This window comes from Flavobacterium sp. 316 (genome assembly GCF_000967805.1).
GTDB lineage: Bacteria > Bacteroidota > Bacteroidia > Flavobacteriales > Flavobacteriaceae > Flavobacterium > Flavobacterium sediminilitoris.
Genome location: NZ_JYGZ01000007.1, coordinates 78,731 through 194,073, shown reverse-complemented (window position 1 = coordinate 194,073; position 115,343 = coordinate 78,731). Strand labels below are relative to the sequence as shown.

Here is a 115,343-nt window from a genome sequence, read left to right as displayed (position 1 = left end):
GCGACATGTTTTTAGAAATGATAAAAACAATGACTATTTCAAGAAAAGAAATGGAAAAACGCTATAAATTCATTAACCTTGATGTATATATGGATTTAGAAAAAAAGAAAAAAAGCATTGCATTACTCTGCGCACACTATGCAAGTTACGAATGGGTTATTTCAATGAATTACCATATTACATTTAAAGGATATGGAATCTATAAAAGAATATCTAATAAATATTTTGACAAATTAGTGCATGATATCCGTTCAAAATTCAAGGCTACTTTAATTACTACTAAAGATACTATATCAACCATTGAACAAAATCAAAAAGATGGAATATTAGGAATTTACGGATTTGCAAGTGATCAATCTCCAAAGTCATCAATAAAATCACATTGGTCAACTTTTATGGGAATTGAAACACCTATTCATGTTGGAGCTGAAATTATCTCAAAACGACTAGATATGAATGTTGTTTTCTTAAAAACAAAGAAAGTAAAGCGAGGTTATTACGAAGCTACTTTAGAAGTCATGAGTGAAGATGCGAAATCAATTCCTAATTTTGAAATTTCCGATGCTTTCATAAGAAAAGTGGAAGAACAAATTTATGAAGCTCCTGAATATTATTTATGGACTCACAAACGATGGAAGCATAAAAAAGAAATATAGAATAACAACTTAAAATGTAATCATGAAACTTGTTTTCGCATCTAATAATAAAAATAAAATATCGGAAATTCAGCAAATGCTTCCTAAAGAAATAACTTTATTAAGTCTTGAAGACATTGGTTGTTTTGTAGATATTCCTGAAACAGCAAACACAATTGAAGGAAATGCAATTCTTAAAGCAAACTATATTACAGAAAAATACGGTTACAATTGTTTTGCAGATGATACTGGCCTAGAAGTTGACGCACTGAATGGAGAGCCTGGAGTTTATTCCGCAAGATATGCTGGAGAGCAAAAAAATTCGGAAGACAACATGAACAAACTTCTATCTGAACTACAAGATAAAAACAATAGAAGTGCAAATTTCAAAACAGTTATTGCACTCAATATTAACAACACTCAACACTTGTTTACTGGTATTGCAAAAGGTACAATAATTGAACATAAAAAAGGAAATCAAGGCTTTGGATATGACCCTATCTTTCTTCCAGAAAATTATGAAAAGACTTTTGCAGAAATGAATTTAGACGAGAAAGCCACCTTAAGCCATAGAGGGAAAGCAACAAAAGAATTAATTACCTTTTTAAACAACAATTACACTTTATGATGTAATGTTGGTAAATACCATTTATTCCTTACTGCTAAAAGGCGTAAAATAATCATAAAAAGAGATGTAATCAAATATAACGCATCATCATTTATATTACATTCTTGCAAAATAAAAAACAGAACACCACCTAACAAACACACTGTAGCATAAATTTCTCTTCTAAAGATAACAGGTATTTCATTACACAAAATATCTCTAATAACACCTCCAAAAGTTGCAGTTATAGTACCTAGCGCTATACAAATAATAGGGTGCAACCCTTTTTCAATCCCTTTTTCTAGTCCTATTAAAGTAAAAATTCCTAATCCAATTGTATCAAACAAAAACATTGAAATTCGCAACCTATCTAATTTCTTCCTAAAAACAACTGCAATAATAAATCCAATAACTATTAAATAAACATATTGTAAATTCTGCATCCAACCCACAGGAGTTCTCCCAATTAAAATATCTCGTAATGTTCCTCCTCCTAATGCTGTTACAAAAGCAATAATAAAAACTCCAAATAAATCTAATTTTTTATTTAAAGCAGTTAATACTCCTGACACAGCAAACACAAAAGTTCCTATAAAATCTAATAATTGAAACATCCTTATTTAATATTTTGTGCAAAAATAAAGTTTAGAGAATAAAAAAATAATGTTTTTTCAATTCTTTTTTAATATCAAAAATCTGAAATTGAACATTTTAAAACAAATTAGCATATCTCATTAATAAACAGTACCTTTGCACCCAATTTTAAATACATACATGAATAAATTTGAACAATTAGGTCTAAACGAATCGCTTCTGCTCGCGATCAAAGACCTTGGATTTGAAAGTCCATCGGAAGTACAGGAAAAAGCGATTCCCCTATTATTGGAAAAAGACACAGACATTGTAGCGTTAGCTCAAACCGGAACTGGTAAGACTGCAGCGTTTGGGTTTCCACTTATCCAAAAAATTGATGCTGAGAATAGAGATACTCAAGCCTTAATTTTATCGCCTACAAGAGAGTTATGTCTTCAAATTACAAATGAAATTAAGCTTTACTCAAAATACATTAAAGGTTTAAATACCGTTGCCATTTATGGAGGTGCTAGTATTACTGAACAAGCTAATCAAATTAGAAGAGGTGCACAAATTATTGTAGCTACTCCTGGTAGAATGCAAGATATGATTAACCGTAATATGGTTAACATTAAGAACATTAACTATTGCGTGCTAGATGAAGCAGATGAAATGTTAAACATGGGTTTCTATGAAGACATTACTGCTATTTTATCAGACACACCAAAAGACAAAAGTACATGGTTATTCTCGGCTACAATGCCACAAGAAGTTGCACGTATTGCAAAAGACTTCATGAGAAAACCTTTAGAAATTACTGTAGGACATAAAAACTCAGGTAACGAAAACGTTTCTCACGAATTTTATTTAGTAAGTGCTCGTGATCGTTATGCTGCATTAAAGCGTTTAGCTGATGCAAATCCTGATATCTTTTCAGTTGTTTTTTGTAGAACAAAGCGTGACACACAAGCAGTTGCTGAAAAATTAATTGAAGATGGTTATAGTGCTGCTGCATTACATGGAGATTTATCTCAATCACAACGTGATGGTGTAATGAAATCTTTCCGCGGAAGACAAATCCAAATGCTTGTTGCTACAGATGTTGCTGCTCGTGGAATTGATGTAGATGATATTACTCACGTAATTAACTATCAGCTTCCTGACGAGGTAGAAACATACACACACCGTTCTGGACGTACAGGACGTGCTGGAAAATCAGGAACTTCATTAGTAATTATTACAAAAAGTGAATTACGCAAAATATCAGCTATTGAGCGTATTATTAAAATGAAATTTGAAGAAAAACCAATTCCTTCTGGAATGGAAATTTGTCAAATTCAATTATTCCACTTAGCAAACAGAATCAAAGATGTAGAAGTAGATCATGAAATTGATGCTTACTTACCTGCAATTGAAGAAGTTTTAAAAGATTTACCAAAAGAAGAATTAATCAAAAAAATGGTATCGGTAGAATTTAATCGTTTTATCAACTATTATAAAAAATCAAGAGATTTGTCTTCTGACCCAGGAACAAGAAGAGAAGCAGGTGTTATTCCAACAGATGGTGCCGTTCGTTTCTTTATCAATATTGGTTCTAGAGATAATTTTGACTGGATGTCATTGAAAGATTTCTTAAAAGACACATTAGACCTAGGTAGAGATGATGTTTTCAAAGTAGACGTAAAAGAAGGATTCTCTTTCTTTAATACAGATGCTTCACTTGCTCCTAAAGTAATGGAAATCTTAAATGCTTTCAACTTAGAAGGAAGAAAAATCAATGTTGAGATTTCTAAAAATGATGGTGGAAGCAGCAGTAGAAGAAGAGATCACAATGGTCGTGGTGGTGAAAGACGTAGCGGTGGAAGCGGAAGAAGCGGAAGTGGAGATCGTAGAAATAGTGGCGGTGGAGACAGAAGATCTTCTGGTGGTGATAGAAAATTCGAAAGTAGAAACAACGACAGAAGAGGTGATAGAAGCAGCGACAGAAGCTCTAGAAATTCATCTGAAGGTGGTTCTAAATTCTTCGAGAAAGCAAAACGTTCAAGAAGAAGCGAATAAGAAAATATAAATTTCTTATATAAATAAAAAACGACTCTATAACAGAGCCGTTTTTTTTGTTTAAACATTTTATTATTTTAATAAGATAAACAGAAATTCTGAATTTAAAATAGAAGAATCTGCAATTCCATTTGTTAGTATAAACATTTCGCATCTAATAGAACAAAGGAATAACCAACAATATCTTTTAACAAACAAACCTCGTTTAAGAAGCTTAAACGAGGTTTGTTTTTGGATAAAATCTAAATTTTATAAATACGCTTTTTTAATACTATTAAAAAAACATTTACTTCTTCACATAATACTTCCTATACTGAGAATAAGAGACTGTGCTCAATAAAACTACAAAAGCAAGAGAAACGTAAACAAAAACAGGTGTTACAACTTTCTCCCCGCTTGCATAAGAATGCATTCCAGTTAAATAAAAATTAACACCAAAATATGTCATTAATATAGAATAAAATGCAAAAATACTCATCACATTATAAATCCATTTACTTCGCATTCCTGGGACTAATCTAGCATGAATTACAAAAGCATAAACAAAGATACTGATTAATGCCCATGTTTCTTTTGGATCCCAACCCCAATAGCGCCCCCAACTTTCATTTGCCCATTGTCCTCCTAAAAAGTTACCAATAGTTAGCATTACTAAACCAACAGTTATTGCCATTTCATTTATATAACTCAACTCATCAATAGTCAATTTCATTTTTGCCTTATTTTTTTCTGTAGTAAATAAGATTAAGAACAAAGCCACTATTCCTAAAATCATTCCTAAAGTAAATGGTCCATAACTAGCTACAATTACAGCAACATGTATCATTAACCAATATGAATTTAATACAGGTTGTAAATTAGCTATCGCTGGATCCATCCAACTCCAATGTGCAATCATCAAAATCATTGATGCTACAAATGCTGTTGAAGCTAATGTTAATTGTGATTTTCTACCAAATGCAATACCAAAGAACATTGTTGCCCACGCTACATATATCATACTCTCATAAGCATCACTCCACGGTGCATGACCTGAAATATACCAACGTGCTATTAATCCTAATGTGTGAATTACGAAAAAGAAAATAATTAACCCATGAAAGAAATTAACAGTATAATTTATCCATTTTTTACTTGAAAATAACTGAACAATCGTAAAAGCCAACATTAAAACTCCAGCTAACATATACAAATAATACAAACGTTTGAAAACATCGTACTTATTATACATAATTTCAGAATTAATCTTTTCATCAGATAGCATTACTTTAGCGCCATATTTTTGCTGATAATTTTTCAGCCCAGTTAACAATGAGCTTGCTAATTTATAATCCTTACTTTCAGATGCTTTTGATACTGCATTTAGATAAAAAGGCATTACCGTTTTAATTGTATCCAAAGCTGTTCCTGTTGGTTCACTAATTTCTAAATAAGAAACCCATTTATTATTTTTATCATTAGGAATTGGGTACACTCTCATTATTTGACCACTTAAAGCATCATACAACAAGTTTACTTTTTTATCTGTTTCAATAAAATCTTTCTGAAAACTATTTGGAACAGCAGCTCCATAGGCATCTTCTAAAAAAGGAGCCAATTTATAAGCGCCCTCTTTATCAAAGAAATTAACTAGTGAAGCGTATTCTGCGGATGAATCTATTCCTGCAATTTTACGAATACTATCATTTCCTCTTTTTAAATAAATAATCGGTAAATTATACCAATATTGAGGAAACTGTGTCATAGAAATAAAAGCCTGATCCGCATTTAATCCTTCATACGAATCGCTTTTTGATACTTTACGTAGCAACTCAGAAGAAAAAGTATTAACAGGTTTCATTCTTCCGCTTAAATCCTGAATTACCATTTTACCAAACTCAGCAGCATGTTCTTTATCTACTTTATGCTTCTGAATAAATTCTAATACTTTTTTAGCATCTGTTTCTTGATGATTATGCTCTTTATCTTGAGAAAAACCTACAAATGAAAATAAAAGAACAAGAACAGTCATTAACGATTTTTTCTTCACTCCTATTTTATCAATTTTCTTTTTCAAATCACCAAAACGAGTATTCTTATCAAACAAAATTACCATCATAGCAAAGTACAATAAGAAATAGCCTAAATAAGTTATCCATGTTCCCCATTGATCGTGATTTACAGACAAATGTGTCCCTTTTTCATCTGGATCAAAACCTGCTTGAAAAAATCGATATCCTCTATAATCTAAAATATTATTCATAAAGACACTATCTTTGAATGTATTATTCTGCTCTGTATCTTGTATTTCAATTTTACTTTTAAATGCTGAATAACTTTTTTCTGTTCCAGGATATTTATCGGCAATAAAATCATCTAGTTGTATTTTGAAGGGAACTTCATACACTTTACTTCCAAAAAATAATGTGAATTCTAATTCTCCTATCTTTATGGTTTGTGGAATTCCTTGCTTTCCTTTTGCTCCTACTAACAATAATTTTTCTTCTTTTCCTTGACTTTTTATTGTCACAGAAAGAGCATCATCTGTTTGTTTATCTTTAAAATCATGGTTTGACTTATATGTTATTTCACCTTTAATAGGTGGTTCAGGAAAAACAAATTGAGTTCCTGCAAGATTATAAAGAGATCGTAATTGTAAAGGTTGAACAGTATCTTTTACTACTCTCCCTTGTTGCTGATCTGCCATTCTCATATAACTTCCTTCAAAAGGAGTCTGAATAAACAAGGCTCCTTCTAAGTTTGAAATATTAATAGCACCTTGTGTAAATTTATTAAAAGCAAATAATACATTATGAATACTTTGAACTTCACCATCTTTTAAGAAATGTTCATGTCGATTTCCATCTCCAGATTCAACCATTTTTATATATTGCTCTCCATTTTCATTTTCTTCAATAGTTTGAGCAACATTCATCAAATAATTATCATATTCAATTTCATAAGGTATTTTATTAAATTCTCCCTTTACTGAAAAATCATTCGAAAAGAAAAGACTTAAAAACCAATTACTTTCTATTTCTGGAGCAAAATATCTACCTTCTTCAAAAGAACGACGCTTCATTTCTCCATTATACTCTCCGTCTACAAAACCAGATAAATACGTTTTATCAGAATACATTCTGTTTTCCGATTCTCCTTCTCTTATAATCATCATTCCTTCATAACTAATATATCGAGTTATAAAAGCTCCTATAATTATAAAAATAAAAGATAAATGCAATAAAAGTGTTGCCCACTTTTCTTTTTTATACAATTGATAACGTTTGATATTTCCAATGAAATTAATCACAAAGAATACCATTATCACTTCAAACCACCATGCGTTGTAAACAATTATACGAGCTGTATCGGTGTTATAAGCATCTTCAATAAAAGTTCCTGCTGCCATTGCTATTATCATAACAATGAATAAAACAGCCATTAATCGTGTTGAGAATAAGAACGAGAATATTTTTTTATCCATTTTTTAGATGTAGTAAGTTAAAACGATTGCAAAAGTACTTAAAAACAAAAACTTTTTTATTAAGTTTAACAAGTCTTTATTAAGTTTTAAGTATTCATACTTTAATAAAGCATTTTTACTTCTTTTATGTCATATTCATTTATTGTATCATCTTCCAAAAGTAATTGTAGTTTTCCATTGTTGGTAACTCCTTTCACAATTGCCATAAATTTTTGATTTGTATTATTTACAAATACAGTAGGAATATCTTTTCTAAACAGAAGATTATTATATTTATCCCAAAAATATGACTTATCTCCTATTCGAGTCATATTATATTTTAGTCTTTCAATAATTTGTTTTAAAATTAAATCTTTATCAAATTCTTCCTTTTTTAATATTGCTAATGAAGATGCTTGTGGTAAATTATCAAAACTCATTTGATTTATATTTAACCCAATTCCGACTACAGTTTGAATCATTCCATCTGACTTTATAGCATTTTCAATTAAAATTCCGCCAATTTTTTTATTCTCTGACAAAATGTCGTTTGGCCATTTAATGGCTAAATCAACTAATTTTAACTCCGTCAAAACCTCTATAATTGTTATTGGAACTATAATATTAATTAAATAAATAGAAGATACATCTACCTGAAAATCTTTAACAAACACACTAAACGTTAGGTTTTTACCGTTTTCAGAAACCCACACTGAACCTCTTTGACCTTTTCCATTTAGCTGGTTTTCTGCGACTACTACTGTAAAATTTTCAACCATTTCCTTAGCTGACATCTGTCTTAAAAAATCATTTGTAGAAGCTATGGCATTGAGTTTGATGATGTTCATTTAGTAAAAATGTAAAGTTTTAATTTTAATCTTATGTTAAGGTTCAAAAATAAAGACAAAAAATGATAACTTTGCATAAACTTAAAAATTTTAAATGGCAAAAAGTAATAATAACGACGATTTATTAGCAAATATCATTAAAGGAATTGAAGATGTAAAAGGTGCTGATATAGATATCCTAGATTTAAGAGAAATTGAAAATACAGTATGCGATTATTTCATTGTATGTAATGGAAACTCAAACACTCAAGTCGTTGCAATCGCAAATTCTATACAAAAAGTAGTATCAAAAGAGCTTAAAGAAAAACCATGGCACGTAGAAGGCATGGAAAATGCAGAATGGGTTTTAATGGATTTTGTGAACATAGTAGTTCATGTTTTCCAAACGCACATTCGTGAGTATTACAACATTGAAAGCCTTTGGGGTGATGCTAAAATAACTTCAATAGAAAGTAAATACTAAAAAAATTATGTCTGAGAATAAAAACCCAAAATTCAAGGTTAGTCCGTGGTTAGTGTACGGATTAATTATTGGAATATTGTTACTAATAAATGTTTTTGGCAACGGAATTGATTTTAGCAATCCTAAACCAGCAACATTATCTAAATTTTACGACTTTTTAGATTCAAATCAAGTCGAGAAAGTAATTTTTAGCAATACGAAAGCGCAAATTTATCTTAAAAAAGAAGCATTAGGCAACAAAGAACATGCAAATGCTAAAGATAATATGTTGGGTAAACTTAACGAAAAAGGACCTCACTATTTTGTTGAAATAGGTAATTTAGAATTATTTCAAAAAAACTTAGCAGAAGCTCATAAAAAAGGACTATTAGATGATTATTCTAAAGAACCTGATGGAATTTGGGGCGAAGTATTTTCTATATTACTTCCATTTATTCTTATAGCAGGTTTATGGATTTTTATGATGAGACGAATGTCTGGTGGATCTGGTGGTGGAGGTGGTCAAATATTTAGCATTGGAAAATCTAAAGCCAAATTATTTGATGAAAAAAATGATGTAAAAGTCACTTTTGAAAATGTTGCTGGACTTGAAGGTGCAAAAGAAGAGATTGAAGAAATTGTTGAATTTCTAAAAAATCCAGAAAAATATACTTCTATAGGAGGAAAAATACCAAAAGGAGCCTTACTTGTAGGACCTCCAGGAACTGGGAAAACATTATTAGCTAAAGCCGTTGCAGGTGAAGCAAAAGTACCGTTCTTCTCATTATCTGGTTCAGATTTCGTTGAAATGTTTGTAGGTGTAGGTGCTTCAAGAGTAAGAGACTTATTTAAACAAGCTAAAGAAAAATCACCAGCAATCATTTTTATTGATGAAATTGATGCTGTTGGTAGAGCTCGTGGAAAAAGCAACATGTCAGGTGGTAACGATGAACGTGAAAACACTTTAAATCAATTATTAACTGAAATGGATGGTTTTGGTACAAATACAAATGTTATTGTATTAGCCGCTACAAACCGAGCAGATGTACTAGATAAAGCTTTAATGAGAGCTGGACGTTTTGACAGACAAATTTATGTAGATCTTCCAGACATTAGAGAACGTAAAGAAATATTTGAGGTTCATTTAAAACCAATAAAAAAATCTGAAGAATTAGACACTGAATTTTTAGCAAAACAAACACCTGGGTTTTCTGGTGCTGACATAGCAAATGTTTGTAATGAAGCGGCATTAATTGCAGCTAGAAAAGACAAAAAAGCAGTGGATAAACAAGATTTCTTAGATGCTGTTGATAGAATTGTGGGTGGACTTGAAAAGAAAAATAAAATTGTTACTCCGGAAGAGAAAAGAGCTATTGCCATTCATGAAGCCGGACACGCAACTGTTAGTTGGATGCTTGAACACGCAGCACCATTAGTAAAAGTAACCATAGTACCTAGAGGACAAAGTTTAGGAGCTGCATGGTATTTACCAGAAGAACGCTTAATTGTTCGACCTGAACAAATGCTTGACGAAATGTGTGCTACAATGGGAGGAAGAGCGGCTGAAAAAGTTATTTTTAACAAAATTTCTACAGGTGCATTAAGCGACTTAGAAAAAGTAACCAAACAAGCTAGAGCAATGGTAACTGTTTATGGCTTAAATGAAAAATTAGGAAACATCACATATTATGATTCGTCAGGACAAAGTGAGTATAATTTTTCAAAACCATATTCAGAAGATACTGCAAGGGTAATTGATACTGAAATTTCTAAATTAATAGAAGATCAATATACAAGAGCTATTCAATTATTAGAAGACAATAAAGACAAACTAATTCAGTTAGCAGATATCTTAATTGAAAAAGAAGTAATATTCAAAGACGACTTAGAGGCTATTTTTGGGAATAGACCACATGAAAAAGTAATTGAAATTACAACTGAAGAATCTCCAGAATAAAACTTTTATAACCAAATATCAAAAAAACTTAGCTCTTTACTAAAAAGGACTAAGTTTTTTTTTATCTTTGGTGTTTCGCTAATAACAATCACCTACAAAATTTAAATGAGTCTTTTCAGAAAAATTTTTGGAAACACAGGAAATACTCCTGAGAATAAGGATGAAGAAGTCAGTCCTTATGCTCCAGAAGTAAAACTACCTATTGATGAAATGTTTACCCATAATTTCAAAAAGAATGGAGGAAAATTTATTTATTGTGAAAACCTAAATGAGGTTTCTGAAAATTTCATCAATATATTAGAAGAGAATGATTGGTTTGAAAGCGAAGTCATTTGTCATGAATCAAAACTTTTTCATTTATTAGATGAGAATAAGTTAGATTATAAAAATGCTCCTAAAAACCCTGTTTTTTATTTTTCAACTTGTGAAAATTTAATTGCTGACGAAGGTTCAATTTTGTTTTCATCCAATCAATTTAGGCATTTTAAACCAAATGATTTACCTACAAATATGATTGTACTAGCGACTACAAGTCAGTTAGTAACAAGCAAAGGAGATGGGTTAAGAATTATAAAAAACAAATACGACAAAGAATATCCATCTAATATTACGACCATAAAATACTTCGAAAAAGCAAAAGAAGAAGACTTTTTACATTATGGAAGTTGTCATAAAAACTTATATTTGCTTTTATTTGAAGATCTTTAAGATGAATGAAACTTTAAAAAGAGCAATTTCGGGTGCTGTTTATATTTTTTTACTATTAGGTTGTATCTTATATTCGCAAATAAGTTTCAATATTTTATTTGGTATCTTTCTAGCAATTGCTGTTTACGAATTTTGCAAAATGCAAAAATTAAATTTCTTAATCAACGTTGTAATTGCAATAGCACTTTATATTGTAATAGATAAAACAAAATATATTCAAAAAATAGATCAACCTATTACTATTTTTACAATATTCATTTCATTTCGTTTATTGTATTTTCTATTCAATAAAAAAATAAATACTATTTCAACTCTTTGGAAATATGCCTATTTAATTGGCTATATTATTCTCCCTTTTATTTTAATAGCGAAAGTTCCTATAGGTGTTGGAAATAAATATAACCCAAAGATTTTAATTACAATTTTTATCTTAATCTGGACCAATGACACATTTGCCTACTTAGTAGGGAAAAATATCGGAAAAAATAAATTATTCCCTACCATATCTCCCAAAAAAACAATTGAAGGATTTATAGGTGGTTTAATTTTTTCAGCAATTTGTGGTTATTTATTAGCAAAATATTATTTACATGCTACTTTATATATTTGGTTAATTATTTCTATTATTGTAAGCGTTTTCAGTACATTAGGAGACTTAATAGAATCTAAATTCAAAAGAGTTGCAGAAATTAAAGACAGCGGAAATATAATGCCTGGTCATGGTGGCATACTAGATAGACTAGATAGTATTATATTTGTAGTTCCATTTATATATTTATTTTATTTAATTTTAAATTATGTTTCATAAAGAAGGTGCCAAGATCATTTTAATTACACTTACATTAGTAGTAGGTATAATCTTTTTAAGCGATGCTTTTATTTCAATTAACTGGTTGAGAAATGCGATAATTATATTATCATTAGTTTTTCTTATCCTAATACTTCAGTTCTTTAGAAATCCTAAAAGAGAAACTGACAACAGTGACAATCATATTCTTGCACCTGTTGATGGAAAAGTAGTTGTAATTGAAGAAGTTTTTGAACCTGAATATTTCAAAGACAAACGATTAATGGTATCCATTTTTATGTCTCCAATAAATGTCCATGTTACAAGATATGCATTAAATGGAATAGTAAAATATAGTAAATACCACCCTGGTAAATATTTGGTTGCTTGGCATCCAAAAGCAAGTGAAGAAAACGAACGTACAACAGTTGTTATAAACAATCGTGTATACGGAGAAGTAATGTATCGTCAAATTGCCGGAGCATTAGCTCGTAGAATTATAAACTACGCAGAAGAAGGCATGAGAGTAGTACAAGGAAAAGACGCTGGTTTTATTAAATTTGGTTCAAGAGTGGATATTTATTTACCACTTGGAACTGAAGTAAATGTAAAACTTGGAGAAAAAGCAATTGGAGCAAAAACCATCATCTGCAAAAAATAGATGAGTAATAAGAATTTAGACATATTATTTGATGAAGCTTTTGAGAATGCAAATAAAATTCCTCAAGAGTCAGTTCCGCAAGATACACAGCTAGTATTATATGGTTTATATAAACAAGCAACTAGCGGTATAACAAATATCTATTTTCAAAATCCACAAGATTTAATAAATGCATTCAAGCTAAATGCTTGGATGCAAGTAAAACATCTATCAATAAGTGAGGCAAAGCAACAATATATAGATATCATTAATCAACTTATGAAAGAGCGAAATTTATGAAACACTTCTACGTTGTATTACCTATCTTATTTTTACTAAACTCTTGCAAGGAAAACAACAATTTAGTTGAAGTACAACTTCCTGAGCCAGAAATAGAAACTTCTGTTGTTTATAGTAATCCATCAGATACAAAAACAAATAGTGGACCTTTCCAATTATTTAAAATCAATTACCCTTTTGATGCTTTAGAACCTTCAATTGATGGTAAAACTATGGAAATTCATTATACAAAACACTATTTGAGTTATACCAATACATTAAACAAACTAATTGCTAATAATCCTGATTGGCAAGATAAAAATATAGAAGAACTTCTACTGTTTTCAAATGAAAAAAATAATGATTTAAAAAATAATGCTGGTGGTTATTACAATCATTCTTTATTTTTTGAAATCTTGACACCAAAAGGAGCAAAATCACCAAAAGATAACCTTTCAAAAGCTATAAATACTGACTTTACATCTTTTAATTTATTCAAAAACAAATTTATTAGTGAAGCAAACAAACATTTTGGATCAGGATGGATTTGGTTAATTGTAAAAAAAGATGGTAAACTCGAAATTACGACTTCAAACAATCAAGATAATCCGTTAATGAGTGATTTCAAGATAAAAGGTAAACCAATACTTGGTATTGATTTATGGGAACATGCTTATTATTTAAAATATCAAAATAATAGAAGAACATATATAGAGTCTGTTTTTGAAATTATTAACTGGACAGTTGTTTCAAAAAAATATAATGATATAATACCAACCAATCCGCAATAGCGGATTTTTTTATGCAAAAATTACTAACCGACATATCAAATTGCACTCATTGCGCTACATTTTTACCACTAGGTCCTAATCCAGTAGTAAGAGCAAGTAAAACAGCTAAAATCCTAATTATTGGACAAGCTCCTGGCACAAAAGTACACCAAACAGGAATTCCTTGGAATGACCCTAGTGGAAATCAATTACGCAAATGGCTTAACATTTCTAATGATGTATTTTACGATACTTCAAAAATTGCCATTGTTCCTATGGGGTTTTGTTATCCTGGAAAAGGAAAAACGGGAGATTTACCTCCTAGAAAAGAATGTGCTCCACTTTGGCATGAAAAATTACTAATTCAAATGCCTGATTTAGAATTAATATTACTTATAGGTCAATATTCGCAAAAGTATTATTTGAATAACAAGAACAAAGCCACTTTAACAGAAACAGTAAGTTCATTTGAAGAATATTTACCAAAATATTTTCCGCTACCTCATCCTTCTCCTAGAAATAGATTTTGGCTACAAAAAAATCAATGGTTTGAAGAAAGTGTTATTCCAATATTAAGAAAAAAAGTAACCTCTATTCTATCAAAATAAAAAGTCCAATCGTTAGATTGGACTTTTCTATAAAAAATATTTATATTTTATTTTTCAAAGGCTTTCAATGTTTCTGTAATAATACGAACACAATCAAGCAACTGCTCTTTATTCATTACTAATGGTGGTGCAAATCGGATAATATTACCATGTGTTGGTTTTGCTAACAATCCATTATCGCGCAATGCCATACAAATATTCCAAGCTGTTTCACTCTCTTCCTCATCATTAATTACAATTGCATTCAATAAACCTTTTCCTCTTACTAAAGAACAAATTTTACTATCTGCAATATATTTATTTAATTCTGAACGGAATAATTCTCCTAACACTTCTGCATTTTCAGCTAAATTCTCATTTTTAACCACTTCTAATGCTGCAATAGCAACTGCTGCTGCAATAGGATTTCCTCCAAATGTTGATCCATGTTGTCCTGGTTTAATAACATTCATGATATCATCATTTGCTAAAACTGCCGATACTGGATAAACACCTCCTGATAATGCTTTACCAAGAATTAAAACATCAGGTTGTACATTTTCATGATTTACTGCTAATAACTTTCCTGTTCTAGCAACACCTGTTTGTACTTCATCAGCTATAAACAAAACATTATTAGCTTCACAAAGTGCTTTTGCTTTTGTTAAATATCCATCTGTTGGTACATAAACTCCTGCTTCACCTTGAATAGGCTCTACTAAGAAACCTGCAATGTTTTTAGACGATGTAATTGCTTTCTCTAAAGCTTCAATATCATCATAAGGGATTTTTATAAATCCGGCAGTATAAGGTCCGAAATTTTTACGTGCGTTTTCATCATTAGAAAATGAAATAATAGTTGTTGTCCTACCATGGAAATTGTTTTCACAAACAATTATTTGCGCTTCATTCTCATCAATTCCTTTCTTTTCATAAGCCCATTTTCTACAAATCTTCAAAGCCGTTTCAACAGCTTCTGCACCTGTATTCATTGGTAATACTTTATCAAATCCAAAGAAATCTGTTATGTATTTTTCATAAACACCAAGTTTGTCATTATAAAATGCTCTCGATGTTAATGTTAATGTTTGTGCTTGTTCCATCATTGCTCCAACAATTTTTGGATGACAATGTCCTTGGTTTACTGCTGAGTAAGCCGAAAGAAAATCATAATATTTTTTCCCTTCAACATCCCAAACATAGACACCGTCTCCTTTGCTTAAAACTACTGGTAATGGATGATAATTGTGTGCACCATACTTATTTTCTAGTGCGATAGCTTCTGCCGAGCTCATTTTTTCTAAAACTGACATGATAAATTTATTAGATTATTAAATCTTCAATTCCTTCTTGAAAACAGGAGAGAAATCATCCTTAAATACAAATGTAAAAATTTTAGTTCAGAGTGCCATGATATAAAAACTTTAATATTATATCAAATATTATGAAGCATCATACATTTCTAATAATTTAGTAACAGTATTCCAATTTCGAATAGTTGCTGTTACGCTCAGTTTTTTTTCAATATATTTTTGATCAAACTTTGTTTTCCCTGCTCCTACTGCATACTTTATAAAAATACGACTGCTATCTATTTGTGCTTCATCTGGTTTCACCTGACTCATTTTCAAATCATTCATAGCTCCATCTGCTAATTCTTTCGAAATAAATGCAACATATAGTTTTTTGGTATCACATTCTTTATCTTTAAGAAACTGATTATTACTAAAACAAGCTTCTAAATCTGATTTACCAATAACAATTACAGGAACTTCATGACCAAAGACTTTAAAAATTTCTTGCTTAATCTGAAACCCTACTGAACCACCATTTTTTTCTTCAGTATCTATAAAAACATTTCCTGTTTGAATATAAGTACGCACATTTTGAAAACCTATATTTTCTAATGCCTTTTTTAACGCATCCATTTTTATCATATTGTGTCCTGAAACATTGATGCCTCTTAAAAGTGCTAAATGAGTTATCATGAAATTATTTTTTTGTTATGTCTCAAAAATACAACTTTTAAATTATTCGATACTTTTCTTTTGAAAACTCAATATTTCTTTTAACCATAGTACTATTAATAGTGGAGCAATTCCATGACACAAACGGACAACGGTTTCAAAACCATATTGATGCAATGTATCTAAAGGAAAATCTATTGAGAAATTAGCTACTATTCTGGCAAAAGCAGTTAAAAATCCCCAAAGAACAGCATAAACAGCAACTTCTTTAGCTATTCTATTTATAAACAAAAGTGGTAAGATTAAAAAATCAATAATCCCTACAATCCATAAAAACAAACGGGCATTATCTTCAGATATATTCAAAATAGAAATTGTCATATCTATAAAATTACCTGGAACAGGATAAAAACCAAAAGCATATAATCCATGACATAAGAACGTTATTCCTACTAACCATTTTAATATTAAAATGCCTCGCGATAATGAAAACGATTTTGAATAAGCATATAACAATAAAAATGGTAATCCTAATTGTAAACTATGTTCAAAATATTGTCCTATATGAAAAAAAGATTCCTTTGTAAATAAAAATACAACTATAAATTGCCAAAAAGCAATCCCTTTTATTAACCCTTTGATAAACTTATTTGAATTTTCTTGTAAAAAGAACACACAAATAGCAGCCATAAGATATAAAAAACCAATCCCTTTTATTATAAACTGAATTTTAGTATCTACTGAAGTATCATTTACAAATTCACTCCATTCAATGTTAAAAAGTCCAAGAACAGGACTCATTAAATTCTCATACCACAATATAGCTCTATAAGGTACATCCCAAAAAATATGCTGATAAGCTCTTGCTAAAAAAACAGTAAAAACAGATAGTTTTAATAAAAAGATAGTTTTAGAATTCATTTTTTATATTTTTTTAACGACAATAATACAATTTTTAGATGTTCAAAAGATTAAACAAACATATCTAATTTATTAAATAATATCCATTATTATTATAAAATCATTAATTTTATAAATGGGACTAACTAATTGATAGTTAAACTAATATTTTTACAAACAAAAACAAAACAAAACAAACTAAATGAAACAATTTTACATTCTACTTTTTGTATTATCCTCATTTTTTGGATTTAGTAATACAGATAAGTATCGCATCATCTTACTAGATGATCCCAGTACGACGATTACAGTAGCTTGGAATCAAATTTCAGGAACAAATCCTACTGTTTATTATGGAACAACTGATTTTGGAACAAACTGGAACTCTTATCCAAGTAGCAAAATCGTTGATAGAGCTATTACTTATAGAGGCATGAATAATAATTTTGCAAGGATTAGCGGATTAACAGCAAATACAGCTTATTATTTTGTAATCAAAGATAGTCAAGGTACTAGTCAACGCTTTTGGTTTAAAACAGCTCCAAATGATTTAAGCAGACTATCATTTATAGCTGGTGGAGATTCTAGAAATAATAGAACGCCTAGACAGAAAGCAAATAAATTAGTTGCAAAATTAAAACCACATGCTGTTTTTTTTGGTGGTGATATGACTGACAGCGATAATAATAGTCAATGGCAAGAATGGTTTGATGATTGGCAATTAACAATTGCTTCAGATGGCAGAATGTTTCCTATTATACCTGTAAGAGGAAATCACGAAGGAGCTTCAACAATTTATAACTTATTTGATACTCCAAATTCAGATTCTTATTATGCTGTTACATTTGGAGCTAATCTTGTGAGAATGTATTCTTTAAATTCCGAAATTTCAGTTACAGGAAATCAGAATAATTGGTTAAATAATGACTTACAAGCTAATTCAAATGTTATTTGGAAAGGAGCACAATATCACAAACCAATGCGTCCTCATAATGCTGCCAAATCTGAAGGAACTAGTATTTATAATGCTTGGGCAGAAACATTTTATAACAATGAAGTAAGAATGGTTGTGGATTGCGATTCGCACACTGTAAAATCGACATGGCCAGTAAAACCATCAACAGAACCAGGAAGTGATGAAGGGTTTATAAGAGATGACAATAATGGTACTGTTTATTTAGGAGAAGGCTGTTGGGGCGCTCCATTAAGAGCTAATGATGATAACAAAAACTGGACAAGAAATTCAGGTTCGTTTAATCAATTCAAATTAATTTTTATAGACCAAAACAAAATTGAAGCTAGAACTATAAAAATTGACAATGCTGATAATGTAGGCTCTGTGTCTAATACAAATCCTTTTATTTTACCTTCTAATTTAGACGTTTGGAACCCTAGTAATGGAGCCGTGGTTGAAATTTTCAAAGACACTTATCAATCTGCACCACAAATAGAATTAGCAAATATTACAAACGGACAATGTTATGATAGTGGTAACAATATTAATATTCCAATTAACATAATTGAAAATGGAGGTGGTATAGATAATGTGAAATTGTATATTAATGGTAATTTCGTCACTACAGATGCAATAGCGCCTTACAGTTTTGATCATAACTTTACTCCAGGTATACAAACCATAAATGTAGTTGCTACTGATGCTAATGGACGAACAGCTTCTACCGAACGTTATATTTTTGTTGAAACGTTCACAAACGATGAAACTTTTTCAATATTAACAGGTGATGACGATGTAGAAGAAGCGCAAGACGGACGATTATATACGGATAGTTCCGATTTAGAAATGGTATATGATAGCTACAACGGATTATTATATCAAACTATAGGATTGCGCTTTGGAAATATTAAAATTCCACAAGGAGCAGTAATCAATAGTGCTTATATTCAGTTTACTGTAGATGAAGCCAATAGTGCAAATTGTGAATTAGAAATCGCAATAGAAGACACTTATAATGCTGCCGAATATGTCGAAGCTCTTTCTTACGGAGTAAGTTCCAGAAGTTACTATACCAACACCATAAGTTGGTCACCCACTTCATGGCCTGCAACTAATCAAAGTAGCGCAGCACAAAGAACACCTTCATTGGTTAACTTGATACAAAATAGCATTGATAAATCAACTTGGCAAAACGGAAACGCTATTGCTTTTAGCATAAAAGGTACAGGTATTAGCTTAACTAGCACATCTGCAAAAAGAGTTGCTGATTCCTTTGAAGGAGGAACTTCAAAAGCACCTAAACTGGTTATAAATTATAGTTATTCTTGCAATGCTTTATCTAAAACCCAATTTAAAAATCAAGAAAAATTAGGTGTAAAAACTTCTGAAAACACCATAACAGTTGATTATTTAGAAAACATAAAAAGTGTAGCACTATATGATATTACTGGAAAACTTATTGCCATAAAGGAAAATCAAAATAATACTACAATAATTATTGAAAACATAGATAGAACCAATCAACTGTTATTTGTAAAAGCAATTACACATAATGGTACTATAGTGTCTAAAAAAGTAATCTTCTAAATCTTTATTATCTCTTTTTACCTTAAAACCTAATAAGTTAATACTACTTATTGGGTTTTATTTTTTATTAGATTACGTTTTTAAAATACAACTTTGATTATAGTCAATTTCAAAAGCTTTTAGTTTTTTATCGAAATGAGCATTGTAGGTTTCTTCTGCTTTGTTAAACTTTAAAACTTTCCACTAAAACGAAAATTGTTACCTTATTAGGGTCGCATTAGAAACTCAGTATTATTGAACTGCAAATGGGATTCAGGATGACAAGATTGTGGAATTTAATGGCTAATGATTGTGCTACAAATTAGTTTTTGTTTGTATTCCCTCTGTTTGAGTGTTGCTTATAAAATGTAATTAGAATTGTATAAACAGTGTATCGAGAACCACAAAAAACACCTCTTTGCGGGAAACCGTAACACAAATAAAAAAAACCACCTATTTTTACCAAAACTAACCAAATACACCATAAAAAAGTGTTTTGGCAAACAATTTAGCCTTTAGTACGTATAAATACGTACAAAAAAGCATAAAAAATACGTATTTATACGTATTGCAAGAGTAAAAAGAATAGTTTAGGTTTGTAAGGAACAAATAAAACAAACTGGCTTTATCATACCTATCTACCTAAACTAGATGGTTTTGTATGATTTTGTTATACATATGAACTAAGTTGGCAGTAATTTTAGAACACACGAAAATTAAACAAAATAATTATATTTGCATGAATCAAATTAGATATGACATCAAAAGGTAGTAAAGATAAGAGCAGACAATATAAACCATCAACTGTCAGACGTTTAGACACTCTTTCTGGAAATGAATGTGCACATCCTAATTGTTCAAAAAAATTAATTGCTGAAGATGGAATTTCTATTATCAGCAAGATTTGTCATATAGCAGCCGCAAGTAAGAAAGGACCAAGGTTTGACAAGGACATGACCGATGATGAACGAAGAGGGTTTGATAATCTTATTTTACTTTGTGACGAACATCATGTAATGATTGACAACAAAGCAAATGAAGAAACCTACCCTACTACTCTTTTAAAAACTTGGAAAAGTGAGCATGAAAGAAAGATGTTAGAGCTAATTTCAAATAAAAATTTATTATCAAGACATCCTTTATCACTAAATCGAGTAATAAATTTAATTGGGGAAAAAATGGACGATGTTCTTGATTTAACTGAAACAGAAAATGCTCCAAATACTGATGAAAAAATTAAATTCAACAATATTGAAAGATATAAATCTATTATTCGAGAATTTGCTCCTTATCAAGGCAAGCTAAATAAGATATATGAAGAAATTGAAAAAGAAGGTTCAACAAAAAAAGAACTTGTTTTACATAATATAAAAAGAGTTTATCTTAACATAAAATCAGAATACGCTAATTTTGAAGACATCAAAATTAATGCTGACAAAATATTAGATAAAGTGATTGAAAAAGTATTAGACAATATTAATAACGCTCCAAATAAACTCAATGAATTTGACCAAGAAACAATTGACTTCAGTTTAATGATTGTTATAGTTGATGCATTTATGCGTTGTAACATTTTGGAAGAACCACCTAAACTAATATAAAATGATAATTGATAAAAATATTAATCCTGAAAGAGATTTATATTATCTAGGAGGAATTTTAATTGACGTTCTTGCAAACAAGAATTCCGTTGATATAGATTATATTGATTTATACCAATCTTTAAATCAAAAACAAGAAATCTCAATAAATTTATATTCACTAACTTTAGACTGGTTATTTATTTTAGGAGTTGTAACCAAAGGGGAAAACGGTAAAATTAAAAAATGTTTTTAAAAGAACTTAAAATAGAAAATAAGCTTGGAGTAATTCGTGAAATATTTTTTCATAAAGGGCTCAACTTAATCGTAGATGAAACTGTTGAAAATAGTAAACAAACTACTGGAAATAATGTTGGCAAAACTACTGTATTAAGACTAGTTGATTTTTGTCTTGGCTCAAGTGGCAAAAACATTTATCAAGATTCTGAATTTAAAGAGCAAGAAAATAATACAGTTAAAGGTTTTTTAATAGATACTCATGTTTTAATTACATTAGTTATTGTTGATGACCTTGACTTTGTAACTGAATCTATAGTAATTAAGAAAAATTTTTTAAAGTATACTAAAAAAATTCAAGAAATTAATGGTAAAAATATTGTAAACGACAAAGAGTTTGATTTAAAACTTAAAGAATTAATATTTAACACTAATGTTGAAAAACCAACATTTAAACAAATTGTCTCTAAAAATATTAGAGATGAAAAAAATAAGCTAACAAACATTGTTAAAGTTTTAAATCCATATACAAAAATTGAAGAATATGAAGCTTTATTCCTGTTTTGGCTTGGAATTAATACAGACACTCACAATCAAAAGGAGTTACTAGGCAAAGAAAAAACACGTGAGGAAAGTTTCCAAAAAAGGTTAAAAAAAGAAGGTGAACTGTCATTAATTGAACAACAACTTGAACTTGTAAATTCTAAAATAGACGAATTACAAAAATTAAAAGCTAACTTCAATTTTAATGAAAAGTTTGAGTCTCAAATAATAGAATTAAACGAGATAAAACTTAATTTATCAAAACTTTCTACTGAATTAAGTAGATTGAATATGAGAAGAGAGTTAATTCTTGAGAGTAAAACAGATTTAGAAACTGAAAAAACAAACATTGACATTAACCAAATTGAATCTTTGTACAACAAGGCTTCGAAACTAATTAATAATTTACAAGTTACTTTTCAAGAAACCGTAAAATTTCATAATGATTTAATTGATGAAAAAATAAAGTATATTGATAAAGAATTACCTAGTTTGACTGAGAAACTACAGTCAATTTCAAGAGAAATAACTTCATTGAGAAGACGAGAAAAGATATTGTCTGTTTTTATAAGTGCCTCTGAATATAGTGATGATTATGATACTATTTTAATTAATTTAAATTCATTATTTGAAACAAAAGGTAATTTAGAAGAAAGAAAAAGGTATTGGATTTCTTCTAACGAAAAGCTTGAGAGAATAAGTGAAGAACTAGAAACAATAAATTCAGAAATTAATTCTAAAGATAATTTAATTCAAAAAAGAATTACACTATTTAATAAGTATTTCACAAAAATATCAAGCGAATTATATGGCGAAGAATATTTATTAAGTACTCAGAAAAATGAAAAAGGCTATGATTTAATTGTTACAAACCTTGAAGGCAATCCTAGTACTGGTAAAAAGAAAGGACAAATTGCTGCATTTGATTTTGCTTACATATTATTTGCACAAGAAATAGAATTAAAAACAATTCATTTCATAATGCATGACCAACTTGAAAACATGCATGATAATCAATTAAGTACAATTTTGATTAATTTAGCAAATTCTATTGACTGTCAATTTGTGTTACCAATTGTAAAAGATAAAATTCCAGCAGATATAGATGTTGATAAATATATTGTACTTAGACTTTCTGAAAACGATAAACTATTTAAAATATAAACAGCTTACAACAACCGTAACTGTTGCACAATCCTTCTAAAAAACTAAATTTTCATCATAGAATCCAGAGTTGAGGGAATTTGTGTGCTAAAACAATACTTCTCAATACGTTTTACACTCAAAGTAACGTGTATCGACAACCACAAACTTGTCATGCTGTAAGCATCCCATTAGTAACTCCATAATATTATACATTAATTTAGGCGTTTTTTATAAAAAGAATATTAAGGTTCTTTTATAACTTCTCGATACGCTACGCACTCGAAGGGACGTAGTTTGTGTTTACTCTGTATTGAAAAGAAATTTTAGTTTTTGCACCACGTCAGTTCGAGTTTTTTTATGAAAAGCGAATAGCAATTTCATAAAAAATGTATCGAGAACAAGGCAACGAAACAATACTTCTCAATACTATTTTCTTTCTTAACAATAAGCCGAAATCAATTCGATTCAAACCTAATTTATTTTGCTTCAAGCAAAACTTAATTACTATTAAACCAAACTCGATTCGTAATAAACCGAATTCAATTAGCATTAAGCAAAATTTAATTACTATTAAGCAAAACTTAACTCATATTAAACTAAACTCGATTAGTAATAAACATAATTTAATTAGCAGTAAACCAAACTTAATTACTATTAAACCGAACTCAATTACTATTAAGCCAAACTTAATTAGTAGTAAACAAATTTGACTTTTAATAAAAAAGAGTATAAAAAAGATATTTTTTTCTTAAACCGTATCTATAAATCTAATCAATACTTTATTTTTGCGCTATGGGAAGAAAGAGAACAGAAAAAATCGTATTCGAAAACGTAAAAGTCCTTGATGCAGGAGCAAAAGGCGTATCGGTAGCAAAAGCACCTGATGGTAAGGTGATTTTTATTCCAAATGTAGTACCTGGCGATGTGGTAGATGTGCAAACAATGAAGAAAAGAAAAGCCTATTATGAAGGAAAAGCAACTACTATTCATGAATTTTCAACAGATCGTGTAGATGTAGTTTGCGATCATTTTGGTGCTTGTGGTGGTTGTAAATGGCAAAACATGCACTACGACAAACAATTATTTTATAAAAATCAGGAAGTTTATAACAATCTAAAAAGGATTGGTAAAATAGAAATGCCCGAATTCGAACCTATTTTAGGCTCAGAAAAACAGTTTTTCTATCGTAATAAAATGGAATTTGGTTTCTCTAATTCGCGCTGGATGACTGATGAAGAAATCAAAAGCGGAAAAGAATTTGAACATAAGAATGCATTAGGTTTTCATATTCCTAGAATGTGGGATAAAATTTTAGATATTGAAAAATGTCATTTGCAACAAGATCCATCTAATGCTATTCGTAATGAAATAAAAGAATTTGCGGTTGCTAATGGCTTAGAGTTTTTTAATCCTCGTGCGCATGAAGGTTTATTACGCACCTTAATGATTCGTACTGCTTCTACTGGCGAAATCATGGTTTTGATTCAATTCTTTAAAGAAGACAAAGAACAAAGAGAATTACTATTGAATTTTCTTGCAGAGCGTTTTCCTGAAATCACTTCCCTACTCTATGTGATTAATGGTAAGCCAAATGATACTATTTATGATCAGGATATAAAACTTTTTAAAGGAAGAGAGTATATTTTAGAAGAAATGGAAGGGTTACATTTTAGTATTAATGCAAAATCATTCTATCAAACTAATTCTGATCAGGCGTATGAATTATATAAAATTACACGTGAGTTTGCAGGATTAACAGGTGAGGAATTGGTTTATGATTTATATACTGGAACAGGAACTATTGCTCAATTCGTTTCAAAGCAAGCAAAAAAAGTAATTGGTGTAGAGGCTGTTCCTGAGGCTATTGCTGATGCTAAAGAAAATGCTAAACGAAACAGTATAACTAATTGTGAGTTCTTCGTGGGAGATATGAAAAATGTTTTCAATGATGATTTTATAAAAACTCACGGTCATCCGGATGTTATTATTACAGATCCTCCAAGAGATGGTATGCACAAAGATGTAGTGGCTCAAATTTTAAAAATTGCTCCTAAAAAAGTGGTCTATGTAAGTTGTAATTCGGCAACACAAGCAAGGGATTTAGCTTTGATGGATGAAATGTACAAAGTAGTACGCGTAAGACCTGTAGATATGTTTCCACAAACACATCATGTGGAAAATGTTGTACTTTTGGAAAAGCGATAAAGAATTATAACAACAATCCAAGTTTAAATAGCCTCTAGGTTGAAAAGAATATAAGTATGAAAAAATATAGCATGATAATGTTGATGGTACTTTTAGCCATTTCTTTTTGGAACTGTGAAAAAGATGATTTGTGTGCAGAAGGAACTCCTACTACACCTAGAGTTGTTATCCAATTCTATGATAATGGAAATGGCACTATGCTTAAAAATGTAACCAATTTAAAAATAGTAGAATTAAGTACTAATAATGCTTTGGTTGCTAATGAAACTTCTACAAATGAAGTATTAAAATATTTGTTCAATACAAACAAAGTGTCTATTCCATTGAGAACAGATGCTGTAGAAACAAAATTTAATTTCATTCATGACAGTGCTGGTACTGGTGAAGCTATTGATGAATTGACTTTTACTTATACCAAAAACGACACTTATATTTCTAGAGCTTGTGGTTATAAAACTACATTTGAAATAACAAATCCTACAACTATTAATAGTACTACAAACTGGATACAAAATATAACGGTAGAAAACGTAAAAATTGAAAACGAAAATGAAACACATATTAAAATATACTTTTAGTTTTGTACTATTCTTGTTTTCTTGGCAAGGATTTTCTCAGGATACTTTACAAGTTAAAAAAGCAACTTTTCCAGATCGTTATGGTTTACGAGTAGGTATTGATTTACACCGATTAACAAAGTCTTTCTATGACAAAGATTATCAAGGCTTAGAAATTGCAGGAGATTATCGTTTAACTAAGAAGTTTTACGTAGCTGGAGAACTAGGTAATGAAGAAAAAACAGTTGATGATGATCGTTTAAATTTTACGGCTAAAGGAAGTTATTTTAAAGCTGGTTTCGACTATAATTCTTATGAAAACTGGCTCGATATGGAAAACATGATTCACGTAGGTTTACGTTATGGTTTTAGTACATTTAGTCAAAATTTAAATTCTTATAAAATATATGATCCTACAAATTTTTATGGTGAAAATATCGTTTTTCCAAATCAAAAATTTGATGGATTAAATGCCAGTTGGATTGAAGTTGTAGGTGGTGTAAAAACAAAACTATTCAATAATTTCTTTTTAGGTTTTTCATTGCGTTTGAATTATTTAATTTCTCAAAAAAAGCCAGAAACTTTTGACAATCTTTATATTCCTGGTTTTAATAGAACCTATGATGGGAAATTTGGAGCAGGTTTTAATTATACACTGAGTTACTTTATCCCTATTTATAAGAAGAATAAAAATTAAGATACTAAAAAAGAGCTTTGAAATTTCAAAGCTCTTTTTTCTTGATAAAAATAAAGGAAATCATGAAAAGGAAGTTGTCTAAAATCAATCTAATAACTATTATATGAAACGTATAATATATGTATAGACAACTTCACAAATTCATTTATAAAACAACCACATCTACATTCCCTATTATTGCCATATCGTTTCCTGTTTCATTATTTTCTCCATCAACATTAAATGAAAAAACGAACTGCAACTTTCCTGTTTTCTCATTAAAATTATAGTTTGAAATTTTAAAATTTGTAACTCCATCATTTACACTATCTGTATTAAAAGAATCATTCAGAAAAAAATATTTTAAATCCTCATTCACAATGGCAAATTCATTAATATTCACTCTGTCCATCACTAATTTTTGAGTTGGCAAATTTGCATCTATCACTTTTAATCTAAAAGAAATATTCGATTCTTGCCTTGTATCACCAGGAAGATATAAAAACCGAAGTGCATAAAAGCTTAAAGTATTTCCTTCTTTAACTAATATGTTTTGATTTTTATAATCTGATTTTTCAATTGGAACAAATTTAAATAATGAAGAATTGGTAAAATCAATATTATCTGCTCTTTTTCCTACTATTGTAAGTAATATAGAACCATATTTTGTATAATCAATAGTCGTGTTTTTTTTAGTCTGAGCAACATTTTCAGTGGTAAAGCTCAATAATAAAAATATTGAAAAACCAACTATGATAAGCATTGAAAAACAAAATAGTATTATTTTAATTCTTTTTGAAGTCATCATCTTATTTTTTACAAATTTCCGATTATCACTAAAAAGAAAAATCACTATTTCTAGTGATTTTTAAATTTTATATTTATTCTTCTTTCTTTCGTTTTATTTTACTTCTTTAATTCCTTTTACGAAAATCCATTTCATGAAGATTTTTTCTCCATCATTTGTTTTTAAATATTGGAATTTTGGACCTAATACTAATGAAATAACAAAGGCTGTAATAGAAAGAACAAACCCTTCTAAATTAGTAATGGATTTTAGAATATATAAAGCAGGAATATAAATAGCTGTAAAACTCAAAAAGTTATAGAAAAATGCTTTTGTTTTTTTACTCATGATATATGCTTTTAAATTTTAATTATCAATTTGAAACTTAGTTCTTTTACTACCTGCGTACATTTCATATTTCACAAAACGAGCTTCTAGTTTTCCGTTAAATAATTTAATTTTTCTACTTGGTTTCAACCCTACAAATTTTAATGCTTCAAGATTTGCTGTAATAAACCAAGCATGTGTGTTTGGATACTTTTGTTTCATAGTATCTCCTATTTCTCTATAAAAACGTTCCATTTCAATATCCAAACGTTCTCCATAAGGTGGATTAAAAACCATATGTAATGGTCCTTCTGTCATTTTCTCAGTTTCAAAGAAATTGGCTTGACGAATGGAAATATATTCATCTAAATTAGCATTGCGAATATTATCTTTGGCTTTTGCTACTGCGCTAGGTGCTTTATCATAACCTGTTATAGTGTAATGAAATTCACGTGTTTTTTTGAATAATGATTCTAATACTTTATCAAATAATTCACTGTCCCAATCTTGCCATTTTTCAAAAGCAAATTCTTTTCGATTTATGTTTGCTGGAATATTACACGCAATCATAGCCGCTTCTGCTAAGATAGTTCCACTTCCACACATTGGATCAATAAAATGACTGGTTCCATCCCATCCTGAAAGTAACAACATTCCTGCTGCTAATACTTCATTTATAGGTGCAATGTTTGTAGCTGTTTTATAACCTCTTCTATGCAATGATTCTCCTGAACTGTCTAAAGAAATAGTAACTAAATCTCTATCAATATGTACATGAATACGTAAATCTGGAAAGTCTTTATCAATGTTTGGTCGTTTTCCTGTATTATCTCTAAATTGATCTACAATTGCATCTTTTGTTTTTAAAGCTACGAATTGACTATGATTAAAATGTTCTGAATGCAATGTTGTTTCTACAACAAATGTTTTATACTCTGTTAAATAATCAGACCAATCTATTTTCTGAATACCATCATATAAACTTTTATCGTTATAGGCTTTAAATGTTTTTATTGGTTTTAAAATTTTTAATGCAGTACGCAAAGCTAAATTTGCTTTATACATAAATCCTTTGTCTCCTACAAAACTAACTACACGTGTTCCTTGTTCTACTTTTTGAGCTCCTAATTGAGTTAATTCTTTTGCTAATATTTCTTCAAAACCAAATAAGGTTTTGGCTACCATTTTAAAATTTTCCATCTTAATATTATCATATAAATTACAATTTTTCAATTGTAAATTTTCTAAAAATTCTAAAATTAAAAATCTATAGTTTCAAAAATTAGAATTAAAGTGCAAAAATACACTAAATTTGCAAGATTAATTAGTGAGAAAAAGAATAATGACAGAAAATATAAAATCTACACCTAAGAAATGGTATGCCTCTTGGTTTGATACACCGTATTATCACATTTTATATAAAGACAGAGATTATAATGAAGCTCAACACTTCATGGATAACTTAACCGGTTATTTAAATTTGCCTGAAAATGCTAAGATATTAGATTTAGCTTGTGGAAAAGGAAGACATTCTATTTACCTAAATTCTTTAGGATATACTGTAACAGGTGCCGATTTATCTGAAAATAGTATTATTGAAGCTTCAAAATCTTCTAATGATACACTTCAATTTAAAGTACATGATATGCGAGAAGTGTGTACTGAAAAATACGATGCTATTTTTAATTTATTTACGAGTTTTGGATACTTTGATGATGATGCTGATAATTTAAAAACATTAAAAGCAATTCATAGTAGCTTAAACGAAACAGGTTTTGCCTGTATCGATTTTATGAATGTGGATTATGTAATTGAAAATTTAGTTCCTGAAGAGATAAAAACAGTAGAAGATATTGATTTTCATATTAAACGATATGTAAAAGACAATCATATTTTTAAAGAAATTAGTTTTACAGCAGATGGTGAAGATTACCATTTTACAGAAAAGGTACAAGCTATTCGATTAGCTGACTTTGAAAAAATGATGGAAGAAGCTGGAATTTATTTATTAGATATTTTTGGAAATTATAAATTACAGAAATTCTTTAAAAATCAATCTGAGCGATTAATTATGATATTCAAATAATGGATTATAGTATTTACTTTTTACCGCTTTTTGCTGTTCTTATAGGATATTTTATAGCCTTATTTTTACGTCCAAAGAGCAAAAAGAATTTGAAATTGTTATTGGCATTTAGTGGTGCATTTCTGCTTTCATTAACTGTAATGCATTTATTACCTGAAGTATATGAAGCCGATTTATATCATTCAGATGGTCACCATCATCATCATAGTAGTCCTATTGGAATATTTATTATGATTGGTATTGTATTTCAAATTGTTTTAGAATATTTTTCAAAAGGTGCCGAACATGGCCACGTTCACGGTCATGATAAAATGCAAGCTATTCCATGGTTGTTATTCTTTAGCCTTTGTTTACATGCGCTTTTAGAAGGAATGCCAATAAGCAATCATAATCATTTGGCCTATGGAATTGCCATTCATCATTTTCCAATTGCAATTATCTTAACTACTTTTTTTGTTAATGCACAATTAAGTAAAAAAGCTATTTTCTTTTTCATGATGATTTTTGCTTTAATGACACCTCTAGGAACCTTTATCTCGGAGAATTTACATTTCTTAAGTAAATATTACACGCAAATTTCAGGAATTGTAATTGGTATTTTATTTCATATTTCTTCCACTATTATCTTTGAAAGTAGTGAAGGTCATAAGTTTAACTTAGCAAAATTAAGCGTCATTGTATTAGGAATTATTTTGGCTTATTTCATGTAAACTTTAGATTTTTTATTCAATCCTTTTTTAACTTGTTTCCTATACATTTAAAAACAAAAATCTTCGTAACTTAGCTACTTTGTACTAAAACCGAACAATGAGTTTTACTAAAACCACAGAACAAGCATCAAAATATCAACATTTAGAACAAATGTCGGTTACTGATTTATTAATCAATATTAATAATGAAGATAAAACAGTTCCTCTTGCTGTTGAAAAAGCATTACCACAAATTGAATCTTTAGTCACTGAAATTACTACCAAAATGAAACAAGGTGGTCGCTTATTTTATATAGGCGCTGGAACTTCAGGAAGACTGGGAATAGTTGATGCTTCAGAATGTCCTCCTACATTTGGAGTTCCTTTTGATTTGGTAATCGGAATTATTGCTGGTGGCGATTTAGCTATAAGAAAAGCAGTTGAAAATGCAGAAGACAATACAGAACAAGCTTGGCTAGATTTACAAGCATTTACAATTACTAAAAATGATGTTGTTATAGGAATTGCAGCTTCTGGAACAACTCCTTATGTTGTAAGTGGTTTAGAAAAATGCAATGAAAATGGTATTAGTACAGGTTGTATTACTTGTAATGCAGGAAGTCCATTAGCCTTAACAGCAAAATTTCCTATTGAAGTGGTTGTAGGACCTGAGTTTGTAACAGGTAGTAGTAGAATGAAAGCAGGAACAGCTCAAAAACTAGTACTCAATATGATTTCTACGGCAACTATGATACAACTAGGAAAAGTAAAAGGCAACAAAATGGTTGACATGCAACTGAGTAACAACAAATTAGTTGACAGAGGAGTTAGAATGATAATGGACGAAATATCTGTTGATTATACATTAGCAGAACAATTACTAAAACAACATGGCAGTGTTAGAAATGCTGTTGACAATTATAAACAAACAAATTAATACTATGCAAAAAACATTTTTAATTTTTGGTCTGCTTCTTTCTGGTTTCATGTTTTCTCAACAAATTGAAATAATAGACAAGAAGTTTTATATTGAAGGAGACATATTTACAAGCACGATATTAAAAATATATTAGCCGCAAATCCTGAAGCTTTAAATATGTATAAAAAATCGAAAAGAAAAGAAGCTGTTGGAGGTTTTTTATTAGGAGCTGGAATTGGACTAATTGTTGGGGATGTTGTAAAAGGCCTAGTTTCTGATGTTGATTATCCTTCTGGTTTTACTTATGTTGGTGCTGGATTGATTGCTGTATCAATCCCTGTTTTATCTGGACGAAAGAAAATGTTGAATACTAGTATTGAAATTTATAATGAAGGTGTGAAAGGGAGTACGCCAACTCTTGGATATAATTTTGATATGAATATTATCACTAATCAAAATGGAATTGGTTTGAACATAACCTTTTAAATTTGAAGAAAAGAAGAAAATATTACAATAGCAAAGTTTTTCTTTTTGCTTCAATACTTACTATTTTTTTAGTGAGTAGCTATTCTTTATTTTCCAACAAAACGTTTCAGTATTGTTCCAATGAAAATTATCTTTTAGGCATTCATGATTCATTACCTGTAATTGAAATTAATTACAACAATTACAGAAATGACATATTAGAAGAAATTGCAATAAAATTAAAAAAAGAAACTTGTTGCGAACTTAATGAATTTTTATTGAAATTGAGTACTAATGAAACAGTAAATGTAACACTTTTTAATTATTGTAAGAGCTGTGATGTAATATGCGGTAATAAATCATTTACTCGAATTTTACTGAATAGAGATAACCAATTATTAGTAAATGAAAGACCAATTGAAAATGATTCTCTTACTAACTATCTTCATAATTTGTTAAAAAAACCAGATACAGACTATAATTATGTTGAGAATTGTATGCTATACTGGGATTTAACTACTGACAAAGATTATATAGAAAAAACGTTTATAGCTATTAAAAAATCCTACCAACTATACTATGAAGAAATGGCTCTTCAAAAATTTGGAAAACAGATTTGTGAACTAGCCCAAAAAGAACTCGAAGAAATAAAAAGAAAAGAATTGAGTATTTATCTAGGTGTAGGAAATCGAATTTTCGAGCCATTGCCTCCACCACCACCTCCAAACAAACAAAACTATGGGAACAAATAGAAAATTATTAGCCAAAGGCATTAAATATTTATCAGGCTGCTTACCTTTGTTATTTATTGGCCCAGTTGTAATAAATAGTTCGTTTAAAAATGAAGAAAGCCCTTTATTTCCTTATGTTTTAGGTTTGGGAATTATGATAAGTGGCATAGCTATTTTTTTAGGTTTTAAAGGCATAAATACTATAATGAAAAGCTTATTTGATGGAAATAAATAACATATACTTAGCAAGTGTAAAAAAGCAAATGCTTTATTACAAAACTATCGCAGAAAAAGCAATTGATCAATTAGAAACAGAACAACTTTTTATTTCGGTAAACGAAGATACAAACTCAATTGCTACAATTATAAAGCACATGTCAGGCAATATGCTGTCGCGTTGGACTGATTTCTTAACTACAGATGGTGAAAAAGAATGGAGAATGAGAGATGCTGAATTTATGAATTTTAATAGTTCAAAAGACGAGTTAATGCAACTATGGAACATTGGTTGGGATTGTTTTTTTAATACCCTAAATAAATTAGAACCACATCAATTAACACAAATTATTTATATTAGAAACGAAGGTCAAACAGCTTTAGATGCTATTAATAGACAATTAGCTCATTATCCTTACCATATTGGTCAGATTGTATTTTATGCTAAAATGCTAAAGCAAAGTGATTGGGACAGTTTATCTATTCCAAAAAATAAGTCGAATGAATATAATGCTGATAAGTTTGCTAAAGATAAGAGTGTGAAACATTTTACTGATGATGAACTAAATAAGCTTCAAAATAAATAATAGCAATTATAAAACTACATTACCTATGTCCTTTTCAACTACTAGAATAGTATTTATTTTATTTACATTTACATTAGTTTCTTGTTATAATCAAGATCGAGATTGTAAAGATTTTAAAACAGGTTCATTTGAATTTACGCAAGAGATTGATGGAAAAAGTGAAACTTCTCACTTTGAACGAAACGATTCAATACAAATTGAAACTTTCAGAGGAAAAACAGATACTCTTTCTGTAAGATGGATAAATGATTGTGAATATATTGTAAAAAATATTCATCCAAAAAATAGAGCTGAGAAAAAAGCAATTCATATTAAAATACTAACTACCAGCGATGAAGGTTATGTTTTTGAATATGCATTTGTAGGTGAAGCAAAAAAACAACGAGGAACTGTAACAAAAGTGAAGTAGTTTACGTTTAACTAAAGTGTTTTAAAAAAAAACAAACCAAAACCAATTTAATTACTATGGAAATTTTAATGAATCCAGATGCTTGGATAGCACTATTAACTTTAACTTTTTTGGAAATTGTTCTTGGAATTGATAACATCATTTTCATATCAATTGTAACAGGTAAATTACCAGAAGAAAAACGTAAAAAAGCAACTCGAATAGGTCTTTTCCTTGCTATGTTTATGCGAATTGCTTTGCTTTTTGGTATTACTTTATTAATTGCTATGAAAGCTCCTTGGTTTAGTTTTGATTTTGGTTGGTTCTCTGCTGAAATTACGGGTCAAGCTTTAATTTTACTTTTGGGTGGATTGTTCTTAATTTATAAAAGTACTAAAGAAATACATGAAAAAGTAGATCATAAAGGAGAAGAAGAAAAACAGATGAAAACCAATGCTACTGCAACTTTTAGTAGTGTAATTGGACAAATTTTGTTGATTGATTTAATTTTCTCTGTAGATAGTATTTTAACAGCCGTAGGTATGACTAATGGTGTAGAAGGAGCTTTAATAATTATGATTACAGCAGTTGTAATTTCAGTTGGAGTTATGATGTTATTTGCTGTTCCTGTTGGAAACTTTGTAAATAAAAACCCTTCTATTCAAATTTTAGGATTAGCTTTCTTAATCTTAATTGGTTTTATGTTAATTACAGAAAGTATGCACTTGTCAAATGCTGAATTAGCAGGACAACATGTAGGTGCTGTACCAAAAGGTTATTTATATTTTGCTATTGCTTTTTCACTAGCTGTAGAGTTTTTAAATATGAAAATGAGAAAGAAAAAATAAATCTTCGTTTAAAATTATAGATAACTTAAAAAAAAGATAACCGTTCATTTTCTGAACGGTTATCTTTTTTTTAATACTTATCTGTTAAGGTTTTTAGAAAAACAATCAAATCTTCTTTTTCTTGATTTGTAAGATTCAACTTGTCAGGAGGAAGTGTTTGGTATTCTAATTCTATTCCTAAACCAGTTGCTCCACCTTTATCATAGAAATCTATAATTTCTTCTAATGTTGTATAAACTCCATTGTGCATATAAGGAGCTGTTTTTTCAATATTTCGAACTGTGGGTGTTTTAAAGAAAAACTTACGTTGTTCTGTTTTATAAACGCCATATCGTCCTAAATCATCATCAATTTCTGCATTGATTGTGTCTTTTGATTTTGGAACGCCTATTAATTCTATTTCTGATTCTTTAAAAAGTGTTGGAACTAATCCGTTAAATAATGGTGCAAAATGACACGTTGCACATTTTGCTTTTCCTGTAAAAATATTAAATCCATTAATCTCCTTTTTAGTTAAAGAGTTTTCTTTTCCTTGCATATTCAAATCAAATTTTGAATTGAATGGGCTTAATGACATAATATAAGAAGCAATAGCATTTCTAATAATATGGTTGTCAATTTCTTTTGCATATATTTTTTTAAATGCTTCCTTGTAATTATCGTTTTCAATAACTCTTTTTTCTAAGTCATTAAGTGATAAATGAAACTCATTTGGATTATTTACAACGTCTATAATTTGTCCTTCTAAACTTCCTGTTCTTTTATCATGAAAAAAGCCTTTTTGTAAAGCAGCATAAAACAATGTAGGTGAATTTCTAGTTGTTCCTGGTGATTTTGCTAATCCATCTGTAAAATATAATTCTTGTTTATGACAAGTTGCACAACTAATATCTTTTTTATTAGATAATGAAGTGTCTTCAAAAAGGAGTTTTCCTAATGCTACTTTATCGGCTTCTACAGGATTTCCTTTTTGATCTGTAAAATAATTAATATTAAAGGTTTCATTAGAAAACAAATTACTTGTTTCATAATTTATGGCTTGCTTAAATGGAAATGTTACTTTCCAATCGGTAACGGTTTCTTTCCAAATTTCCAGAGCTTTTTGTGTGCGATTTTTAATAAATGAATAACGATCGAAATCTTGAAATGTTCTTTTTTCTAAATCTATTATACTTTGATTTATCTCTTTTTGCCATTCTTGATATAATTCTTTCTTTTCAAATTCGGTTTCAAAAAGTGTTATCATTTTTTGTATAGATTTATAAACCGTTTGGCTTTCGGTTAAGGAATTTTCTAAAACTGGTGAATCAAAACCTGTTATTCCTGTTAATGCAATTCGGTTTATAGCATCACGCAAAATCCAAAGAACATGATGCTTTTTTAAAAATTGTAGGGTTTGATTCTTATATAAAAACTTTAATCTTATTGCTGTTGTTTCAACTTGTTTTGTTAATTCAACCTCATCTACCTTTTCATCAAATAATAATTCTTCAATAACCTGAAAGCCTGTTGGTTCTTTAATTTTTATATCTGTAAAATCTTCTTCTTCAACTTTTAAAATATTCGGTTGGTTCAAATATCCATAATTTTCAGAATCTACAAATGCTAAAATTGGTTCACATATTTTAAAATGCATTCTTGCTTTTAAATACATTTTTTTCTTTTCGTCAATTGAAGCAGCATTATTTAGTTTATCTAAAGCATTTGATGTGTTTAATAGTTCTGCTTTGAAGTCTTTTTCTAATTTTTTGTAAACTGTAGTTTCTTCATAAGTTGTTTCGTTTTTACAACTTATTAAAAAAGCCAAAAGGCTATATAAAAATATAGCCTTTAAGTTATTTATTTTCAATATTTTAATCATATTATCGCTCTAAACCTTTTATAAGATATAATACACTTGCTTCACTACTATCTGTGCTTGGGTTTGCATTTACATCTGTAAAACTTGCGTTTTCCCAACCATGATTTTGCGTACAAATTAAGAAACTTCCTTCAACTCCAATAATATCAGATACATCGATCATTCCTGTTAGTTCCCATAAACTACTTGCTGAACCATAACCTGCATTTTGAGCTGCATTTTGATCGCATTCTAAAACTACTTTTAATGCTCCTGTATTTAAATTATATTGGTATAAATATGAAAAGTGCGTTTTATCTGCTGTATCTGGATATCCGTTAGGATCTTCTTGAATGTAGGCATAATCTTTTGTTACAACTATATTGTCTGGACTATGAAATTGTCTTGCAACTCCTGATAATTTATCGCCATCTAAAACACATGTAATAGTAGCTATTTTAGGATCATTTGCATCTAGAATTACTTTATAAATTCTACCATAGAACGATCCTTTTCCTGTTAATGCAGTTGATTTTCTTCCTGTTACAGCAAAGTAAATTTCTCTATTAGCGGAAGCCGATCCTTTTCTGTAATCAATATCTTCTACTCTTGAGAATCCCATAATGCCATTATCTCTAGACTCTTGTTCTAGCTCATTTAATGTTCTTTCATTATATTCAACAAATTCTACTGGATATGTAACACCTTCTTGCATGTCCATTTCAAAGTTGATTCCTGCTTCAGTAACTTTTAATCCATATAAATTTCCACTAGCTAAATCTCCTCTATTTCCTACATACATTGCTAATTGTCCGGATGGAGTTGTGTTATCACTTGTATCGTCTCCTATGAAAGCTACTGTTTTATTTGGATATGCATCTTTACCTATCACTACTGCATTTTCAGTAGACCATTGTCCTAAAGCTGGTAATAATGTAGCTAATTCTGCGTTTTCAGCACTTTTAAATGGATCGGTAGCAAAAACTCCTTTCGAAGCTCCACCCCATTCTCCTCCTGAAAGGAATAATGGACCAAATCCATGCTCTTCTGGTGTTACTAATGAACCTGAACATTGCGCTGTACGTGCTGTAGCTGCTGCATTTAAAATATATTCTCCCTTTACTGGTTTGAATGTTTTATCAAATGAAATTCTTGCGATAGAATAATCTGCTTCAATATTATTGATTAAAGAAAAAGTACCATCACTGTTTTTCATTAATCCCATTCCGTCTGCCATTGAACCATATACAAAATTAGGAGATTGTGTAAGTTGGTCTTCTGAGCTTAATATTGAATAAATTTCAATATTTTCAAAACCTGATTTTTTAGCTAAAAAAACTGGAGTTTCGGAATGATTGGCTAAAACGACTTTTTCTTCAGTTTCGACATTTGAATCATCATCTTGGTTACAAGAAATGACCATCACTGACATAGTACATAATAATAAAGTCTTAAAATTTGTTTTCATAATAGTAATTGGTTGTTTTTAATGTCCCAAAACTACTTTATGAGTGTAAACAAATAGTAAATTGCTTGTTACGCTTACTACATTCTTATTTTATCAAAAGGTTACTATCTTAATTTTCTATTAATTAAATATCAATTTTCTTTTTTACTTATTAATAGTTTAAATTAACTCCAAATCCAATACCCATATCGCTATCATAATGAGTTGTTATTCCGATATTTTTACTTGCAATATATTTGAATCCGGTCATATATTCTTTATCTGTATTGATCATAAATGCCATTCGTAATCGCTTTGAAATGGGAATATCTTCACGCATTAGTTGTAATCTAACATTACCATCATGATAAACTTCGGCTTGAAAATTAACCAATAAAGGCAACGTATATACAAAACCTAAACTAGCTTGGATTCGTTTATCTTTTGTACTTTTTTGTCCAAAAAGATTTTCTTCAATTTCTCCAGAATCTAATTTTCGATAACGTGCGTCAAAACCAATAAATGGCATAAACCATTGGTTTCTTCCAATATAACGACCAATATGTGTTTCCGATTCATAACCGTGATGGTCATTATAACCTAATCTCCATTCGGAATTTATACTCCAACGCGTGTTTTGCAACATTATTTGTCCGTCATTTCCGTTGGTTGCAAAATCATTTTCTGCCATGAAATGAAACTGATTGCTTTCGGTTTGCAATTTTTTATAAGCTTTTTCTTTATTCGGTAAATAAGGATTAGGTTGCGAATCTTCATAGCTAAAAACACGATTCATTCCTGCCATCATGTGATATAGAATATGACAATGAAAAAACCAATCGCCATCTGCATTGGCTTCAAATTCTATAACATCTGTTTCCATTGGCATAATGTCCAATACATTTTTTAAAGGGGCATAATCTCCTTGTCCATTTAAAACTCTAAAATCATGACCATGTAAATGCATTGGATGGCGCATCATGGAATTATTATACAAAGTAATACGAAGTATTTCTCCTTTTTTTATCAAAATTTTATCGGTTTCCGCCATTACTTTGTTATCCATACTCCAAACATAACGGTTCATATTTCCGGTTAATTCAAAGCGAAGTTCACGAACTGGAGCCTCTTTTGGTAATGTTGTTTTTGTAGACGATTTTAACATACCGTAGTTTAAGGTAACAATATCTGATGCTGTTGAATTCATATTGTGTTTTGAATGATCCATTCCTTCCCTATTCATTCCTTCATGCTTCTCTTTCTTTGTTTTTTGACTGTTTCCTGTAATTTCAGGATACATCACGGTATTCATGTCCATTTTTTGAAAACTCATATCCATTCCCATGTCGTCCATAGTTCCATCCATATTCATCATATCATTCATCATTTTCATCCCTTCAAAATATTTTAATTTTGGCATTGGACTCACTAATTGTTTAATTCCTTTACCTATGTAAATAGAGGTAGATTTTGTTCTATCTTCTGGAGTTGCTAAAAATTCATACGAAGTATTTTCCGCAGGAATTGTTACAATAACATCATACGTTTCAGAAACACCAATAATTAATCGGTCAACTTCTACTGGTTCTACATCATTTCCATCATTGGCTACAACAGTTATTTTTCCACCTGCATATTTTAACCAAAAATAGGATGAAGCACCACCATTAGCTATTCGTAAACGAACTCTATCTCCTGCTTTGAATTGAGATAATTGACTTTCATGCTGTCCGTTTATTAAAAACTTATCATAATACACATCACTAACATCCATGGCAAGCATACGTTTCCATTCGTTTGTCAATTTTGTCTTAAAATGCCCTTCTCGAATAGCTTCAGCATAACTTTGGGTTGTTCCTTTTTTTATTGCAAACCAATCGGAAGCGTTATGCAACATGCGATGTACATTGTTCGGATTATAATCTGTCCATTCACTTAATATTATTGGAACTTGTGGAAGATCATCAATTCCAGTTCTAAAAGTTAGGTCATCTTGCTTTTTCTTTAAAATTAAAGAACCATACATTCCTATTTGTTCTTGCATACCACTGTGACTATGATACCAGTGTGTTCCTGATTGAATAATTGGAAAACGATATACATGTTTGGTTCCTGGTTCAATAGGCATTTGTGTTAAAAACGGCACACCATCTTCTTTATTAGGCAAATACAATCCGTGCCAATGTAAGGATGTTGATTCTTTCAATTCATTATACACATGAATTTCTGCAATATCACCTTCTGTAAATGTTAGTGTTGGCATTGGAATTTGTCCGTTTACCGCAATTGCCCTTTTTTCTTTTCCTGAAAAATTAACAATTGTATCTTTAACGTATAAATCATATCGTACCACATTTTGTGCATACATTGTAATTGTTACTACAAATAATATAACTGTGGCTATTCTTTTTTTCATTTTTTAAATTTTTATTGTTCGCAATCGTAATGCATTTGCAATTACTGATACTGAACTTAAACTCATTGCTAATGCTGCTATCATAGGAGAAAGTAATAATCCAAAAACTGGGAATAAAATTCCTGCTGCTATTGGAACTCCTACTGAATTATAAATAAAGGCAAAGAATAGATTTTGTTTGATATTTTTCATTACAGCATGACTTAAGTTTTTTGCTTTCACAATGCCTTGTAAGTCTCCTTTTACGAGTGTAATTTTAGCGCTTTCTATAGCAACATCTGTTCCTGTTCCCATTGCTATTCCTATATCTGATTGTGCCAATGCAGGAGCATCGTTTATTCCATCTCCAGCCATGGCTACTACTTTACCTTTTGCTTGTAATGCTTTTATGTATTCCAACTTGTCTTGTGGTAAGCAACTCGCTTTAAACTCGGTTAAACCTAAGTAATCGGCAACTGATTTCGCTGTATTTTCATTGTCACCCGTTAGCATTACAACCTCAACACCTTGGCGTTTCAGTTCTTGAACAGCTTCAAGACTAGTTTGCTTAATTGCATCAGTAATGGTAATATAGCCTACCACTTTTTTATCAATTGCAATATATGAAACTGTTTTTCCTTTCTTTTGTTCTAAAATTACTTCTTTTTCAATTTCAGAGAGAACTTGAATTCCTTCTTGTTCTAGTATTTTTTTATTTCCTAAGCTTATTTTTTCTTGATTTATAAATCCTATTACACCTTTACCTGTGATGGATTCGAAATTTTCTACTTTAGAAAAAGCTACATTTTTAGATTTTGCAAAACGAACTACTGCTTCAGCTAATGGATGTTCGCTATTTTGATTTAAGGAAGCAATTTTACCTAAAATTTCATTTTCTAATCTTTCTTTAACTACAATTTTTTCAACAGATGGTTTTCCTTCAGTTAGCGTTCCCGTTTTATCGGTAATTAAAACATCTATTTTGTCCATTTTTTCAATGGCTTCTGCATTTTTAATTAACACTCCTGATTTCGCTCCTTTTCCTACTCCAACCATAACCGACATAGGTGTTGCTAATCCTAAAGCACATGGACAAGCGATGATTAATACTGCAATGGCATTTACAAAAGCGTAGACTAGCTTTGGTTCTGGTCCGAATTGCCACCAAACTATAAACGTAATTACTGAAATTAATACTACAACAGGAACAAAATATTTTGCTACCTTATCTACTAAATTTTGAATTGGAGCTCTTGAACGACTAGCATCGCTAACCATTTGAACTATTTGTGACAATAACGTCTCGGATCCTATTTTTTCAGCAATCATTAAAAACGATTTTGTTCCGTTAATTGTTCCTGAAGTTACTGTGTCGTCTATTCTTTTATCAACAGGAATGGGTTCGCCCGTAATCATGGATTCATCAATAGTACTATTTCCTTCAATAATTTTTCCATCAACTGGGATTTTCTCTCCTGGTTTTACACGAATAATATCTCCTTTTTTAATACTGTGAATGGCAATAACTTTTTCTTCTCCATTATTTACTAAAGTAGCTTCTGTTGGCGCTAATTTTAATAATTCTTTAATTGCTCCACTTGTTCTACTATGTGCTTTTGCTTCAAGCAACTGTCCTAATAAAACTAATGTTAATACAACTGCTGTAGCTTCAAAATACAAATGAACAGTTCCTTCTGATGTTTTAAATTCTGATGGAAAAACAGATGGAAAAAGCATTCCAATAATACTAAAAACAAAAGCGACTCCTGTTCCAATACCTATTAAGGTAAACATGTTTAAGTTCCAATTGATGATGGATTTCCATGCTCTTTCAAAAAACATCCAACAGGCATAAAAAACAACTGGAATAGTCAATATAAATTGAACCCAATTCCATTTACTTAATTCCATTATCTTAAAAAGTGGATTATTTGGAATCATTTCTGACATGGAAATAATGAAAATAGGAATTGTAAAGAGAGTTGCAATTTTCATTTTATGCCATAACTTCTTGTATGCTTCATTTTCTTCGGAATCCGTTGGCTCCATTGGCACTAAATCCATTCCGCAAATAGGACAACTTCCAGGTTCATCTTTAATTACTTCTGGATGCATAGGACATGTATATTGTACTTTTTGAGTCAATACAGGTTGTTGTACTAAATCCATTCCACAAACAGGACAATCACCTGCTTTATCATAGACTTTATCACCTTCACAATGCATGGGACAATAATATTTCCCTGCTTGATGATTATAGCTTTGCTCTTGATGATTGTGTTCTTTTTTTACGGATGAACAACAACTTTTCTTTGGTGTCTCTTCAGAATGATTGTTTAATAATGAAATTTGATATTTACTTTCTTTTCCGCCCAAAGCTTCTTGTAGAACATTAAGTTCTACATGGTTTGACATGGTTATAGTAACTTGTTTTTCTTCTTTTGAAACGTTAACCTCTTTTACATTTGGAACTTTAGACAAGCTCTCTTTCACTTTAGCTTCACAACCTGAACATGTTACTCCTAGTATTTGATATTTATGAGTCATACTTTTTGCTTTTTAATACTACAAATTTCGGAATACTAAAAACGAATGGTTTACACAATTATGGATTAGATTTGCAAAATTTATAATTGATCTATTTGAATTCGTTTATTCTCTTTGAGCTTTTTAAAGTATGATGGTGAAAAGCCCGTCACTTTTTTAAACTGATTACTCAAATGCGCACTACTACTATAATTTAATAGGTTAGCAATTTCGGTCAGCGATAATTCATCATAAACGATTAGCTCTTTTACTTTTTCAATTTTAAGATTGATAAAGTATTTTTCAATACTTATTCCTTCAATATCTGAAAATAGATTACTTAATTTACTATAATCTTGACGAAGTTTGTCTTTTAAGTAATCTGATATATTTATATTGATATCGTTGTTCTTATTTTGAATTAGGTCTATTAAAATATTTTTTATTTTTTCAATTATTTTACTATTTGTATCATCTAAAATTTCAAAACCAAATGGTTCTAATTGCTTACTAATTTTCTTTTTTTCTTCAATAGATATTGGTTTTGATAGGGTAACTTCTCCTAATTCTATAGAAAGTATGTTAAGCCCGAGTTTTTCTAACTCAGACTTAACTACTAGGATACATCTACCGCAAACCATATTTTTAATGTATACTTTCATAGTGTAATTTATAAATTAAAAAAAGTATATTCAAAGTTTAGATAAAAGCCATTAGGTGCTGTTCTTTGCATTGAATTTATTAATTCTCTTTTATAGGCTAAATCAATTCGTGCTTGACTATTTATAATAAACTGAATGGCTGGAATTACATCTAAATAGGATTTTCCGTTTTCATTTATCGTTTGCCCAACAAATTCTAGCATTAAATTAATATTTGTTTGTTTATAATTAGTGTATTTTTTGGGATACATTAATTTTCCAAATGACAACGTATAATTTGTTGCGTTATTTCCTAAATTATCTGGAAATGGATTTTCTGAACCATTATTGAATACTTTTTCAAAACTTACAGATGAACTAATTGCTATTTTATGAATTAATTTTGTGGCTACAATTCCTGCTTCAAAACCACCATTTTGTCCCATAATTTCTATCTGTTCTTGATGAATTGGACTATTATTAAAACCCAATCTTCCGTATGCTGCCATTCTAAAATGACTGTTTAAATCGTCAGAAGAGAAGAATCTATATTTTGAGTATATGTTTGCTCCTGAAAACTCAAAGTTTCCATTTCTATTACTATTAAAGATAGTTCCTCTAAACATTAGGTTTTTATTTAAACCATACGTTACTTCTGGATTAAAACTATAATTGTATTTATTATCTATAGTTCTTTCAAAAAATGTATTTGCTAAGCGAATACTTAATGAATTGGTAGGAACATTACTTGCTGGATCTGTTACTACAAATAATTCTTGCGCTTTACTATTTTGAAAAAAGGTTATAACAAAAATAATCAATATTTTTTTCATTAGTTTACAACTTTAATATGAAAAACATCTTTTGCATTTGAAAGGTATGTTTCAATATTTTTATATTTTTTAGCTAATTTTTTAAATTCTTTGTCTGTTACATATCCTTTATCTAAGATTTGAATTTGTACTTCTTCATTAGTGCTTATCTTTTTGTCCTCAATTAGTACAAATGATTTATCGTTAAGTACATTTTCTGAATTTGTTGTAAGAATAAGTGATCCGATAAAGAAACCTGCTTTTTCAACGCTTTCTTTAAACACATTTGGATTTATTGTGTTTCCTTCTTTAAGTGTAACAATAAAAGTATTTGTATTTAAATCAGTATCTACTTCTTGTACTTCTGGAAGGTTTTTAAGTTGTTTATTAATTGCATTTGAACACATAGAACAGGTTAGTCCTGTTGCTCTAATTTCTGCTTTTGCTATTTGAGCATTTAAATTATTACTCATCATGATTATAGTAATAATCATGGCTGTTTTTAGGATGATATTTTTCATTTCTTATTTTATATAATTAGTTATTTCTTCTTCAGTTGGGTTTATTGCTATTAATTTCCCTTCTGAATTGAATAAAAAAGTTGTTGGAAGTTCTTCAACACCAAACAAAAGTGCGGTTTCTGCATTAAATCCTTTTGGATCTATAAGTTGTGTGTATTTAATTTTATCTTTTAAAATGGCTTTTTTCCATTTTTCTTCGTCTTTATCAACGGATATGCCAACGATTTCGAGTTTATTATGATCTATTTCATCATATAATTTTACCATCTTTTTATTTGCAATTCTACATGGTGCACACCAAGATGCCCAAAAGTCAAATAATATCCATTTCCCTTTAAATCCATTACTCTTAACTTCTTGATTTAAAGTATTTTTAAGCGTAAAAGAAGGTAACTGATCTCCTATTTTTATTTGAGCTTGCATTCCTATTGAAAATAGAAATACTACGATCATTATTTTATTCATTCTATTACTTTATTGTTTCAACTACTTTTCCACATGAAAGCATTTTGCTTCCATAATATGGATTTTTAACTGTACTTTCTTTACTTAACCAATTTGCTCCTTTTCCATTATTTGCCATTGGACAATGTTGAATGTAAACTGGCGATTGAAATTTTGAAACTTTTATAATATCATAGATATCATTCGATAATGTTATGAATTGTTTACGTTGATTATCTATATCTTTTGAACTCGAAATGGCTTTGGTTGTTTCTTCTATTGCGTTCCTTTTTTTCATCCAAACCATGTGAACATCATTTGCTAATACTTTCATATCAACTGCATTTATAGCTGCAATAAGTTCATTAGAAATAGTTGTTGATTTAGATACATCACTCATAACCAAAGCATCTTTTAATATGAAATATTTTTCAAAAACAGTGGTTAATTTTCCATCTTCTTGTTGTATTGTTTTTTCTTCAGAGTGGTGTTTTTCTTCTTTTACAACTTCTTTTGATTCTCTATTGTATTGACAACATCCGTGTAAATTATCATACGCATCATTAGGCGCTAGAAATTTTTCATTATCATAACCTGCAAGTGCTATTCTTTTTAGAATTTCATCTTGATTTGTTTTTTTTGAATCAAAAGTAATTTCTGCTGTTTTAGTTTCTTTATTCCAATCTACGTTTGCTACCTTTTTAAGGTTTCCTGCTTTTTCTATTGTAGATTTACACATTCCACAGTTTCCTGATATTTTAACTGTAGCTGTTTTTGCATTTTTAATTTGTGCATCGCAAGCGATGAATGATAACATTGAGAATGCTACCATGAAAATTTTTAATGAATTTTTCATTATATAAGATTTTAAAAACAAATAAGTGATATTTGTTTTTATTAGTAAAATTTTAAATTGTAATAAATAGATAGTGTTGAGCAGAAAAATGCTCAAATTTTGACAGAATATGGGCTGTCATGAAAAGGAGTTAACCTATTTTAGGAGGAGACCAAATAGCATAAAAACCAAGAGTGATAGGTTTTTCTAAGTAGCTAAAGTTGGTTTTTTTATCTTGAATAATTAAAGTTGGTTCTTTAATTTCAAAAGGATAAATTGATAAAATACTTGAAAAAACTAGGGAAACACTACAACTTGAATTGTTACAATTTCCATTACATCCTTCTTTTTCTGATTTTGTTTTATCACAACAACTTTTCTCTTTTTCTAAAGATTTTTCTACTTTACAACAAGATTTTTCTTTTTGTGTGGATTTTGTAGTGCAAGCATAGGCTTCTGTTGGACTCAAAAAGAATCCAAGAGTTACAAATAACACTATGTAGAAAAATCTTATCATAATTAGGACACAAAAGTATAATAAAAAATATATAAGTCTGTTAAAGATAAGCAAAATATTAATCTAAACTTAATGTAATTTATCACTAATTATAGTATAAACTACACCAAATAAAAAAGGGAATACCCCCTTAATAAAAGGTATTTGTACTCTTTCCTAGCATTAAATATGAGTTTACATTTGTCTCATAAAAATAAATACCTAAAAAAGTCTAATTAACAATAAAAAAAATGAAACAATTATTTAAAAAAGAAATTCTAGTAATAATACTATTATTTATTACTGGAACAATGTCTTCGCAATTTGTTGCAAGACATGCTATGACACCAGCTCAATATCAAACCGAATTTAACAACCTAAGTGCAAAGGGTTATAGAGTTACTTCATTATCAGGCTATACTAGTAATGGTAAAGAATTGTATGCGGCAATCTGGAATAAGGTAACTGGACCAGCTTGGGCTGCTAGACACGGAATGTCATCTACGGAGTATCAAAAAGATTTCAATGATAAAGTTAGCAAAGGATACAGACTTGTTTGTTTATCAGGATATGGTGTTGGAAATCAAGCAAAATTTGCTGCTGTTTGGGATAAAAGCTCAGGAGGAGCTTGGAAAGCAAAGCATAATATGACAGCTGCTGATTATCAAAAAGCTTTTAATGATAATAGCAAAGCGGGATACCAATTACAACAAGTTTCAGGCTACGTTGTGAATGGAACAGAATATTTTGCCGCTTTTTGGGAAAAGAAATCAGGTTCTATAATAGCTAGGCATAATCTAAATTCAGCTGATTACCAAAAAGCTTTTAATGACTTTACCAGTAAAGGATATCATTTAAAATGTGTTAGTGGTTATCAAAAAGGGCGCACTGATTTATATGCTGCTATTTGGGAAAAATCTACATATCCTTTGGCAATGGCTAAACATGGTTTGAGTAGAAAAAACTACCAAAATACATTTGACAACTTATATTATCAAGGATATGTACCTGTTTTTGTAAATGCATTTGCTTCAAGTGGAGCGGATAATTATAATGCTATTTGGACTAATAAGGTAATGAAATCTGCTGATATTAATAAAATGGATAACGCTGTTGAAAACTACATGTCTACACAAGGAGTAAATGGTTATTCTTTTGCCGTTACTAAAAATGGAAGATTAGTTTTTGCAAAATCTTATGGATATGCTGATAAAGCAACAAATGAAATTATGTCACCCAATCATTCGATGAGAATAATGAGTGTATCAAAATCAGTAACTGCAGCTGGAATTATGAAACTTTTGGAACAAAACAAGATTAGTATGAATCAAAAAGTCTTTGGTCCAAACAGTATCTTAGGATCTAAATATGCTACTCCATCTGATAAAAAGAAACTAAATGACATTACAATTTCACAATTATTACATCATACTTCAGGATTAAGATCATGCAATGGAGAAGCAGAATTTTGGAATAAAGACAAAACTTATGATGACACCATGAAAATGTTGTTAAAATCATCTGATTTACTAAAATTTGATCCTAATACTAAATATTCTTATTCAAACACTGGTTATTTTATTTTAGCACTAGTAATTCAACAAATAAGTGGTCAATCTTATGAAAACTTTATCAGAACAAATGTCTTGAATCCAGCTGGTGTAGGATCAGGAATGTATGTTGGTTTAGCTAATGGTAGTGTAAAATCAAATGAAGCACATTATACACCAGAAACCAAACAAAACATGCAATTATGGGCAGGTTTTGGAGGTTGGGTTGCCAGACCTATTGATCTTGTGAAGTATTTAGGAAAAGTAGATGGAAGTACTCCTCCTACTGACATTATAAAGGCAAGTACACATGCAATACTAACACAAAACACTCCTTTATCACCAAATTATGGTTGTGGTTGGACAATTTCAGGTGATAAACAAAGACACAACGGAGCGCATGGAGGTTCTAGATCATGGTTGGCAGAAATTGGTGATGGTTATAGCATTGCAATAATCATTAATAATGCACCATCCAATGATGATAATCTTAGTAAACTATTAAATGATATTTCAACTGCGGTTAAAGATGTTTCTGCCTTTCCAAGTTATGATTTATTCTAAAAAAGTAAAAGGCTGTATCAAAAGATACAGCCTTTTACTTTTTTTTAATCTAGAGACAAAGTGATTTGACCATCATCATCTAAATCTGTTTTTACATCATCAGAAACTGATTCTTCATCTGTGACTTCCATCTTTTCTGGTTCAGGTTCTACTGGTTCTTCAAAAGGAAGTGGTTCCAATAAGTTAATTTGTTTTACTTTATCTGCCGTTAATTGGTTCCCCAAAGCTTTAATTCCTTTCAATGCAATAAATTCTTCTAGATTTACTTGCAAAGTTTCTTTTTGAACTCCTTTTACTTTGGCAAAAATAACCTCAGCCATTGGTTTCCAGTCGGTGGAAACAATCTCTAATTGAGATTTCTCATGTTCAGTAATAAAAATTTCTTCTTTATTTTCATTTTCAATTACAAAACGTTTTACATAATAGCGTTCCTTTTCACCATCAAAATAAATAGCTGAAATGGGTTTATTAGGTTTCCATTTTTCTAAAACCACCATATCTTGATCAAAATGAGTGGTTAATTCTGGAATAATGGTTTTTAATTTTCCTGATTGGTTAATGATTAACAATCTATCATTTGGTTTGAATTCTCCTAACAATTCTCCTCTTCCATCTACGTTTAAACGTTGAACTGTTTCATCAAACCATATTTTTCTTGGTCGTAGCGTTGAAATTCCTTTCTCTTTTAATTCAATTTTCTTAATTGGATATTTTGAAACTGAATTCCCTTTGGATCCTCTACCTTTTATTAAAATGTCTGCAAAATCTAAATCCCATTTTAGTTTTTTAATACTGCCTACTTGGCGTAACAAAATAGTTACCACTTCAGCTTCTCCATTAGGATTGTGAGAAAAATAAAGAATTTGTGATCCTGGTTTTTCTTGTGTAATATGATATTCTTTATCACGTGTTACACCTGAAACATTGAAACGCTTTACAAAGGTTGCGCCACTTTTTCCATCTCTATATATGACATTATAAATGGTTCTCTTATCGTTTTTATCAAAAATTGCCACATGAATAATGTCTTTACCTATAAATTTTTTATCATCAACTTTTGTAACAACCATTCGTCCATCTCTTAAAAAGACAATAACATCATCAATATCAGAACAATCTGCTACATATTCGTCCTTTTTAAGTCCAGTTCCAAGGAAGCCTTCTATCTTATTAACGTATAATTTTGTATTTCTTAATGCTACTTTTGTTGCTTCAATAGTATCGAAGCTTCTTAATTCTGTTTGACGTTCACGTCCTTTTCCATATTTTTCTTTTAGTTTAGTAAAAAAAGTAATGGTATAATCAATGATATTTGCCAAATCGTGTTTTACTTGTTCCATTTCTGCTTCTAATTTCGCAATAGCGTCATCGGCTTTATCGGAATCGAAACGAGTAATACGAATCATAGGGATTTGCGTTAATTTTTGCAAATCGTCATCGTGAATATCACGAACTAATAATTTTTTAAATGGTTCAAATTTTTTGTATAAATATTCGTAAAGACTTTCTCTATCGCTATATAATTTAAAGTCGATATACATTTCTTCACGAATGAATATTTTTTCTAAAGTTGAAAAGTGCCATTTGTTTTCTAATTCGTCTAATTGAATTTCTAGTTCACGTTTTAATAAATTGACTGTTCTGTTTGTTGAAATTTTCAACATATCAGAAACGCCAATAAACAATGGCTTATTGTTTTCAATAACACACCCTAAAGGAGCGATAGATGTTTCACATGCTGTAAATGCATACAATGCATCAATCGTTTTATCTGGAGAAACACCAGATGGTAAATGAATGACGATTTCAACTTCTGCTGCTGTGTTATCTTCAATTTTTTTAACTTTGATTTTACCTTTATCATTCGCTTTCAAAATACTATCTATTAAAGAGGAAGTATTTGTTGAAAATGGAATTTGAGTAATAACTAAAGTAGATTTATCTAGTTGAGAAATTTTGGCACGTACACGTACACGACCACCACGTAATCCATCATTATAATTAGACACATCTGCAATACCGGCAGTTGGGAAATCTGGATATAAAGTAAATGGTTTTCCTTTTAATATTTTTATTGATGAATCAATTAATTCATTGAAATTGTGTGGTAAAACTTTTGTTGACAAACCAACGGCAATTCCTTCTGCTCCTTGTGCTAAAAGTAGTGGGAATTTAACAGGAAGATTTATAGGTTCTGCACGACGACCATCATAAGAAGTTCCCCATTCGGTAATTTTTGGAGAATATAAAACATCATGACCAAACTTAGAAATACGAGCTTCAATATAACGAGAAGCCGCAGCGCTATCACCTGTAAGGATATTTCCCCAGTTACCTTGCATATCGATAATTAGGTCTTTTTGCCCAATTTGTACCATTGCATCACCAATACTGGCATCACCGTGAGGATGATATTGCATGGTGTGTCCAACAATATTCGCCACCTTGTTGTAACGACCATCATCTAGTTCTTTCATGGAATGCATGATTCTACGTTGCACAGGTTTAAAACCGTCTTCAATCGCTGGAACCGCACGTTCTAATATTACATAAGAAGCATAATCTAAAAACCAATCCTTATACATTCCGGTTACTTTTGTAATCGTATCTTCTGGATTTTCGTTGTTTTCGTAAAAATGATGCCCTGATGTTTTTATATCATCAAAACCTTCTGTTTCATTAGATTCGTTTGCCGATTCGTTTTGTTCTTCTGGGTTTATGTTTTCTTCGTCTTCGTTCATTTTTTTGGGGTTTACGGTTAACGGTTAAAAAGTTACGACAACTGCGAACTTTTAACTGTAAGCTGTGAACTACTCTTTTTCAATTACATCTAATTCTACTTTCAAATTATTTATGATGAATTCTTGTCTATCTGGCGTATTTTTACCCATATAGAATTCTAATAATTTTTCAATGGTTGTTCCTTTGTCTAGCATTACTGGATCTAATCGGATATCATCGCCAATAAAGAATTTAAATTCGTCTGGTGAAATTTCTCCAAGCCCTTTGAATCGTGTAATTTCTGGTTTTGGTTTTAATTTTTCAATAGCGCTTACTCTTTCTTCTTCACTATAACAATAAATTGTTTCTTTTTTATTTCGTACACGGAATAATGGTGTTTGTAAAATATACAAATGTCCGTCTTTAATTAATTCTGGAAAGAACTGTAAAAAGAACGTAATTAATAACAATCGAATGTGCATTCCATCGACATCGGCATCGGTTGCAATTACAATGTTGTTGTAACGCAAATCGCCCATATCTTCTTCAATATTTAAAGCGGCTTGTAATAAATTGAACTCTTCATTTTCGTACACAATCTTTTTAGACATTCCATATGAGTTCAAAGGCTTTCCACGCAAACTAAAAACGGCTTGCGTATTCACATCACGCGATTTCGTAATCGAACCAGAAGCCGAATCTCCCTCTGTAATAAAAAGTGTACTTTCTAGACTTCTTGGATTCTTAACATCTGCTAAATGTACTCTACAATCTCTTAGTTTTTTATTGTGTAAGTTTGCTTTTTTAGCTCTGTCTTTTGCTAATTTACGAATACCTGATAATTCTTTTCGTTCTCTTTCTGCTTGTAAAATCTTACGCAATAACAAATCAGCTACTTCTGGATTTTTATGTAAGAAGTTATCTAATTTTGTTTTGATAAAGTCATTTACAAAAGTACGAACTGTTGGTCCATTTGGTCCAATATCTGTTGAACCTAATTTGGTTTTGGTCTGTGATTCAAAAACAGGTTCTTCTACTTTTACCGAAACTGCTGAAACTATTGATTTACGTATATCAGAAGCTTCAAAATTCTTATTATAAAATTCTTTTATTGCTCTTACAATAGCTTCACGAAAAGCACTTAAGTGTGTTCCTCCTTGCGTTGTGTTTTGTCCGTTTACAAACGAATGATATTCTTCTGAATATTGTGTTTTACTATGTGTTATAGCTACTTCAATATCATCACCTTCTAAGTGAATGATTGGATATACCATATCTTCTTCTGAAATATTTTCGTCTAATAAATCTTTTAATCCATTTTCAGAAACATATTTTTCACCATTGTAATAAATCGTCAAACCGCGATTTAAGTAACAATAGTTTTTAAGCATTTTAATGATGTACTCATTACGATACTTATAGTTTTTAAAGATGGTTTCATCTGCAACGAAAGATACTTTTGTTCCTTTGCGCTTGGTAGTTTCTATTACGTCTTCTTCAATTGTAAGATTTCCTGCGGAAAATTCTGCTGCTTTTTGTTGGTTATCACGAACCGATTCTACACGGAAAAAGTTTGAAAGTGCATTAACTGCTTTGGTACCTACTCCATTTAAACCTACTGATTTTTTAAAGGCTTTAGAATCGTACTTTCCTCCTGTGTTCATTTTGGAAACCACATCGACTACTTTCCCTAATGGAATACCACGACCATAATCGCGAACGGTAACTAGTTTCTCTTTAATCGTTACTTCAATGGTTTTTCCAGCACCCATAACGAATTCATCGATACAGTTATCCATCACCTCTTTTAATAGAATATAAATTCCATCATCTGGTGAGGAACCGTCTCCCAGTTTTCCAATGTACATTCCTGGACGCATACGGATATGCTCTTTCCAGTCGAGTGAACGAATATTGTCTTCGGTGTATTGATTTTGCTCTAGCATAAACAGATTTCGGATTTTGTGCAATATAGCATTTATCTTAAAAGAATGAAAGTATTGAAACCAGAAGTTATTGACAATAAAAATAACAAATAAAAAAAATAAAATTTATTGTTTTGTAATAAATATTTTTTATTTTTGAATAAATTTTAAAAGTAATTCAATATGAATACAAAATCTTCAAAAACTATTTTAACTATCATGAATGTACTTTTTTGGATAGTGTTTATTGCCTTATGCATAGAAACAGGCGTTTTATTATGCAGTTATTTAGCAAGTGTATTTATTACTGAAACCGCTAATTTTAAGCTATACAAACCTATAGACTTAAATGAAATTTTAACTAAAGATGTTGTGCAATATCATATCATTATGACTTCTTATATTATCATGAATTTCTTAAAAACATTTATCGCTTACAAAGTAGTTAAGTTGTTTACTATATTAAAATTTGAAAAACCTTTTACAACTGAAACAACAAAATTTGTTTTTGACATTAGTTTATGGGTCTTTATTACAGGAATTTTTGGAGCTGTTGCAAATTCTAATTTTAAATGGATAAGTAAAACAATCCAAAAACTAAGCATTGAATGGAATGCAAATGAAATTATATTTTTTGCTGGTTTAATTTATATAATTGCAGTAATCATGCAAAAAGGTACAGAAATTCAAGATGAAAATGACTTAACCGTTTAAATTATGGCAATTATTGTAAACCTAGATGTAATGATGGCTAAACGAAAAATGTCATTAAACGAACTATCAGAAAAAGTTGGTTTAACATTGTCAAATTTGTCAATTTTAAAAACCGGAAAAGCAAAAGCCATTCGCTTTAATACATTAGAAATGATTTGCAAGGTTTTAGAATGCCAACCAGGTGATATTTTAGAATATAAGAAAGACTAATTTAGTTATAATGCCAAAAAATTCCTTTATCTAAAACCGTCCAAAGTGCTGCTTTTTGGTTTCCTGCTTTTAAGGCTTGGTTTGCCCAAGTGTTGCAAGTATAAAACAAATTATAACTGCCTTTCGCTTCGTAGAAAATGTCGTGTTTGCCATAGGAATGGATTCCAATGCGTTGTATTTTATTTGAAGTGTCTAATAAAAAGCTATTCTCAATATAACGTATCATCTTTTGATATTGATTTTCAGAGATAAAGAACTTTTTACAATTCTCATCTTCTTTTAGACTCCCATAAAAAGTAATATGCATCGCAGACGAACTCAATCCTGTAATGGCTTTTGCTGCTGTAGAAGCTTTTAAATCAGCCCAAGTAGGTGTGTCTAAATAAAATCCTTTATCTCCCCAACCAAAAGCCAGACTTTGTCTAGTGGAATCTTTTGCTTTGGTATCTAAATATGAAATATCAGTTGACCAATCTTTTATTTCGTTTTTCAATGGTAAAACAATGTCTGTATGTACTCCGTTGGAAAGGATATAAATCGGAATATTTTTATTTGTAACTTCATTATTTTCGTTTACTGAAACAATAGACGTAAAGAAAATAACGATAGCATAAAGCAATAAAAAACCTAGAAATCCTAATACTATTTTCAGTGTTAATTTTAAAAGTCTTTTCATAAATCAAAATAATTTTCACAAATCAATCTCAAAACTACGTATTTTTTTAGAAAAATAACGTAACAAAAAAAATGCTTATTCGTCTCTCTAAAACGTAACATTAATTCCATAAAATAAATTTCAGGAATATCATAAATCTAAAAAAGACTCCTTAATTAAAAACTAAATTATGAAAGATAAACTATTATTTGTAATCCATTGGATCTCTATTTTCATTGTTTCTATCTCAATGTTCGCATACGGAGCTTCTAAATCAATTCAATTTAGAAAAGTATCTGAAGTAGTTGATTTAAGTACCATTTCTGGACAAGATTTAATGTGGGCTTTTTATGGTTATTCTGTAACTTATCCTATCATAATTGGTGTTTTTCAAGTTATTGGAGCAATCAGCTTACTCTTTGCTAAAACTCGACTATTTGGATGCCTTCTTTTATCAACCATTCTTTTTAACATTATTATACAAGATTTTATTTATGATGTTAATCATGGTGCTTTCAAAAGTGCAATTTTATATCAAGTTTTACTTTTTCTCTTAATGGCTTTCAATTTTACACACATGAAAGAAGTAATAAAAATTCTATTTCAAAAAAGTAAAACATTTGCCATAAAAAACAAAATTATTTTCTTGTTATTGAGCATTATAATTGCTGTAATATGGAAAAATTTTGAAACTAGAATTTTATAATTAGCAGATTAATAACTTATATGATTTTTAACACAAGACAAATTATGTATGCATTTCATGGAGTATTTTTTTGTGCTTTTGAATAGTTTTATTTCCTGTAATTAATTAGCCCAAAACTCAGAATTTATTGAAAAACCTGCTCTTTTAAAAGCCTTTAATACTGCATTCCTAAAAGATTTAATATTGTTTTCTTTACTAATTTGAGTAAAAAACATATTGGTATTGCGTGTATTAGTCGTTAAAAGTTCTCTTTTTTCATTATAAGTGGTAATAGTTTCCGAAACATCATTATATTCTGTTTCAAAAATAACATTGATATCTCTAATAAAACCTGATATTTTATCTAATGGTACTTCGGCTTTAATTACTTCCCATTGCTCGCTATAACTATTATATTTTTCAACTTCGAGAACTAGTTTTTTACTTTCATCTACGTGAAAAGGTTGAATTATTTTCAAAGAATCTTCATCTGAGAATTTTTTAATTTCTTTCATAAGTTGCTTATTTAATAAGTCAACCACTTTCTTTTCTTGGGAGAAAGTAAATAAACTAAAAAAGAAAAAACAAAATAGTACTATTCTCATTTTTCATTATTTAAATTAAAAACTTTTATTTCTTTTAATATTTAAATCTATAAACTAATTTAGGAAAAAAGTTTTAATTAGTGATATTTATTAATTACCAAATTAAAATAAGACAAGTCATACATGCATTTCATGGAGTAAAAAAAAGTTTCCCTTTCTTCTTTTTTTTGAGGAATTTGAGCCAGTTTAAGTTTATTTTCTAAAATATACCAAATCATTTCTGTACAGTACATTTTGGAAGCATCTTCAATATCACCTTTATGATCAAATGGAATTTTTAAATTGAGTAATTTTTGTGCTTCAACAACTATCTGGTGTTGCTGTCCTGAAGTAATATTTTTAAATCGACTTACAACAATTTTATTAGGCTGAGAATATTTTAAAAAATCGGTTAATTTCTGAATTTGCATGCCATCAATTTCTGAAACATCTGATGAAAGAGAATGAATAACATACCATTCGTTCTTTTTTTTCGTTAAAATTCCAGCGTGTGTCACATCAAAGCCTTTGGTATTTAAATGACTTGCAATCATATCGCTAAAATAACCATAACCGCGTCTTAAAATAATATCTCCTTCTTGTAGTTTTTCAATATCAGAAGTTGTTAAGCGTATTTGTTTTTTATTTTTATTAACTTGATTTATTTCTTCTCTGCTATCAAAATAAAAAAACAGCTTATAGCTTACCATTGTTATTAAAATAAAAATTCCGAAAATAAAAAGCATTTTTTTCATAAGGCACTTTTATTTTCGGAATTTTAAATATAATTTTAAAAAAATACTAGCTTATAGTATCCAACTCAATAGTTGCATCTTCAACTGTTGTAGTATCTTCTTCTATAGTTTCTGTTTCTAACATTTCTTCTGAAGGAACTTTACCATCTTCTTTATTAGCATCTTCTTTGTTCATAGATACTTTCCATTTTCCATCGATTTTTTTCAAAATCAATTTCTCTTCTTTTGTTTGTCCTTCTTTTGTTTGATTATAAGTAACTGTTGCTACATCATCTTTAATTTCAGAACCTATAATTTTAAATGTAGCTTCTTCTTCTTTTGGTAAATCTTTTGCCATAGCAGCAAAACTTTCTAACATTCCTATCATAGGAGCTGTTTTATCGTCGCAATATTCTTTAGCTTCTTTAAATTCAAATTTATTCAAATGCGTTAAAAATTTCTCAGCAACTGCTTCTACTTCAGATTCTTTAGAACAACCTACATTAAATAATAATACACTTAATACTACTACTTTTAATACACTAACTACTAGATTTTTACTTTTTTTCATTTTTTTATATTTTCACCAAAAATAGTGTATAATTTGATTTGTAAAATATTTTTTACAATAATTTTCATTATTATTTTAATACTATTTAAATCAAAAATTAAACGTTAAATCTAAAGTGCATTACATCACCATCTTTCACGATATACTCTTTTCCTTCAACGCGTAATTTACCTGCTTCTTTAACTTTTGCTTCTGAACCAAAGTTAGAGAAATCTTCAAAAGCAATTACCTCAGCACGAATAAATCCTTTTTCGAAATCGGTATGGATAACTCCAGCTGCTTTTGGTGCAGTATCGCCAATTTTAATAGTCCAAGCTCTAACTTCTTTAACACCCGCAGTAAAATAAGTTTGTAAGTTTAATAACTTATATGCTGCACGAATTAATACTGCCGATCCTGGCTCCGTTAATCCCATATCTTCTAGAAAAACTTGACGTTCTTCATAGCTTTCTAATTCAGTAATATCAGCTTCAGCTCCAACTGAAAGTACAATTACTTCCGCATTTTCATCTTTAACCAATTCACGAACTTGTTCTACATATTTGTTTCCGTTAACAGCAGAAGCTTCGTCTACATTACAAACATATAATACAGGTTTTAAAGTGATTAATTGGAATTCTTCCATTAATTCTTCTTCGTCTTGATTTTGTGCAACAACGGTACGAGCTGATTTTCCTTGCAATAAAGTTTCACGAATTCTGTCCAATAAGGCTTTTTCAGCTTGTGCTTCTTTATTTCCTGTTTTAGCTGCTCGATTTGTTTTTTCTAAACGTTTTTCAACTGTTTCTAAATCTTTTAATTGTAATTCAATATCAATTGTTTCTTTATCACGAATAGGGTTTACATTTCCATCAACGTGCACAATATTATCATTATCAAAACAACGTAATACATGAATAATAGCATTACATTCTCTAATATTACCTAAAAATTGATTCCCTAATCCTTCTCCTTTACTTGCTCCTTTTACTAATCCAGCAATATCAACAATATCAACAGTTGCCATTTGAACACGTTCTGGCTTTACCAATTCTTCCAAACGAGAAATTCTTGGATCAGGCACATTTACCACTCCAATATTAGGTTCAATAGTACAAAACGGAAAGTTAGCACTTTGCGCTTTTGCATTTGATAAACAATTAAAAAGTGTTGATTTTCCAACATTTGGCAATCCTACAATTCCTGCTTTCATTCTTATAAGTTTACGGTTAACACTTTAGGTTAACGGTTAATGTCTTTTTTTAAAGTCTGCAAATATAGTCAATTGGAATAAAATTTTAACCAAATAAGTTCTAAATGTAAATTATATAAAAGTCTAATAAAATGATATAACACAATACCTTGAATTGCAACTTAACTTTGTCATAGTAATAATCTAAAAATCTATAATTATGAAAACTTTATTTTTAAGCACATTAACATTTTTATTTACAATAGGAATGTATTCTCAAAATAAAAATGTAAAATCGGAAGAAAAAATTGTTAAAACAACAATTAAAGACTCGAAAGGCGAAAAAACAATTGTAAAAAAAGAAGAAGTAAAAGAAGTTCAAAAAATTGAATTTGAAAACCCAAACTCTCCTAAAACAAATAAAGATATGAAACCAACTCCTGTTAATGTTACTACAACAAAGCAGGTAATTGTTGACGGACAGACAAAATACATTGATGTTGATCATTCGGCATATTACAATTTAGACGGTGTAAAATATGAGATAAAAGCCGATAAATCAGGGTATTTAATTTTGAATAACGACAAAAAGAAGGCAAGTGGTGTTTTAAGAAAAACATCGAATAACAGTTATATTTTTAGAAATAAAAACAAAGTTTCTGTTGGATATTTTGATGAAAGTGGAAATTTAGTTTTAGAAACATACGATCCTAAAACAGACAGTATGATTATGGAAAAATATATGGTTGAAAACAAATAAAATGGTTTAGTTTAGTTGGTTGGTTTAAATAACTTGGTTATAAAAAAGGTTCTTCTTTACGAAGAACCTTTTTATTTAACATTCTTAACATTTTATTAACTAAAATCATTTCAAGCTTAATGCTATGCATACATGATATTTTTTTTGACTAATAATTTTTCATAAAAATAATAATCAAATATATTTTTATGAAAAACTTTCTTCTATTTCTAAGCCTTACTATTTGTAACTTGGTAAGTTCACAAACACTTTACCCCTATTTGCAAAATGCAACTCCTACTTCAATTTATATTAACTGGAAAACAAGCAATAATTCAGAAACAATTGTTGAATATGGCACTGATTCATCGAGTTTAACTGTGACAGTAACAGGAAACACAAATATTTTAACAGATGTGGGTTATCCTGGTAACTACTATTATCATTCTGCTAAACTGACAAATTTGAATCCTAACACAAAATATTATTACAAGATTAAGACAGGTAGTGATGTTTCTAATATTTACTCTTTTAAAACATTGCCAAATCCTGGTGAAGCTGCTACTGCTGATGGTCATATTCGTTTTTTAATAATGGGAGATAATCAATTAAAAAACGAACCTCGATATGATTCTTTGGTTTCTGCTGCAAAAAGAAAAATTAAAGAAAAATGGGGAGCAACATTATCTCCAGATGATAATATTTCAATGACATTTATGGTTGGAGATCAAGTTGATGTTGGAACTTTAGATCATTATGAACATGTACACTTTAAAAAGAATAGAGAGTTGTCTGGTTATTTACCTATTCAAACAACTGTAGGAAATCATGAAACGTATGGAACTCTTGGAATGAATTCATATTATAGTCATTTCTTCATGAGTGAATTATCATATCAAGGCATTTCTTCAAATTCAGAAAATTATTATGCACAACAAGCAGGAAATGTGCTTTTTATAAGTATGAGTTCTGAACATACTGGAGCGGATCAATTAAATTGGATACAACAAGTATTAACTGCCGCTGATAGCGATTCAACTGTTGATTGGATATTTTCATTAAGTCATCGTCCTTATCAAGCAGAACAATATGTAGGAGACATATCAAACTGGGTAAGAGAAACAGCCGTTCCGCTTTTAACTACTTCTGACAAATACATTATGCATGTTGGAGCTCATCATCACTTATATCATAGAGGACAATTAAAAAACACACCAACTTACAATATTATTTCAGGTGGAACAGCTTGGGATCAATACTGGTCAATGTCTACTGAAAAAGATTTTGAAGATGTTCAAAAAACAATAAGTAACTGGATGTATCAAATTGTAGATATTGATGTTATTAATGGTAAAATGGATATTGAAAGTTATTCAATAGGTAGTATTTATAAGTGGAAAAACAACCAGTTAATGGATAAATTTCACAGATATAAAAATAAAACAAAACCTAACAAACCATCAATTACAAATACTTTTTCAACTCCTATTGAATTACCTATTACTTTAGATGGTAGTACATTTTCTACAAACGAACCTGAGTTATTAAACACTTCTCAATTTGTAATTTCTAAATTTCCTGATTTTAATGTAATTGAAAAAGAATCATATCGTGATTTTGAAAACCTATTTGGTAAATATGCTACACAAAGAGATTCTACTGTCGATGTAAACTTAGGTGTTGATATTACTAAAATGGAAATCCTTTCAAACTCAATAGACAATGGCATTTACTATGCTAAATTAAGATATAGAGATCAAAATTTAGAATGGTCAGATTGGAGCGATGCCGTATCTTTTGAGGTTATAAATAGTAATATTGGAGAAACTTCTTTATCTATAAATAGCCCTACGAATACTTATAATGTTAATCAAACTATTAATGTTAATTATATAAATGCCCCTGCTGCAAGTAATACTTGGATTGGCATTTACAAAGATGGGCAAACTCCAGGAGGAGTAGGATCTCAAATATGGCAATATACAAATGGAACATCTAGTGGAACCATTAATTTTTCATCAGGATTAGCAACTAGCGGAAGATATTATGTAGCACTTTTTATTAATGATGGTTATACAGAAGTTGCCGAAAGAGTATATTTTTATGTTGGAGACATTCCTGTTCTAAGTACCGATGAAACAGAATATGCAATAGGAAGTGATGTTGTTGTTTCTTTTTCAAATGCACCAAATTTATCTAATGATTGGATTGGTATTTATAAAATGGGAATTGATGCAGGTGATGCACCATCGACTACTTGGGAATATGTAACTAGCACAAATGGTTCGTTAACTTTTAACAACTTACCAAAAGGATATTATTATGCTGCTTATTATCTACAAGGAGGTTTTAATGCTATCGGAAATAAAGCATTCTTTAAAGTAGGTGATATTGTTACTGAACTTTGGATTAACAAACCTGTTTATGAACTAGGAGAACAAATTAATGCTTCATGGACTGATGCTCCTGGTATTGTAAAAGATTGGTTAGGAATTTATAATGAAAACGATAATCCTAATATTCAACCTTTAATTAGTTACCAATACTTTGAAGGTCTTGCAAATGGAAACGCAGAAATTGAAAGTCAAAATATGCCTACTGAAGAAGGAAATTATTTTATCGTAATGTTTACTAATGATTCTTATGATGAAGTTTCCAATCGAGTTACATTTGAAATAGTATCTCCTTTAAAAAATGAAGGATTTAAAATCGATAATGGAATTAAATTATATCCAAATCCTACAAATAATAATAAACAAACTTTCATTCAATGTGATTATCCTATTGATGCTATCGAATTATTCAATACTGAAGGACAATTATTATATGCAACTAAAAATGTAAATAACAATAAATATTCATTATTAACCCAAGATTTACCAAAAGGTGTTTACATTATTAAAATACATTCTAGAAAACTTTTTACTGCGAAACTTATTGTAGAATAAGATACTATAAAATCAAAAAAAGGGTTAGTTTTTCAACTAACCCTTTTTTTATATAAATAAAATTACTTTATCGTTGAAGATAAACTATCTATAAAATCTTGTTCTTCTTGCGTTAAAATCAACCCTGAGTCTATATTCCAAAAGTCCGTAAGAATTGTATTTGCTCTATTTAAAAGTGTTTTTTCCTTAAATACTTCTTTTGGATCATAAGTAAATAATCTTGTACTAAACTTTGATGTTACAAAATAATTTCTGATTTCTGTTTTTACAATCTCATCATTCTTTTTAGACAAATACCCTATTTCTTCTTTAGCATATATTAAATAATATTCATTCCCTTTTACTCTATATGTAGTTTTAAAACCAGACTTATATATGTTTTTTCTACTAGATATTGAATAGTTAGCATTTTGTTCTGCTCGCTCAGGAGAAATAAAATTATCTATCTCAATAATAATCCTTTTATTATAATCATAAAGTATCGTATAATTAAACAAAAAACCTTTTTCTTCTTCTAGTGGTTTAATAATTAATTGATAATATCCATCATTTTCAGGATATGATTTAATTTGAAAATCATACTTCTCTTTTACTTTAGTACTTAGAATTTCTTCTAAATATTTAAATTGATAATAATTTTCCATTAAATCATTTAGATTATAGCCATAAATATCTTTATCTGAGCTTTCATCTAAAAAACCTAATATTCTATTTTGTTCAATTAAAATGTCTGTTTTTACAGTAGATTTATCTTTTTCTATTTGAAAATTGACTAATCCATCATTATACAAAACATTTGAACCATTACGTTTAAAAAACTCTCTTATATAAATTCTTAAATTTGAAGGAATCGTTAATTTTGCTCTTGAATTTTCCACGATTGCTTTCAAAATATCCTGAGGATGATCTTTAGTTAAAATTATTTCAGGTAATTTATTAACAGTACTTTCCAAATAGACAGTATTTATCTCATCTTTCAATGAAACAGATTTTACAACTACTTTTTTGTAAGAGGAGTGATTTATTTCTAAATAAGATGGTCTTTCTAATTTAATTTTGACAATCCCATTTGCGTTTGACACATAGTTCTCTTTAGTTCTTAATGCTGTTACAGTAACCTCTTCTACAGGCAACTGAGTATCAGTATCTATAAACTCTACAATAATTTCTTTTTCTTGCGATAAACAATTTAAAGAACAGAAAACTAAAATAAGTAATAATATTTTTCTCATTCTAAATAACAATTTTAACAAATTTAACAAATATTAAACTAACTAACCAAAGCCTAACGGTAAAAGGCCTTATATTATGGTTGAAATGAAGCAAACTAAAAAACAGGTGAAATATTTTTTAAATTTTTAAACTAATCTCTAAAAATTACAATTTGAAATATCTCAATAAAAATGACACCAAAAAAAAGAACACAAAACCAAATTAATAGGTCTCGTATGGTAATCCAATAGTTTAAAAACGTAACATATTCATAACGTCCTCTAGATTTATTATATAATACTGTTACTCTTTTATTAAGGTCTTTTTCATACCATTTTAACTGGTCATCCTGAAAAAAATAAAACCATTCCTCATTTTTAAAAATTTGTTTATTATTATTTTCATCTAGTATTTCTATAATAGGATAAATGGTTGTATAAGGTCCGCTAAAATCGATGATTTTACCTTCATATTTAGTTGAAACAATGTAGGTATATGTTTTACAGATAAAATTAGTTGATAAACACCCTAAAAATAAAAATGCAAAAACAATATTAAACGGAATTTTCTTTTTTAGCATATAAAAAAATCCCTTCTTTTAGAAGGGAATAAATTATTCGTTATGTAAAAACGATTGCCTATTAAGCAATGTTTCTTCTGATTCAACATGATCTTCATCTGGCACACAACAGTCTACAGGACAAACCGCAGCACATTGAGGCTCTTCATGAAAACCTTTACATTCTGTACATTTTCCTGGTACAATATAATACACGTCATCAGACAATGGAGTTTGCGCAGCATCAGAATCAATTTCTGTTCCGTCAGGCAAGATAATCTTCCCTAATAATTTAGTTCCATCTTTATATCTCCAATCGTCTGCACCTTCATATATTGCTGTATTAGGACATTCTGGTTCACATGCACCACAATTAATACATTCGTCAGTTATCTTTATTGCCATGTTTTTATATTTGAAGTCTTTCAAGTTTGAAGAATTCTTCTAGATTTCTCCCACTCTTTATAACTTATTACTTATTTTTGTGCAAAAATACAACGTAAACCATTTAAAAACAAAAAACAAATGTTACAAAATGAAATAAAAAAAAGTTTTGTAGAATTAGGTCTATTCCTAAGTCAATTTCACTTAGATAATTACCAAGAGAACAAAGCTGTAAAAAATAATGACTTATTTCATGATGATTTCATTAATTTAATTGAATTATCACAATCACACAATGGTTGGTTCACACCTGAAAACGTATATTTTTCCATTCAATCATGGGCAATTGCACTACGAGAAGAAAACTTAAACAAATGGTTATCTTCATATCATTTTAAAAATAGTATTCCTAAAACAGTAGGATTAGTTCTTGCTGGAAATATTCCACTAGTAGGGTTTCATGATTTTTTGTCTGTACTCCTTTCTGGTCATAATGTAACAATCAAAACCTCGTCAAATGATCATTATTTAATTCAATTTTTAATTAAATACCTTATCACTATTGATTATAGATTTAACGAAAAAATAAACTTAATAGAAGGTAAACTTGAAAACTTTGATGCTGTAATTGCAACAGGAAGTAATAACACGGCTCGTTACTTTGAATATTATTTTAAAGACAAGCCAAACATCATTAGAAAAAATAGAAATTCAGTTGCTATTTTAACAGGTAAAGAAACAAAAGAAGATCTTCTCTTACTAGGAGAAGACATTTTTAGATATTTTGGATTAGGTTGCAGAAATGTTTCTAAAATTTTCATTCCAAAAGGATATAATTTTGATGCTTTTTTTAATGCAATATTTGAATTTCAAGACATTGTTAAATATGAAAGATATGCTAACAATTATGATTATAACAAAGCTGTTTACCTAATGAGTAATTTTAAACTTCTTGATAATGGTTTTCTAACCCTAAAAGAAGATGAAAGCTACTCCTCTCCTATTTCTTCTATTTTTTACGAATACTATAACTCGATTGATGAAATTGAGAAAAAATTAAGTAATGACGCTGAACAAATTCAATGTATTGTTTCTAATAATCTAATTCCAAATAGTGTTAATTTTGGTCAAACGCAAAAACCAAATCTTTGGGATTATGCAGATAATATTGACACAATTCAGTTTTTAATTGATTTATAATACATTTCGAAAACGTTATTGTTAATAATTATTAATAACATTAAACAATTATTAAATAATTTTAATAGTTTGTATAAAGTGTATTCACGAAATTTGTAGAATAAACAATCATTATTTTATCACAAATGAAAAAACACAATTACAGCGCAGGACCATGCATTTTACCTCAAGAAGTTTTTGAAAAAGCATCACAAGCTATACTAAACTTTAACAATTCAGGACTTTCAATATTAGAAATATCCCATAGAAGTAAAGATTTTGTTGCTGTAATGGAAGAAGCTAGGTCTCTAGTTCTTGAACTTTTAAATCTTGAAGGAAAAGGCTATCAAGTATTATTTTTACAAGGTGGTGCAAGTTTAGAATTTTTAAGAGTTCCATACAACTTAATGAAAGCAGAAGGAAAAGCGGCCTATTTAGACACAGGAACATGGGCAAATGGTGCTATTAAAGAAGCTAAATCTTTTGGAGAAACAGTAATTGTAGGTTCATCTAAAGAAGAAAACTATAATCATATTCCTAAAGAATATCAAATTCCATCAGATGCAAATTATTTTCATTGCACCTCAAACAATACTATTTTTGGAACACAAATAAAAAATTTTCCAAAGACTAATGTTCCAATAGTTTGCGACATGAGTTCTGATATTTTTTCTAGATCTTTAGATTTCTCAAAATTTGATTTAATTTATGCTGGTGCGCAAAAAAATATAGGTCCAGCAGGAACAACTTTAATTATTGTAAAAGAAGAAATTTTAGGAAAAACAAACAGGAATATTCCTAACATATTAAACTATCAACAGCATATTACTAAAGAGAGTATGTATAATACTCCTCCTGTGTTTGCAGTTTATACTTCTTTATTAACTTTACAATGGTTGAAAAAAATAGGTGGAATCTCGGCAATTGAAAAAATTAATGAAACAAAAGCAAACATTTTGTACAGTGAAATAGATCGCAATCCTCTATTTACTGGAGTTGCATCAAAAGAAGACAGAAGTATAATGAATGCTACATTTGTATTAAAAAACCCTGAACATCAAGAATTATTTGATACAATGTGGAAAGAAGCAGGAATTTCTGGCATTAACGGCCATCGATCTGTAGGAGGCTATAGAGCTTCAATGTATAATGCTTTACCTATAGAAAGTGTTCAGGTATTAGTTAATGTAATGAAAGAACTAGAAAACAAAATTTAAAAGTATAACTATGAGGAAATATATCTTTAACTCCTCTCAAAAACACAAATATGAAGATATTAGCTAATGACGGAATTTCTAAAACAGGTATAAAAACATTAGAAAAAGCAGGGTTTGAAGTTATAACTACAAAAGTAGCTCAAGAACAAGTTGCCAGTTTTATAAACACTCATAATATAAAAGTAATATTAGTTCGAAGCGCTACAAAGGTTAAAAAAGATGTAATCGATTCTTGTCCTGGTCTTAAAATAATAGGTCGTGGTGGCGTAGGAATGGATAATATAGATGTAGACTATGCACGCCAACAAGGTATACATGTAATCAATACTCCAGCAGCATCAAGTGAAAGTGTTGCCGAACTTGTATTTGCTCATTTATTTACAGGTGTTCGATTTCTATATGATTCAAACAGAAACATGCCGCTAGAAGGAGATACTAACTTTAACGGTCTTAAAAAAGCATATGCAAACGGAATTGAACTTAAAGGAAAAACACTTGGAATCATTGGATTTGGAAGAATTGGTCAAGCAGTAGCTAAAATTGCATTAGGATTAGGAATGAAAGTTATTGCTTCAGATAAATATGTTGGAGAAGCTGTTATTAGAGTTGATTTTTACAACGGACAATTTATTAATGTAGATATTAAAACAGAACCAATTGATGATCTTTTAAAACACTCTGATTTTATTACATTACATGTTCCTTCTCAAAATGGCTACATTATAGGTAGAGATGAGTTAAAAATAATGAAAGACAATGTAGGAATTGTAAATGCTGCACGTGGTGGAGTTATTGATGAAGTTGCCTTAATTGAAGCACTAGACGAAGACAGAATACTCTTCGCAGGACTAGATGTATTTGAAGAAGAACCAACACCTGCAATGCGAGTATTAATGCATCCTAAAGTTTCACTTACACCGCACATTGGAGCAGCAACTTTAGAAGCACAGGATAGAATTGGCACAGAACTTGCAGAACAGATTATCAGTTTAATGAAAAATAGTTAAAAAAAAATAGTAACTTTAAACTTTAATCTTAATTTATATAAACATGTCTGGAATTTTAGATTTATTAAACAGTGATATGGGGAAAGAACTCATAGGAAACATCACTGAAAAAACAGGTATAAATGCTTCACAAGCAACTAATGTAGTTTCTTCTGGATTACCAGCAATATTAGGCGCAATGAAAGACAATGTTACATCGAGTGATGGTGCATCTAATTTATTAGGAGCATTAACAAGCGGTAAACATGATGGAAGTATTCTTGACAATTTAGGTGGTTTTTTTAATGGTGGTGATTTTTCTGATGGATCAAAAATCCTTGGTCATGTACTAGGAAGTAAACAAGATAATGTTGTAAACAACTTGAGTCAAAATACAGGAGTAGATTCTAGTATTATTTCAAAAATACTACCTATGCTTGCTCCTATCATTATGGGATATTTAGGAAAACAAACTAAAAACAATGGCGTTTCTGATTCTGCTGGATTAGGAGGTCTTTTAGGAGGATTACTAGGCGGAAGTTCTGGAGGAAACAACTCTATACTTACTTCTGTATTAGATCAAAATGGTGATGGAAAATTAGATGTTAGCGACGCAATGTCAGCAATTAGCGGAAAGAAAAAAGGAGGTTTAGGTGGTTTTCTTGGAGGTCTTTTCGGGAAAAAATAAATCATACCCTTTTTTTGATATGTTAAAAGCATCAACTATGTTGATGCTTTTTTTTATCTTTATATCGGAAAAACAGAATAAATGAAAATATATGTTTACATACTATTTATAATTATTGGAATTACACTCTCATGTAATTCTAGTAAAAGTTTTTCTGATAAAGAAAATCCCAAACTAGAAAATGATACAATTAGAATTGCAAATGATGAAATTGAATATGAAATAACAATAATAGATATTGGGTTTTCTAATTGGTTTAACACAAATGCAAGACCTAGAAATTTTTATTCTCAAAATTACTTAGAAGCACGCAATAGAACTTGGGTTATTGAATGGAATAGAAGAGCCAATTCTCCTATTAATTTTGACAGTAATCTCTATGAAATGCAAATCGATTATAACAGCACAACAGATTATGGCTACGAAGTAAACTATATGCTTTTTAATTATTTCGTTTATTTTCAACAAAAATACAATCAAAAATTAGGAGTATTCTCTGCCAGATTATAATTATTATATATGAACAAGTTAAAAGAACGCTGGAATATAACCAGTAATATACAACTAATAATCATTTTTATCGTTTTTGCAATTACAGGTTCCTCTTCTGCTTACTTATCTAAACCATTTATTTCTTTTTTAGGTATTACAAAAGAAAGCATGTCATTATGGCTTTATTGGCCTTTACGAATTATACTCATATTTCCTATTTATCAAGTTTTATTAATTATTATAGGAAGTATATTTGGACAATTTCCTTTCTTTTGGGAATTTGAAAAAAAAATGTTGAATAGAATGAAAATGGGATTCATTGTAGACTTTATTGAAGATAAAATAAAGAAACAATAATTCAGAATTATTACTCTTCTCTTTTAATTACATATTGATAAATCCAAGTTATAGTAAATGTTGGAATAAAATCTACTCCTGGAAGTAATTCTTCTATAAAACCAATAACACCAGCCACTTTTCCTGTTGTTCCTTTATACATAGTTACTAAAAGTAAGCCTGAAATAGGCGCCCAAACAACATCTATAACTTCCGCAAATAATGGAACAATATAAGAAATCATACCTATTAAGTCAAAAAGAATTCCTAGTATCAATTTTGATTTCTTACTAGAATCTTTTTGTTTAGTAATTACTTGAACTTCTTCAGCCATTTTACAAATTTTAATCGTTAATTATCTTTACTAAAGCAAAATAAGTGCCAAAATAACCAATCTTTTCCAATTATCATAAAAAAAGACAATGTTCATATATCATAATTGATTTCTTTTCCTTTTTTAAGCATTAACTCTTTTCGCTCAATAAATAACATTAAATATAATAAACAATAATATCACTCAACTCGATTTATCATTTATAAAATAAAAATCAATATCGATTAAATTTAATAAGTAGAAAAAAATTGGTTTCTTTGTACAAATGATAACTCATGATTAAGGCAACTAATTTACACAAATACTACGACAACCTACATGTTTTAAAAGGGGTTGATTTACATATCAAAAAAGGAGAAATAGTTTCAATTGTAGGCGCATCAGGTGCAGGAAAAACGACACTTTTACAAATTTTAGGCACACTAGACAAACTATCTATTCTTGAAGGCACATCTCTATTAATTAATGAAGAAGATGTTACTAAAATGAATGATAAAAACTTATCTAAATTTAGAAATCTACATTTAGGATTCATATTTCAATTCCATCAATTATTACCTGAATTCACAGCTTTAGAAAACGTATATATTCCTGGTTTAATAGCAAATAGAAATAAAAAAGAAGTTGAAGAAGAAGCTAAAAAACTATTAGAATATTTAGGATTATCGCATAGAATAGATCATAAACCTAGTGAACTTTCAGGAGGAGAACAACAACGTGTAGCTGTTGCAAGAGCATTGATTAACAAMCCAGCCGTTATTTTTGCTGATGAACCTTCTGGAAATTTAGACACAAATACAGCAGAAAACCTACACCAACTATTTTTTAAACTTAGAGATGAGTTTGGTCAAACTTTTGTTATTGTAACGCATAATCAAGATTTAGCGAATATGGCAGATAGAAAACTAGTTATGGTTGATGGAAAAATAGTAACTAATGACTAATTTTTAAATCAAAAACCATCATCCCTAATTTTTATTATGACGCAATCTGAACTCAAAGAATTTCTTGACGAAAAAGTTGAATTGTACAACAACCCTGAATTTATTGAATCTGACCCAATTCAAATTCCTCATCAATATTCATTAAAGGAAGATATTGAAATTTCAGGTTTTTTAGCTGCTACAATAGCTTGGGGAAATAGAAAGATGATTATTAATAGTGCTACAAAATTGATGAATGCATTAGGAAATTCACCTTACGACTTCATTATGTCTCACTCTGAAAATGATTTGGAAAAACTAGACAATTTTGTTCATAGAACATTTAATAGTTTAGATGCCAAAACATTCATAAAAGCATTAGAAAATATTTACAAAAACCATAAAGGATTAGAAGCTATCTTCTCAAAACATATAGAAAATAATTCAACCCAAAAAAGTATTTCAGAATTTAAAAAGATATTTTTCGAAGTTTCACACGAACAACGAACAACAAAGCATGTATCAGATCCTTTAAATAATTCCGCAGCAAAAAGAATTAATATGTTTCTCCGCTGGATGGTTAGAGATGATAAAAAAGGAGTCGATTTTGGTATTTGGCAAACAATTTCACCTTCTACTCTTTCGTGTCCTTTAGATGTACATTCGGGTAATGTTGGTCGAAAATTAAACTTACTTACTCGTAAGCAAAATGATGCAAAAGCACTTCTTGAACTTGATACAAATTTACGAAAATTAGACCCTAATGATCCTGTAAAATATGACTTCGCATTATTCGGACTAGGTGTTTTTGAAGGATTTTAACAGTATTCATTTCATCATATTTTCTACAGAAAAATAAATTAATTCTAAATTTTATAAGAAATTATTTGTAACAATACTTCCATTCTATCGTCTTGTACATATAAAAACAAGCAATTTTGGAAACAATACTTACAATAAAAAATCTCAATAAAATTTTCAATAAGAGAGTTCACGCAGTAAAAAACGTGTCTTTTGAAATTTATAAAGGAAATGTATACGGTATTTTAGGTCCTAATGGATCTGGGAAATCAACAACACTAGGCATCGTACTAAACGTTGTTAACAAAACTTCTGGAGAATATCAATGGTTCAATGGTGATCTAGAAACACATGATGCTTTAAAAAAAGTAGGTGCTATCATTGAAAGACCAAATTTTTATCCTTACATGACAGCTGAAGAAAACTTAAAATTAGTTTGTAAGATAAAAGGTATTTCATACACAAAAGCACAAGAAAAACTAGAATTAGTAGGATTAATAGAACGAAAAGACAGCAAATTCAGAACGTTTTCTTTAGGGATGAAACAACGTTTAGCTATTGCTTCAGCACTATTAAATGATCCTGAAATATTAATACTTGACGAGCCCACAAACGGTTTAGATCCACAAGGAATTAGACAAATAAGAGATTTAATAAAACTTATTGCTTCACAAGGAACCACAATCTTATTAGCTTCACATTTATTAGACGAGGTTGAAAAAGTATGTAGCCATGTTGTAGTGCTAAGACATGGTGAAATGCTTTATCAAGGTTCTGTAGACAGCATGTTATCAAGTGAAGGATTCTTCGAACTAAAATCAGAAAACAATATAGTATTAAAACAAACTTTATTTAAACATAATGCTGTTGATACTATTAAAGAAGAGGAAGAAAAATTAATTGTATATCTAAAAGAAAATCTTGAAGCAAAAGAACTAAACCAATATTTATTTGAAAATGGAATTATTTTACAACACTTAGTAAAAAGAAAAAACAGCCTTGAAGAACAATTCCTAGAATTAACAAATAACAAATAGAAAGATGACACGATTAATTTCAATAGAATTCCAAAAATTATATAAAAATAGAGCTAGTAAGTTTTTAATTTTAACCTATTTTATTCTTTTATCTTTCATTGCACTTATCGCATCAATAAAGTTCGACTTTGGAACTTTTAGATTACATATTGCAGAACAAGGTATTTTTAATTTTCCTTTTATTTGGCATTTTAACACCTATATTGCCTCCATTTTTAAATTATTTTTAGCTATTGTTATTGTTTCAATGATGGCAAATGAATATAGCTATGGTACATTAAAACAAAATTTAATTGATGGAATTAGTAAAAAAGAATTTGTACTATCAAAATTTTTAATGGTAATAGCTTTTGCATTAGCATCTACCTTATTCATTTTCATAATGTCATTGCTTTTAGGCTACTCATTTTCTTCCTATACTGAAATTTCAATTGTATTTTCCGATTTAGATTACTTATTAGCATTCTTCATAAAATTAGTTGGCTTTTTCTCTTTTTGCTTATTTTTAGGCATATTAGTTAAGAGAAGTGCATTTGCTATAGGTTTTCTATTAATTTGGACTATAATTGAGTCAATTGTATCTGGAATACTACGATGGAAGATTTTCCCAAATACTGATATATATGAAAAAATAAATCAATTCTTCCCCTTAGAATCAATGAGTAATCTTATAAAAGCACCTTTTACAAGGCTATCTGCAATCAAAAATATCGAAACCACAATTACTGGTGAAGAAATAGCAAGAGATTACGGGGTTCATTTTGGAGATGTTTTAATTGTAATAATTTGGACCATAATATTCATTTATTTATCATATTGGATATTGAAAAAAAGAGATTTATAGTATATTTGTAAATGTTATACAATTTACAAATGAGATATTTCTTTATACTTTTTACATTTTTCTTTTTTCAAAAAAACATAGCACAATATATAACCGTTGATGAAACATATACCGCAGAGGAACTGATTAGAGATGTTCTAATCAACAGTACTTGTGCCTCAATCAGCAATGTTAGTGTTATTGGAGGAAATTTTGCAAGTGGTGAAAAATCATACGGATATTTTAATGGAACAGGAACAACATTCCCTTTTCAAAATGGAATTATCCTTAGTACTGGTAAAGTTTCTGAAGCTCCAGGACCAACAACACCTAGGGCAGATAGCAATTTGAGTGGATGGACAGGTGATGCAGATTTAGATCAAACACTTAGTGTAGCCTCAAACAATGCAACAATTTTAGAATTTGATTTTGTTCCATTAGGCAATAAAATTAGTTTTGATTATATCTTCTCTTCCGAAGAATATGAAGCCAATACAAACTTCCCTTGTGTATATTCAGATGCTTTTGCATTTTTATTAAAAGAAGCAAATCAACCTTATCAAAACCTAGCTTTGATTCCTGGAACATCAATACCTGTAAAAGTTACTACTGTACATCCTGCTATAAATGCATCAGGAGGTTGTCCTGCTCAAAATGAACAATATTTTGATGCTTTTAATGGGGTTGAACATCCAACAGTTTATAACGGACAAACAATTATATTAACAGCTCAAGCAGATGTTATCCCAGGAACAACATATCATATAAAACTTGTAATTGCTGATGAAGATGATGGTCGTTTTGATTCTGCTATTTTTCTTAAAGGTGGAAGTTTTAACTTAGGAGTAAACTTAGGAGATGATAGGTCAATTGCAACTGGAAACCCTGTATGCCCAGATGAAATTTTAACTCTTGACGCTACAACTGCAAATGTACAATCTTACCAATGGTATTTTGCTGGAAACCCTATTCCTAATGAAACTAATCCAACCCTAACCTTAAATCCTCCTTATAATGATACTCAAATTGGGGAATACTCTGTAGATTTAGTATATAATGCAACATGTACAAATACGTCTAAAATAAATTTAGAGTTTGCTCCTGAATTAGTTATTGGTGAAGATGAATTTACAGAATGTGACTATGAAGGTGAACAAGATGGCATTAGAACTTTTGATCTTAATGCTATAATTCCTGAATTATTTCCAAGTTTACCTACAAATTATCAAGTTGCCTTTTACGAAAATACTACTTCAACTACTCCATTACCTCTAAATTACAGAAATACAACTCCATTCCAACAAACAATATATGCTAGAACATCAAATATAAATTGTTATGGAAATATTCCTGTAGTATTAAACATCAATACTTTTAATGAAGTTATTACAGATGAGACTTTCTATTTATGTGAAGGAACAACTATGACTTTAGATGCAGGAAGTGGTTTTTCTTCTTATTCTTGGGATACAACTCCTAATCAAACATCACAAACGATTACCATTACAGAATCTGGAACATATAAAGTGATACTAGAAAATGCAACAGGATGTTTTAAAACAAAAACATTTACAATTATTAGCTCTGGAATAGCTACAATTCAAAGTATTAATATTGAGGATATTTCAGATAATAATATAGCTACAATTATCGCTCCTGGTTCTGGTGAATATGTTTTTTCATTAAATGGAATCAACTATCAAGCTTCAAATGTATTTGAAAATTTAATTGCAAACGAATATACCGTTTTCGTAAAAGACATTAGAGGGTGTGGTATTGCTACACGAGTATTTTACATAATAGATTTTCCAAAATTTTTCACACCAAATGGTGATGGCTATAATGATACATGGAAAATTAAGAATCTAGAAAAAAGAGGTTTAGAAAATAGTAAAATATACATATTTGATAGGTATGGAAAACTATTAAAAGAAATTTCACCAGAAGGAAATGGTTGGGATGGAACTTTTAATGAAAAACCATTACCTTCAGGAGATTATTGGTTTGTTTTAAAATTAACAAACGGAAAAATAGTAAAAAGTCATTTTTCATTGAAAAGATAAATAAAAATATAGAATAATTAATTTCATAAACGTGGTATCAATAAATATTGATACCACGTTTTACAGAAATAAAAAATACATTTAATACAATAGAATGCTACAAGAAAAAGAAATATCAGAAATAAAATCTTTCCTTAGTTCTCCAAAAAAAATAACGATAACCGCACATAGAAATCCCGATGGCGATGCAATGGGGTCTTCATTAGGTCTTCTACATTTTTTAAAACAACTAAATCATGAAGTAGTATTCATTTCTCCTAATGAATTTCCTGATTTTTTAGCATGGTTACCTGAAACTAATAAAGTTGTTATTTTTGAACGAGAATATGATAAAGCACTACCTATACTACAAAAAAGTGATTTAATATTTACATTAGATTTTAATGCTTTACACAGAACAGGTGATGCTATGCAAAAAACATTGGAAACTCTAACAAACCCAATGATGATGATCGACCATCATCAATTACCTGATGATTATGCTAAATATACTTTTTCAGATGTTAATTATGGTTCAACATGCCAAATGGTTTACGACTTCATAAACATATTAGGCTATAATCATTTAATTAATAAAGAAATTGCAACATGCTTATACACAGGTATCGTAACAGATTCTGGAAGTTTTCGATTTCCAAAAACAACATCAGATACACACAAATGCGTTGCCGATTTAATAGACAAAGGAGCTAATAATAGTGAAATACATAGCGCTCTTTTTGATAACTCTAGTTATGCTCGACTACAGCTTCTTGGAAAAGCATTGCAAAATCTAAAAGTTTTACCCGAACTTAAAGCATCATATATTACCCTTAGCCAAGAAGAACTTGACTCTTTTAATTACAAAAAAGGAGACACTGAAGGTATTGTTAATTATGGATTAAGCATAGAGGGAATTATAGTAACGGCTATATTTATTGAAAATAAAGAAGAAGGAATTATAAAAATCTCTTTCCGTTCACAAGGTGGTTTTAATGTAAATGAATTTGCACGAAATCATTTTAATGGAGGCGGACATATAAATGCAGCAGGTGGAAAATCTTTTTCTAACTTAGAAGAAACAGTAAAACAATTTATTGCTATTTTAGCAAAAGAAAAAAAATGAAAATGAAAATCTTCCCATTACTTATAATTAGTATCTTTTTTATAAGTTGTTCTCAACAGCAAGCCAGAAAACCCATTTCTCAGACAAATGGTAATTTTATTAAAGAATCTATTGAACGCAATAAAATACTAATTGCAAAAGAAGAAAAACTAATAGACGCTATAATAAAGAAAGACACATTAAAACAATATATTGCTTCAAAAAAAGGATATTGGTATAAGTATATAGTAAAAATAGAAGAAAACACCCTTCATCCAAAAAAAGGCGACATTGCTTACTTTGACTATGAGATAAATAGTATTAATAACACTGCAATTTATTCAAAAGAAGATTTAAAACCTCAAAAATATATTGTTGACAAGCAAAATATTATGATGGGACTTAGAGATGGAATCAAATTAATGAAAAAAGGGGAAACGGTTACATTTATATTTCCATCTCATATGGCATTTGGTTATCATGGAGATGATAATAGAATAAATCCAAACGAACCATTAATTTGCACCGTAAGTCTTAATGATTTAAAACAAGATACTACACAAAAATAATTTTACAAACATGAAACACTTAACAAGTCTAGTATTTGGCTTATTTGCCATTTTTACATCGTGCACAGATCCATATTCAAAACTAGAAGAAGGAATGTATGCCGACATTACAACAAACAAAGGATCAATTATTTTAAAATTAGAATTTGAAAAAACACCTATTACAGTTGCCAATTTTGTTTCTTTAGCAGAAGGGAAAAACCCATTTGTAGAGGATCAATTTAAAGGAAAACCTTTCTATGACGGGTTAAAATTTCACCGAGTAATTCCAGATTTCATGATTCAAGGTGGTGATCCACTAGGTGATGGTTCTGGTGGACCAGGTTATAAATTTAAAGATGAATTTCATCCTGATTTAAAACATAGTAAAGGTGGAATACTTTCTATGGCAAATGCTGGACCTGGAACAAATGGTAGCCAATTTTTCATTACACATAAAGAAACACCATGGTTAGATAACATGCATACTGTTTTTGGAGAAGTAATAGAAGGAAAAGAAGTTGTAGATTCTATAGCACAAGATGACATTATTGAAAAAATTACAATTGTAAAAAAAGGAACTGATGCTAAAAAATTTGATGCTGTAAAAATCTTTAAAGACTATTATTCAATAGAAGCTGAAGCGCAGAAAAAAGAAGCTGAAATACAAAAGAAAGAAGCTTTAAAGGTTGAAAAAGCAAAAGCTGACAAAGCTGTAGAAATTGAACAATTAAAATTAGACGGAACAAAAACAAAAACAGGTTTAATTTATAAAATAATTTCAAAAGGAGAAGGAAAAAAACCAAAAAAGGAAACACAAGTATATATCAATTATGCTGGATTCCTTCAAAATGGTGAATTATTTGATTCTAATTATGAAGATGTGTCTAAAACTTTTGGCAAACTAGATCCTAATAGAGCACAACAAGGAGCTTATAAACCTTTCCCTTTTAAATATGGAGACAAGCAAGGCTTAATTGCTGGTTTCATTGAAGCATTAGAATTAATGTCTTACGGAGACAAAGCTATAGTTTATATTCCTTCAAATTTAGGATATGGCTCACAAGGTGCTGGAAATGTAATTCCTCCAAATGCAGATATTATTTTTGAAATTGAAATGCTTGAGAATTTACCAAATTAATACACTAAAAAATGAATACAAAAAGAATCGTAGTACTATTAACTTTATTATTAACGCCTTTTTTTACAGTATTAGCTCAAAAAACAGACGGTTTATTTGCTGAAATTAATACTTCAAAAGGGAAAATAGTTTTACAATTAGAATTTGAAAAAACACCTATCACAGTTGCTAATTTTGTCGCTTTAGCCGAAGGTAAAAACGCTTCAGTTGATGAAAAATTAAAAGGGAAGCCTTTCTATAATGGATTAAAATTTCACCGAGTAATTTCAGATTTTATGATTCAAGGTGGTGATCCTGATGGAACTGGTTCTGGTGGACCAGGATATAAATTTATTGATGAAATTTCTGATTTAATTCATGATAAAGCAGGCATATTATCAATGGCAAACGCTGGAGCAGGAACAAATGGAAGTCAATTTTTTATTACTCATAAAGAGACACCTTGGTTAGATGGAAAACACACTGTTTTTGGACATGTTATTGAAGGACAAGATGTAGTTAATGCGATTGTTCAAAATGATATTATTGAAAATATTACTATTATTAAAAATGGAAAAGCTGCAAAAAAATTCAAAGCTGAAAAGATTTTCAAAAATTATATGGACAACAAAGAAGCTGAAGATAAAAGAATAACTGCTTTAAACAATGAAAATAAAGAAAAAATAGCTGCAATCCAAGAAGCAAATAGAAAAAAACAAGCTGAGATTGAAGCTCAAAAAAGAAAAGAACTAGAAGAAAAACTAGTTGTTATGAATAAAAAAAAAGCAGCTTATTTTACAGCAAATAAAGAAAAAGCTATAAAACTTGCTTCTGGATTAGAGTATATTATTACTGAAAAAGGAAATAACACTAAGCCAACTGATGGTGCTCAGGTTTATGTTCATTATTCTGGTTATTTTGAAGACGGGAAACTGTTTGATAGTAGTTATGAAGAAGTAAGCAAGAAATATGGCAAATTTGACCAAAATAGAGCAAGTCAAAAAGGATATTTACCTTTTCCTTTTAAATATGGAAGCAAAGGTGGATTAATTCCTGGTTTCCTAGAAGGCATTCACAACATGAGTCTTGGAGATAAAGCAATCGTTTTTATTCCTTCTTCTTTAGGATATGGAGAAAAAGGAGCTGGTGGAGTTATTCCTCCAAATGCAAATCTAATTTTTGAAATTGAATTATTAGAAACTCAATCAAAATAAAACTCTATTTTTAAAAATAAAAAAAGAATCTCAAGTATTGAGATTCTTTTTTTATACAAAATATTTTACGTAATCTTCTTATTTCAGTTTTTTCCACCAAATTATAAAACCCGTTATAGGTAAAGAACAGCCTATAAGTGTAAACAAAAAATAGAACAAGACGCTTTTCCATCCCAAAATTTCGCCTGTATGTAATGGTTTTGAAATCTCTATAAATTGCTTATGTAATGGTTTATCTGAAAACTTTTGCATGTGTTTCAAATTTCCTTTTTTATCAAATGAAAGTTCATCAGGCAACATTGCTCCTAACCAATTTTGAGTATTTATCTTTGTTATTCTAAATTCTGAATCTTCTTTATTTGGAGCTACTATACTAGTTGTTGCTTTATATGATAATTTTTTATTGGCTAATTTATAGATCGAATCAAATGAAATTGGTTTAACATTTTCTAAGCTTTTTTTATCATCTTCTTTAATCATCATTTTCGCTAACATATCATTGAAGTCAACTGAAAGTTCATCATTTTCTTCTAAAGCATCTCCTTTTGAAAGAACAGGATTTCCGCCAAGACTTACAATAAAAACATTTTTCATCCAAGGATAAGTAATATATAAACCTGTTAGAGCTATAAATAATAAAACTATAAAACTATAAAACCCGAATGTTTTATGTAAATCGTAATTAATTCTATAAAACTTTGCTTTCCATTTAATTGTAAGTCCATTCTTTAAGTCACGAAATGTTTTAGGCAACCAGAGAATAATACCTGACAATAATAATAAACAAAAAATAATAGTTGATATTCCTACTATTTGTTTGCCTATATTTGGTATTAATAAAGTTTTATGAATATCTAAAATAAGCTTAAAGAAATCATCTAATCTATTATTATTGTAACCTAAAAGATCAAAAGTATACGGATTAAAATACTGTGTTTTTATAAAACTCGAATTTTCTTCTGAATAACTAATACTCAAACTTCTATTAGAAGATTCTGGAATAACGATTGTTTTAATAGTATTGCCTTCCTTTTTAAAAAAATGCTCAATAGCAGCAATATTTATACTATCGTTTTTAGGTGTTGTAACAAAAACTTTTTCTCGGTTATAAAAATCGTTTATTTGATTTTTAAAAGCATAAATACTACCTGTTAAACATACAATAAGAACAACTATAGATGAAAGCAAACCTAGCCACAAATGGAGAATTGCCATACCATATTTGAACCATGATTCTTTTTTACGCTTTTTTCTAAGTAACGCTTTTTTAATTTTCATATAAAAAGGAAAAAGACGCAATCTTGGTGTATTGCGTCTTTTGTTATTAAACAAATTTATTCTTTATCTTTAAAATCCTGATTTTTAACAATTTTCAAAAATTCAGTATATTGCTCCTCAGATAAATATTGCTTCAAAGCATTTTTTCTTTCTTTATCAAATTTTACCCAATATTCTTTAGCTAATTCAGAATTTCCATGATAAATATCGTGTGCATCATGATATGATTTTTCAAATGCATTGTTAGCTGCTTCTAAAACTTTAGATTGCTCGTCTGTTAAAGCTAACTTAGTTTTAATTTCAGCTAAAACCTTATCGTTATATCTTGGTCTTTTACGGCTGTTTTTATCCATGAACTCCGTATATTTTTGCATTTGATTTTCATTTAAAAAAGTGGAAACTTCTTGCTCTTGTTGTGCATTACGCTCTTCCATTTTCTTAAAAGCCTCAACACGATCCATTTTTTCACCCGAAGCTTTAATCGCTGACCTATTTTCTTCTGCTATTTTTATATATTTTTCTATAACTTCATCAAATTGTGCCGTTTGTTCTTCAGATAGCGCAAGTTCTTTTTTAAGTTCATCATAATTGATTCCTCTTCTTTTACCATTTTCAGAGTTACATGAAGTAAGTAATATTGCTGTTACTAAAACTGTAAAAAATATTTTTTTCATAATTGTTTGATTTTATATTAAAAGTAGACTCTTATATATATAAGTTTATTAAAATTATTTAGTATTAAAGTTAAAAAATCCCTAAGTAGAAAGCGTCAACACCAGTTTCTAAACTTGCTCCTATTGTATAGCCATTTTCAGAAGTTGATGTAGGATCAAAAATGTAAATATTTCCATTACCACCTAGTGGAGTTAATGCCATAAATAATTTCCCATCAATCACACTTGCCCATTGATATTGACGTAACCACATATTAAATGAAATATTCATTTTAACAGCCGTTTTGTTGTAAAGATCAACACGAACCAAGTGCCAATTTGAACTTGAGCTATCTCCTGCATCTGTATTTAATACGGGTACATATCCAATACCATTACTTACATAAAACCAACCAGTATTAGCTTCTGCACCATGATTTAATAAAGCTGCAATATCAAATTTCCCGTAAGATGCATCATAATTTCCATTACTAATTTTCACAATTGAAGCACCACCAGATGTAACCAATTGATAAGTATCTTCATTTTCATCTTTATGTGCTACTGGTGTTCTATATCCGTTTGAAGAACCTGCTGCATCAGTTGTAGAAATAGTTGTAGGATTTTGTAATGAAGGGTAATCAACAACCAACGTTTCTACATTATTATATACCATTGTTTCATTAGAACTTGTTAAAGGATCATAATTTCTTTTCATTACTCCATAATATAACTTACCATTTGCTACAACTGGTGCGTCAATACGAAATACATGGATTCCTTCACTAGCCTCTACTTGTTCCCAAGGATATTCAAATGATGCATTTTGTGTAACTGACATTGTATTTAAGTCAACTAGAGCTAATGTTACTGTCGCTTTAGTTCTTTCATAAACTAAACCAGAAGCATCATATAAGTTTTCAGTAGCCACAGCCTGTAGCATTGCATATTGATCATTAATTTTTGTCCAACGTGGATTAGCAGTACCCATAACCGCCTGAACATCCGTATTTAAACTTAAAGAATAATCTTGTCCACCATTATAATTATATTTTGCTACTGCTCCTCCTCCATAATTTAAATTATATAATGTATTACCATCATTAGAAGCATAAACTCTAGCTGTTCTAGTAGATGGTACTTCAAACCCATAACCATTAAACGAAAAAGTTTTATTTGGATTCATCATGTCTTCAACCGTTACACCTTGAGTATATGTTGCTGAATTACCTGTAGATCCTTGTCCTAAAACTAAATGATAGGTTTTATAAGCCGAATTATTAGTTGTTGGAGCTGAAGAAGAATCGTCATCACTACATGAAGTTATTGATATTGCTAAAGTTGATAGCAAACTTAATTGGAATAATTTTTTAAAATTGAAATTCATACTAATTATTTTAAATTATTTATAAAATTGAATATGTTAATTTTCCGTAAAAACCTCTACCTGGTTTTTGCAGAGCATAATTATCGAAAAGCTGTTTATTTAAAATGTTTTTTGCATCTAAACTAAATGTTAACTTTTTATTTGGAAAAGTATAAGCAACTCCCATATCAAAAACATACTGTGTTGGAATTATTGTTTTTCCTGCGCCTCCTAAAGTATTACCATGCCTAAAAAATTCATGAACATATAATAAGTTAGTAAAAAAAGAGAATCTTGACTTGTCTTGAATTAAGTTCATTTTATCAAAACGTAAGTTATAATTCATTGTAAAATAAGGCGTATTGGATAATCGTTCATAAGAAGGAGTTATGGGTACTCCATTATTATTAAATGTTACATTATAATCGCGAGCATCAAAAATTGAAGTACTTGCATTAAAATATATCATCTTATTAAAATCATAGTTCATTTCAACATCAAAACCTTTGGTATAAATTTTTCCTACATTTCGATTTAAAAAAAACTCTTCAAAATTTCCAACTGGAAGTTGCATTATTAAATCTTGAGTATCTCTAATGAAGCTATTTATTGTAAAACCAAATGTGTGATTTTTAAACTGTACATTAGTTATTGAAAAACCTAAATTATAATTATTACTTTTTTCCGATTGTAATTCAGCTGCTGCATTTATATTTTCTGCAACATTTCCAAATACTTCTTCTGCTTCAGGTAAACGAACAGCTTTTTCTGCGGAACCAAAAACCATAAGGTTATTACTTATTAAATACGAAATAGCTCCTCCAAAACCAAAATCATCAGTTTTCGTATTATTTTCTTTTAAAAGAAGTGTAGAATTTGATTGATTTCCTGTACGAGTTCTAATTTTTGATGTGCGATCCATCAAATAATATTTAGTAAACACATTTGTTTTTAACTTATCCTCAAAAAAATTATTTTCAACAGAAAATGACAATACATTTTTCATATATTCCCTCTGTTCTTTCAAACTATTTTCAGCTATAGAAAGTCTTGGATCATCTGAATTTCTAGTAAATCTATTTAATAAATGATTTAATTGTATTTTATTCTGATTACTAAAATTATATGTAAAATTAGTTCGAGTATTAATTGCTTTATCAATATCTTTTTGAAGTGTAGGCCTACCTGCTTCAGCCCCTGACGCCCAAGAATCAGGGTTTCCAAAATAATACGTTGGATGTCCTAACCAGCTATATTGAGTAGCTATAGTGTCAATTGTTTTTCTGTTAAGTTTTGAATAAGAAATAAAAGTACTTACATCAAAGTTTTCAAAAACGTTCTTTTTTGCATAATCTAAACTAAGCATATTAGTGTTTTGAGTATAGTGTCTATTTCCGTAGACTACTTCCATAGTAGCTCCTGTTTGTACTTGCTTATCCATATGAGAAAGCAATGTTCCAAACATAAATTTATCAGCCCATTTTACATCTGTATATCCAAATTCGGCTTTAGCTCCTTGTGAGCGATATCTATCATGAAATCTCTTTGCTTCAATATATACATCAGGTGTTCCTGGAGAAAGTTGAACTGCAACCTGATCACCCCAAACTTTATAATCGTTATCTGCATAATTCAAAAAAGCAGCTCCTTTAACAGTTAAGCCATTTTTATTATTTCTATGAGCTCCATTTGCATCAATTCTATATGTTCCGAATGAACCAGCAGAAGTAGAAACTGTTAAATTATTTTTTAAACTCGTGTTCAAAACAATGTTAATAGCTCCACCCATAGCATCATCTGATAAATGAGCTGGCACCACACCTTTATAAACTTCAATACGTTTAATCATAGATGGTGGAATACTATTTAATGAAAATGAAGGTCCAAAATTTCGAATAGGAACTCCATCTATAAAAATTTTAACTGAATTTCCAGACATTCCATTCAAGATGTAGTTTGTACGTGATCCCAAACCTCCTGATTGTCTAACTCTAATACCAGCACTTTGGTCTAAAAGCTCATTTACTTGAATAGATTGTAAAGCTGCTTTTTCAGTTTCAATTATGTTAACTGCGAATCCTTTTTCTTCAATCTTCCTTTTATATGATTTTGATTGTAGTTCTACTTCATTTAATTGTTGAATTTCTGTAGCCTCTAAAGTAATATTAACTTCTTCTATTCCTTTATCAATAGTTATTTGTATACTTTTTGGCTTTGCATCAAGAGATTGAATTTTTAATTCATAAACACCATAAGGTATTTTATTTATTTCATAATGACCATCAATATCTGTTACTGTTTCTTTTATTATTGAATTTCCTGTTAATATAACATGAGCTCCAATAACAATTTCACTTGTATTAAGAATTACTTCACCTTTTAAAAAGCCACTAGAATTGTTTTGAGAAAATAACGGTAAGCAGAAGATTACACTAAAAATTATAAATAATTTATTATAGAATAGCATTGTAATTTATTTTCTACAAATATATTTATTTAGATTTAATTAAAATAATGTAATTTCACTTTTTGCATTAAAAGCAATTAGCACTTATTTTTATAAAAATATCTCTTCTTTTTACAAAAATAAGTGCTAATTATTTAAAATTTTATATTTAAAATTTCCAATCAAACTCATCGCTGTTATTAAAAACAGCTCCTATCTCAATTTTAAAAACTTCATTATAATCAACATTTACGAAAATCCAATTATCTTCAAAGAAGTAATTTTCAGTTCCATCAACTATTTCAGTTTCATATTGAGTCATTTTATTATTTGAAAATAATACTTTAACATCTTTCCATTTTTGACCAATTATTTTTTGACCAAATAATTCTAGATTATGATGTATTGAAGTAATATATCCCAATCTTAATTCTTCTTCATCATAAAAGGTTAACCTCATTTTATGTTCATCATAAACATACACAACATTCTCTTCTTCATCAATATATTGTTTACTTGGTCTACCATATATTGCTTCTACATCTTTTTGTTTCATACCAAAAAGAAGCTTATCAATACCAAATTTTAATTTAATTTCCATAATTTTTAATTTTAAATAAAAAACCACCTCGTAAAAACGGGTGGTTTAAAAATACTATTTTTATAAAAACATTTAAACTATTATAATTTAAAACGTTTTCTATCATTCTCATTTAAATAAATCTTACGTAAACGTAATGATTTAGGTGTTACTTCAACATATTCATCTTTTTGAATATATTCTAATGCTTCTTCTAATGAGAATTTGATTGCAGGAATAATTCTTGCTTTATCATCAGCTCCAGAAGAACGTACGTTAGAAAGTTTTTTCGTTTTAGTAACATTTACAGTCATATCATCGCTACGAGTGTTTTCTCCAATAACTTGACCTTCATAAATATCTTCATTAGGATCAACAAAGAATTTACCTCTATCTTGTAATTTATCAATAGAATAAGGAATTGCTTTTCCGTTTTCCATAGAGATTAAAGATCCATTATTACGTCCAGGAATTTCTCCTTTAAATGGTTCGTATCCTATAAAACGGTGTGCCATAATAGCCTCACCAGCAGTAGCAGTAAGCAATTGATTACGTAATCCGATAATTCCACGAGATGGAATATTAAATTTCACAACCATACGCTCTCCTTTACCTTCCATACTTAACATTTCTCCTTTACGAATAGAAACAAATTCTACCGCTCTTCCAGATAAATTTTCCGGTAAATCAATTGTTAATTCTTCAATTGGTTCACATTTTACACCATCAATTTCTTTGATAATAACTTGTGGTTGTCCAATTTGTAATTCATATCCTTCTCTTCTCATTGTTTCAATAAGAACTGATAAGTGAAGTACTCCACGTCCAAAAACCATAAATTTATCAGCAGAATCTGTTTCACCTACTTTTAAAGCAAGGTTTTTTTCTAATTCTTTAGTTAATCTATCTTTAATATGACGAGATGTTACAAATTTCCCTTCTTTACCAAAGAAAGGAGAATCATTAATTGTAAACAACATACTCATTGTTGGCTCATCAATAGCAATTGTTTGTAATGCCTCTGGGTTTTCAAAATCAGCGATAGTATCACCAATTTCAAATCCTTCAACACCTACAATTGCACAAATATCTCCAGCAACTACTTCTTCTACTTTTCTACGTCCAAGTCCTTCAAAAGTATGTAATTCTTTAATTCTAGATTTAATAACTTTCCCATCTCTTTTTACTAATGAAATAGGCATTCCTTCTCTTAAGATACCTCTTTCTAAACGTCCAATAGCGATACGTCCTGTAAAACTAGAAAAGTCTAAAGATGTAATTAACATTTGAGGAGTTCCTTCTGACACTTTTGGTGCAGGAACATTCTCAATAACCATATCTAAAAGTGGTTCAATATTAGTAGTTTGATTTTTCCAATCATCAGACATCCAATTGTTTTTAGCAGAACCATAAACTGTTGGGAAATCTAATTGTTCTTCTGTAGCTCCTAATTCAAACATTAAGTCAAAAACTTTTTCATGAACCTCCTCTGGAGTACAATTTTCTTTATCAACTTTATTAATTACTACACAAGGTTTTAATCCTAAATCAATAGCCTTTTGAAGTACAAAACGAGTTTGGGGCATAGGACCTTCAAATGCATCTACTAAAAGACATACACCATCAGCCATGTTTAATACTCTCTCTACTTCACCACCAAAATCCGCGTGACCTGGAGTATCAATAATGTTAATCTTAGTACCTTTGTAGGTAACTGACACATTTTTAGATGTGATAGTAATTCCTCTTTCACGCTCTAAATCATTGTTATCCAATATCAAGTCTCCTGTGTTTTCGTTTTCACGAAACAGTTGACAGTGATACATAATTTTGTCAACCAAAGTTGTCTTTCCGTGGTCAACGTGTGCAATAATTGCAATGTTTCTAATTGGTGTCATGCTATATTTTTTTCAAGGTGCAAAAGTAAACTTTATTTTTGGATAAAACACTATATAATAATTAACTAAATTGTTATATCCTCATTTTTATTCATAAAAAAAGCTCTCATAAAGAGAGCTTTGTAATATTTTATCAAGATTAGCTATTATAAAGAAGCTACGAATCTTGTTAATTTTGATTTTAAGTTTGAAGCTTTATTAGAATGAATAATATTCTTTTTTGCTAATTTATCAATCATTGAAATAACTAATGGTAATTTAGCAACAGCATCATTTTTATCAGTAGCTAAACGTAGTGCTTTTATAGCATTACGAGTAGTTTTATGCTGATATTTATTTAAAACTCTTCTTTTTTCGTTACTTCTAATTCTTTTTAAAGCTGACTTATGATTTGCCATTTTGTTTCTTTTTAAGTGTAATAATTATTATAAACTACTAGTTAAAAAAGAAAAACCTCCCACAATTGTGTAAACAATCACTTTGGTTTTAACTAATAAAATAAAAATTTGAGACACTGAACTTTTATTTTATAAAACTTAATTTGTAGCCCGTAGGGGAATCGAACCCCTCTTACCAGGATGAAAACCTGGCGTCCTAACCGATAGACGAACGGGCCATTGAGATTTTGTAGTCCGTACGGGAATCGAACCCGTGTTACCAGGATGAAAACCTGGCGTCCTAACCCCTAGACGAACGGACCATTTGTTTCTCTAATGCGGATGCAAAAATACAACAATTTTTTATTCTTGCAATAGTGAAGCAAACTTTTTTTATTTTTTTTTCATTTTTCTTAATATGCCTTAGCAAAAAGTACTCTTCCAACAGACGGATTCCCAGTAAACACGCAGCTTCCAGACTCTTCTACCCTATCTAAAGGAATACATCTTATTGTTGCTTTTGTTAAGTCTTTTATCTTCTCTTCTGTTTCTGAAGTACCATCCCAATGGGCCGAAATAAAGCCTCCTTTTGACTCCAAAACAGTCTTAAATTCTTCAAAATCATTTACTTCTGTCGTATGTTCTGTTCGATAATCAATTGCTTTGTTAAATAATTCCTCTTGAATTTGATTTAATTTATTTTTTATAAAATTCTCAATTCCATCCTTAGAAACTACTTCTTTTGTAAGAATATCTCTTCTTGCAACCTCATAAGTTCCGTTTTCTAAATCCTTTGGACCAATCGCAATTCTCAATGGAACTCCTTTTAATTCCCATTCTGCAAATTTAAATCCTGGTTTATGAGTTGTTCTATCATCATATTTAACAGAAATACCTAATTTTCTCAAAGAAGCAACTAATTCATCAACTTGATCAGAAATAGCTTTTAACTGTTCATCTGTTTTATGTATTGGCACAATTACAACTTGAATAGGCGCTAAGTTAGGTGGTAAAACCAAACCATTATCATCTGAATGTGTCATTACTAAAGCTCCCATTAATCTGGTCGAGACACCCCAAGAAGTTCCCCAAACATACTCTTGCTTTCCTTCTTGATTTGCAAATTTAACATCAAATGCTTTTGCAAAATTTTGACCTAAAAAGTGAGATGTTCCTGCTTGTAGCGCTTTTCCATCTTGCATTAATGCTTCAATACAATATGTCTCTTCTGCTCCTGCAAATCGCTCAGATTCTGTTTTAAGCCCTTTAACAACTGGAATAGCCATGAAGTTCTGAACAAAATCCGCATATACATTCATCATTCTTTCCGATTCTTCAATAGCTTCTACTTTGGTTGCATGTGCAGTATGTCCTTCTTGCCACAAAAATTCGGCAGTTCTTAAGAATAATCGTGTACGCATTTCCCAACGAACAACATTTGCCCATTGATTAATTAATAATGGTAAATCTCTATATGATTGTACCCATCCTTTATATGTACTCCATATAATTGCTTCACTTGTTGGACGAACAATCAATTCTTCTTCTAGTTTCGCTTTTGGATCGACTATTAATTTTCCTTTATTATCTGGATCGTTTGTTAATCTATAGTGCGTTACAATAGCACACTCTTTTGCAAATCCTTCCGCATTTTTTTCTTCTGCTTCAAACATGCTCTTGGGTACAAAAAGAGGAAAATAAGCATTACTATGCCCTGTTTCTTTAAACATTCTATCTAATTCTGCTTGCATTTTTTCCCAAATTGCATAACCATATGGTTTGATTACCATACATCCTCTTACTCCTGAATTCTCAGCTAAATCAGCTTTAACTACTAATTCATTATACCACTTTGAGTAATCTTCTTCTCTTTTTGTTAAGTTTTTGCTCATTTATAAGGTTTTGGCATAAAAATTGTTTATATTTATTTTAACTAAATAGTTCCACAAAACTAACTATTTTTGTAATGTCCAACAATAAAAAAAAGAGTTATGAAAGCTAATCTATCCTTTTTAAGAAAATTTCACTTGTTTTCCACTATAGGAATTCTAAGTACACTTGCCATTTCGTGTGGTTCATATCAAAACTCATCTTACTATGATAATGATGGAGTTTATGGTACTAACAACCGTTACGAACAAGAAGTCCCTAATAAATATTCAGAACAGAATATAGAACAATCAAATAAATATGCTCAACAATTTAAAAATATGCAAGATGATTATACATATTTTACAGATGTTGAAGATTATTCATCAGAAACAAATGACACTGTTATAACAGTTTACAAAAATAACTATAATAATGATAGATATGGTAGTTGGGGTAGTAATACCAGCGAAGTTACTGTAAATTATTATAATAATGGTTGGAACAATTGGTATTCTCCATATTGGGGCTCAGGATGGTATGGATCAAACTGGGGATGGGGTTACCCATATTACGGTTCAAGTTGGGGATGGAATAACTGGTATGGACCTAGTTGGGGATTCTATTATGGATCAAACTGGGGATGGGGAGGATATTATAACAACCCATATTTTTATGGAAATCACTGGAATCATTATGGTTACTATGGTAGAAACAGAAATATTGCTTATAACTCTGGAAGAAGAGGTGGTTCTAGCTACTATTCTAACGGAAATAGATATTCAGGATCTAGATACAGCACTGGAAGAAATAGCATTTCACCAAGAAGTAATTACAACGGAAGAAATTCTACAATAAATACACCTAGAGGTACAAGATCTAACACAGCTATAAGCCCAAGAAATAATTATTCTACTCCTAGAAGTAACAGTACAAGAAATAATTATTCTACTCCTAGAAATAACACACCAAGAAGTTCTTATTCTACACCTAGAAGCTCTTCTAACGGAAGTTTTTCAGCACCTAGAAGTTCTGGCGGCAGCAGATCATCTGGTGGTGGACGTTCTGGTGGAGGTGGACGATCTGGCGGCGGAAGAGGTGGAAGAGGATAATCAATGAAAAATGAAAAATTAGATTTAGAATAGAATTGCTATGAAAAAAATTTATATACTATCTTTATTCTTATCCTATTTTGTAGGGATAAGTCAGGAAAACACGTCTAAAGATGCACTTCGCTATGCTGTAGATGATATTACTGGAACTGCTAGATTTAGGTCTATGAGCGGTGCTTTTGGTGCCGTTGGTGGAGATTTATCTTCTATAAATATAAACCCTGCTGGTTCTGCTATTTTTAGCAACAATATAGCCAGTATAACTGCTAGTAGTTTCAATATTAAAAATAACTCAAATTATTTTGGCACAAAAACAAAAGAGAATTATAGTGTTTTAGATTTAAATCAAATAGGAGCCGTTCTTGTATTTACAGATAGTAATCCTGAAAATAATTGGAAAAAAATATCTGTTGCTATAAACTATGAAAATGCTAATAATTTAGACAATAGAATATTTTCAGCAGGTACAAATCCAAATAATTCAATAGGAAATTATTTCTTAAATTTTGCTCAAGGAATTCCCATAAATGTTCTTGAAAATTATTCTTATTCAGATTTAGATTTTGGAGGACAACAAGCTTATTTAGGATACAATGCTTACTTATTTGATTTAGAATCTCCTGAAACTTATATAAGTAATGTTCCTTCTGGACGTTATTATCAAGAAAATCAAATTGTTTCTAACGGATACAATGGAAAGTTATCAGGAAACTTTGCAACATCATACAAAAACAAACTATTTTTAGGAGTAAATCTTAATGCACATTTTACAGATTTTACAAAAAGATTTAGTGTTTTTGAAAGTAATAATAATCCAATTAATGATCTTCCTCGTTCATCAATTAAGCATATAAGATTTGACAACGAATTATATACTTATGGAAGTGGGTTTTCATTTAATTTAGGAGCTATTTTACAAGCTACTAAAGAGTTTAGAATTGGTTTAGCTTATGAATCACCTACATGGTATAATTTAAATGACGAGTTAATACAAGGTATTGAGAGTGTTAGCATTAACAATCCTGATAATAATTCTAATCCTAAATTTTACCCTGATGTACTTAATATATATCCTACTTATAAATTAAAGACTCCTGAAAAATGGACTGTAAGTGGTGCTTATGTATTTGGTAACAGAGGTTTAATAAGCGCTGATATTTCTAGAAAAGATTATAGCAATACTAAATACAAACCTACTAAATACTATGACGACTTAAACATAGATATGAATCAAAATTTGACTCAAGCTATAGAAGTCCGTCTAGGTGGTGAATATAGAATAAAACAATTAAGTTTAAGAGCTGGATATCGTTTTGAAGAAAGTCCTTTTAAAGTTGACTATGCAATGGGAGATTTAACTGGCTATTCTGGAGGTATTGGATATAACTTTGGAGAGAGTAAATTAGACTTAGCATATTCAAATAGCCATAGAAATTACAACCAAAGTTTTGTTTCTTCTGGTATGAATGATACTGCTAGAATAAGAACAATCCAAAATAACGTAACACTTACCTACTCTATTAATTTTTAAAATAATTATAGATTACAATAAAACAAGAATCCTTCTTAACCGAAGGATTTTTTTATACCTAAGCGTAAACTTATAGCCCTGATGGAAGCGACATCCTTTTTCTTTATATATAAGTTTAAAAATTTGATATAAAGAAAAAGATAAAGCAAACAGCAGGTAGAAACTTTTAAAAAACTCACAAGCGATACTGCTTCTAATGAATAATTTTATGTAATTTTGCACCTCAATTTTAAGTATATGAGAACCAAATCGTTAAAGAAAAATAAAATCAACGTAATTACACTTGGATGTTCTAAAAATGTTTATGATAGTGAAGTTTTAATGGGTCAATTGAAAGCTAATGGCAAAGAAGTGACACATGAAGCCACTAAAGATGAAGGAAACATTATTGTAATTAATACTTGTGGTTTTATTGATAATGCAAAAGAAGAATCGGTGAACACGATTTTAGAATATGCTGATAAAAAAGAACAAGGTTTAGTAGATAAAGTATTTGTTACAGGATGTTTATCGGAACGCTACAGACCTGATTTAGAGAAAGAAATTCCTAATGTAGATCAATTTTTTGGCACTACCGAATTACCATTATTATTAAAAGCTTTAGGTGCTGATTACAAGCATGAATTAATAGGTGAACGTTTAACAACTACTCCTAAAAACTACGCTTATTTGAAAATTTCAGAAGGTTGCGATAGACCTTGTAGTTTTTGTGCTATTCCTTTAATGAGAGGAAAACATGTTTCTACTCCTATTGAAAAATTAGTCATTGAAGCTGAAAAATTAGCTAAAAATGGAGTTAAAGAATTAATCTTAATTGCTCAAGATTTAACCTATTACGGATTAGATATCTACAAAAAAAGAAACTTAGCTGAATTATTAGAAAATTTAGTAAAAGTTGAAGGTATTGAATGGATTCGTTTACATTATGCTTTTCCAACAGGTTTTCCAATGGAAGTATTAGACTTAATGAAAAAAGAGCCTAAAATTTGTAATTATATTGATATTCCTTTACAGCACATTTCAGATAGTGTTTTAAAGTCGATGAGAAGAGGAACTACTTATGAGAAAACAACTAATCTTTTAAAGGATTTTAGAAAAGCGGTTCCTGAAATGGCTATCCGTACTACTTTAATTGTAGGTTATCCTGGCGAAACAGAGGAAGATTTTGAAATTTTAAAGAATTGGGTTGAAGAAATGCGTTTTGAACGTTTAGGCTGTTTTGCTTATTCACACGAAGAAAATACACATGCTTATAGTTTAGTAGACGATGTTCCATATGAGGTGAAACAAGAACGTGCTAGAATTATTATGGATATTCAAGCTCAAATTTCTTGGGATTTAAATCAAGAAAAAATTGGACAAACTTTTAAATGTGTAATTGACAGAAAAGAAGGAGAATATTTTGTAGGAAGAACCGAATTTGATAGTCCAGATGTTGATAATGAGGTTTTAGTAGAAGCTTCTAAACATTATTTAAAAACAGGTGATTTTGTTATGCTAAAAATTACGGATGCAACAGAATTTGACTTGTATGCAGAACCTGTTTAAGCATTTATTATAATATACAAAATCCTCATAGCATAAAAGTTATGAGGATTTTTTTTATTTTGGAATGATAAATATCACATTCTCTTCTCTCTATTGATTGTATATTTGAATAAATAATTAAAACTGAAAGTAGAATGATTACAAAACACCAATTAACAGTTGATTTCCCAGAATTTGAAACTAAAATTCATGAATTAAAGATTTCTGATAATCATTTCAAAAAATTATTTGATGATTATGACACCCTAGACCATGAAATCTATAGAATTGAAAGCAATACAGAACCTGCTTCCGATGAAACTCTAAATACATTAAGGGTTGAAAGAGTTCACATTAAAGATGAAATTTATAATTATTTAAATCAAAAATAATCTTTTTACAAATAACATTAAATCCTTTTCAGTTTTTGAAAAGGATTTTTTATATCTATTCTTTTATTTATACTTAAAAAGTAAATCTTCAAAATTATTCTACAATTATTTTTGAATTAGTAATTTTCAATAATTTTCCATTAGCATCAAATGTTCCTAGAATTTGATTTTCTCCTTTTTTTCCTAAAATAGTGTCTCCAGATAGTTTCACTTCATATCCTTTTTGATTTAGATAACAAAATAATCCATGTTTATGTCCGAAATTCATTCTAGAAACTGTTTTAGAAAAATGAGAACAAATAAGCGCAGGTTCAATAATTTTTTTTGCATCTACTAACTCCGAATTCAATAAAACATAAATTTTTATATTATTAAAGGCTAAAGATGTATAACAACTCGATTTAATTAATCCATTTGCTACAAAAGAAAAATAATGCCCTGGATCTTCTTCCGTTTCTATTTTTGCTGTGATTAAATCTTCTATTCCATGACGTTCTCCAATAAGTTTCATTGCTAAAGATGCTTCTAAAAATTCTTCTGGAATATCACTTTCTTTATTTGCCCAAGCCCATAACCATTCTTTTTGGGTTTCGGAATAGGTTCCTAAAACCTGCATTCTAAACACATAATCTCCATAAACAACTGTACCGTTTAACATATCAAAAGACCATGCTAATTCTTCTACCAAATCAAAAAAAGCATCTTGACGTTCAAATGTTAAGGCTACTGTTTGATTATGCAATTGGGATAAACTTACTTTCGGTTGTTGATTTTGTATTGGTTCCATGTTTTTATTTTAAATCTTTTTCATCATATTTATATATAAATCAAAACTGTTTCATAATGTTCTTTTAATTTTCACTTCCTACATTTTATTTCATAACATAAAAGTTAGGAGGATTTTTTTTGATAAACTATTTAAAAAGGAGAAAAAAATAGTTAATGATTTGTTTTTTTTTATTTACTTAAAGTATTGATTCTGTCTTTTCTACTAGAAGTGAAACTAAATTTTTAGGCAGTGCTTTTTGAGTATTTATATAAATTTCTAAATTGTTTTCTTGTTTAATTATCTTAAATTCTTCTGCTTGTGTAATAATTATTTTTTCTATAGTTTTCCAAACTTCTAAAGCCAAAGCATCTTTGCATATAATCTCAACAGCTTGTAAAAAATCAGTTATTAAATCTTTACAATTTAAACGAACATTTCCTTCTTGTAAATCCGTTTTACTTAATGTAAAATCAATTGGTATTTCTAATATTTCTTGCTGCTTTTGTATCCATCTTTTTAATTCTAGAACACTTATTACTGATTCATTACTAATAGGTCTACTTACTGTTCCTTTGGATAATTCTACTGCTAATGCTTTTGGTTGTTTAATTGACAATAAAGATATCTCTTGAAAATTAAAAAATAAAACTTCATTGTCTTCCGTTTTCATGCACACAAATGTTTGATATTCTTCTTTTAAAACATCAACTACATAACCTTCAACATAAGTACCGTTTTTAAAAGTTAATGCAATTTTCGTTTCTCTTTTTTCTTTAAAAATTATTTCAATTATTGAAAACGGAGATTGTGCTTTAAATTGATCTATATATGCTATTTCCATAATATATTCAATTACTTTATTTTAAATTTTATACTGCTTCTTTATCTATCTGATATTGATAATATTCTAAAGTTTCTTGCCTTATAAACGAAGTGTATTCATTACCTTCTGTAATACTTCTCAATATCGCAACATTTTTTTTCCATGCATCACCATCTAAAGCATTTAAATATCGATTGAGTAAAATAATAGAAGTCAAATTTGGATTTTGAATATTACATTCAATTAATTGCTTACTATATATTGAATAATTAGGTTTATCTATACTTTCTATTAAATGAATAAATGAAAAATCTTCCTCCATTTCTGGATCATGCTTTTTTAGAAAATTGAAAAGTGTTTTAATTAGTTGTTCTTTATGTAAATCTTCCAGTATTTTCAAATTATCAATACTTTCCATAATTCCATCAAAAAAATCGCTAACTTCATAATCTTCCATTTCTTCATTGACTTTGAAAGTATTAATTTGCAAAAGTATTTGTTCTATATTCATTTTTTATGGTATATGATTAAGAAATAAAAAACGCCATTTTTAAAAAATAGCGTCTCCTATTAAAAATTTTATAAGTTATTCTCTAATAAATCAACCAAAACTTCTGTTCTTTCACTTACTTTATCTGCATTTAAAATAGGACTATGGTTTACCTGTAAAACGCCATTTTCTAAAGTATAAGCATGTGTAGGATTATGATGATCATCTTTATTAACTATAATTACTTTTTGCAAACCTTCCTTCAACGCTTCTTTTCCCATATCGTCTGAAGATATTGCAGTAAAGGCTTCAATAAGTGGTTGAAAATAAATTTTAGGATAACTATCAGTGTATAAATGTAAAAAACGATCTTCAAATAAGGTTTCCCATTCAATCTCTAGTGTTACATCAAAGCCCGCAGCAATATCAATTTTTTGCTTTAATGCTGGATATTGTTCCTCTTGAAATTCTTTTGTAAATCTTTTTTCTTTAAGTCCCATTTTGTATTCTATTTTAGGTTACTTTTAAATTAATGTATTAAAATTATACTAAAATATAGGATTGCTAAAAACGATTTTACAAACGTGGTTTTTGATTTTATATCCGCAATTTTATTTAGACAAATTCGCTAAAAATTGCTTCAAATAACTTTTCTTTCTAGAGGCTAAAGGTATTTTTTCTCCATCTTTTAATACTATATCATTAAGAACTATGGAATCTATATATTTTATATTAATTAAGTGTGATTGATGTACTCTTACGAATGTATGATCGTTTAATATATTTTCGTAATATTTCAAATTTCTTGCACTCATTATTTTTTTGTCCTTTGTATAAAAAATGGTATAGCTTCCATCTGATTGACATCTAATAATTGTATCTATAGGTAAAACATGTCGTTCTTGAGTGTTTTTTATAAGCAATGTTTTTTGAACATCATTTGCATCTGTTTGTGCCATTTTATTCATTAAACCAATATACTCTTGCTCTTTTTGATAAGCCACTCTAAATCGGTTTATACATATTGCTAATTCGTCAGAGTCTATTGGCTTTAACAGATAATCTATAGCATCTACTTTTATGGCTTTTATAGCAAAATCATCATAAGCTGTAGTAAAAATAATTTTAAAATTGATTTTTTCTAATGCGTCTAGTATTGAAAAAGCATTGCCGCCAATAAGTTCTATATCCATAAAAACCAAATCGGGTGTATTGTTTTTCAAAAACGAAATAGCTTCACTTACTGTATCTATTTTAGCAATAATTTCAATATCTTTTTGTGTATATTGTAATAGCTTTGATAAGGTATTTAATGCATTAAATTCGTCTTCTATTATAGCAACTTTTATCATGTAATCTTTATTTTAAAAGTTATTTTAGTTCCTATGGGTTGCTTTTCTGAATTATATAAATCTTCTATTTGAAACGTTTTCTCTTCTGCTTTTTTACGCAGTTTTAATCGTTCCATAAAAACATCAGTAGCATGTAGTGCTTTACTTTTTCTATGCTGCTTTGAATAGTTAGATCTTCCTACTCCATTGTCTTTTATTTCAAAACACAATTGATTCTTTTCTTTAAAAATATTCAATTCTAAAATGCCTTCCATTTTTTTTCCTTTTAATCCATATTCAATTGCATTCTCTACAAAGGGTTGTAAAAGCATAGGTGGCACTTTTAAACTTTTAGTATCGCAATTTTCTCCAAGGTTTAAAATATATTGAAATGAATTATCAAAACGTAATTGTTGTGTTTCTATATAATTTAAAATCATATTAATTTCCTCTTCAAGCGTAATTTCTTCTTTGCGTACATAATCAAAATTTTGTCGAATCAACTTAGAGAATTTTGCTATATAATTTGACGATTTTATGTAATCTTCTTCTAAAGTTATATTCTGTATTGCTGCTAATGTATTAAAGATAAAATGCGGATTCATTTGCACTCTTAATAAGTTTTGTTCTAATTTTGAAGCTCTGTTTGCTGCTTTCAATTTTGTAATGTATAGATAAGCTCCTAATAAAATTAACAATAAAGATAAAGTAATCAAAAGACTTCCAAAAAGCCATTTATTTCTTTGATTAGTTTGTTGTTGATATAACAATTCAATTTCTTTTTCTTTTACTTGATACTTTACCGTTGCAAAACCTAATAGTTTCTCTTTTTCAATAGCTTGCAATTCCACTTGCAGTTGGTCTCTTTCTATTTGATAATTTAAAGCTTCTTCAGAATTTTTATCTTGTATGGCTAAAGTAATTAACTTATCTAATACTTGAATTTGCTCAGGTATATTTTTATTCTGTTTGTAAATTGTTAAAGATTGCTTATAATTTACTATTGATTTATTTACATCTTTATTTAAAAAGTAGACATATCCTAATCCTTTATAAGGTGCTGCATTAATTGCATTAATATTTTTATTTAATTGAATTGCTCCTTCTAAAAATTGAATAGCCAGTGGATATTCTTTCGTTTCTATATAAATAAAACCTATGTTATTAAGAATCTTTACTATTGTTTGTGGTGCTTTTATATTTTGCCCTAGTTTTAAAGATTCTTGATATATTTTTAATGCCTTATTATACTTTTTTTGTTTTAGATATATTGCTGCTTCATTACTTTTAATAGCTATTTTAGAAACAGTATCTTTTTCATAAGCAAAAATTTCTTCTGCTTTTTGAATATATTGTAATGCTTTTGAATAATCTTCCAAGATAAAATGAAGTTGAAACAACTGATTATTTGCCTTTCCTAACATTCTTTCATCTCCTAATGATTCAGCCGTATGCAATGCTTCTAAAGCATATTCTTGCGCTTTTTCAAAATTTTCAAATCTTAAATTTGCAGCACTTAATGTTATTAAACTTCTGGTTTTATTGTATTCGTCTTTTTGTTCTACAAATAAATTATACGCTTTTTTATGCTCTATTATAGATTCTAAATAAAAATCATTTACATAATAAACTTCTCCTTTTTTAAAAAATAATAAAGCCGCTTGTTCTGATGATATTATTGAAGAATGAAGCTGTAAACTATCTAAAATCTTTATCGCTTTTTTAGGATCATACTCCATAAGGCTATCCGTTTTGCTTATGATAGCATCAAACTGGTTATCGCTTTCTTTATATTTTGTACAACTTTGTAGATGGAAAAATAATGCTAAGCAAAAAAGGGATTTATAAAAAAAACAATACCTCATGTTTTTATAATGGAGTTCTAAAAAACGAAAGTAGTCTTTTACTCTCAGAAGAGAAACTTTTTTAACATCAAATAACAGATTTAAAACCATTAACTACAGTTACAAAAGCTTTTTCTGATTTTCAAAAAGTACTATTACTTTTAACTTATAATTAAAACATAAAATATGAGTATATTAAAACTTATAGATACTATTATTACTGGGTTTGGCCTTGAAATTTAATTAAAAGAAAAACACTCCTAAAATAGGTATTGATGATGCTTACCCTGAATTAGTCAAAAAAGCACTATCTATTACTAAAGAAAAAATAGAAGAGAATCTTGATGTTGTTCTAAATGAAATTGCTCCTTTTGACACTCAAAACAGTAAAGCTACTCGACTAGTTAAAAAACAGTAAAAGGAACACAAGTAGATTATGTATAATTAAAATATTTATTTAAAATAAATGACCTATAAAGCCGTATTAAACAACCCAAGCCAATTGAATGAAATTATTCATTCTGATTATTTGAATTTCATTAAGGATAAAGTACAAACAATTAGAATAGATGAAGGTGTTTTTAAACTCTATACTATTGATGAACTGTGCCAACTTGTCACTATTGATAATAAGAAAATGAGTACTATTTATTCTTTAAAAGCGTATGTTGAAACTTTACGAGAATTTCTAGGTAATTTTACTTATGATCAAAATGGAAATCCTTTTACTTTACTTCGCCTTGCGCTAAGTCCTGTTATTGGTAGTGAAAATGGAAATCCTATATTTGTAGATTATAAAGACAAGAATACCATTTATATTTTTCATCCTGATGGTGGTGATATTACTAAAACGACTCTTACCTTAAATAAAATTATTAAAAATGAGTACTAACCGATTAAAAAAACAAGAAAAGCGTTATGAAAATTTAGATTTTGCTGTCCAAATTAAAAAAGATAATCTTGGTATTCTTAAACATTTTATAGAAAGCGAAAAAGAAGCTCATGAACACGATTTTCAAGGGCAATTTTATCCTTCTTACCATTATGAAATAAATAGAGTAATGAGCACAAAAATGACTAAAATTCCTGATGAAATCATTCATTTGGCTTTTTATTATCGCCTCAAACTAGGAACTCTTGATAAACCTTTGCCGCAACACTTTTCTTTATTTTTAAATGCCGTTGAAAAAAATATTGCTGATAATAATTTGGACAAAAGCTATTTAAGTGCTTATAAGATATACCTGCTTTTTGGTGTTATGAATAGTGCTGATGCTAAAAATGTACATCATATTACTTATGAAGCCTATACAAATTCACTTCATTTTCTAGCTATTTCTAACAGTTACACTAGTTTTCCTAATCTACGTAAAAAACACATTCGCTTTCTTCCATTCATTGAAAATAAAACATTGATGCAACGCATTTATGAAGGTATTTCTTCTTATTTCAATAGTGATTTCACTACTGCTGGTTCTTTGGTTTTACTACTTTTAGACACACAACAAGCTTCTAAAGATGTTTTATTTGCATTGCACAAAAATAAATTAGAAAACACAACAGTATGGCTATTAGGAAGCTTTTATAAAGATTTTCAAAACACAAATATAAACAAGCAAATATTAAAAAATTTATATGAACTATATCCCAAAGAATGGATTGATGAATATCAACCTAGAAAATGGAGTTAATTAATCATAAGCTGATTTTTTAAAAGGTGTTTTTAACTTTATTGTTTCTTATTAAAACTCAAAAATGGTAGGATTTTATTTATCTTTGAAAAGATAAAATTAAATGTAGAACAAAGAAAATAAACTTAAAAAATGGATTCCCTTTCCCAAATTGTTCTAGGTGCTGCTACTTTCGCTTTAGTAAAAGATAAAGAAATAGGCAAAAAAGCATTATTATATGGTGCTATTCTTGGAACAATTCCCGATTTGGATGTTTTAATAAACCCTTATTTTAATGCTATTGAACAATTATCTATTCATAGAGCTTTTTCACATTCTATCTTTTTTTCGTTTATTTTAAGCTTACTCTTTGCTAAATGGTTTTCTTATAAATATAAAACTTCCTATGCTTCTTGGTTTTGGGCTAGTTTTTTAGCATTGTTTACACATCCGCTTTTAGATCTATGTACTACTTATGGTACTCGAATATTTTATCCATTAAGCAAGTCTTTTTATAGTTTAGATAATGTTTTTGTAATTGACCCTCTATATACAATATGGTTATTAATTGGTTGCATTGTGTTACTCTTTATGAAAAATAAAAATTCGAAAAGACAAACTGTAATTAAATGGTCTTTAGGAATTTCAACTGCTTATTTGTTTTTTGGATTAATTGTAAATTTTTACGTAACCAATCATTTCGAGAAAGAATTAGAAAGACAACAAATTAGCTATGAAAAAATTAAAGTAGTTCCAACTCCTTTTAACACTATACTTTGGCAATGCATTGTAAAATCTAAAGAAGGATTATATTATGCTGATTATAGTCTATTTGACAAAAATCTAACTTCAAATTTTCATTTTGAAAAAAACGATACTGAGTTTATAGAAGATAAAAAAAAGATTAAAGAATTAGAGCCTTTTTTCAACTTCACTGAAGGGCTTGAACTGGCTCGAAAAGAAGATAATAAGACTATTATTTATGGAACTAAATTTGGTCCTATAAACATTGAAAATGGAAGAGCCAATTTCTTCTTTCCACTTATATTTAATGAAGATGGAACTTATGAAATAAGTAAAAAAGAACCTGATAATTATGCCGAACTTTTAAATAAATTATATACTCGTTTAAAAGGAAATTAATTTTAATTACTTTACTATTATGTGGGAAGAAAAAAATAATGCATTGGTTAAATCTTTTGAATTTAAAGATTTTATAGAAGCGTTTAGTTTTATGACTAAAGTGGCTTTAATCGCAGAAAAAATGGATCATCATCCTGAATGGAAAAATGTTTACAACAAAGTTTTAATAAAGCTAACAACTCATGATGCAGGAAATACTATTACTGAAAAAGACAGGTATCTTGCAAAAGCTATTGACTCTTTATTAAAATAAATTAAAAAATTATGGAACCTAAAATCATAACTATTTCGGCAAAGAAAACAATAGGATTCTCTATTAAAACAAATATGGTAAATGACCAAACAGTAAAAATTTGGCAACAACTAATGCCTAGATTAAAAGAGGTTAAAAATGCTGTAAGCGCTGATTTATTTTCATTACAAGTTTATAATGGTGAAACTTTTGAGGAGTTTACCCCAACTACTGAGTTTACTAAATATGCTTTAGTTGAACTTAAAAATTATGATTTTATTCCTGAAGGTTTTGAGAAGTTTGAAATTCCAGCTGGACAATATGCTGTTTTCATCCATAAAGGAACTAGTGCCGATTTTCCAAAAACATCTCAAATAATTTATGGAGAATGGTTGCCTAATTCTGAATATAAAATTGACAACAGACCGCATTTTGCTGTTATGGGCGATAAATATTTAGGGCACGAAAATCCTGAAACCGAAGAAGAAGTTTGGGTTCCTATTCAAAATAAAGTTTAATTTAAAACTCTATTTATTTGTTTAAATCGATTTGAATAATACGATTCATTTAATGATGAAATTATAACTCCTTCTGATGTAGAAGAATGAATAAATTTTATTTCATCATTTGATACTTCTGTTATCATACCTACATGACTAACAATTCCTTTTTTACGAGTTGCAAAGAATATCAAATCTCCTTTTTGAGCTTCATTTTTCTTTATTAAACTTCCATAATTAGCTTGTCCTAAAGATGTTCTAGGTAAGGTTAAATCAATTTCTTTAAATGTTGTCAACATTAAACCTGAACAGTCAAATCCTTTTGGAGTTGTACCTCCATATTTATATTTTATTCCAATATATTGAGATGCTTTTTCTATTAAAACATCAGCTTTTCCCATTATCTCTTTTGAAAATTCTTCTACTAATCGAGTTTCCTCCGAGTTTAAAACTACACTATCTTGTTCTATTTCGGTTATTATAGCTAGCTCTTTATTTCCTTTAATAATTAAATTATAGCCAACTGGAAAATTAGATTTAATTTCAGGATTTAATCTTTCTAGTTCTTGAACAGTTATTCCGTATTTTTTTGAAACACCATATTTTGTTTCTTTTGGCAAAACAATATGTGTAATATTTTCAATTGTATCATTTACCACATCATTGATTATTACAATTGCTTCTGCTGTTTTTTCTTGTTCTACTTTTTTATCTAAGACTATTTCTTTTTTTACTTCTACTATATGTAAAACATCACCTGCTTTTAATTTTTTAGGTTTTATTTTTGGGTTAAGCTCTGTTAATTTATCTAACGATATGTTATATTTTTTTGAAATACTATAAAAAGATTCTCCTTTTGTTACTTTATGAAATTCTGAGATTTCAGTGTTTTTTACAGATAAATCTATTTTTGTACTTGGTATTTTCAAAACAGTATTCAACTGTAATAATCCTCCTTTTACTTTCGGATTTAACTCATATATAGTCGTTTCTTTTATATTATATTTCTTAGCAATTGAATAAATTGTTTCCCCTTTTATTACTTTATGGGTATTATATTTTTGTGCAAATGCAGTACTATTTATGAGTAATAATAGAAAAAAAACAAGTTTATATTTATTCATGATCTAATTTATTTTTGATTTTTTCCTTAACAACTTTTATTTTTTCGATAAAACGTATCAAAGCTAACTTTATTGGATTAAAATCAAAAGAAAATAACTTTTTTTTAAATTAATTTTATGATTTTAAAATAGTTTCTATTTGTTTTAGTTCCAAATCTGAAAAATCTACTTTGTTAAGACTCTCTAAATTATCACTTAATTGGTCAACTGAACTTGCTCCAACTAGTACCGATGTAATTCTATTATCCTTTAAAAGCCATGCAATTGCCATTTGAGCTAATGTTTGCTTTCTGTCTTTTGCAATAGTATTTAAAGCCTTTATTTTTCTTATTTTTTCATCAGTAACATCTGATGTTTGTAAATATCCATTCGGATTTGCTGCTCTAGATTTTTCTGGAATTCCTTTTAAATATTTATTTGTAAGTAATCCTTGAGCTAAAGGAGAAAAAGCTACACAACCAACTCCATTATGTTCTAAAACATTAAGCAATTTAAATTCCGAAGAACGTTCAAACATAGAGTATTTCACTTGATGAACAATGCATGGAGTTCCTAATTTTGCCAAAACATTAACAGCTTCTTTTGTTTCTTCCGCATTATAATTACTTATTCCTACATACATAGCTTTTCCTGATTTTACAGCATAATCTAAAGCAGACATCGTTTCTTCGATAGGTGTATTCGGATCTGGTCTGTGTGAATAGAAAACGTCTACATAATCTAACTTCATTCGTTTTAAACTTTGGTTCAAACTTGAAATTAAATACTTTCTTGAACCCCATTCTCCATAAGGACCTTCCCACATTTTAAATCCTGCTTTTGTGGTAACAACAAGTTCGTCTCTTAGAAATCCTTTAAAATTTCTTTCTATTATTTTTCCGAAATTCTCTTCTGCTGAACCTGGAATTGGTCCATAATTATTAGCTAAATCAAAATGAGTAATTCCTTTATCAAAAGCATGCTTAACAATATTTTTCCCATTTCCAAAATGATCTACCGAACCAAAATTATGCCATAAGCCTAGAGAAATTTGAGGTAATAATAAACCACTTTTGCCACATCTATTATATTTCATAAAAATAATATTAAATAGTTCCCAAAGTAAAATTACTCTGGGAACCTAAATATACAATTCTATTTTTTTATAAAGGAATATTTCCGTGTTTACGCTTTGGAGTATCAACTGTTTTATGTTCTAAAATACTAAATGCTTTTAGCAATTTTCGTCTTGTATCCTGTGGTAAAATAACCTCATCAATAAATCCACGTTGTGCTGCACTATATGGATTTGCAAATTTTTCAGCATATTCTGCTTCTTTTTCCAATAGCTTCGCTTCATGATCATCTGCTTCAGCAATTTCTTTCTTAAAGATAATTTCTGATGCTCCTTTTGCTCCCATTACTGCAATTTCTGCACTTGGCCAAGCAAAGTTAAAATCAGCTCCGATATGTTTTGAATTCATTACGTCATATGCACCACCATAAGCTTTACGCGTAATAACCGTTACTTTTGGCACCGTAGCTTCACTCAACGCGTATAACAATTTCGCACCATGAACAATAATACCATTCCATTCTTGGTCTGTTCCTGGTAAGAAACCTGGCACATCCACTAATACCAACAATGGAATATTGAATGCATCACAAAAACGAGTAAAACGAGCCGCTTTTATTGATGAGTTCACATCCAAACAACCTGCTAAAAACATAGGCTGATTGGCCACTACCCCAATACTTCTACCTCCGATACGTGCAAAACCAACAATGATATTTTCAGCATAATTTTTATGAATTTCATAAAACGAATCTTCATCAATTACACCTTGGATTACGTCGTGCATATCGTATGGTTTATTCGCATTATCTGGAATAATAGACGTTAATTGCTCACGGATTTCATTACCCAATTCAAAAGGTACTTTTGTCGTCACCTCTTTATTACTTTGTGGTAAGTAACTTAACAAACGTTTTACATCTTCCAAACATTCTACATCATTTGAAGACGTAATATGTGCAACTCCAGATTTTGTAGAGTGTGTACTTGCTCCTCCTAATTCTTCAGACGTCACTTCCTCATTGGTAACCGTTTTTACCACGTTTGGACCGGTTACAAACATATAACTACTCCCTTCTACCATCATGGTAAAATCCGTCATAGCAGGCGAATATACTGCCCCACCAGCACAAGGCCCCATGATAGCCGAAATTTGAGGAATTACACCTGATGCTTGTACGTTACGATAAAAGATATCTGCATAACCACCTAAGGAACGTACACCTTCTTGTATACGTGCACCCCCTGAGTCGTTTAATCCAATCATTGGAACACCCGCTTTTAAGGCCATATCCATTACTTTACAGATTTTCTCTGCATGTGTTTCTGAAAGTGCACCTCCAAAAACTGTAAAATCTTGTGCAAAAACATACACGGGACGACCATTAATTGTTCCGTATCCTGTAATTACGCCATCACCATAGTACACTTCTTTTTGCATACCAAAATCAGTAGTACGATGGGTTACCAAAGCGCCAATTTCTTCAAAAGAACCTTCATCCATTAAATAATTAACACGCTCACGAGCCGTTAATTTTTTCTTTTCATGTTGCTTTGCTATTCGCTTTTCACCTCCACCTAAATAGGCTTGAGCTAATTTATCTTCTAATGTTTTAATTTTATTTTCCATCCTGATTAGTTGATTGGTAAACGTAAGATTTTTTGATCTTCCAAATATTGCTTTAAGGCTACTACAGCAGCAATTTCAGCTTCCTTTTCAGCTTGTGCTTTTAATACTTCTGCATCGTAATATTTCTTAACGAAGTGCGTATCAAAATCTCCTGAACGGAATGCTTCATGCTCCATTACAAAAGTTCCAAAAGGCAAAGTAGTACTAATACCTTCAACTTTATAATTCGCAATAGCTTCAATCATTAACTCAATTGATTCCTCACGTGTTTTTCCATAAGTAATCAATTTTGCCAACATTGGATCGTAATAAATTGGCACATCCATACCTTGTTCGAAACCGTTATCTACACGAATTCCATTACCAACTGGAATTTGGTACACCTCCAAATTACCTACACTCGGTAAAAAGTCATTTAACGGGTCTTCCGCGTATACACGCAACTCCATAGCATGACCGTTTATTTTTAAATCTTCTTGTTTAATTTGAAGCGCTTCCCCTCTAGCTACGCGAATTTGCATTTCAACCAAATCCATTCCGGTAATCATTTCTGTAACAGGGTGCTCCACTTGCAAACGCGTATTCATTTCGAGAAAATAGAAATTTTTATTTTCATCTAATAAAAACTCAACTGTTCCTGCTCCTATGTAATCACAAGCTTTGGCAACTTTTACCGCTGCTTCACCCATTGCTTTACGAATTTCAGGTGTTAATACCGAAGAAGGTGCTTCCTCCACTACTTTTTGATGACGACGTTGCACCGAACATTCTCTTTCAAATAAATACAAGATATTCCCATGACCATCTGCCATTACTTGAATTTCTATGTGACGTGGTGAACCCACATATTTCTCAATGAAAACAGAACCGTCTCCAAAAGCAGAAGTTGCTTCTGAAATAGCACGATTCATTTGCGATTCGAATTCTGCTTCATTATTCACCACGCGCATTCCTTTTCCACCACCTCCAGCGGCAGCTTTAATCAGGATAGGAAAACCAATTTGAACTGCAATTTCTTTTGCTTTGACAACATCTGTAATTGCTTCATCAACACCAGGCACCATAGGAATCTCATAATCTTTAACCGCATCTTTTGCTGCTAATTTATTTCCCATCATGTGCATCGCTTTCGACTTAGGTCCGATGAAAGTGATGTTGTTTTTTTCTACCAAATCGGCGAAATCTGCATTCTCACTCAAGAATCCGTATCCAGGGTGAATACCATCCACTCCAAGTGTTTTACAAACTTCAATAATTTTATCGCCCCTTAAATAGGATTGATTCGATGGTGCTTCCCCTATACAAACCGCTTCATCTGCAAATTTAACATGAGGCGCATTTCTATCGGCTACCGAATAAACAGCAACGGTTTTAATTCCCATTTTCTTTGCTGTTTGCATAACTCTTATGGCAATTTCACCACGATTTGCAACTAATATCTTTTTCATCTTATTCGAATTCAATTAATAAAGCTCCTTTTTCAACCGCAGCACCTTTTGTCATGCTTATTGATTTAATCACTCCATCACGAGGCGACACAATACTGTTTTCCATTTTCATCGCTTCTAGAATTAATAAAGGATCGTTTTCTTTTACTTCTTGACCTACTGCTACCGAAATTTCTAAAATCAAACCGGGCATTGGTGCTTTAATAGCATTTACTTGCTTTGCCGAACCAATCTCAAAGCCCATTTCTTTGATAAGAATATCCAAAGCATTAGCAATGGCAACAGTATAGGTTTCATTATTAACTTTTACTGTATAGGTTTTATTGATAAAATCGGTTGCTATTATTTCAGCTTGGTAAGGCGTATTGTTTTTTAAAATGTGAAATTTATTTTTTTCAACACTTACTGCGTCTAATTGCGCCACAACATCACTTTCAACATCAAATTGAAACGTATTGTTTACGTTTAACTTATAATGATTACTCATATTTTTACTTTTAAGAGGCGTAAAAATACTAAAAAGAAATTGTTTAGATAAAAGGATCAGCGTTAAATGTCTACAAAACTAATAAGCCGTACTCTTTTAAAGTCAACAACGGTTTAGAATACCAAAACAATTCAAAGTCGTCAAAATTTGACTCAAAGTCAGCTTTCAATTGCTGGAATGTTGTTGTTTTTTCATTTGTAACAGCCAGTGAATTCAATTTTTCAACCAACCATAATCCTTTTTCCTCCTCTAGCATTATATCAAAAGTATGGGTAGGCTGATGAAAGGTCATTTTCAACATCACCCAAGAACTCCCTTTCTTCGATTTGGTAAATTTTGCAGATATTGGATTTCCTCCAGTCCAGACAATTTTAGCATTGTTTTTTGTAGTGAGAATTGCTTCTTTTCCCAATGCGTTTTGAATAAAATCGGGAGCTATTTTTGTTCGCGGAATTTTAAAATCAAACCAATCCTGCAGCTCATAATCAAAACAAATACCGTGCATGTAATTGAACAAAGACTTCTTTAGTCCGAAACTAAATTTATCATGATTGATACCCGTTTTATCTTTAAAAGCTACATCATTATTCGCAAAGGTAATTTCATTTAGCTGCGGTACTACACCAAACTCTTCCGGATTCATCCCAACAGGACTATGAGCCGTCATGGCAAATTGATGCCAAAAACCCGATTGTAACACCCCAACTTCAAACAACTGACGCACCATCTCCAAACTATCTACCGTCTCTTGAACGGTTTGTGTTGGATAGCCGTACATTAAGTAAGCATGTACCATAATACCCGATGCTGTAAAATTGCGTGTTACTTGCGCAACTTGTTCCACAGTAACACCTTTTTTAATTAGAGCCAACAAACGATCGGAAGCTACTTCTAATCCCCCTGAAACGGCAATACAGCCTGAAAGCTTTAACAACAAACACAAATCTTGCGTAAAACTTTTCTCAAATCGAATGTTTGTCCACCATGTTACCGCTAGCTTACGACGCAAGATTTCCAAAGCCAATTCACGCATTAGAGCCGGTGGTGCTGCCTCATCTACAAAATGAAAACCTGTTTCACCTGTTTGTGCGATGAGCTCTTCCATACGATCCACCAACATTTTGGCAGCAATCGGTTCGTACAGTTTGATGTAATCCAATGAAATATCACAGAAAGTACATTTACCCCAATAACAACCATGTGCCATCGTCAATTTATTCCATCTCCCATCACTCCACAAACTGTGCATAGGATTGGCTATCTCAATAACCGATATGTATTGATCCAATAGTAAATCGGAATAATCAGGTGTCCCTACTTCACTCTGTTTGTAATCCGCTTGAAGCATATCATTTTTATAAACCACCTCCCCATTCTCAAGCAAAAATGTACGTTTATACAATTGAGGAGCTTCATTTAAAACCACGTTTTTATGCAATAGCTCTACAGGTAGTTCTCCATCATCTAATGTAATGCAATCGAAAAACTCAAAAACACGCTTGTCTTTTAAATCCCGTAACTCTGTATTGGGGAAACCGCCACCCATTCCAGTTTTCACTGAAGGATAATGCAGTTTTATGTATTGCGCACATCGAAATGCACTGTACAAATTACCAGGAAAAGGAACCGAAAACAAAACTAATTTAGGGTTTACTTCTTCTATTCTTTCCTTTAAAATCTGTAAGGTTATTTTATCTATGTAAGTTGGTGAAAGTTCTAATTCCGAGTAGAGTTCGTCAAACGAATTAGCACTTCTCCCCAATCGTTCCGCATAGCGACTAAAACCAAAGTTTTCATCGACACACTCCACAATAAAATCCGATAAATCTTCTAAATATAGTGTTGCTAAATGCTTCGCCTTGTCCTGCATTCCCATATTTCCAAACGCCCACTCCATATCATCCAATTGGGAAAATCGAAATGCTTCAGGTAAAAAGTTACCCGAACAAATTTGGCGTGCTAATGTAGGCTGCTTCCCTTGTAAAAAGGCAATAACAGTGTCTATTGTTTTGATATATTCGTTTTGAAGTGCAATTATTCGTAAAACGTTTTCAGAAAAATCATTTTCTGCTAAGTCAACACTTTCAAAAATATTTAGCAATCCTTCTTTTGAAAACAATTTTAAAATCACCTCTATTCCCAAATCCATTTGATAGGAATCAATACCCTTAGTATTTAAAAATCCTTTTAAATATGCTGTAGCTGGATAAGGTGTATTCAGCTGTGTGAAAGGCGGTGTAATGAGTAAAATATCTTTCATTATAAATTAAAAAGAAGACAAAATTACTCCATCTCTTTTAGAATATTATGTATTTGTTGGATTTTATCTATAGGTAAAGCATTTATTTTATTAATTAACTCGTTATCAATCTCTTTTTTGGTTAAAGTATGTAGTGCATGATCTTTAGAAATAGTTTCTTTTGATGAAGGTTTAAAATCTTGAATATCGTTTGGAGTGCAATTAAAGTCTCGGCAAAACTTTTCAAGACATTCTAAATTTATTTCCTGCACTCTATTATTTGTGAGCTTGGTAGCGTAACCTGCTGAGTAACCGTTCTTAGTTAGATAAGTAAAAGGTTACTATACCTTTCAGTTTAAAGATGCGAACAAAATTGAAGTAAATCATAGTTTTTATTTCAAATAAAAAAAAACTAAGATATAGTACTATAATAACAAGTAATAGAAATAAATTAATAAGAAATAAAAACAAGATAATAAGATATAATAAAAGAATAGTAAGGTGTAAAGAAAATTGCATTGAAATTAAAATAGACCTAATACTTATCCTTTTGTAATTTAAATATTATTTTGTAAGTAAGTCAATAGAAATAATTATTTATTCATTCTTTTTATCCGTTTAAGTACTATTTTTGAAACTTTATTTTAAGATTTAAATATGAGATTTTTTTGCGTTTTATTATTTTTAGTTAGTGCTAGTATTGTTTTTGCTCAAAAACAAACTACTTCTATTGGTTTTATTGAAAACAAAGGACAAATTATTGACCAAAAAGGAAAAGAAAATAGAAACGTAAAATATCTTTTAAACACTACTGGATTAAATGTTCAGTTAAGAGAAAATGGTTTTTCTTATGATGTTTATGAGACAGAACGAATACCATTAACAAAAAAGGATAGAGAATTTAATGGTTCTAACCCAAGTTTTGATACTGGAGTGAAAAATCCTGATTATTCTCTAAAGTATAATTTTCACAGGATTGATATTGACTTTTTGAATTCGAATAAAAACGTTACTTTAGTTTCTGAGGAAAAATCTTCTGATTATGCTAACTACTACAATGTGGCTCATGCTCCTAATGGGATAACGAATGTACATAAATATCAAAAAGTAACGTATCAAAACATTTATAGTAATATCGATGTTGTTTTCTTTATTCCAAAAGACAGTACAAAAGTCGTGGAATATAATTTCATTGTAAAGCCAGGAGGAAAAGTTTCAGATATTCAGTTACAATTTAACGGTAGTAAAACTGAATTAGTTGATAACAAAATAAAGATGAATCTTCGCTTTGGACAAATGGAAGAAACGTTGCCTTTGAGCTGGATTGAAAATGGCAATTCAAAAGAAGAAATTTCTGTAAATTATAAAAAAATTAAGAAGAATGTTTATGGTTTTGAAGGGGAAGTTAATCATTCTAGTAATGTGATTGTTATTGATCCTGTTCCTGTGCGATTGTGGGGAACTTATTATGGTGGTGGTGGAGCTGACTACGCTCAGGATATGACATCAGACATTAATAACAATATATACATTTCGGGATCTACAACTAGTTTTAACAATATTGCAACTTCAGGTGTACATTTATCAACTATTCAAAACTCGGCTGGATTTATAGCAAAATTTAACACCAACGGTAATAGAATTTGGAGCACCTATTATTATGCAAATGTCTTAAGAATAAAGGTTGATGCTAATTTTAATGTTTATTCTACTGGAAATACTTTAAACGATTTGAATTTAGGAACCCCAGGATCACATCAACAAATAAAAAGTAACTATAATGATGCTTATCTGATTAAACTTAACAGTGGAGGAATAAGAGTTTGGGCAACCTACTATGGAGGAGATGGAAATGATTATGGGAATGATTTAGCATTTGACAATTTAAATAATATTTATCTTTGTGGAAGTACTACTAGTAATACTAATATTTCAACACCAAACTCACATCAAGAAACTAAAGGTTCCGTTAATAATGAATCAGATGATGGATTTATTGTTAAATTTAATGAAAATGGTGTTCGTCAATGGGGTACATATTATGGAGGAAATAATTTAGATGGGTTCTCAAATTGTTTCTTTAATACTGATAACTATTTATATTTAACAGGAATTAGTGGAAGTGATAATAATATAAGTACATCTAATTCATATCAACCTAATAAAATGGGTCCTTCTGACGCTTTTATTGTGAAATTTGATTTGAATGGAAATAGAATTTGGGGAACATACATTGGAGGAGAAGATCGTGAATACTTATATAATAGAGGTGATTTAAAAAACAATTTTTTATATCTAACTGGATTAACTAGTAGTACGACTAATATATCAACTCCTAGTGTATTTCTGGAAAACTTTCAGGCTTCTCAAAATATTGCTGATTCACAAGCTATTATAAAGTTTGATATAATTAATCAAGTTAAAGTTTGGGGAACTTATATGCTCGAAGGTCCAGGACACTTAGCAGTTAACAATTTAAATGAAGTTTACTTTACTGGAAGAACAACTTTATCCACAGGTATAAGTACTCCTAATACTTATCAACCAATAAAAAATGTATTCCTTAATGTTTTTTTAATTAAGCTAAATGAAAATGGACAAAGAGTTTGGGGTACTTATTACTCAGGCGATAAAGCAACTGCTAATGCAGCTATTGAAATTGACACACAAAATAGTATTTATTTATGTGGAACTTCAAATGGTAATACAACTGGCATAGCAACTGCTAATGCACATCAAACATCACAAGGGTCCTCACCTGAAGCAGATTTATTCCTTGTAAAATTCCTAGATTGTCAATCAACGACATTTGCTACTTCGAACTCTCCTGTTTGCATAGGAAATAATCTTGAACTAACTGCTTCTGGTGGAACAAATTACTTATGGACAGGCCCAAATGGATTTACCTCAACTGAACAAAACCCAATTATTCCAAATGCAACTGTCGCAAATAATGATCAATATTCTTGTGCTATTACAGGATCGACAAATGGTTGCGATGATACTGTAGTTATTGATGTATTTGTGGGTGATAGCGAAGCTCCAATACCTACTATTCAGAATTTACCTACTATAAACGGAGATTGCAATACAACTATTGCTATTCCAACAGCTACTGATAATTGTGCGGGAACAATTAATCCCACTACTACTGATCCATTGACTTATGCTACCGCTGGGAATTACACTATTACATGGCTTTATGATGATGGCAATGGGAATACTAGTTCTCAAACACAAAATGTAACCATTACTGCTGTTACCTTACCTATAGTAACTTCACCACAACAATTCTGTATTCAAGATAACGCAACTATAAACGACATTCTAATTACTGGACAAAATATTACTTGGTATAATTCACAAACTAATGGAACTATATTGCCAACAACTACTTCATTACAAGACGGAGTTACTTATTATGCTAGTCAGACTATAAATGGTTGTGAAAGTGATAGAGTTTCCGTTACTGCAACAATTCAAAATACAGTTCCTCCTACAGGAAATACTACTCAAAGTTTTTGTAGTACTGCAAATGCTACTTTAAATGATATTGTTGTTACTGGTTCGTCTATTATTTGGTATGATAATGCAAATGACAATTTTACTTTACCTAACACTACAATATTGGCAGATGGCACTACTTATTATACTACACAAACGATTAATGGATGTGAAAGTATTGCAAGATTAGCCATAACAATTGATCTAATTAATACTTTGAATGCAACAGATTATTCAGAGTCATTCTGTGATAATTTGGATGATGGTTATGAAATAATTAATTTAACCAATTATAATGCTAACTTAATTTCTTCAACAGGTAATACTTTTAATTATTACACTTCGTTGAATGGTGCTGAAAATCAAATTATTTCGGATAAAATCACAAATCCAACTAATTATAACCTAACTATTGGCAATCATATTATTTATGTTAGAATTGATTCTCCAAAAACTTGTCATCAGGTTGTTGCAATAAATTTAATATTACACAGAAAGCCATTTTTAACTATAAATGACATAATGCCTATTTGTGAAGGCAGTTACATTACTATTTCTGCTGGAAATGGATTTGATGACTACCTTTGGTC

The 115,343-nt window shown here is 29.7% G+C and carries 108 protein-coding genes, 2 tRNA genes and 1 pseudogene (1 of these 111 cut by a window edge); 58 read left to right on the top strand and 53 right to left on the bottom strand.

The features are described from left to right. Positions 1 to 656, top strand: partial view of a lysophospholipid acyltransferase family protein gene (locus SY27_RS16065; protein ID WP_045972227.1) — the 3' portion only. The gene continues 220 nt to the left of window position 1, outside the view; only the last 656 of its 876 coding nucleotides appear in the window; its start codon lies off the left edge, out of view; it ends in the stop codon at positions 654 to 656. A 22-nt stretch (positions 657 to 678) separates the two neighbouring features. Next, on the top strand, positions 679 to 1,263 hold the full coding sequence (locus tag SY27_RS16060; protein WP_045972225.1) for a non-canonical purine NTP diphosphatase: 585 nt from the start codon (positions 679 to 681) through the stop codon (positions 1,261 to 1,263). Here the strand turns inward: SY27_RS16060 and SY27_RS16055 are convergent. Beyond that, positions 1,251 to 1,856: a trimeric intracellular cation channel family protein gene (locus SY27_RS16055; protein WP_045972223.1), complete on the bottom strand. Its 606-nt coding sequence runs from the start codon at positions 1,854 to 1,856 to the stop codon at positions 1,251 to 1,253. The genes SY27_RS16060 and SY27_RS16055 overlap by 13 nt on opposite strands. Positions 1,857 to 2,016: 160 nt before the next feature. Between SY27_RS16055 and SY27_RS16050 the strand changes: the two genes are divergently transcribed. Next, complete coding sequence (locus tag SY27_RS16050; RefSeq protein ID WP_045972221.1) at positions 2,017 to 3,873, top strand: DEAD/DEAH box helicase; 1,857 nt, start codon at positions 2,017 to 2,019, stop codon at positions 3,871 to 3,873. 286 nt (positions 3,874 to 4,159) lie between these two features. Here SY27_RS16050 and ccsA read toward each other — a convergent pair whose 3' ends face one another. Both ccsA and SY27_RS16040 read right to left on the bottom strand, forming a co-directional pair. Further along, positions 4,160 to 7,336 carry a cytochrome c biogenesis protein gene (gene ccsA / locus SY27_RS16045; RefSeq protein WP_045972219.1) on the bottom strand — a complete coding sequence of 1,059 codons (3,177 nt, stop codon included), beginning with the start codon at positions 7,334 to 7,336 and terminating at the stop codon, positions 4,160 to 4,162. A 101-nt stretch (positions 7,337 to 7,437) separates the two neighbouring features. Continuing rightward, positions 7,438 to 8,163, bottom strand: coding sequence for a biotin--[acetyl-CoA-carboxylase] ligase (locus SY27_RS16040; protein WP_045972217.1), 726 nt, complete (start codon positions 8,161 to 8,163; stop codon positions 7,438 to 7,440). A 94-nt stretch (positions 8,164 to 8,257) separates the two neighbouring features. Between SY27_RS16040 and rsfS the strand changes: the two genes are divergently transcribed. The 8 genes from rsfS (at position 8,258) to SY27_RS16000 (ending at position 14,354) form a co-directional block, all read left to right on the top strand. Then, positions 8,258 to 8,626 (top strand): ribosome silencing factor, encoded by a 369-nt coding sequence (gene rsfS / locus SY27_RS16035; RefSeq protein ID WP_045972215.1) that lies wholly within the window; start codon positions 8,258 to 8,260, stop codon positions 8,624 to 8,626. A 7-nt stretch (positions 8,627 to 8,633) separates the two neighbouring features. Further along, positions 8,634 to 10,562 (top strand): ATP-dependent zinc metalloprotease FtsH, encoded by a 1,929-nt coding sequence (gene ftsH, locus SY27_RS16030; protein ID WP_045972213.1) that lies wholly within the window; start codon positions 8,634 to 8,636, stop codon positions 10,560 to 10,562. A gap of 105 nt (positions 10,563 to 10,667) precedes the next feature. Then, positions 10,668 to 11,270, top strand: a complete 603-nt coding sequence (locus SY27_RS16025) for a lactate utilization protein B/C (RefSeq protein ID WP_045972211.1) — start codon at positions 10,668 to 10,670, stop codon at positions 11,268 to 11,270. A gap of 1 nt (position 11,271) precedes the next feature. Beyond that, positions 11,272 to 12,078 (top strand): phosphatidate cytidylyltransferase, encoded by an 807-nt coding sequence (locus tag SY27_RS16020; RefSeq protein ID WP_045972209.1) that lies wholly within the window; start codon positions 11,272 to 11,274, stop codon positions 12,076 to 12,078. After that, the gene (locus SY27_RS16015) at positions 12,068 to 12,718 is read left to right on the top strand and encodes a phosphatidylserine decarboxylase family protein (protein ID WP_045972206.1); all 651 of its coding nucleotides are present in this window, start codon (positions 12,068 to 12,070) and stop codon (positions 12,716 to 12,718) included. Before SY27_RS16020 ends, SY27_RS16015 begins: the two co-directional genes overlap by 11 nt. Then, positions 12,719 to 12,997, top strand: a complete 279-nt coding sequence (locus SY27_RS16010; protein WP_045972204.1) for an acyl-CoA-binding protein — start codon at positions 12,719 to 12,721, stop codon at positions 12,995 to 12,997. After that, positions 12,994 to 13,767: a superoxide dismutase gene (locus SY27_RS16005; protein ID WP_045972202.1), complete on the top strand. Its 774-nt coding sequence runs from the start codon at positions 12,994 to 12,996 to the stop codon at positions 13,765 to 13,767. Before SY27_RS16010 ends, SY27_RS16005 begins: the two co-directional genes overlap by 4 nt. 11 nt (positions 13,768 to 13,778) lie before the next feature. Further along, positions 13,779 to 14,354 carry a uracil-DNA glycosylase family protein gene (locus SY27_RS16000; RefSeq protein WP_045972200.1) on the top strand — a complete coding sequence of 192 codons (576 nt, stop codon included), beginning with the start codon at positions 13,779 to 13,781 and terminating at the stop codon, positions 14,352 to 14,354. A 47-nt stretch (positions 14,355 to 14,401) separates the two neighbouring features. Here SY27_RS16000 and rocD read toward each other — a convergent pair whose 3' ends face one another. The 3 genes from rocD to SY27_RS15985 all read right to left on the bottom strand — a co-directional run bounded on the left by rocD (position 14,402) and on the right by SY27_RS15985 (position 17,221). After that, positions 14,402 to 15,646, bottom strand: a complete 1,245-nt coding sequence (gene rocD, locus SY27_RS15995; protein ID WP_045972198.1) for an ornithine--oxo-acid transaminase — start codon at positions 15,644 to 15,646, stop codon at positions 14,402 to 14,404. 129 nt (positions 15,647 to 15,775) lie between these two features. After that, positions 15,776 to 16,321, bottom strand: coding sequence for a DUF1697 domain-containing protein (locus tag SY27_RS15990; protein ID WP_045972196.1), 546 nt, complete (start codon positions 16,319 to 16,321; stop codon positions 15,776 to 15,778). Between the two features lie 42 nt (positions 16,322 to 16,363). Then, on the bottom strand, positions 16,364 to 17,221 hold the full coding sequence (locus SY27_RS15985) for a hypothetical protein (RefSeq protein ID WP_045972194.1): 858 nt from the start codon (positions 17,219 to 17,221) through the stop codon (positions 16,364 to 16,366). Between the two features lie 181 nt (positions 17,222 to 17,402). Here SY27_RS15985 and SY27_RS18350 point away from each other — a divergent pair, with 181 nt between their 5' ends. From SY27_RS18350 to SY27_RS15950, 7 genes are all read left to right on the top strand, one after another. Further along, complete coding sequence (locus tag SY27_RS18350; protein ID WP_052705394.1) at positions 17,403 to 19,742, top strand: T9SS sorting signal type C domain-containing protein; 2,340 nt, start codon at positions 17,403 to 17,405, stop codon at positions 19,740 to 19,742. 734 nt (positions 19,743 to 20,476) lie between these two features. Then, complete coding sequence (locus tag SY27_RS18345) at positions 20,477 to 21,322, top strand: ABC-three component system protein (protein WP_052705392.1); 846 nt, start codon at positions 20,477 to 20,479, stop codon at positions 21,320 to 21,322. Position 21,323: 1 nt separating this feature from the next. Continuing rightward, on the top strand, positions 21,324 to 21,557 hold the full coding sequence (locus tag SY27_RS15970) for an ABC-three component system middle component 6 (protein ID WP_045972192.1): 234 nt from the start codon (positions 21,324 to 21,326) through the stop codon (positions 21,555 to 21,557). Continuing rightward, positions 21,548 to 23,245: a DUF2326 domain-containing protein gene (locus tag SY27_RS15965; protein WP_045972190.1), complete on the top strand. Its 1,698-nt coding sequence runs from the start codon at positions 21,548 to 21,550 to the stop codon at positions 23,243 to 23,245. The genes SY27_RS15970 and SY27_RS15965 overlap by 10 nt, the downstream gene beginning before the upstream one ends. A gap of 774 nt (positions 23,246 to 24,019) precedes the next feature. After that, the gene (rlmD, locus tag SY27_RS15960; protein WP_045972188.1) at positions 24,020 to 25,432 is read left to right on the top strand and encodes a 23S rRNA (uracil(1939)-C(5))-methyltransferase RlmD; all 1,413 of its coding nucleotides are present in this window, start codon (positions 24,020 to 24,022) and stop codon (positions 25,430 to 25,432) included. Positions 25,433 to 25,488: 56 nt separating this feature from the next. Further along, positions 25,489 to 26,010 (top strand): DUF6452 family protein, encoded by a 522-nt coding sequence (locus SY27_RS15955; RefSeq protein ID WP_045972185.1) that lies wholly within the window; start codon positions 25,489 to 25,491, stop codon positions 26,008 to 26,010. Then, positions 25,982 to 26,686: a DUF6048 family protein gene (locus tag SY27_RS15950; RefSeq protein WP_045972183.1), complete on the top strand. Its 705-nt coding sequence runs from the start codon at positions 25,982 to 25,984 to the stop codon at positions 26,684 to 26,686. Before SY27_RS15955 ends, SY27_RS15950 begins: the two co-directional genes overlap by 29 nt. Before the next feature lie 145 nt (positions 26,687 to 26,831). Here the strand turns inward: SY27_RS15950 and SY27_RS15945 are convergent, their stop codons facing one another. The 3 genes from SY27_RS15945 to SY27_RS15935 form a co-directional block, all read right to left on the bottom strand. Next, positions 26,832 to 27,473 carry a hypothetical protein gene (locus SY27_RS15945; protein ID WP_235271002.1) on the bottom strand — a complete coding sequence of 214 codons (642 nt, stop codon included), beginning with the start codon at positions 27,471 to 27,473 and terminating at the stop codon, positions 26,832 to 26,834. 93 nt (positions 27,474 to 27,566) lie between these two features. Further along, positions 27,567 to 27,800 carry a hypothetical protein gene (locus SY27_RS15940; RefSeq protein ID WP_045972179.1) on the bottom strand — a complete coding sequence of 78 codons (234 nt, stop codon included), beginning with the start codon at positions 27,798 to 27,800 and terminating at the stop codon, positions 27,567 to 27,569. Positions 27,801 to 27,818: 18 nt separating this feature from the next. Next, entirely contained in the window at positions 27,819 to 28,979 is a 1,161-nt protein-coding gene (locus SY27_RS15935; RefSeq protein ID WP_045972177.1) for a class I SAM-dependent RNA methyltransferase, read from the bottom strand. A 142-nt stretch (positions 28,980 to 29,121) separates the two neighbouring features. On the opposite strand from SY27_RS15935, the gene SY27_RS15930 reads away from it, so the two are divergent. The 9 genes from SY27_RS15930 (at position 29,122) to SY27_RS15890 (ending at position 34,708) form a co-directional block, all read left to right on the top strand. Further along, positions 29,122 to 29,865 carry a class I SAM-dependent methyltransferase gene (locus SY27_RS15930; RefSeq protein ID WP_045972175.1) on the top strand — a complete coding sequence of 248 codons (744 nt, stop codon included), beginning with the start codon at positions 29,122 to 29,124 and terminating at the stop codon, positions 29,863 to 29,865. Beyond that, the gene (locus SY27_RS15925; RefSeq protein WP_045972173.1) at positions 29,865 to 30,575 is read left to right on the top strand and encodes a ZIP family metal transporter; all 711 of its coding nucleotides are present in this window, start codon (positions 29,865 to 29,867) and stop codon (positions 30,573 to 30,575) included. Before SY27_RS15930 ends, SY27_RS15925 begins: the two co-directional genes overlap by 1 nt. A 97-nt stretch (positions 30,576 to 30,672) precedes the next feature. After that, a complete protein-coding gene (gene murQ / locus SY27_RS15920) occupies positions 30,673 to 31,491 on the top strand; it encodes an N-acetylmuramic acid 6-phosphate etherase (RefSeq protein ID WP_045972171.1) in 819 nt (272 codons plus the stop codon). Between the two features lie 159 nt (positions 31,492 to 31,650). Next, a complete protein-coding gene (locus SY27_RS15915; RefSeq protein WP_045972170.1) occupies positions 31,651 to 31,959 on the top strand; it encodes a hypothetical protein in 309 nt (102 codons plus the stop codon). A 2-nt stretch (positions 31,960 to 31,961) separates the two neighbouring features. After that, positions 31,962 to 32,690, top strand: a complete 729-nt coding sequence (locus SY27_RS15910) for a hypothetical protein (RefSeq protein WP_045972168.1) — start codon at positions 31,962 to 31,964, stop codon at positions 32,688 to 32,690. Then, positions 32,677 to 32,904: a DUF6095 family protein gene (locus tag SY27_RS15905; RefSeq protein ID WP_045972166.1), complete on the top strand. Its 228-nt coding sequence runs from the start codon at positions 32,677 to 32,679 to the stop codon at positions 32,902 to 32,904. The genes SY27_RS15910 and SY27_RS15905 overlap by 14 nt, the downstream gene beginning before the upstream one ends. Further along, the gene (locus tag SY27_RS15900) at positions 32,891 to 33,472 is read left to right on the top strand and encodes a DUF1572 family protein (RefSeq protein ID WP_045972164.1); all 582 of its coding nucleotides are present in this window, start codon (positions 32,891 to 32,893) and stop codon (positions 33,470 to 33,472) included. Before SY27_RS15905 ends, SY27_RS15900 begins: the two co-directional genes overlap by 14 nt. 25 nt (positions 33,473 to 33,497) lie before the next feature. Continuing rightward, complete coding sequence (locus SY27_RS15895) at positions 33,498 to 33,881, top strand: hypothetical protein (protein WP_045972162.1); 384 nt, start codon at positions 33,498 to 33,500, stop codon at positions 33,879 to 33,881. Between the two features lie 56 nt (positions 33,882 to 33,937). Further along, on the top strand, positions 33,938 to 34,708 hold the full coding sequence (locus tag SY27_RS15890; RefSeq protein WP_045972160.1) for a TerC family protein: 771 nt from the start codon (positions 33,938 to 33,940) through the stop codon (positions 34,706 to 34,708). Between the two features lie 70 nt (positions 34,709 to 34,778). On the opposite strand, the gene SY27_RS15885 is transcribed toward SY27_RS15890, so the two are convergent. The 10 genes from SY27_RS15885 to SY27_RS15840 form a co-directional block, all read right to left on the bottom strand. Continuing rightward, positions 34,779 to 36,569 (bottom strand): cytochrome-c peroxidase, encoded by a 1,791-nt coding sequence (locus tag SY27_RS15885; RefSeq protein WP_045972158.1) that lies wholly within the window; start codon positions 36,567 to 36,569, stop codon positions 34,779 to 34,781. A gap of 1 nt (position 36,570) precedes the next feature. After that, positions 36,571 to 38,016: an alkaline phosphatase PhoX gene (locus SY27_RS15880; RefSeq protein WP_045972155.1), complete on the bottom strand. Its 1,446-nt coding sequence runs from the start codon at positions 38,014 to 38,016 to the stop codon at positions 36,571 to 36,573. Positions 38,017 to 38,167: 151 nt separating this feature from the next. Next, entirely contained in the window at positions 38,168 to 40,411 is a 2,244-nt protein-coding gene (locus tag SY27_RS15875; RefSeq protein ID WP_045972153.1) for a multicopper oxidase family protein, read from the bottom strand. Between the two features lie 3 nt (positions 40,412 to 40,414). Continuing rightward, entirely contained in the window at positions 40,415 to 42,937 is a 2,523-nt protein-coding gene (locus SY27_RS15870) for a heavy metal translocating P-type ATPase (protein ID WP_045972151.1), read from the bottom strand. 80 nt (positions 42,938 to 43,017) lie between these two features. After that, complete coding sequence (locus SY27_RS15865) at positions 43,018 to 43,578, bottom strand: AraC family transcriptional regulator (RefSeq protein ID WP_045972149.1); 561 nt, start codon at positions 43,576 to 43,578, stop codon at positions 43,018 to 43,020. Between the two features lie 8 nt (positions 43,579 to 43,586). Then, entirely contained in the window at positions 43,587 to 44,390 is an 804-nt protein-coding gene (locus SY27_RS15860; protein ID WP_045972147.1) for a hypothetical protein, read from the bottom strand. Then, the gene (locus tag SY27_RS15855; RefSeq protein ID WP_045972145.1) at positions 44,390 to 44,890 is read right to left on the bottom strand and encodes a heavy-metal-associated domain-containing protein; all 501 of its coding nucleotides are present in this window, start codon (positions 44,888 to 44,890) and stop codon (positions 44,390 to 44,392) included. Before SY27_RS15855 ends, SY27_RS15860 begins: the two co-directional genes overlap by 1 nt. 3 nt (positions 44,891 to 44,893) lie before the next feature. Then, positions 44,894 to 45,355 carry a TlpA disulfide reductase family protein gene (locus SY27_RS15850; RefSeq protein WP_045972143.1) on the bottom strand — a complete coding sequence of 154 codons (462 nt, stop codon included), beginning with the start codon at positions 45,353 to 45,355 and terminating at the stop codon, positions 44,894 to 44,896. Between the two features lie 4 nt (positions 45,356 to 45,359). Next, the gene (locus tag SY27_RS15845; RefSeq protein ID WP_152640777.1) at positions 45,360 to 46,190 is read right to left on the bottom strand and encodes a DUF3347 domain-containing protein; all 831 of its coding nucleotides are present in this window, start codon (positions 46,188 to 46,190) and stop codon (positions 45,360 to 45,362) included. Between the two features lie 130 nt (positions 46,191 to 46,320). Then, on the bottom strand, positions 46,321 to 46,686 hold the full coding sequence (locus SY27_RS15840) for a hypothetical protein (protein ID WP_045972141.1): 366 nt from the start codon (positions 46,684 to 46,686) through the stop codon (positions 46,321 to 46,323). Positions 46,687 to 46,916: 230 nt separating this feature from the next. Here SY27_RS15840 and SY27_RS18340 point away from each other — a divergent pair, with 230 nt between their 5' ends. Beyond that, a complete protein-coding gene (locus SY27_RS18340) occupies positions 46,917 to 48,779 on the top strand; it encodes a serine hydrolase (protein WP_052705385.1) in 1,863 nt (620 codons plus the stop codon). 44 nt (positions 48,780 to 48,823) lie between these two features. Here SY27_RS18340 and SY27_RS15830 read toward each other — a convergent pair whose 3' ends face one another. Continuing rightward, complete coding sequence (locus tag SY27_RS15830) at positions 48,824 to 51,520, bottom strand: DNA gyrase/topoisomerase IV subunit A (RefSeq protein ID WP_045972139.1); 2,697 nt, start codon at positions 51,518 to 51,520, stop codon at positions 48,824 to 48,826. Positions 51,521 to 51,589: 69 nt separating this feature from the next. Then, positions 51,590 to 53,446, bottom strand: coding sequence for a DNA topoisomerase IV subunit B (locus SY27_RS15825; protein ID WP_045972137.1), 1,857 nt, complete (start codon positions 53,444 to 53,446; stop codon positions 51,590 to 51,592). Positions 53,447 to 53,608: 162 nt separating this feature from the next. Here SY27_RS15825 and SY27_RS15820 point away from each other — a divergent pair, with 162 nt between their 5' ends. Together SY27_RS15820 and SY27_RS15815 are read left to right on the top strand one after the other, a co-directional pair. Beyond that, a complete protein-coding gene (locus SY27_RS15820; RefSeq protein ID WP_045972135.1) occupies positions 53,609 to 54,139 on the top strand; it encodes a DUF2975 domain-containing protein in 531 nt (176 codons plus the stop codon). Between the two features lie 3 nt (positions 54,140 to 54,142). Then, positions 54,143 to 54,349 (top strand): helix-turn-helix transcriptional regulator, encoded by a 207-nt coding sequence (locus SY27_RS15815; RefSeq protein WP_045972134.1) that lies wholly within the window; start codon positions 54,143 to 54,145, stop codon positions 54,347 to 54,349. Position 54,350: 1 nt separating this feature from the next. Here SY27_RS15815 and SY27_RS15810 read toward each other — a convergent pair whose 3' ends face one another. Beyond that, positions 54,351 to 55,025: a TIGR02117 family protein gene (locus SY27_RS15810; RefSeq protein ID WP_045972132.1), complete on the bottom strand. Its 675-nt coding sequence runs from the start codon at positions 55,023 to 55,025 to the stop codon at positions 54,351 to 54,353. Between the two features lie 169 nt (positions 55,026 to 55,194). Between SY27_RS15810 and SY27_RS15805 the strand changes: the two genes are divergently transcribed. Beyond that, on the top strand, positions 55,195 to 55,710 hold the full coding sequence (locus tag SY27_RS15805) for a hypothetical protein (protein ID WP_152640776.1): 516 nt from the start codon (positions 55,195 to 55,197) through the stop codon (positions 55,708 to 55,710). Between the two features lie 101 nt (positions 55,711 to 55,811). Here the strand turns inward: SY27_RS15805 and SY27_RS15800 are convergent, their stop codons facing one another. The 4 genes from SY27_RS15800 to ychF all read right to left on the bottom strand — a co-directional run bounded on the left by SY27_RS15800 (position 55,812) and on the right by ychF (position 58,770). After that, positions 55,812 to 56,204, bottom strand: coding sequence for a hypothetical protein (locus SY27_RS15800; protein ID WP_152640775.1), 393 nt, complete (start codon positions 56,202 to 56,204; stop codon positions 55,812 to 55,814). 167 nt (positions 56,205 to 56,371) lie between these two features. Continuing rightward, positions 56,372 to 57,028, bottom strand: coding sequence for a YiiX/YebB-like N1pC/P60 family cysteine hydrolase (locus SY27_RS15795; protein WP_045972128.1), 657 nt, complete (start codon positions 57,026 to 57,028; stop codon positions 56,372 to 56,374). A 46-nt stretch (positions 57,029 to 57,074) separates the two neighbouring features. Continuing rightward, on the bottom strand, positions 57,075 to 57,578 hold the full coding sequence (locus SY27_RS15790) for a DUF4878 domain-containing protein (RefSeq protein ID WP_045972126.1): 504 nt from the start codon (positions 57,576 to 57,578) through the stop codon (positions 57,075 to 57,077). Positions 57,579 to 57,675: 97 nt separating this feature from the next. Next, a complete protein-coding gene (gene ychF, locus SY27_RS15785) occupies positions 57,676 to 58,770 on the bottom strand; it encodes a redox-regulated ATPase YchF (RefSeq protein ID WP_045972124.1) in 1,095 nt (364 codons plus the stop codon). Between the two features lie 199 nt (positions 58,771 to 58,969). Between ychF and SY27_RS15780 the strand changes: the two genes are divergently transcribed. Both SY27_RS15780 and SY27_RS15775 read left to right on the top strand, forming a co-directional pair. Continuing rightward, complete coding sequence (locus tag SY27_RS15780) at positions 58,970 to 59,509, top strand: hypothetical protein (protein WP_045972122.1); 540 nt, start codon at positions 58,970 to 58,972, stop codon at positions 59,507 to 59,509. A gap of 188 nt (positions 59,510 to 59,697) precedes the next feature. Beyond that, positions 59,698 to 62,436 carry a fibronectin type III domain-containing protein gene (locus SY27_RS15775; RefSeq protein WP_045972120.1) on the top strand — a complete coding sequence of 913 codons (2,739 nt, stop codon included), beginning with the start codon at positions 59,698 to 59,700 and terminating at the stop codon, positions 62,434 to 62,436. A 62-nt stretch (positions 62,437 to 62,498) separates the two neighbouring features. On the opposite strand, the gene SY27_RS15770 is transcribed toward SY27_RS15775, so the two are convergent. The 3 genes from SY27_RS15770 to SY27_RS15760 all read right to left on the bottom strand — a co-directional run bounded on the left by SY27_RS15770 (position 62,499) and on the right by SY27_RS15760 (position 64,612). Then, entirely contained in the window at positions 62,499 to 63,668 is a 1,170-nt protein-coding gene (locus SY27_RS15770; RefSeq protein ID WP_045972118.1) for a hypothetical protein, read from the bottom strand. A gap of 131 nt (positions 63,669 to 63,799) precedes the next feature. Beyond that, a complete protein-coding gene (locus SY27_RS15765; RefSeq protein ID WP_045972116.1) occupies positions 63,800 to 64,228 on the bottom strand; it encodes a hypothetical protein in 429 nt (142 codons plus the stop codon). Positions 64,229 to 64,261: 33 nt separating this feature from the next. Beyond that, on the bottom strand, positions 64,262 to 64,612 hold the full coding sequence (locus tag SY27_RS15760) for a 4Fe-4S dicluster domain-containing protein (protein WP_045972113.1): 351 nt from the start codon (positions 64,610 to 64,612) through the stop codon (positions 64,262 to 64,264). Positions 64,613 to 64,732: 120 nt separating this feature from the next. On the opposite strand from SY27_RS15760, the gene SY27_RS15755 reads away from it, so the two are divergent. From SY27_RS15755 to SY27_RS15730, 6 genes are all read left to right on the top strand, one after another. Next, positions 64,733 to 65,791, top strand: coding sequence for an acyl-CoA reductase (locus tag SY27_RS15755; RefSeq protein WP_045972111.1), 1,059 nt, complete (start codon positions 64,733 to 64,735; stop codon positions 65,789 to 65,791). A gap of 125 nt (positions 65,792 to 65,916) precedes the next feature. Then, complete coding sequence (gene serC, locus SY27_RS15750; RefSeq protein WP_045972109.1) at positions 65,917 to 66,987, top strand: 3-phosphoserine/phosphohydroxythreonine transaminase; 1,071 nt, start codon at positions 65,917 to 65,919, stop codon at positions 66,985 to 66,987. Positions 66,988 to 67,037: 50 nt separating this feature from the next. Further along, the gene (locus SY27_RS15745) at positions 67,038 to 67,994 is read left to right on the top strand and encodes a D-2-hydroxyacid dehydrogenase (RefSeq protein ID WP_045972107.1); all 957 of its coding nucleotides are present in this window, start codon (positions 67,038 to 67,040) and stop codon (positions 67,992 to 67,994) included. Between the two features lie 43 nt (positions 67,995 to 68,037). After that, positions 68,038 to 68,661, top strand: a complete 624-nt coding sequence (locus SY27_RS15740) for a DUF937 domain-containing protein (RefSeq protein ID WP_045972106.1) — start codon at positions 68,038 to 68,040, stop codon at positions 68,659 to 68,661. Positions 68,662 to 68,742: 81 nt separating this feature from the next. Beyond that, complete coding sequence (locus SY27_RS15735) at positions 68,743 to 69,171, top strand: DUF6146 family protein (RefSeq protein ID WP_045972104.1); 429 nt, start codon at positions 68,743 to 68,745, stop codon at positions 69,169 to 69,171. A 9-nt stretch (positions 69,172 to 69,180) separates the two neighbouring features. Next, on the top strand, positions 69,181 to 69,510 hold the full coding sequence (locus SY27_RS15730; RefSeq protein WP_045972102.1) for a DUF6787 family protein: 330 nt from the start codon (positions 69,181 to 69,183) through the stop codon (positions 69,508 to 69,510). A gap of 10 nt (positions 69,511 to 69,520) precedes the next feature. Here SY27_RS15730 and SY27_RS15725 read toward each other — a convergent pair whose 3' ends face one another. After that, positions 69,521 to 69,823 (bottom strand): hypothetical protein, encoded by a 303-nt coding sequence (locus tag SY27_RS15725; RefSeq protein ID WP_045972100.1) that lies wholly within the window; start codon positions 69,821 to 69,823, stop codon positions 69,521 to 69,523. Between the two features lie 275 nt (positions 69,824 to 70,098). Between SY27_RS15725 and SY27_RS15720 the strand changes: the two genes are divergently transcribed. From SY27_RS15720 to SY27_RS15680, 9 genes are all read left to right on the top strand, one after another. Continuing rightward, entirely contained in the window at positions 70,099 to 70,767 is a 669-nt protein-coding gene (locus SY27_RS15720) for an ABC transporter ATP-binding protein (RefSeq protein ID WP_045972098.1), read from the top strand. 36 nt (positions 70,768 to 70,803) lie between these two features. Next, complete coding sequence (locus tag SY27_RS15715; RefSeq protein WP_045972096.1) at positions 70,804 to 71,568, top strand: TIGR02757 family protein; 765 nt, start codon at positions 70,804 to 70,806, stop codon at positions 71,566 to 71,568. 116 nt (positions 71,569 to 71,684) lie between these two features. After that, the gene (locus SY27_RS15710) at positions 71,685 to 72,584 is read left to right on the top strand and encodes an ABC transporter ATP-binding protein (RefSeq protein ID WP_045972094.1); all 900 of its coding nucleotides are present in this window, start codon (positions 71,685 to 71,687) and stop codon (positions 72,582 to 72,584) included. Between the two features lie 4 nt (positions 72,585 to 72,588). After that, the gene (locus SY27_RS15705; protein WP_045972092.1) at positions 72,589 to 73,428 is read left to right on the top strand and encodes an ABC transporter permease; all 840 of its coding nucleotides are present in this window, start codon (positions 72,589 to 72,591) and stop codon (positions 73,426 to 73,428) included. A gap of 29 nt (positions 73,429 to 73,457) precedes the next feature. After that, complete coding sequence (locus tag SY27_RS18335) at positions 73,458 to 75,470, top strand: T9SS type B sorting domain-containing protein (RefSeq protein ID WP_052705381.1); 2,013 nt, start codon at positions 73,458 to 73,460, stop codon at positions 75,468 to 75,470. A gap of 94 nt (positions 75,471 to 75,564) precedes the next feature. Next, entirely contained in the window at positions 75,565 to 76,575 is a 1,011-nt protein-coding gene (locus tag SY27_RS15695) for a bifunctional oligoribonuclease/PAP phosphatase NrnA (protein WP_045972090.1), read from the top strand. Beyond that, the gene (gene gldI, locus SY27_RS15690) at positions 76,572 to 77,123 is read left to right on the top strand and encodes a gliding motility-associated peptidyl-prolyl isomerase GldI (RefSeq protein WP_045972088.1); all 552 of its coding nucleotides are present in this window, start codon (positions 76,572 to 76,574) and stop codon (positions 77,121 to 77,123) included. Before SY27_RS15695 ends, gldI begins: the two co-directional genes overlap by 4 nt. Before the next feature lie 10 nt (positions 77,124 to 77,133). Beyond that, the gene (locus SY27_RS15685; RefSeq protein WP_045972085.1) at positions 77,134 to 78,243 is read left to right on the top strand and encodes a peptidylprolyl isomerase; all 1,110 of its coding nucleotides are present in this window, start codon (positions 77,134 to 77,136) and stop codon (positions 78,241 to 78,243) included. A gap of 11 nt (positions 78,244 to 78,254) precedes the next feature. Beyond that, positions 78,255 to 79,436 (top strand): peptidylprolyl isomerase, encoded by a 1,182-nt coding sequence (locus SY27_RS15680; protein WP_045972083.1) that lies wholly within the window; start codon positions 78,255 to 78,257, stop codon positions 79,434 to 79,436. Between the two features lie 78 nt (positions 79,437 to 79,514). On the opposite strand, the gene SY27_RS15675 is transcribed toward SY27_RS15680, so the two are convergent. From SY27_RS15675 to proS, 10 genes are all read right to left on the bottom strand, one after another. Then, positions 79,515 to 80,714 carry a PepSY domain-containing protein gene (locus SY27_RS15675; protein WP_045972081.1) on the bottom strand — a complete coding sequence of 400 codons (1,200 nt, stop codon included), beginning with the start codon at positions 80,712 to 80,714 and terminating at the stop codon, positions 79,515 to 79,517. Positions 80,715 to 80,770: 56 nt separating this feature from the next. Continuing rightward, positions 80,771 to 81,388, bottom strand: coding sequence for a hypothetical protein (locus tag SY27_RS15670; RefSeq protein WP_045972079.1), 618 nt, complete (start codon positions 81,386 to 81,388; stop codon positions 80,771 to 80,773). 70 nt (positions 81,389 to 81,458) lie between these two features. Further along, entirely contained in the window at positions 81,459 to 82,754 is a 1,296-nt protein-coding gene (locus SY27_RS15665; protein ID WP_045972076.1) for a hypothetical protein, read from the bottom strand. Between the two features lie 19 nt (positions 82,755 to 82,773). After that, complete coding sequence (locus SY27_RS15660) at positions 82,774 to 85,200, bottom strand: TonB-dependent receptor domain-containing protein (protein WP_045972074.1); 2,427 nt, start codon at positions 85,198 to 85,200, stop codon at positions 82,774 to 82,776. 148 nt (positions 85,201 to 85,348) lie between these two features. Beyond that, on the bottom strand, positions 85,349 to 85,780 hold the full coding sequence (locus tag SY27_RS15655) for a hypothetical protein (RefSeq protein WP_045972072.1): 432 nt from the start codon (positions 85,778 to 85,780) through the stop codon (positions 85,349 to 85,351). Between the two features lie 80 nt (positions 85,781 to 85,860). Then, positions 85,861 to 87,657 carry a translational GTPase TypA gene (typA, locus tag SY27_RS15650; RefSeq protein WP_045972069.1) on the bottom strand — a complete coding sequence of 599 codons (1,797 nt, stop codon included), beginning with the start codon at positions 87,655 to 87,657 and terminating at the stop codon, positions 85,861 to 85,863. Positions 87,658 to 87,803: 146 nt separating this feature from the next. Then, a complete protein-coding gene (gene rpsT / locus SY27_RS15645; RefSeq protein WP_045972068.1) occupies positions 87,804 to 88,055 on the bottom strand; it encodes a 30S ribosomal protein S20 in 252 nt (83 codons plus the stop codon). A 146-nt stretch (positions 88,056 to 88,201) separates the two neighbouring features. After that, positions 88,202 to 88,273 (bottom strand) — tRNA-Glu (locus SY27_RS15640). Between the two features lie 12 nt (positions 88,274 to 88,285). Next, positions 88,286 to 88,357 (bottom strand) — tRNA-Glu (locus SY27_RS15635). Between the two features lie 90 nt (positions 88,358 to 88,447). Continuing rightward, positions 88,448 to 89,926 carry a proline--tRNA ligase gene (gene proS / locus SY27_RS15630; protein WP_045972065.1) on the bottom strand — a complete coding sequence of 493 codons (1,479 nt, stop codon included), beginning with the start codon at positions 89,924 to 89,926 and terminating at the stop codon, positions 88,448 to 88,450. Between the two features lie 99 nt (positions 89,927 to 90,025). Here proS and SY27_RS15625 point away from each other — a divergent pair, with 99 nt between their 5' ends. From SY27_RS15625 to SY27_RS15610, 4 genes are all read left to right on the top strand, one after another. Beyond that, positions 90,026 to 91,015, top strand: a complete 990-nt coding sequence (locus SY27_RS15625) for a hypothetical protein (RefSeq protein ID WP_045972063.1) — start codon at positions 90,026 to 90,028, stop codon at positions 91,013 to 91,015. A 40-nt stretch (positions 91,016 to 91,055) separates the two neighbouring features. Continuing rightward, a complete protein-coding gene (locus SY27_RS15620) occupies positions 91,056 to 92,546 on the top strand; it encodes an OmpP1/FadL family transporter (protein ID WP_045972061.1) in 1,491 nt (496 codons plus the stop codon). Between the two features lie 237 nt (positions 92,547 to 92,783). Continuing rightward, positions 92,784 to 94,094: a 30S ribosomal protein S12 methylthiotransferase RimO gene (rimO, locus tag SY27_RS15615; RefSeq protein ID WP_045972059.1), complete on the top strand. Its 1,311-nt coding sequence runs from the start codon at positions 92,784 to 92,786 to the stop codon at positions 94,092 to 94,094. A 134-nt stretch (positions 94,095 to 94,228) separates the two neighbouring features. Next, entirely contained in the window at positions 94,229 to 94,465 is a 237-nt protein-coding gene (locus SY27_RS15610) for a YdcH family protein (protein WP_045972057.1), read from the top strand. Between the two features lie 94 nt (positions 94,466 to 94,559). On the opposite strand, the gene SY27_RS15605 is transcribed toward SY27_RS15610, so the two are convergent. The 6 genes from SY27_RS15605 to SY27_RS15580 form a co-directional block, all read right to left on the bottom strand. After that, the gene (locus SY27_RS15605) at positions 94,560 to 95,252 is read right to left on the bottom strand and encodes a DUF6882 domain-containing protein (RefSeq protein WP_045972055.1); all 693 of its coding nucleotides are present in this window, start codon (positions 95,250 to 95,252) and stop codon (positions 94,560 to 94,562) included. Positions 95,253 to 95,430: 178 nt separating this feature from the next. Then, positions 95,431 to 96,075 (bottom strand): hypothetical protein, encoded by a 645-nt coding sequence (locus SY27_RS15600; RefSeq protein WP_045972053.1) that lies wholly within the window; start codon positions 96,073 to 96,075, stop codon positions 95,431 to 95,433. 28 nt (positions 96,076 to 96,103) lie between these two features. Beyond that, the gene (locus SY27_RS15595) at positions 96,104 to 96,568 is read right to left on the bottom strand and encodes a hypothetical protein (protein ID WP_045972051.1); all 465 of its coding nucleotides are present in this window, start codon (positions 96,566 to 96,568) and stop codon (positions 96,104 to 96,106) included. A gap of 68 nt (positions 96,569 to 96,636) precedes the next feature. Then, positions 96,637 to 97,047, bottom strand: a complete 411-nt coding sequence (locus tag SY27_RS15590; RefSeq protein ID WP_045972049.1) for a hypothetical protein — start codon at positions 97,045 to 97,047, stop codon at positions 96,637 to 96,639. Between the two features lie 111 nt (positions 97,048 to 97,158). Continuing rightward, the gene (locus tag SY27_RS15585) at positions 97,159 to 97,899 is read right to left on the bottom strand and encodes a LytTR family DNA-binding domain-containing protein (protein ID WP_045972046.1); all 741 of its coding nucleotides are present in this window, start codon (positions 97,897 to 97,899) and stop codon (positions 97,159 to 97,161) included. Next, positions 97,896 to 99,617, bottom strand: coding sequence for a histidine kinase (locus SY27_RS15580; RefSeq protein WP_235271000.1), 1,722 nt, complete (start codon positions 99,615 to 99,617; stop codon positions 97,896 to 97,898). The genes SY27_RS15585 and SY27_RS15580 overlap by 4 nt, the downstream gene beginning before the upstream one ends. Before the next feature lie 571 nt (positions 99,618 to 100,188). Between SY27_RS15580 and SY27_RS15575 the strand changes: the two genes are divergently transcribed. The 5 genes from SY27_RS15575 to SY27_RS15555 all read left to right on the top strand — a co-directional run bounded on the left by SY27_RS15575 (position 100,189) and on the right by SY27_RS15555 (position 103,285). Further along, entirely contained in the window at positions 100,189 to 100,614 is a 426-nt protein-coding gene (locus SY27_RS15575; RefSeq protein WP_045972044.1) for a hypothetical protein, read from the top strand. Beyond that, positions 100,604 to 101,413, top strand: a complete 810-nt coding sequence (locus SY27_RS15570; protein ID WP_045972042.1) for a hypothetical protein — start codon at positions 100,604 to 100,606, stop codon at positions 101,411 to 101,413. The genes SY27_RS15575 and SY27_RS15570 overlap by 11 nt, the downstream gene beginning before the upstream one ends. Before the next feature lie 132 nt (positions 101,414 to 101,545). Beyond that, entirely contained in the window at positions 101,546 to 102,535 is a 990-nt protein-coding gene (locus tag SY27_RS15565) for a metal-dependent hydrolase (protein ID WP_052705379.1), read from the top strand. 19 nt (positions 102,536 to 102,554) lie between these two features. Further along, a complete protein-coding gene (locus SY27_RS15560) occupies positions 102,555 to 102,788 on the top strand; it encodes a 4a-hydroxytetrahydrobiopterin dehydratase (protein ID WP_045972040.1) in 234 nt (77 codons plus the stop codon). A gap of 11 nt (positions 102,789 to 102,799) precedes the next feature. Next, entirely contained in the window at positions 102,800 to 103,285 is a 486-nt protein-coding gene (locus SY27_RS15555) for a GyrI-like domain-containing protein (RefSeq protein WP_045972039.1), read from the top strand. On the opposite strand, the gene SY27_RS18330 is transcribed toward SY27_RS15555, so the two are convergent. The 7 genes and pseudogenes from SY27_RS18330 to SY27_RS15520 all read right to left on the bottom strand — a co-directional run. Beyond that, positions 103,282 to 104,391: a C40 family peptidase gene (locus tag SY27_RS18330; RefSeq protein ID WP_052705377.1), complete on the bottom strand. Its 1,110-nt coding sequence runs from the start codon at positions 104,389 to 104,391 to the stop codon at positions 103,282 to 103,284. The genes SY27_RS15555 and SY27_RS18330 overlap by 4 nt on opposite strands. Before the next feature lie 115 nt (positions 104,392 to 104,506). Then, positions 104,507 to 105,466 carry an aldo/keto reductase gene (locus SY27_RS15545; RefSeq protein WP_045972037.1) on the bottom strand — a complete coding sequence of 320 codons (960 nt, stop codon included), beginning with the start codon at positions 105,464 to 105,466 and terminating at the stop codon, positions 104,507 to 104,509. Between the two features lie 67 nt (positions 105,467 to 105,533). Next, positions 105,534 to 107,075: an acyl-CoA carboxylase subunit beta gene (locus SY27_RS15540; RefSeq protein ID WP_045972035.1), complete on the bottom strand. Its 1,542-nt coding sequence runs from the start codon at positions 107,073 to 107,075 to the stop codon at positions 105,534 to 105,536. A gap of 5 nt (positions 107,076 to 107,080) precedes the next feature. Continuing rightward, complete coding sequence (gene accC, locus SY27_RS15535; RefSeq protein WP_045972033.1) at positions 107,081 to 108,523, bottom strand: acetyl-CoA carboxylase biotin carboxylase subunit; 1,443 nt, start codon at positions 108,521 to 108,523, stop codon at positions 107,081 to 107,083. A 1-nt stretch (position 108,524) separates the two neighbouring features. Further along, positions 108,525 to 109,010, bottom strand: a complete 486-nt coding sequence (locus SY27_RS15530; RefSeq protein ID WP_045972031.1) for an acetyl-CoA carboxylase biotin carboxyl carrier protein subunit — start codon at positions 109,008 to 109,010, stop codon at positions 108,525 to 108,527. A 70-nt stretch (positions 109,011 to 109,080) separates the two neighbouring features. After that, on the bottom strand, positions 109,081 to 111,270 hold the full coding sequence (locus tag SY27_RS15525; protein ID WP_045972029.1) for a radical SAM protein: 2,190 nt from the start codon (positions 111,268 to 111,270) through the stop codon (positions 109,081 to 109,083). A 23-nt stretch (positions 111,271 to 111,293) separates the two neighbouring features. Then, positions 111,294 to 111,551 (bottom strand): annotated as a pseudogene (locus SY27_RS15520) (helix-turn-helix domain-containing protein); the annotation flags it as partial. 355 nt (positions 111,552 to 111,906) lie between these two features. Between SY27_RS15520 and SY27_RS15515 the strand changes: the two are divergent. Continuing rightward, positions 111,907 to 115,343, top strand: a 3,437-nt coding sequence (locus tag SY27_RS15515; RefSeq protein WP_045972025.1) for an SBBP repeat-containing protein, incomplete at its 3' end; no start/stop codon positions are given.

Bases quoted from the DNA above. Each gene is read 5' to 3' on its own strand.
- SY27_RS16060 (WP_045972225.1), top strand. From the start codon at position 679: ATGAAACTTGTTTTCGCATCTAATAATAAAAATAAAATATCGGAAATT.
- SY27_RS16055 (WP_045972223.1), bottom strand. From the start codon at position 1,856: ATGTTTCAATTATTAGATTTTATAGGAACTTTTGTGTTTGCTGTGTCA.
- SY27_RS16050 (WP_045972221.1), top strand. From the start codon at position 2,017: ATGAATAAATTTGAACAATTAGGTCTAAACGAATCGCTTCTGCTCGCG.
- ccsA (WP_045972219.1), bottom strand. From the start codon at position 7,336: ATGGATAAAAAAATATTCTCGTTCTTATTCTCAACACGATTAATGGCT.
- SY27_RS16040 (WP_045972217.1), bottom strand. From the start codon at position 8,163: ATGAACATCATCAAACTCAATGCCATAGCTTCTACAAATGATTTTTTA.
- rsfS (WP_045972215.1), top strand. From the start codon at position 8,258: ATGGCAAAAAGTAATAATAACGACGATTTATTAGCAAATATCATTAAA.
- ftsH (WP_045972213.1), top strand. From the start codon at position 8,634: ATGTCTGAGAATAAAAACCCAAAATTCAAGGTTAGTCCGTGGTTAGTG.
- SY27_RS16025 (WP_045972211.1), top strand. From the start codon at position 10,668: ATGAGTCTTTTCAGAAAAATTTTTGGAAACACAGGAAATACTCCTGAG.
- SY27_RS16020 (WP_045972209.1), top strand. From the start codon at position 11,272: ATGAATGAAACTTTAAAAAGAGCAATTTCGGGTGCTGTTTATATTTTT.
- SY27_RS16015 (WP_045972206.1), top strand. From the start codon at position 12,068: ATGTTTCATAAAGAAGGTGCCAAGATCATTTTAATTACACTTACATTA.
- SY27_RS16010 (WP_045972204.1), top strand. From the start codon at position 12,719: ATGAGTAATAAGAATTTAGACATATTATTTGATGAAGCTTTTGAGAAT.
- SY27_RS16005 (WP_045972202.1), top strand. From the start codon at position 12,994: ATGAAACACTTCTACGTTGTATTACCTATCTTATTTTTACTAAACTCT.
- SY27_RS16000 (WP_045972200.1), top strand. From the start codon at position 13,779: ATGCAAAAATTACTAACCGACATATCAAATTGCACTCATTGCGCTACA.
- rocD (WP_045972198.1), bottom strand. From the start codon at position 15,646: ATGTCAGTTTTAGAAAAAATGAGCTCGGCAGAAGCTATCGCACTAGAA.
- SY27_RS15990 (WP_045972196.1), bottom strand. From the start codon at position 16,321: ATGATAACTCATTTAGCACTTTTAAGAGGCATCAATGTTTCAGGACAC.
- SY27_RS15985 (WP_045972194.1), bottom strand. From the start codon at position 17,221: ATGAATTCTAAAACTATCTTTTTATTAAAACTATCTGTTTTTACTGTT.
- SY27_RS18350 (WP_052705394.1), top strand. From the start codon at position 17,403: ATGAAACAATTTTACATTCTACTTTTTGTATTATCCTCATTTTTTGGA.
- SY27_RS18345 (WP_052705392.1), top strand. From the start codon at position 20,477: ATGACATCAAAAGGTAGTAAAGATAAGAGCAGACAATATAAACCATCA.
- SY27_RS15970 (WP_045972192.1), top strand. From the start codon at position 21,324: ATGATAATTGATAAAAATATTAATCCTGAAAGAGATTTATATTATCTA.
- SY27_RS15965 (WP_045972190.1), top strand. From the start codon at position 21,548: ATGTTTTTAAAAGAACTTAAAATAGAAAATAAGCTTGGAGTAATTCGT.
- rlmD (WP_045972188.1), top strand. From the start codon at position 24,020: ATGGGAAGAAAGAGAACAGAAAAAATCGTATTCGAAAACGTAAAAGTC.
- SY27_RS15955 (WP_045972185.1), top strand. From the start codon at position 25,489: ATGAAAAAATATAGCATGATAATGTTGATGGTACTTTTAGCCATTTCT.
- SY27_RS15950 (WP_045972183.1), top strand. From the start codon at position 25,982: ATGAAACACATATTAAAATATACTTTTAGTTTTGTACTATTCTTGTTT.
- SY27_RS15945 (WP_235271002.1), bottom strand. From the start codon at position 27,473: ATGATGACTTCAAAAAGAATTAAAATAATACTATTTTGTTTTTCAATG.
- SY27_RS15940 (WP_045972179.1), bottom strand. From the start codon at position 27,800: ATGAGTAAAAAAACAAAAGCATTTTTCTATAACTTTTTGAGTTTTACA.
- SY27_RS15935 (WP_045972177.1), bottom strand. From the start codon at position 28,979: ATGGAAAATTTTAAAATGGTAGCCAAAACCTTATTTGGTTTTGAAGAA.
- SY27_RS15930 (WP_045972175.1), top strand. From the start codon at position 29,122: ATGACAGAAAATATAAAATCTACACCTAAGAAATGGTATGCCTCTTGG.
- SY27_RS15925 (WP_045972173.1), top strand. From the start codon at position 29,865: ATGGATTATAGTATTTACTTTTTACCGCTTTTTGCTGTTCTTATAGGA.
- murQ (WP_045972171.1), top strand. From the start codon at position 30,673: ATGAGTTTTACTAAAACCACAGAACAAGCATCAAAATATCAACATTTA.
- SY27_RS15915 (WP_045972170.1), top strand. From the start codon at position 31,651: ATGTATAAAAAATCGAAAAGAAAAGAAGCTGTTGGAGGTTTTTTATTA.
- SY27_RS15905 (WP_045972166.1), top strand. From the start codon at position 32,677: ATGGGAACAAATAGAAAATTATTAGCCAAAGGCATTAAATATTTATCA.
- SY27_RS15900 (WP_045972164.1), top strand. From the start codon at position 32,891: ATGGAAATAAATAACATATACTTAGCAAGTGTAAAAAAGCAAATGCTT.
- SY27_RS15895 (WP_045972162.1), top strand. From the start codon at position 33,498: ATGTCCTTTTCAACTACTAGAATAGTATTTATTTTATTTACATTTACA.
- SY27_RS15890 (WP_045972160.1), top strand. From the start codon at position 33,938: ATGGAAATTTTAATGAATCCAGATGCTTGGATAGCACTATTAACTTTA.
- SY27_RS15885 (WP_045972158.1), bottom strand. From the start codon at position 36,569: ATGATTAAAATATTGAAAATAAATAACTTAAAGGCTATATTTTTATAT.
- SY27_RS15880 (WP_045972155.1), bottom strand. From the start codon at position 38,016: ATGAAAACAAATTTTAAGACTTTATTATTATGTACTATGTCAGTGATG.
- SY27_RS15875 (WP_045972153.1), bottom strand. From the start codon at position 40,411: ATGAAAAAAAGAATAGCCACAGTTATATTATTTGTAGTAACAATTACA.
- SY27_RS15870 (WP_045972151.1), bottom strand. From the start codon at position 42,937: ATGACTCATAAATATCAAATACTAGGAGTAACATGTTCAGGTTGTGAA.
- SY27_RS15865 (WP_045972149.1), bottom strand. From the start codon at position 43,578: ATGAAAGTATACATTAAAAATATGGTTTGCGGTAGATGTATCCTAGTA.
- SY27_RS15860 (WP_045972147.1), bottom strand. From the start codon at position 44,390: ATGAAAAAAATATTGATTATTTTTGTTATAACCTTTTTTCAAAATAGT.
- SY27_RS15855 (WP_045972145.1), bottom strand. From the start codon at position 44,890: ATGAAAAATATCATCCTAAAAACAGCCATGATTATTACTATAATCATG.
- SY27_RS15850 (WP_045972143.1), bottom strand. From the start codon at position 45,355: ATGAATAAAATAATGATCGTAGTATTTCTATTTTCAATAGGAATGCAA.
- SY27_RS15845 (WP_152640777.1), bottom strand. From the start codon at position 46,190: ATGAAAAATTCATTAAAAATTTTCATGGTAGCATTCTCAATGTTATCA.
- SY27_RS15840 (WP_045972141.1), bottom strand. From the start codon at position 46,686: ATGATAAGATTTTTCTACATAGTGTTATTTGTAACTCTTGGATTCTTT.
- SY27_RS18340 (WP_052705385.1), top strand. From the start codon at position 46,917: ATGAAACAATTATTTAAAAAAGAAATTCTAGTAATAATACTATTATTT.
- SY27_RS15830 (WP_045972139.1), bottom strand. From the start codon at position 51,520: ATGAACGAAGACGAAGAAAACATAAACCCAGAAGAACAAAACGAATCG.
- SY27_RS15825 (WP_045972137.1), bottom strand. From the start codon at position 53,446: ATGCTAGAGCAAAATCAATACACCGAAGACAATATTCGTTCACTCGAC.
- SY27_RS15820 (WP_045972135.1), top strand. From the start codon at position 53,609: ATGAATACAAAATCTTCAAAAACTATTTTAACTATCATGAATGTACTT.
- SY27_RS15815 (WP_045972134.1), top strand. From the start codon at position 54,143: ATGGCAATTATTGTAAACCTAGATGTAATGATGGCTAAACGAAAAATG.
- SY27_RS15810 (WP_045972132.1), bottom strand. From the start codon at position 55,025: ATGAAAAGACTTTTAAAATTAACACTGAAAATAGTATTAGGATTTCTA.
- SY27_RS15805 (WP_152640776.1), top strand. From the start codon at position 55,195: ATGAAAGATAAACTATTATTTGTAATCCATTGGATCTCTATTTTCATT.
- SY27_RS15800 (WP_152640775.1), bottom strand. From the start codon at position 56,204: ATGAAAGAAATTAAAAAATTCTCAGATGAAGATTCTTTGAAAATAATT.
- SY27_RS15795 (WP_045972128.1), bottom strand. From the start codon at position 57,028: ATGAAAAAAATGCTTTTTATTTTCGGAATTTTTATTTTAATAACAATG.
- SY27_RS15790 (WP_045972126.1), bottom strand. From the start codon at position 57,578: ATGAAAAAAAGTAAAAATCTAGTAGTTAGTGTATTAAAAGTAGTAGTA.
- ychF (WP_045972124.1), bottom strand. From the start codon at position 58,770: ATGAAAGCAGGAATTGTAGGATTGCCAAATGTTGGAAAATCAACACTT.
- SY27_RS15780 (WP_045972122.1), top strand. From the start codon at position 58,970: ATGAAAACTTTATTTTTAAGCACATTAACATTTTTATTTACAATAGGA.
- SY27_RS15775 (WP_045972120.1), top strand. From the start codon at position 59,698: ATGAAAAACTTTCTTCTATTTCTAAGCCTTACTATTTGTAACTTGGTA.
- SY27_RS15770 (WP_045972118.1), bottom strand. From the start codon at position 63,668: ATGAGAAAAATATTATTACTTATTTTAGTTTTCTGTTCTTTAAATTGT.
- SY27_RS15765 (WP_045972116.1), bottom strand. From the start codon at position 64,228: ATGCTAAAAAAGAAAATTCCGTTTAATATTGTTTTTGCATTTTTATTT.
- SY27_RS15760 (WP_045972113.1), bottom strand. From the start codon at position 64,612: ATGGCAATAAAGATAACTGACGAATGTATTAATTGTGGTGCATGTGAA.
- SY27_RS15755 (WP_045972111.1), top strand. From the start codon at position 64,733: ATGTTACAAAATGAAATAAAAAAAAGTTTTGTAGAATTAGGTCTATTC.
- serC (WP_045972109.1), top strand. From the start codon at position 65,917: ATGAAAAAACACAATTACAGCGCAGGACCATGCATTTTACCTCAAGAA.
- SY27_RS15745 (WP_045972107.1), top strand. From the start codon at position 67,038: ATGAAGATATTAGCTAATGACGGAATTTCTAAAACAGGTATAAAAACA.
- SY27_RS15740 (WP_045972106.1), top strand. From the start codon at position 68,038: ATGTCTGGAATTTTAGATTTATTAAACAGTGATATGGGGAAAGAACTC.
- SY27_RS15735 (WP_045972104.1), top strand. From the start codon at position 68,743: ATGAAAATATATGTTTACATACTATTTATAATTATTGGAATTACACTC.
- SY27_RS15730 (WP_045972102.1), top strand. From the start codon at position 69,181: ATGAACAAGTTAAAAGAACGCTGGAATATAACCAGTAATATACAACTA.
- SY27_RS15725 (WP_045972100.1), bottom strand. From the start codon at position 69,823: ATGGCTGAAGAAGTTCAAGTAATTACTAAACAAAAAGATTCTAGTAAG.
- SY27_RS15715 (WP_045972096.1), top strand. From the start codon at position 70,804: ATGACGCAATCTGAACTCAAAGAATTTCTTGACGAAAAAGTTGAATTG.
- SY27_RS15705 (WP_045972092.1), top strand. From the start codon at position 72,589: ATGACACGATTAATTTCAATAGAATTCCAAAAATTATATAAAAATAGA.
- SY27_RS18335 (WP_052705381.1), top strand. From the start codon at position 73,458: ATGAGATATTTCTTTATACTTTTTACATTTTTCTTTTTTCAAAAAAAC.
- SY27_RS15695 (WP_045972090.1), top strand. From the start codon at position 75,565: ATGCTACAAGAAAAAGAAATATCAGAAATAAAATCTTTCCTTAGTTCT.
- gldI (WP_045972088.1), top strand. From the start codon at position 76,572: ATGAAAATGAAAATCTTCCCATTACTTATAATTAGTATCTTTTTTATA.
- SY27_RS15685 (WP_045972085.1), top strand. From the start codon at position 77,134: ATGAAACACTTAACAAGTCTAGTATTTGGCTTATTTGCCATTTTTACA.
- SY27_RS15680 (WP_045972083.1), top strand. From the start codon at position 78,255: ATGAATACAAAAAGAATCGTAGTACTATTAACTTTATTATTAACGCCT.
- SY27_RS15675 (WP_045972081.1), bottom strand. From the start codon at position 80,714: ATGAAAATTAAAAAAGCGTTACTTAGAAAAAAGCGTAAAAAAGAATCA.
- SY27_RS15670 (WP_045972079.1), bottom strand. From the start codon at position 81,388: ATGAAAAAAATATTTTTTACAGTTTTAGTAACAGCAATATTACTTACT.
- SY27_RS15665 (WP_045972076.1), bottom strand. From the start codon at position 82,754: ATGAATTTCAATTTTAAAAAATTATTCCAATTAAGTTTGCTATCAACT.
- SY27_RS15660 (WP_045972074.1), bottom strand. From the start codon at position 85,200: ATGCTATTCTATAATAAATTATTTATAATTTTTAGTGTAATCTTCTGC.
- SY27_RS15655 (WP_045972072.1), bottom strand. From the start codon at position 85,780: ATGGAAATTAAATTAAAATTTGGTATTGATAAGCTTCTTTTTGGTATG.
- typA (WP_045972069.1), bottom strand. From the start codon at position 87,657: ATGACACCAATTAGAAACATTGCAATTATTGCACACGTTGACCACGGA.
- rpsT (WP_045972068.1), bottom strand. From the start codon at position 88,055: ATGGCAAATCATAAGTCAGCTTTAAAAAGAATTAGAAGTAACGAAAAA.
- proS (WP_045972065.1), bottom strand. From the start codon at position 89,926: ATGAGCAAAAACTTAACAAAAAGAGAAGAAGATTACTCAAAGTGGTAT.
- SY27_RS15625 (WP_045972063.1), top strand. From the start codon at position 90,026: ATGAAAGCTAATCTATCCTTTTTAAGAAAATTTCACTTGTTTTCCACT.
- SY27_RS15620 (WP_045972061.1), top strand. From the start codon at position 91,056: ATGAAAAAAATTTATATACTATCTTTATTCTTATCCTATTTTGTAGGG.
- rimO (WP_045972059.1), top strand. From the start codon at position 92,784: ATGAGAACCAAATCGTTAAAGAAAAATAAAATCAACGTAATTACACTT.
- SY27_RS15610 (WP_045972057.1), top strand. From the start codon at position 94,229: ATGATTACAAAACACCAATTAACAGTTGATTTCCCAGAATTTGAAACT.
- SY27_RS15605 (WP_045972055.1), bottom strand. From the start codon at position 95,252: ATGGAACCAATACAAAATCAACAACCGAAAGTAAGTTTATCCCAATTG.
- SY27_RS15600 (WP_045972053.1), bottom strand. From the start codon at position 96,075: ATGGAAATAGCATATATAGATCAATTTAAAGCACAATCTCCGTTTTCA.
- SY27_RS15595 (WP_045972051.1), bottom strand. From the start codon at position 96,568: ATGAATATAGAACAAATACTTTTGCAAATTAATACTTTCAAAGTCAAT.
- SY27_RS15590 (WP_045972049.1), bottom strand. From the start codon at position 97,047: ATGGGACTTAAAGAAAAAAGATTTACAAAAGAATTTCAAGAGGAACAA.
- SY27_RS15585 (WP_045972046.1), bottom strand. From the start codon at position 97,899: ATGATAAAAGTTGCTATAATAGAAGACGAATTTAATGCATTAAATACC.
- SY27_RS15580 (WP_235271000.1), bottom strand. From the start codon at position 99,617: ATGGAGTATGATCCTAAAAAAGCGATAAAGATTTTAGATAGTTTACAG.
- SY27_RS15575 (WP_045972044.1), top strand. From the start codon at position 100,189: ATGACCTATAAAGCCGTATTAAACAACCCAAGCCAATTGAATGAAATT.
- SY27_RS15570 (WP_045972042.1), top strand. From the start codon at position 100,604: ATGAGTACTAACCGATTAAAAAAACAAGAAAAGCGTTATGAAAATTTA.
- SY27_RS15565 (WP_052705379.1), top strand. From the start codon at position 101,546: ATGGATTCCCTTTCCCAAATTGTTCTAGGTGCTGCTACTTTCGCTTTA.
- SY27_RS15560 (WP_045972040.1), top strand. From the start codon at position 102,555: ATGTGGGAAGAAAAAAATAATGCATTGGTTAAATCTTTTGAATTTAAA.
- SY27_RS15555 (WP_045972039.1), top strand. From the start codon at position 102,800: ATGGAACCTAAAATCATAACTATTTCGGCAAAGAAAACAATAGGATTC.
- SY27_RS18330 (WP_052705377.1), bottom strand. From the start codon at position 104,391: ATGAATAAATATAAACTTGTTTTTTTTCTATTATTACTCATAAATAGT.
- SY27_RS15545 (WP_045972037.1), bottom strand. From the start codon at position 105,466: ATGAAATATAATAGATGTGGCAAAAGTGGTTTATTATTACCTCAAATT.
- SY27_RS15540 (WP_045972035.1), bottom strand. From the start codon at position 107,075: ATGGAAAATAAAATTAAAACATTAGAAGATAAATTAGCTCAAGCCTAT.
- accC (WP_045972033.1), bottom strand. From the start codon at position 108,523: ATGAAAAAGATATTAGTTGCAAATCGTGGTGAAATTGCCATAAGAGTT.
- SY27_RS15530 (WP_045972031.1), bottom strand. From the start codon at position 109,010: ATGAGTAATCATTATAAGTTAAACGTAAACAATACGTTTCAATTTGAT.
- SY27_RS15525 (WP_045972029.1), bottom strand. From the start codon at position 111,270: ATGAAAGATATTTTACTCATTACACCGCCTTTCACACAGCTGAATACA.